This window comes from Geobacter sulfurreducens PCA (genome assembly GCF_000007985.2).
Lineage (GTDB): Bacteria > Desulfobacterota > Desulfuromonadia > Geobacterales > Geobacteraceae > Geobacter > Geobacter sulfurreducens.
In genome coordinates this window covers 2,324,540-2,439,040 of the sequence record NC_002939.5, presented here as the reverse complement: position 1 = coordinate 2,439,040, position 114,501 = coordinate 2,324,540, and the positions used below count along the sequence as shown (strand labels likewise).

Here is a 114,501-nt window from a genome sequence, read left to right as displayed (position 1 = left end):
GGAGCGCAAGCTTCTCGAAAGTGTCCAGGGGGGAACGTGAAGAGGATTCTGATTGCCGAAGACTCTGCCACCATGCGATCGATGCTGGTGGCCACCATCCAGTCGCTGGATGGGTTCGAGGTCGTCGAGGCCTCCAGCGGATTCGAGGCGTTGCGCCTGCTTCCCCGCGAGCGGCTCGACCTGATCATCACCGATATCAACATGCCCGACATCAACGGGCTTGAGCTGGTGAGCTTTGTCCGCACCAGCGACAATTACAGGCACATCCCGCTCTTTATCATTTCAACCGAAGGGAGTGAGCGGGACCGGGAAAAGGGGCTGTCGCTCGGGGCGAACGAATATCTCGTCAAGCCGTTCGACCCGGCCCGTCTCCAGGATCTGATCGTCAAGTACACCTCCTGAGTAGAGGTGGAGGGTTCCATGACCAACACGCACGACGCATCAGGCAGGGCCGTTGATGATTTTCTGGCCGAGGCCGAAGAGATTGTCGAGAAGCTCAATACCGACCTGGTCACTCTCAGCGACTGTGCCGACAGCGGTGAATGCGACCCTGATCTCCTGAACGCCATTTTCCGTGGCTCCCACTCTCTCAAGGGACTGGCTGGGATGTTCGGCTTTACGGAGATCCAGTCCCTGTCCCACAACCTGGAGAACCTGCTCGACTCCCTGCGGCTCGGCAAAATCCCCCTCACCCCCGAAACCATGAACGTGCTGTTCGATTCCATGGAGCTGCTGAGCGGGATTATCCGCAGCATCGGCAGCGGCGAGGATCACAGCGCAGCAATCGAGGATGCCGTATCACGACTCAATGCCTGCGCCTCGGCCCGGGAAGCCCAGGAAGTTTCACCCCTCAGGGAACTGGGCATGCCCGAGAAGGTCCTCAGCTCCCTGACGGAGTACGAAGAACACCGCCTGTTGGAAAATGTGAAAAAGCGTCGGAACATCTTTTCCATCCATGCATCGTTCAGTCTCATGTCTTTTGACCAGGACCTGGGAGAAATCTCCGACACGCTCAAAAAAGAGGGTGAGGTCGTCAGTACCCTGCCGAGCGCCAGCACTTCCCCCGAATCCTTCATAGATTTCGACATCCTCTTCGGCACCGACTTGGACGAAGAAGGTCTGACCGCACTGCTCGACCGGGACGGGCTCACCATCATCCACTACGGCTCTGCCGCCCAGCCGGAAGAGCGCTCTGCCCTGCCCGTCGCAGCCCCGGCTTCCCCGCCGCCGTCCTCCCCGTTGCCGTCCGTTCCGGTGCTGGCAACGCCTGCCACAATGCCGGCCGGTATTGATGATCAACTGACTGCCAAGAGCATGAGCCGCACGGTCCGGGTCGACATCGGGAAGCTTGACGAACTCATGAACATCGTGGGGGAACTGGTCCTTTCCCACTCCACCATTGCAGATATTACCACCCGCATGAGGCTGGCGGGGTTCTCATCTCTCGCCATCGAGCTGGGCAAGGCCGCAAAGGGGCTTGACCGCAAGCTGACCGAGCTCCAGAAGGGGGTCATGGAAATCCGGATGATCCCGGTGGGACAGCTGTTCGAAAAAATGTCCCGCATTGTTCGGAAGGTGTCCCGGGAGCAGGGTAAAAAGGTCGATCTCAAGCTGTTCGGCGCAGACACCGAGCTGGACAAGCTGATCATTGAGGATATTTCGGACCCGATGGTCCACATCATCCGCAATGCCATCGATCACGGGCTGGAAACTCCCGAGGAACGGATTGCCGCCGGCAAGCCCGAGCGGGGAACGATCAGGCTTTCTTCCTACCAGAAAGGCAACCACGTCGTCATCGAGGTGGCCGACGACGGCCGGGGCTTCAACATCGAGAAAGTCAAGCAGAAGGCCCTGGAGAAGGGGCTCATCAAGACCCTGGAGGGGGTGAGCGACCGGGACGCCCTCGACTTCATCTTCCTCCCCGGCTTTTCCACGGCGGACAAGGTGAGTGAACTCTCGGGCCGGGGCGTCGGCATGGACGTGGTGAAGAGCAACATCGCCGCCGTGTCGGGCATGGTCGACATCGAAAGCGAATTCGGCAAGGGGAGCCGGATCATCATAACTCTGCCGATCACCCTCGCCATCATCAAGGCACTGTTGGTCCTCACTGCGGACCGGACCTACGCGATTCCGATCACGTCGGTGCTGGAAACGATCATTGTGGAGGAGCGGGAAATCCTTACCGTGGAACGGAAAGAGGTGTACCAGCTTCGGGAGACCACTCTGCCGCTGGTGCGGCTGGAGCGTTTTTTCAAGGTCAAGCGCGAGACTCCACCGCCCGGCAGCTTCTATGTGGTAGTGGTCGGCGTGGCCGAAAAACGGCTGGGCATCATCGTGGACGATCTGGTGGGGCAGCAGGACATCGTCATCAAGTCACTGGGCGACATGTTCAAGGGGTACAAGGGGATATCGGGCGCCGCCGACCTGGGCGACCAGAGGACGATCCTCGTCATGGATGTGGGGGGGATCATCGGCGAAGCCCTGCGGAGCGGGGGGTAAATGTACCGGGAATTCTATGGATTGCGGGAAAAGCCGTTTTCCAAGACCCCCGATCCGCGCTACCTCTTCCTGTCGCGGGGGCACCGGGAGGCCCTTGCGCGGCTTCAGTACGCCGTGGAGGAGCGGGAGCTGGCCCTGTTGACCGGCGATATCGGCTGCGGCAAGACCACCATTTCCCGGGCGCTCATGGATGCCATGGGCGAGGCGTGCCGCTTCTGCTTCATCTTCAACCCCCGCCTCTCGCCGCTGGAGTTTCTGCGGGTCATCGCCCGGAGCCTTGGGATCGACAATCCTGCGGGGGCCAAGGACGAACTGTTGAAACAACTCACGGAAACGCTCTACCTGATGCATGCCGAGGGGCGCTGTCCGGTGATCGTGGTGGACGAGGCCCAGCTCATCCCGGACCGTGACGTGTTCGATGAGATCAGGCTTCTCACCAACTACCAGCTGGACGACCAGAACCTCATGAGCGTCGTCCTCATGGGACAGCCCGAGCTGCGTCAGATCCTGGCCGACCCGGTCCATGAGCCCCTGCGGCAGCGGATTGCACTCCATTACCACCTTCAGCCCCTCAGCCTCGACGAGACTCTGGAGTATATTGATTTCAGGCTCGAAGTGGCCGGGGGGACGCCGGGGCTTTTTTCCCCGGACGCGGTGCAGCGGATTCATGAACTTTCGGGCGGCGTGCCGCGCAAGATCAATATCCTGGCAACCAATGCCTTGCTGGTCGGCTACGGCAGGGATGCGGCGTGGATCGACGCCTCTCTGGTGGAGGAGTTGCGGGATGAGGCGAACCTGTACTGACAGCTCACAGCTTCCGTGGGGAGCCGTCGTAACTTGCATGGCGAGGGAAAACGGATATGATGGATATCGCCGAGATACGTAGAAAGGCCCAGCGTGACCGCCAGCAGGGGGGAGCCGCGTCGACGGGCGACGTGCGGCGGGAGCCCCGACCGGAACCGTCCCGGCCCGCTGCCGACGCACCTTCAGCGCCGGTGGTCCCGGAGTTCCAGGAGCTTTCCGACGATGTATTCGCTCCCGATGATGCTGCCCTTCCGGTACCGGCTTCCGTGCCGGCGGCCGCTCCGCCCGTTCTCGACCCTCTGGCGCTTATCCTCCAGGGGCGCCGGGCGGCCCTGGTGGAAGACCTTGTCTCCGATACAGAGGCAGAACCCGCCAGGGAAACGGAAACCTATCTGGAAGTCCTGTGCTTCCGGGTGGCCGACGAGACCTATGGCATCGATATCATGGAGTTGAAGGAGATCATCAAACCCCGGGAGACCACCGAGGTGCCCCATTCACCGCCGTTTGTCGCCGGGGTTCTGTCGTTGCGCGGCATCATCATTCCCGTGTTCATCCTGCGTGAGCGTCTCGGCCTGGCCGATGCCGTGGCCCGCGGGAAGGAGCGGATTGTCGTCGTCAAGCACGGAGAGGGATTGTGCGGTCTTCTGGTGGACGAGGTTACCCAGGTAGTCAAGATACCGGTTGCAACCATCGAGCATCCGCCTGCCGTACTCGATGGCATGGATCGTGAATTTGTCAACGGCATAGGCCGCCATGACGGCGGAATAATCATACTGCTTCAGCTGGAAAAGGTGCTCGATTCAGCATTGATGTAATACCCAGGAGGGTATGCCGATGGAAAAGAAAAGGATTCTGATCGTCGAAGATGAAGAGAGTCTGCTCAAACTTGAAAGCATTCTGCTGTCTTCCCGCGGTTACGCCGTGGCAGGGGTTACCGACGGCAAGTCCGCCCTTGACTATATTGCAGCCACACCTCCCGACCTGATCATTCTCGATATCATGTTGCCGGGAATGGATGGCTTCGAGGTCTGCCAGATGATCAAGGCCGACCCGTCAACCCGCCACATCCCGGTGGTTATGCTCACTGCCAAGAAAAGCACCCAGGACCGTGACAAGGGGCTGGAGGCCGGTGCTTCCGCTTACGTGACCAAGCCGTTCAAGTCGGCCCGGATCATCGAGATCATTCAGGGACTTCTGGCTGCCTGACGCTGCCGGCCGCCCTTCGCATACGTATCAGACCCACGCTCCCGAAGGATACGCATGGAAACCGACATCCAGGAAATACAGCTCGCCTGCTTCCGCCTCGGCGACGCCACCTTTGCCGCCGATATCATGCGGATCAAGGAGATCATCCGCCCCCAGAAGCTGACGAAGCTCCCCAAGGCGCCGGCCTTTGTGGAAGGAGTCATCAATCTCAGGGGCATGGTGATTCCGGTCATCGATCTGCGCAAGCGGTTCGAATTGCCCGAGCGGGTGGCGCTTGAGGAGGCCCGCCTTCTCGTGGTTGGGGTGAGCCGGCAGTTGGTGGGGCTCGTGGTTGATGACGTGACCGAGGTGGTCACGGTGCAGGTGGGTGACATCAAGCCACCCCCCCATTCCATCGACGGGGTCAGTGCCGAGTACCTGATCGGTGTCTGCCTGGTGCGGGATACCCTGGTCATGCTCGTCAATCTCGATCGCATCCTGACGAGCCGCGAAGCGTCGGCCATTGCCGGCCTTGCCGGGACGGGGCGTTGATGGCGGATGTGATCATCGCAGGGTGTCCTGTCTGCCAGGCGCGGTACCGGCTTGACGGAGCTCGGATCCCGGACGGGGGAGTAACATTGCGGTGCAGTTCGTGCCGCACCGTCTTCAAGGTGCGGGGAAAAGCCTCCCCGCGCATCCCGCACCAGCCGTCCACCACGGAGACCGTGACGCGGGTTCTCGTGGCCCATGAAAATTCGGTTTTCCGCAATACTGTCCGACAGGCTCTGGCCGGTGAACCGTTCGAGGTTCTTGAGGCGGCCGACGGTGCCGGCGCTTATGCGATAATCCTTGAGCGGCATCCCCGGGTGGCTATTCTCGATGCGGCGCTCCCCGGGATGTTCGCCTTCGAGATATGTGAAGCGGTAAAGGGTTCGCCAGCCACGGCGGACATCAAGATCATTCTCGTCGCCTCCATTTATGACAAGGCGAAGTACAAGCGTGCTCCCGAGTCGCTCCACGGAGCGGACGACTATCTGGAGAAGCACCATATTCCGGACGAATTGCCCGCCCGCGTCCGCCGGCTCCTGGCGGGCACGACGCCTGAAACGTCGCCGCTCCGCGGGGGAGCTCCTCCCCGGGAAGATGGCCCGACAATGGTTCCCGGAGAACAAGCGCCTCCCGGCGGGGACTCAGGGGCGCAACACTGCGGAGACGCCCGCAACGACGAATATGGCGGGGACGAACCGACACTCGCCGATGAGCATCATAAGGCCCGCCGGCTTGCCCGGCTCATTGTTTCGGATATCGCACTTTATAATCGCGACCTCGTGCGGGAAGGAGTCCGCAACGGCACCTTCTTCGAGCTGCTTGCCGAGGACGTGGCCGAAGGGCGCTCCCTCTACGAGAACAGAGTGCCCGGCGATGTCCGTGCCGGAACGTCATACCTGGATGATGCGTTCGCCGAGTTCATCGGCACGATCAGGAGAGAACTCGGCCTGTAACTGATAATCAACGCAAGGAGCACGTGCGTGGCTGTTCTGGAAACCGTAAATGCCGACCTCCAATCGACCGACGAAGAGACAAGGCGTCGGGCCGTGCTCGACCTGGCGGCCGTTCCTCTTGCCAATGCCCGCGAACCGCTCTTCGTCGCCATGGGTGACGTCAGCTGGCGGGTGCGCAAAGAGGCAGTGTCTCTCCTGCTCGGCATGTGCCCGGATGAGGGAACCATCGAGGGGATCATCGGGCTGCTCTCGTCGGTGGACAATGCCGGTCTGCGCAATTCGGCCGTCGAGGTGCTCGAAGGGCTGGAGTCGAGGGCCGTGCCTGCGCTGCTCACTCACCTCAAGGATGACGACCGCGACGTCCGCAAGTTTGTGGTCGACATCCTTGGCACCATCGGCGACCGGTCAAGTATCCCCGCCCTGATCGACGCCCTTGACGACCCGGACCCCAACGTTTCGGCCGCTGCCGCGGAAAACCTCGGCAAGATCGGCGATCTGCGTGCTGTTGCGCCGCTGCTGGCCGCCCTCGGCAAGAACGATGTCTGGTTCAGCTACTCAATCCTCGGCGCCCTGACCCGCATCGGCGAACCGGTGCCGGTGAACATCCTTACCCCCCACGCGTCGGACGGTATTCTGAAGCGGCCGGTGATCGAGTGTCTCGGTGCCGTGGGCGATGCCGAAGCGGTACCGCTCCTGGTGGAAGGGCTCGGCGACCGTGTCCGTGCCGTGCGGGAGGCGGCTGCCTGCGCCATTATCCGTCTGCGGGGCCGTCTCGCCGGCGCCGCGGCGGCCAGGTGCGTTGATGATGCCTTGGCGCGGCTCACGGGCTCTGCCGTGGTCGATGGACTGCTCGGCTCACTGGATACCACGGATCAGGGGGTACGTGACGCGCTGATCCGGGTTCTCGGTTACATCGGCGATGCCCGCGCCGCCTTGCCCCTTCTGCAGGGATGTCGGGACGAACGGCTCAGAAGGCTCTGTCTCCAGGGATTGCGCACCATGGGCGAGCGGGGGATGGAGGCCCTGGCGGCCGCCTATCCTGCGGCGGACGACGAGGAAAAGTCGATCATCATCCAGGTTTGGGGTGAGCTCGGCTTCACCGGGTGTGCCGATCTCCTCGGTGCGGCCATGGAGAGCACCCGGCCCATGATGCGCAAGGCTGCTGCCGTGGCGGCGGGGAAGATCGGTATCTTGTCCCTGATGGGGTCCATCGCGGCCCTGCTTGATGACCGGGAGCACGATGTGCGCGAAGGGGCCATTAATGGCCTCATCCGCCTTGCCCCGGCCGAGCCGGCCGGAGTGAGGGCCATAGCCCGTAAACTCGCCGATTCGCCAGCCACCGGTTCGCGGCACGACGCGGTTCGGCTTTACGCTTCCCTGGGCGATGCGGACCGTCTGGCGCTCCTGATGAAGGATGAAGACCCCCTGGTGCGGCGCAGCGCCGTGTCGGCCCTGGCGGATCAGCATCTCCCAGAAAGCGTGTCCAATCTGGTGATGGCACTGGTGGACGAAGACCCGGACGTGAGGATCGCGGCAGCCTCGGGCCTCGGCGAGATCGGCGGGGGTGAGGCGGTGGAACCCCTGATCCTGTCCCTGGATGATGAGGATCCGTGGGTCCGGTGCGCCTCCCTGAGGAGCCTTGGCCGGATCGGCGGGGAGCGGTCACTTGACGCTATCGAGCGGCTGATCGATTCCGCCGATGGGGTGGTGATGATCACGGCCCTGGAGACGCTCTCCGAGATCGAGGGCGATCGGGCGGTGCGTCTGGTGAAGCGTGGGCTTGATAGCAGCGACGAAGAGGTGGTCAAGGTGGCGATCGATCTGCTGGCGAACGACGGCAGCGATTGGGTGAATGCCTATCGGGATCGCCTCCTGAGCCATTCCCACTGGGATGTCCGGATCAGTTTCGCCAGGGCCATGACCCGTCTTCTGGGCCGCGAGGCGATGCCGCACCTCACTGTCGCCCTCCAGCGAGAGCAGGATGAACTGGTGCGCGACGAACTCCAAACTCTGCTCGGCGGTCTGCGCTAATGTTTACCTTCGAGCCCGAAATACCCATGTCAGATGAGGAGTTCCGCCTCATCCGGGACCTCATTTACAGCCACTGCGGTCTCTTCTTCGACAGCGACTCGGCCTATCTTCTGGAAAAGCGCCTGGCCAAGAGGGTGCAACTGCACCAGCTGTCGGGGTTCCGGGACTACTACCATTTCCTCCGCTACAACCGGAAGAAGGACCAGGAACTCTCGGACATCATGGATGTCCTCACCACCAACGAGACCTATTTCTTCCGCGAGGCGTTCCAGCTCAAAGCCTTCACCCAGGAGATAATCCCTGAAATCCGCGACGCCAAGGCCAAGGCCGGCGACCGGACGCTCCGGATCTGGAGCGCCGGCTGCTCCAGTGGCGAGGAGCCATACACCATTGCCATGCTTCTGCTGGAAATGGGTGGCTTTGCCGGCTGGCACGTGGAAATCATCGGAACCGACATCAGCCAGCGGGTGATTCAGCAGGCCCGCAAGGGGGTCTACGGCAAGTCATCGTTCCGGGTCACCGACGAGGGATATGTCCGCCGCTACTTCACCGAACAGGACGGCATGTTCCGGGTCAACGACAGGGTCCGCGAACTGGTCACCATCAGCCACCTCAACCTTCTCGATACCAACCGCATCGCGCTTCTGGGCCGCATGGACGTTATCTTCTGCCGCAACGTCATCATCTACTTCGACCAGGCCGCCCGCAAGACGGTGATTGATTCCTTCCACCGCGTCCTGCGGGACGGAGGCTACCTGTTGCTCGGCCATTCCGAATCGCTGATGAACATATCCACGGCGTTTGCCCTCAAGCACCTGAAGAACGACATGGTCTACCAGAAACCTCTCCCTCCGGGAGGCCGGCCATGAGAAAGATCAGGGTCGTGGTCATCGACGATTCGGCCTACAGCCGCCGCGCCATCACCAAGATGCTCGAAAGCATGCCCGAGGTGGAGGTGATCGGGTATGCCACCGACGGCGAGGAGGGTATCCGCAAAATTATCGACTTGAAACCGGACCTGGTGACCCTCGATCTTGAGATGCCCAGGATGGACGGGTTCACCCTCCTGCGGATCGTGATGGAATACTCTCCCACCGCCGTCATCGTCATCAGTTCCAGGAGCGAGGACGAGAAGGTGTTCCGGGCGTTGGAACTGGGTGCAGTTGACTTTGTGGCAAAACCCACGAAGGGGGTGTCCGAGGAGATTCTCACCATCCGCGAGGACCTTCATCGCAAGGTGCGCGGCGTCATCCACCTGAACCTGGCGGGCATCGTTCGTCGCGAGCGGGAACAGGAGCGAGCTTCTGTCGCGGCCGGCCGCAGGACCTCCGGCTCCGCGCCGTATGCAAAAGCAGCCGTGCGAACCGAGAGTACCGCTCCCCGCCCCGCCGGGCGCCTGGAGGTGGTGGCCATCGGTGCTTCCACGGGAGGGCCGCCGGCACTTCAGCGGATACTCTGTGCTCTGCCGGGGGCGTTTCCCCAGGCGGTCGTGGTCTCTCAACACATGCCGGCGGGATTCACGCGGACATTTGCGGAGCGTCTGAACCGGCTGTCACCCCTTGAGATATGCGAGGCAGCGGACGGTGACGAGGTGCGGGCCGGGCGGGTGCTCATCGCCCCCGGCGGGCACAATATGGTCTTCGAGCGTCAGGGGAGCGAGGTGCGTGCCCGGATCGTGAAGCCGGGCACGGATGACCGCTACGTGCCGTCCGTGGATGCCATGCTCCTTTCCTGCGCCGAGGTCTTTGGTCCGCGTACGCTGGGCGTGGTGCTCACCGGTATGGGGAATGACGGCAGCAAAGGGGTCGCGGCCATCAATCGGGCAGGGGGGCAGACCTTGGCCGAAGCTGAAGAGACGGCGGTGGTCTTCGGTATGCCCAAGGAGGCCATTGCCACCGGGGTGGTTGACAAGATAGTGTCATTGGACCGCATGTCCCGCGAGATTATACAGCGGTGCGGTCTTCTCAGCGACGTCGATTGACCGATCCCTCTTAGCCTGAGTGCTGAAGGGGCATAGGAGCGAGACATGTCAGTGGAAGAGGAAAAGGGGCTGCTGGCGCGGGCCGATGAGTTTCTTCAGGCATTCAAGAAGGGGGCGGAGTTCACCCAGGAGCTGCTCCGGGAAAATGAGCGTCTCCGGTTCCGGACCCTCCAACTGGAGGCCGACCAGAAGGGCGAGGGGGTAGCGGCGGCCTTGGCCGTCGAGAACCGCAAACTTGCCGCCCGGGTAGAGGAGCTTGAGCGGGAAATAGCGGAAATCATCGGCCAGATCCGGCAGATCGAGGCGGAGAATAACGATTTCGCCGCCCGCTACGTGGAGATCGAGGAGGAGAACAACAATCTGGCCAATCTCTATATTGCCAGCTACCAGCTCCACTCGACCCTCGATTTTAGCGAAGTGCTCCAGATAATCACCGAGATCATCATCAACCTGATTGGTGCCGAGGAGTTCGCCGTGATGCTCGTCGATGAGAAGACCGGCAGCCTGGACGCCGTCGCCGCCGAAGGGATCTCGCTGGAGGAACTTCCCCGGGTGCGCCTGGGCGAGGGCGTCATCGGTATCGCTGCCGGCACCGGCGAGAACTACTTCGCCGAGGGGCCGGAGACCTACGAGCGGGACCTGCTGCGGCCGATGGTCTGCATTCCGCTGAAGATCAAGGAGCACGTCATCGGCGTCATCGCCATCTACAAGCTTCTGATCCAGAAAAAGAGCTTCGCCAGCGTCGACTACGAGTTGTTCACGCTCCTGGCGGGGCACGCGGCCACGGCTATTTTCAGCTCCCGCATCTATTCGGACTCCGAGCGCAAGCTCTCCACCATGCAGGGCTTCATCAATCTGCTGACCACGTAGCAGTTGTGTTCTGAGGAGACGTTCATCATGGCGGAAAAAACCGTACTGATCGTGGAAGATTCACCGACCATGCGACAACTGATCGCCTTTGCCCTGAAGCGGATTCCGGGGATTTCCATCGTGGAGGCGTCCGATGGGGTGGATGGTCTCAAGAAGCTCTCCGCCCATGCCATCGATCTCATCCTCACCGATATCAATATGCCGGTCATGGACGGTCTCAAGCTGGTGAGCCTCGTCCGGAGCGATCCCTCCCATCGTCACCTGCCCATTGCCATCATCACCACCGAGGGGGCCGCCGAGGACCGGGAGCGGGCACTTGCCCTGGGCGCAAACGCCTACATTACCAAGCCGATCCAGGCAGGCAGGGTCCTGTCGGTGGCAAGAGAATTGCTCGGGATATCCCCGAATCCATGACCCACTGGAATCCGCGCGCCGCATGCCGGGAAAAAAACGATGAGTCGCCGCCGGATTGCCGGCGCGTCTACTCCTCACTCATCCGGGAGTTCCCGTGAAACGCCTACGCCTTCTTGTCCCTGCCATCGTGCTTTTGTTTCTTCCCGTCATTCTCTTTGCCCGTGACTACAAGATCGTCACGTTCGCCACTGAGACCGCGGGCACGGTTGCCTTCAGCCACCCCGTTCACCTCAAGTCCCTGGGCAACAACTGCACCCTTTGCCACAACACGCTCTTCAAGATTGGCGATAAGGCTGCGCCGGTCACCATGAAGGCCATGGAGCAGGGTGCTTCGTGCGGCGCCTGCCACAACGGCAAGCGCGCCTTCGGCCTGCCGGCGTGCACCCGCTGTCATGTGACCAAAGAAGTCCCCATCGACATCCCCAACTTCGGCGCAGTGGTCTTCAGCCACGCCTTCCATCTGGGCCTCGGGGCCTACGGATGTGCCGATTGCCACAATGCCGTCTTCAGGGCGGCAACCAACAACCCCAATGTATCCATGAAGGCCATGGAGCAGGGGAAATCGTGCGGCGCCTGCCATGACGGCAGCACTGCCTTTTCGGTCAAGGGGGACTGCACCAGGTGCCATGTGGTCCGTGACATCACCTTTGCGGCATCAGCTACGTTCAGTCACACGCTCCATCTGGCAGCCGGCTACGGCTGTGGCGAGTGCCACGGGAGGCTTTTCACGGCCGGCCCTGACAGCCGGCGCTATACCATGCAGGAGATGGAGACTCAAAAATCATGCGGGGGGTGCCACAACGGCAATACCGCCTTCTCGGTCAAGGGGGATTGCGACCGGTGTCACGCCAATGTGAGGGAGGTGTCCTTCGCCGCCCACGACGCCATGTTCAGCCACAAGCTCCACACACAGCTCCTCAACTGCGACAGCTGCCACAGCGGCATCTTTATCGGCGGGGCCGCCAGCAGGCGTTACACCATGAAGGATATGGAACAGGGGCGTTCCTGTGGCGTCTGCCACGAGGATAAGACCGTTTTCGGTGTGACCGGCAACTGTGACCGCTGTCACCCGAAGACCCGTGATGTCAGCTTCAGGACGGCCGTGGCGGGGAATGTGGTCTTCAGTCACGACGCGCACCGGCAGATGTATGGCTGCGGCGACTGCCACAACGGCATTTTCACCACCGGTGCGGCCCGTGTGGGCGCCACCATGGCCGACATGGGCAAGGGCTTGTCGTGCGGCGCCTGTCACGACGGTAAAAGCGCCTTCCCGGCAACGGCCGCGGACAGCTGCAGCAGATGCCACCCCCTGCGCGACGTGAACATGGCGGCCAATTCGTATTTTCCCCATGTGAAACATCTGGAGGCCAACACCTGCGGCGACTGTCACAACGATCTGTTCAAGGCCGGCCCCGGCAACCGCCGGTGGACCATGCCCCAGATGGAACAGGGGAATTCCTGCGGCGCCTGCCATGACGGCACATCCGCCTTCTCGGTCCGCGGGAAGTGCGGCGCGTGCCACCGGGAGACCGTAGAGGTGGCCATCCCCGTAAAACAGACCGGCATAACCCGATTCAGCCACAGCTCCCATACGGCCCTCTATTCCTGCGTGGACTGTCACAATGCCGTCGTCGGCGCCGGAGTCACGGCCCGGCGTGTCACTATGGCCGCCATGGAGAAGGGCGAGTCCTGCGGCGCCTGCCACGACGGCAAGGTCGCCTTCACCGTCAGGGAGAACTGCACCAGATGCCACCCGGTGAAAGACATCCCCTTTACGCCGTCCGGCGCCCGCTTCAGCCATGACGTCCATCTCAAGGTACATGGCTGCGGTGACTGTCACGATGCCCTCTACCGGCCCGGTCCCGACAACCGGCGCGTTACCATGGCGGAGATGGAGAGGGGCACCTCCTGCGGCGCCTGTCACGACGGATCGGCTGCGTTTCCCGTCACCGCCGGCTGCGACAGGTGCCATCCCGCCACCAAGGGGATCAAGTACGATCTCCCCGCCGACGTGGGGAGCGTTCTGTTCAGCCACCGCAACCACACCGCCAAGGGATACGCCTGCAGCGACTGCCACGGCACGATCGTCACCGCCGGGGCCGGCCGGAAATCCTCCACCATGAAGGAGATGGAGCAGGGCAAATCCTGCGGTGCCTGCCACGGCTTCAGCATGGCCTTCACCGTTAGCGATCCGGTCAACTGCGTCAGGTGCCACCAGCGGCTCTACTGAGCCGCAGCCCGCAACTGCCGATCAGACCCGCGCCGGCCGGCAAACCTCTCTGTTTGCATGGCCGGCTTTTTTGTGCTAATAACAAACCTTTCGAACTATCGTCAGAATCAGGTGGAGGTGCCGGCGTGCAAGAGCGTTACATCCCCAAAAACGTTGAGGGGAAGTGGCAGGAAATCTGGGAAGAGAACAAAACCTTCACGGTCACCGAAGATCCGTCGAAGCCGAAATATTACCTGCTCGAGATGTTTCCCTATCCCTCGGGCCGCATTCACATGGGGCATGTGCGCAACTACTCCATCGGCGACGTGGTGGGCCGGTTCAAGAGGATGCGCGGCTTCAACGTCCTGCACCCCATGGGATGGGATGCCTTCGGCATGCCGGCCGAAAACGCCGCCATCAAGCATGGCAGCCATCCGGCCAAGTGGACCTACGAGAACATCGACTACATGCGGAGCCAGCTCAAGAAGATGGGCCTTTCCTATGACTGGGGCCGCGAACTTGCCACCTGCGATGTCGACTACTACAAGTGGGAACAGAAAATGTTCCTGGAAATGTATGAGAAGGGGCTCGTCTACAAGAAGAGTTCCTTTGTGAACTGGTGCCCCGCCTGCGAGACGGTGCTCGCCAACGAGCAGGTGGAGGACGGCTGCTGCTGGCGTTGCGACAGCGATGTGACCCAGAAAGAGCTCGACCAGTGGTTCTTCCGAATCACCCGCTACGCCGAGGAACTGCTTGAGGATACCTGGAACCTTCCCGGCTGGCCCGAGCGGGTTCTGGTGATGCAGCGGAACTGGATCGGCAAGAGCTTCGGCTGCGAGATCGATTTCCCGGTCGAGGGGAAAGTCGAGAAGGTCAAGGTGTTCACCACCCGTCAGGACACCCTCTACGGCGCCACGTTCATGTCCCTGGCGCCCGAGCACCCGCAGGCCCTGGAGCTGACCACGCCGGAGCGCCGCGCCGAGGTGGAGGCGTTCATCGACAAGGTCAAGAAGACCGACAAGATCAAGCGGACCGCCGAGGATTTTGAGAAGGAAGGGGTCTTCACCGGCGCCTATTGCATCAATCCGGTAACCAATCTGCGGATGCCGGTCTATCTCGCCAACTTCGTCCTGCTCGACTACGGCACCGGCGCGGTCATGGCGGTGCCCACCCATGACCAGCGCGATTTCGAGTTCGCCCGCACGTACGACCTGCCGCTCCAGGTGGTGATCCAGCCCGAGGGCGAAACCCTCGACCCTGCCGCCATGACCGCCGCCTATACCGAGGTGGGGACCATGGTCAACTCCGGCCCCTTCAACGGAATGAAGAGTGATGAGGCCAAGGAGAAGATTGCCGATTACCTGGAGCAGGAAGGGGTCGGCACCAAGACCGTCAACTACCGGCTGCGCGATTGGGGTATCTCCCGCCAGCGCTACTGGGGGAACCCGATTCCCGTCATCAACTGCGATATCTGCGGCGTGGTGCCGGTGCCGGACAAGGATCTGCCGGTGGTTCTCCCCATGGACGCCGAGTTCACGGGCGAGGGGGGCAATCCCCTTGCCAGGGTCGAATCGTTCGTCAACGTCACCTGTCCCCAGTGCGGTGCCGAGGCTCGGCGCGAAACCGACACCATGGACACCTTTGTCCAGTCCTCCTGGTATTTTCTCCGCTACTGCTGCCCCGATTTCGCCTGCGGCCCCATCGACCGGGCCCGGGCCGGGTACTGGATGCCCGTTGACCAGTACATCGGCGGCATCGAGCACGCCGTTCTTCACCTCCTCTACTCGCGCTTTTTCACCAAGGCCCTGCGCGACCTGGGGTACGTGACCGTGGCCGAACCGTTCAAGAACCTCCTCACCCAGGGGATGGTCATCAAGGACGGGGCCAAGATGAGCAAGTCCAAGGGGAACGTGGTAGACCCCGACGCCCTGATCGAGCGCTACGGCGCCGACACGGCCCGGCTGTTCACCCTGTTCGCCGCGCCTCCCGAGAAGGATCTTGACTGGAGCGACCAGGGAGTCGAGGGAAGCTTCCGATTCCTCAATCGCGTCTGGCGCCTGGTCTTCGAGGTTCTGCCCTTCATCGGCTCCGCGGGCAAGCCCGACCCGGCCGCCCTGGGCGATGGAGCGCGCGACCTGCGCCGGACCGTGCACAAGACCATCCGTAAGGTGACCGATGACCTGGACGAGCGGTTCCACTTCAATACGGCCATCTCGGCGGTCATGGAATTGGTGAACGCCATCCAGTCCTTCGAGCCGAAGAACGCTCCTGAAAACGCCCCGGTTCTCCGGGAGGCGGTGGAAAGCGTCGTGCAACTGCTCGCACCCTTTGTTCCTCATGTGGCCGAGGAGCTTTGGGAGTCCCTGGGACACCAGGGAGGCGTGGAGGCGTCCGGCTGGCCTTCCTACGATCCCGAGGCGACTGTTGAGGAGGAACTCCTCATTGTGGTGCAGGTGAACGGCAAACTGCGCGGCAAGGTTACGGTTGCCGTGGATGCCGGCGAGGAGCAGGTAAAGGCCGCGGCCTTTGCCGACGACAAGGTAAAGCCGTGGCTTGACGGGAAGCAGATCCGTAAGGCCATCTATGTCCCCGGCAAGCTTCTCAATATCGTGGTGGGGTGACCGGTGACCCGTTCCCTGATGACACGATTCCTGATCGCAGGGCTCGCGGCCCTTGTGCTAGCCGCAGGGGGCGGGTGCGGCTACCGCGCGGCCAGGATCGGGGGGGAAGGGTCGGCGTTGGCGGACAAGACCGTCCACGTTGACATCTTTACCAACAAGAGCTACCGGCCCAACGTGGAGGCGGTGCTGACGAACTCCCTCATCGACGAGTTCGTGCGCCGCGAGGGGAGCCGCGCCGTGGAGGACAGCGGTGAGTTGACCCTGTCCGGTGCCGTTGTCTCCTACGGTACTGCCGCGGTCTCGTACACCGCCACCGACACGGTGAAGGAGTACCGGGCCACGGTCACGGTGGAAGCTACGCTCCGGCGCACCGACTCGGGGCAGGTTCTCTGGAAGGGGAGCCTTTCCGCTTACCAGGACTTCCCAGCCAATGACGACCTGGTACTTCAGCAGAACAGTGAAGAGCAGGCCATAGCCGTCATCTGCCGCCGCCTGGCGCGCGAACTGACCCTCAGGATGTCCGAGAACTTTTGAACCATGAAATCCGACGAACTGGATAACGCCATTGAAAGGGGGGAGATTGCCCCCCTTTACTATTTTTACGGAGACGAGCCCTATCTGATGGAGCGGGCCGTCAAGCGTCTCACGGAACGGGTCGTGTCGGCGGATTTCCGCGATTTCAACCTGGACGTATTCTACGGCAACGAGAGCAAGGGGGATGATATCGCCACTGCCGCCCAGACCCTGCCCATGTTCGCCGACCGCCGCATGGTGCTCGTCAAGCGGGCCGGCGATCTGTCGGCCGCTGCTCTCGAAACCCTTGCCGCCTGCGTTGCCGATCCCGCTCCCCAGACCTGTCTCCTCTTTGTGGGCGACAAGATCGACAAGCGGAAGAAGTTTTTCCTGGATCTGGCAAAAAAGGGAGAACTGGTCGAGTTCAAGCGTCCCTACGAGAACCAGCTCGGCGTATTCATCCGTGACGAGGCCCGGAGTCTCGGCAAGCGGATCGACGGCGCTGCCGTTGAAATGCTCGTCTATCTCGTGGGGAACAATCTGGGGGAACTGGCGACCCAGCTGGAAAAGGTGGCCACCTTTGTGGGTACGAGGGAGACGCTCACGGTAGAGGATGTGCGGGAAGTGGTATCCGATACCAAGGTGGAAAGCGTTTTCGACCTGGCCAACGCTCTGGGAGAGCGTGATCTGGGCAAGTCTCTGCGGAGCCTGGCCACTATTTTGCGGGACGGCGAGGCCCCACTCATGCTTCTGGCCATGATAGCGCGGCATTTCCGCCAGCTCTGGCGGGTGCGCGAGCTCATGGCCGCCAAGGTCCAGCAACAGGAGGTCGCCCGCAGAACCGGCATCAATCCCTACTTCCTCAAGGGGGTCATGGATCAGGCCCGCAACTTCACCGTGGCAGACCTGCGCCGGGTCTTCGAGGGGCTCTATGCAGCCGATCTCGCCCTCAAGGGAGTCGGTGGCGGCGGAAAACCTTCGCTGGTCATGGAACGGCTGGTGATGGACGTGTGCGGGATGGGACGGCGGAAGAGGTAACGCAACGCTTTACAGCAATAAAAAGGGGGCTCCCGACGGAGCCCCCTTTTTGTGTAACTGTTCTGTAGCGGTACGTCTAGCCGAGGGTGTTGACGAGCTTTGTCAGGCGGGAGACGTTCCGGGAAGCATTGGAGGCATGAATGACCCCTTTGGAGGCCGCCTTGTCGATGACCGGGATGGCGGCCAGCAGGGCTTGCCGGGCCTGGTCCGCATTCTTGGCCTCAACAGCCTCGCGCACGCGCTTTATGAAGGTCCGCAGGGTAGAGCGGATGTGCTTGTTCCTCAGGTACTTCTTCTTGTTCTGCTTGATTCTCTTCAGGGCCGATTTGTGGTGAGCCAAACTGCACCTCCATGTAATTCTATTGAGTATCGTTCGAGGAGTGATTTCTTCGTTTTCGAAAGGTATTTAAATAGCACCGAGCAGACGATACTGTCAAGCCCAAAATACCTTTTCGCCAGTGTCTCGCTCTTCGGCGACGGACAAAAAAGGGCGGACCGTTCGGTCCGCCCGATGACATTCCAGGAAGGAGGCCCCTGAAGGGCACGCCGATCTAGAACTTATAACCGATTCCGACCGACCCGGTGTAGGTGATGCCGTCCTGGTCACCGTAGACATAGGGGGCATCGTCCATGAACTGCTGGAATCCGGCCTGGGCGGTCATGAAAAGATTGGGGGTGAATTGGTACGTTCCCCCGGCGCTCAGGTCGATCTGCCGGTAGCGGAGGTCGGAATACTCCTGGATGCGCGGCAGGTTTTGCAGACCGTAGAAGGCGGAGGTGAGGACCGGGTCCGTGTAGCCGAGTTCCGCGAACGAGGGGAAATAGAGGCCGTTCATGCGGGCTTCGGCGTCGTTGTACATGGCATTGGCGAAGAGCTTGAGCTTCTCGGTTGCGTCATAGTTTGTGGTGAGCGATACCGTGTGGACGTCGGTGTCGTACTGGTATTCGTCACAAGTCGAGCCAAACTGGCCCGATACGATGATGCCCGCTCAGCCGTCGTAAAGCCCCTGGCACATTGAATTCTCGGTCGTCTGCTTGAGATAGGTGTATGCCAGGGTCATGCTCACCTTGTCCGAGGGGGCGTACCAGAGCGATACGCCCGGCACGTAAGTCTCCTGTTTCCAGGTGGTTTTATTCAGGTCGTTGCTTTCATTCTTCACCCGCACGAAGGCCGTGGCGGAGAAGCGCGGCGAGGGGGACCAGGTGGTGGAAAGGCTCCCCTCGTGGACCGTGTCGGGGCGGTTGGTCAGGTCGGCAGTCCTGCGGTCGTAAAACTCAACGCCATAGGTGGGGCCGTTGCCCACCAGGTAGCCGTAGCCGCTGGCCGACTGGGTGAAGGGGACCAGCCCGGCGGTTGGGTTCTGGAAAGGGTTTTCGATGGCCTTGAAGGTGTAGCTTGCCCGGGCCGAAAGGGTATTGGTGGGCCTGGCGTTGAGGGCGGCCTTGACGGTGTGCGTCTTGGTTGTGCCGAAGAAGGAGTCGTCGCGATCCTCGTTTTTGAACTCGTAGGAGAGGCGGAGGGTGGTTCGCTTCGCCAGGCGGTAGACCGAGTCGAGCCCCAGGGTCGCCACGTCGCGCGATGCGCTGGAGTGGCGGTTGATGGTTTGCAGCATCAGGATGTCCGAAGCCGTGGCGCCGGGGAAGCCGAAGATGTCATTGGCGGCATTGCCGTCGTTGTAGGCGATGGGCGTGTAGGTGATGGCCACGTCGTCATCCTGGAGTTTTTCCAGCTTGCCCCGAAGAGTGAGAGTCAGTCGTTTCCAGAGAGTGGTGCTGACCTTGCCGCTCCAGGCGTCATACTCGGATTCGAGGGTCTTCTTGTCCAGGGTGAAGTAGCCGGGATCGTCCGATTTGTCGCTATCCACCGTTGCTTTCACGTAGCTGGCAAAGACCGTGGTGTCCCGGGGAAGATCAACCTTGGCTTTGACAACGTGGCTGTCCTTGTTGGAGTCTGGGGTCACGTCGTAAGGCAGGTAGCCGTCCCGGTAATCGTAGAGCATCCGGTTGTCGAAGGTGGGGGGGGAGTTTGCCCCGGTATAGTAGTTTGCAGGCAGCGCTGCCCCTGGCGAGAGGGCCGGGTCGTAGCGGCGGACCGGATCGGCGCCGTTCTCACGGAACTGGCGGTTCAGATAGGTGTAGTTCATGGTCAGGAGACCGAATTTGCCGGTCACTCCCGCGGTCAGGTCGCGGGTGCTTTCGCTGATCTGCTTGCTTTGGCCGGTAATGTGGCACGAGGTGCACTTGCTCATGCCGATGGATTGCTCCCACCCTTCACGGGTCTCCTCCCGGAAACCGAAGTGAAAGGTGAGATTGGGCAGTTGGGGGATGGTGAAGTCGGAATTGCTCTTCCACTCCCGCCGCACGATGGAAAAGTCCTGGTTCGGAACCATATCCTCGCCGTACAGTGATGCCCGGCCGAGTTGCTGAACGGCATAGGTTGCCGTGTCGGACGGCGCCACGTTGGTTACGAAGCGAGCCCCGTCGGATCTGCGCGTAACGAGGAAGTTGGGCGCGAAGTTCGGTCCGATCGGGTTGGCGGTGTACGCGTAAAGATTTGTGGTGCCGGTAGCGGTGGGCACGCCGAGGATGGCTCCGGTGGTATCGAACGCGCCCGCCACCGGTGCAGCCGGGATCGAGGCATCCAGATACTGGAGTTTGTCATGGTCGAGCCAGTGCTGGAAGGCATCGTAGCTGAAACTGCTCTTGAAGAACCGCTTCACGTCGATCCGCGCACCGTGGGTCTGGTCGCGGGAATCCAGGTAGCGGCTGTTGAGGTCCAGTTCGACTCCTCCCTTGTCGATTTGGATGTCGACCTTGCCGTACGGGTTGATGCCGGGCTCGGTTCTGACGGAGGAATATTCGTTCACCCGGCTGATGTCGTCGGAGACCGCAAGCCCCGCTCCACCCGTTTCCATGGTGGCCGAGAAGGGCTTGTGACCTTCCTCGGCAAGGAGAGCAAGCGGGGCGCAGAGGATCAGTACGGGCAACGGCATGAGCCATTTACCGATATGTCGCATAGAAGCTCCTTTCTCTAGAAGTTGTTAGCGGGTCAATCCCTTGCCGCCGGACGGCCATCCCCTGGTGCCGGTGCTGTTGACCGTGGGTGCGGTCTGGGAGGGAAGGTCGCTGCCGTGCACCTGGGTGTGGCATACGCTGCACTTGGTGCCGAAGGCCATCCGCCATCCTTCAGCGCCGAGATTGTTCGGCATGGTTACGCTGTTGGATGAGCTGATCGTCTGGCCGGCAGGGTAGGTGGTGCCCCCGTCCTTGTTGGCGTCAAGGGCGACATTGCCCGCCGGGATCGTGGCTCCCTCGCGGGTGATGTGGAAGTGGCTCTCGTGGCACTGGAGGCAGAGGAAGGGCTCGCTCTGGCGAAGCAGGTTGTTGGCTACGGTGCCGTGTGCGTCATGACAGATGGTGCAGTCTTCCTGGACCGGCGCATGCTCGAAGACGAAGGGCCCCTGGTAGCGGCTGTGGCAGTTAAGGCAGAGGTCGTTCACCCGCTCCTCGGTCTTCAGGTTCTTCTGGCCGGAACCGTGGGCTTCGTGGCAGCTCGTGCAGGTCATTTTCCCCTCTCGGATGGGATGGTGGGAAGGGAAGTTGGCCTTTGCGCGATACTCCTGATGGCAGGAGTAGCAGAGCTCGGGCTGTGCCATTTTCAGGCTGTGCGGGGCAACGGTCTTGTCCTGGTGGATTTTATGACAGTCGGTGCAGGCCACATCGTTGAGGGCATGTTCGTTGCCTGCCCACTCCATGTGGGTGCCGGCCGAGTGGCATTTGAGGCAGACGGCAGATGCCTGGTCCGACGACAGGCTTGCGAACGAAAGAATCTTGGCGGAATCTCCTTCCGTGGTGTGAAGGCTGGCGGCACCGTGGCATGACTCGCATCCCCTGGTTCCCCCCATCACTTCGAAGTCGGCGATCCGGCCGTGAATACTCCGGACGAAGGGTGCCGCGATCTTGTCATGGCACTGGGCACAGTCTGTGTCGCCGACGTACGAAGCGCCTTCGATGGTCGGCAATGTCAGGACCCGTTCCCTGATCTTCCCGGTGGCGCAGGCACCGACAAGCAGCGAAATCGCGACCATTCCGGCCATTTTTAGCGCTTTCACGCCATACAGCTTGTTTCGCATGGTTGCTCCTTTCGTTGGTGTGTTGTTCTTGGAATTTCTAACTATTCAGAATATCGAATGATAATCGGGTATCTATTTCCTCCTTCCATGGGTTAGTGGTCGTGGCAAGGTTATTGCGTCTTCACGAATGCAAATAGTACTTCTGAAAGCACACATTAGAAACCGCATTTTATTTGTGTTTGTATAAGCAAAACTTATAGGTATGAAAAAACACGCAGTTCTAATGCGGCTTCAGCGGCGGCATCGATAATTTTATTTATGATGGGTCGTTATCTAGAGGATGGTTGGGGAAGTTTCTTTCGGGAAGGTTTGGTATGGAGACGCTGTATCTCAAAACGCTCATCGTGACGGCTGAGAAAGGAAGTTTTTCCAAGGCCGCTGCAGAGCTGTGCATCACCCAATCTGCGGTGTCGCAACGGGTCAAGTTCCTCGAGGAGCGTTACGGCTGCGAGTTGCTGGATCGCTCGGGTCCTGTCATGATGCTCACCGCTGCAGGTGAGGCCGTGGTACGGAAGGCCCAGGCCATCCTCGACATCGAGAAGACACTGCAGGACGAACTCAAGAAATTTACCGGAAGGCAGCGCCTTTCCATCTGCTGTACGCCATCGTTCGGCATCGCCCACATGCCCAAGGTTCTCAACCGGTTCATGCTGCGCAACGCCGATATCGTCGATCTCAAGTTCATGTTCTACAGCCCGGAGCAGGCGGTAAAGGGGCTGGCCGAACGGGAGTTCGATATCGGTATCATAGAGCACTGCGAAGACTTGGACCTGGCCGATTTCCATACTGCGACCCTGCCGCGGGACGAACTGGTCTTCGTGAGCGCGCCGTCTCTCGGCATCCCCACTCCGCTCGTGACGATCGAGCGGCTCTTCGAGGAACGCCTCATCACGCGCAAGGACGGCTGCAGTTCCAAGAAACTGCTCAGGCTCAATCTTGCCTCCATCGGCAAGGACCTGGAGGGGTTCCGGAGCACCGTGGTCTATGACGATCTGCATCTCACGGTCGATACGGTCCTTGACGGGGGAGGGGTGGCGTTCGTTTCCTCCTGTCTGGTGAATAAATATCTGGAAAACGGCCAGCTGAAGCAGCACAGAGTCGAGGGATTCTGCCACAGCCGCCAGCGGACGGTCGCCCTGAGCAGGAGCAAGGTGCAGGATCGGCTGGTCAGCGACTTCCTGGCGTGCCTGGACACGGTGTTTACCGACCAGTGTCACCGAAGTTCCTGCCCCACCTGAAAGAAGTGTGCGTGCATGACGGACCGGAGCCCGTTGCCCCTGCGGCAGCGGGCTTTTTTGTACCCTGACGGCGGGCACAAAAAAAGGAGGTGGACTGGGTCCACCTCCCATTGTATCGGGAACGTTGAAGATTACGTCGCGATTACCACTCTTCCCGCATCTTCTCTGCGATTTTCTCAAAGTAGAGTTCGGGGCTCGTGAGCTTTTTGACCTCGTCGGACGAATAGCCGAGCTCGCGGAAGTTCAGAATGCCGTTGGGAGCATGGCAGTTATAGCAGGTAAGAGCCTTCTCCTTGGGAGCCACCTGGTGGTTGCTGCCGAAGTAGATGGTCTGCCAGCCGGGGACCGGTTCGTAATCCTTGATCCCAAGGATTTTGGCAGCTGATGCCACGCCGGCGAGGGTGTCACCCGTTGCCATGGGCGGAGCGAAGTCCATGGACAGGAGCTGGCCGTCCTTCTTGTTAAAGTACGCCTTGCCCTGGAAGATCTTGAAAGGGTAGATCTTGCTCTTGCCGTCCTTGCGGTCACCCTTGGGCCCGATGAAGTCAGGGCGGTTGGCCACGGTCAGGTTGTACCATGCGTAGACGGGAGCCGTTTCATTTGCTTCTTTTTTGAGCGTGGTCGGCTCGTAGAACTTGTTGGAGAGCTGTTCCCACTTCGTGAAATCCTTGGCAAAGGCGCCGCCGGTCCGGGGGATGTGGCAGGTCTGACAGGCGATGCGCGCCGTATGGCGGTTGTAGTCCTCGTCCTTGTGGGGCTTTGCCGTGTGGCAGTCGGTGCAGGAGAGACGTACGCCGTCATGGGCCCAGTTGTTCGGATCGTAGCCCGTGGGGATCTTGTGGTTCTTCGTCTTGTGGCAGTCGACGCAGACCATCCCCTTGGCCGCATGGACATCGTGCTCCTTGTTGAAGGCGAACCCGCGCTTCACCAGCACGCCGCCCCCTGCAGCCTCGTGGCAGGTCATACAGTTCTTGACCGTCGGGGTGGCAATGGAAAGGGCCGCATCGGTGCTGCGATCCTGGCCGAGCACCACGTTCCCCTTCTCGTCTTTGAAGGGCTTGCGCTTGCTGTGATCATAGGTGGAGGAGTGGCAGACAAGGCAGTCCACTGCGGCTTCCGCTTCGGGCCCGGTGCTCCCCACGTCCTGGATGTGATTCCCGGGATGGCAGGAGTTGCAGCCCGAGTACTTGGTCTTGCCCGTCTCGGGGCTGGGCGGAATCTCCTTCAGATTGTTGACGATGTCGTTCCCGTTGCACATGGTGTAGATACGGTTTTTCATGCCGTATTCCTGCTTCGGGTCAATGTTCTCAACGTTGTCGACCTTCGAGGCGTGCTTCCAGTGCACGGAGTTCAGGAACTCCTTTGCCGCGCCGGGATGGCAGACCTCGCAGGTTGCCGGCCCCTGGTAGCCGTTTTTCTGGATATATTCCTTGCCCGGATGATCCTTGGCCTGTACCAGGGCCGCCACTGCCACGCTCGCCATGAGGGTGGCGATGAACGTCGTATTCTTCATTGGGTACCTCGTGCGTAAGTTGTTCGTTTTATTTGGCTATACATATAGATGATATATCTAAATAAAACGATTAATTAACGGAAGAAAATTGCAGCCGAGGCGCCCGGGCTGCAACGGTTCCGCAGAGGGCTCCAGCGCCCCCGGAGCATCAGCAGCCGGCGGTCTTTCTGAAGAGCTTGGACTCACCCGTTGCATCGTCATACTTCAGGCGAATTTCGTCGCCCTCAACGATCCGCTTGTCCTTGAACTTGTCGAGAGTAAGCTCGTCCTTGACCGTAACGGTTACGGTCTTGTCGCTCTTGGTGTCCTTCAGGGTAACCGTTGCCGCGCTGCCCTTCATCTCAATCTTTTTGATGGTGGCGATCATCTTCACTTCGGCGGCGCTGGCCGTGCCGCTAAAGGTAACGAGGCTCATGGTGAGGAGTGCGAGTGCCATAACGATCGATACTGCTTTTTTCATTGTTCCGTCTCCTTTGTACTGTTGTTGGCGGAGCAGGCCGCCTGTGGCATGGTGCCCCGTAGGGCTGGGGGAGGGGGGCTGGCGCCCTCCCTCCCGGTGTTCATCTGCTGTGGCCTAGAAGTGTACCTCGAAGGTTGCATAGATGTCTTGTGCGTATTTAACTGGAGCCATCAGTTGGAGATCGGAAGCTTTAATGTCTGCAATTTTTTGGGGTGCTCCGACCCAATTGTTACTGCCAGTGTACTCAAAATCATAATACTGATAGCCGAGCTTGAAAAATACTTTGCTCAGATATGAAGAGATGGGCTGCAGCTTCAGTTCTTGAATTATGTAACCCTCGTAGGCGTTGCCTCGGGTTCCCACCTTTGATGTCCACATATCATCGGCAGACGGAGCAAAGGTGATCCAGTTTTTGGAACCATGGTTGTATTCGAAGCCGAGTTTGGTGCCGGTTGACTCGATGTCGTACCTTCCGCCAGCGTATACGGCCCAACCGGTTCGATCCTTGAAGCTGCTTGCATCCTGTTGGCCAAGGAAAGTGCCGTTCATAAGACCGAGATTGCCTGCGGCGACAGATACATTTTTGTTCGGTTGAGCGTCACTTATGGCACCACTTACAAACCAATTGAAATTACCAATGCCGATGTTCTTTACTTTGCCTAGGAAGTTTAGCCCATACCAGTCGATGGCACCTAGGTCAGTACTTGGAGCCGTGTCGCCGAATGCTGAGCTAGTCATCTTCGGAAAGTCGAAAATGTTGAAGCCTCTGTTGTACTGGAAAAATATACTGAGTGCATCTGTGTCATAAGGTATAATCTGCACGCCGAGCATGTCGGTGTCATGGAGACTATTGTTGACGTTTTTCCCAGTGAATCCGTTTTCGAAACCTCTACCATAGCAGATCTTAGCATATGCTCCTGGTAGCGCCTCAAGGTCAGGCGCCCATCCTACAGTCATGCCGTCAAAGGCATAATCAACTAGAAGCGCAGGAGTTCCACTGCTGTCAGGTTTTTCCCTGTTCTCCTTAAGGTGAGTTGGTACTCCGCCAGTTGAGGGCCTACGACCAACTGAGAACCAAATTGGCTCGTCACCGATGTTGCTCCATGTCGCGTAGGCGCGGTCAACGGCGAGTCGACCGTCAGAAGGTATGTGGCCAAGTGTTCCATCGAATACGCCGGTTCGATCTGCAAAGTAACCCGGGGTTACGGCATCATCATCTTGAGCGCCTGCGGTTTTGTACATGAGAAGGCGTGCAGTGACAGAAACATCTTTGGTGGCTTTGGCTTTAAGATTAAGCCCGAAGCGGTGGGTCATAAGAGAGTCGTTTTTGGGTTTGTATCCTTGACCAGCCTGCTGTGATGCGGCAAAAGCTGTCGCCTGTGCGACGTTGGGGGTATCTCCTGCCAGTAGCCTTGCCATGTATGTTTGTCCGAACACAGGACCGCTGGCGTGATCTACAATTTTGCCCTTGAGAGAGTCGACCCTGAACCGGTAATCCCCGCTGATGGTCAGCCAGCGACCCAGGGACTTCTGCTCAACCTTATCGACCTTCTTGTCGGTGTCCTGCATCTGCTGCTTCAGGGCCTCAAGTTCTTTCTCGAGGCTTTCCATCTTCTTCTGCAGGTCGGTATCGGCCGCCATAACCGAGAACGGTTGGCTGAGACCGAGCAGAAGGGCAGCTGCCAGAACCTTTTTGGACATACGCTTCATGTGCTCTCCTTTCCCATAAAACAATAAAAGTGAACTACCGTGCCGCGAACCGCTTTGATACTTCGGCGGGGGGATGCGTTTGAGTCCGCCGTATTGATGCTGTGTCTTCACCTCCTTCGTGTCGGGAGCGGTGGCCTGACATAAAATTTTGTTAATTTTAAAGCGACCCCCGTGTTTTGCCAATCGCATTCACATAATCGTGATACTTAAACATTCCAGCTATGCAATATAAAGACCAATTAAGATATAAAATGCAAATATCTGTATTTCTGTATGTTGGTTGCAAAACCTGTGTTTCGGTTCCGTCACATGGCGAAATCGCCTCGGTCAATTGGCAGAATCACGTAACGCGGCCATGACGGATGCCCGGTGGCGATAGCGGTTGACGTCCGAGCCCCCGATTGCTTACTATAGGCGGGAGTTACCTGGAAAGAGGCACTACGTGACGGAAAACAAGTATCTGTATGTAGAAACATTCGGATGTCAGATGAATGTCAACGACTCCGAAAAGATCGCGACGCTCCTGAAAGATGAGGGGTATCTCCCCACCGACGATCCGGAACGGGCCGACTTGGTCATTCTCAACACGTGCAGCGTGAGGGCCAAGGCCGAGCAGAAAGTATACGGGCACCTTGGCCGGTTCAAGGGCGTCCGGAGCAGGAAGAAGGGATTCCTGCTCGGCGTGGGGGGGTGTGTGGCACAGCAGGAGGGAGAGCGCCTGCTGCAGAAGGTTCCCTGGCTCGATCTGGTCTTCGGCACCCACAATCTCCACCTGCTGCCGGAGATTGTGCGGGCGGCCGAGCGGGGCGAGCGCCGGGCCGAGGTGGGGTTCATCGACAACGAAACCCGGCTCGACCTGTTCCCCGAGACAGGTGGAGAGGGTGGTGTCACCCGCTTTGTGACGGTGATGCAGGGTTGTGACAATTTTTGTTCCTACTGCATTGTCCCCTATGTGAGGGGGCGCGAGATAAGTCGCCGTTCATCCGACATAATTGACGAGGTGCGAAAGTCCGTTGCGGAGGGTGTCAAGGAAGTGACTCTTCTGGGGCAGAATGTCAACTCTTATGGTCTCAAGACCGAGGGAGAGTTGTCGTTCGCCGGACTCATCCGTCGCATTGCCGAGGTGGAGGGGCTTGAACGGATACGTTTCACCACGTCACACCCGAAGGATATCTCGCCCGAGCTCATCGCCTGCTTCGCCGAGGTACCCAAGCTGTGCGGCCACATTCATCTGCCGGCCCAGTCGGGGAGCGATGCGGTCCTTGCGCGCATGAACCGGGGATACACCCGGGCCGGGTACCTCGAAAAGGTGGAGGCCCTCAGGGCAGCCCGGCCGGGTATCCAGTTCACGGGAGACATGATCGTGGGCTTCCCGGGTGAGACGGAAGAGGACTTCCAGGCAACCATCTCGCTCATGGAGGAAGTGCGCTACGCCGATCTCTTTTCCTTCATCTACTCGCCGCGCCCTGAAACGGCCGCGGCCGGTATCCGGGATACGGTGAGCCGGAAGGAGAAGCAGTCGCGCCTCGACCGGCTCCAGACACTCCAGCAGCAGATGAAGCGCGAGCGCAACATCAGCTTTGTCGGCACCCGCCAGCTTGTCCTGGTGGAGGGGGTGAGCAAGCGAGGCGATCAGCTCTACGGTCGCATCGACGGCAACCGGATCGTCAACTTCGCGGCCGACCAGTCGCTCATCGGAACCATGGCAGAGGTAACCATCACCCAGGACTATCAGAATTCGCTGCTGGGCGAAATCGTCACCGATAAAGGGGACGCACGGTAATGCACATCGTTATGACCATCCACGGCTTTGCCCTTGACTCCATCGCCCAGATGCCGGTGGTGCTCCTGAAGGATGAACGCGGCGAAGTAACGCTGCCCATCTGGATCAACGGCACCGACACCCTCTATATCGTGGCGGAGCTGATCAGGCGGGACGCCTCTTCCTCGGGGGAGCGCAAGGACCTGCTCACGGCATTGCTCGGCCATCTGGGGGCCGAGGTGCTCGATATTTCCATTGACGGCGGCAAGGACGGCAAGTTCATCTGCTCCGTCCGGCTCATGGTGGGGGAAGAGGAGTTGCGCCTGCCGGTCCGCATTTCGGAAGCCATCGTCCTCGCCCTCAAAAATGCCCTGCCGGTCATGGTTCCCCGCCATCTGGTGGAGGAGGCGACCGCCCCGGCCGGCACCATGGGCGACCACTTCACGGAGGCCGACGAGCGTCGTTTCGTCGATTTTCTCGAAGGCCTCGATCCCGCCGATCTCGGCAAGTATCCCATGTGACATCAGGGCAGCGGCCGGCAGGCCGTGGCCCGTGCCCCTGACCCGCTATCGTGGAGGATTCTTTCATGCGTCCGGAATCTCTGGAATTTTTCAAAAAACTTGTGGAGGCCCCCAGCCCTTCCGGCTACGAGCAGCCGGCCCAACGGGTGTTTCGCGACTACATAGCCCCCTTCGCGGAGGTGAAGACCGATGTCATGGGCAACGTGATCGGTCTCATTCGCGGCGGGGGGGAGAACCTGCCGCGGGTGATGGTGGTCGGCCACTCGGATGAGATAGGCTTTCAGGTCAAGTACATCGACGACAACGGCTTCATCTATTTTGCGCCGATCGGCGGGGTGGACGCCCACCTGACGCCGGGGAAGCGGGTTCGCATCCACACGGCCAAGGGCGAGGTGGCAGGCGTCATCGGCAAGAAGCCGATCCATTTGATGGACGAGGAAGACCGGCGGAAGGTGGTTCGCCTCGACGCCCAGTACATCGACATAGGCGCTACCGACAAGAAGGAGGCCCTGGAGTACGTGCGTGTGGGTGACCCGGTCACCTTTGCCGCCGGCTTCGAACGCCTGCTGGGCGATCGGGTTGCCTGCCGGGCGTTCGACGACAAGGCCGGCAGCTTCGTGGTGGCCGAGGTGCTCCGGGCCGTGGCCGAATCGGGGGTGAAACTGCCGGTTGATCTGTACGGCGTCTCCTCGGTACAGGAAGAGATCGGGCTGCGCGGCGGCGCAACCAGCGCCTACAGCGTCAATCCCCACGTGGGTATCTGCGTCGAGGTGGACTTCGCCACTGATCAGCCCGACGTGGAGAAGAAGCACAACGGCGAGGTCAAGCTCGGCAAGGGGCCGATCCTGCCCCGTGGGGCCAATATCAATCCGCCTCTCTTTGATCTGCTTTCCTCAACGGCGGAGCGTGAGGAGATCGCTGTCCAGTATACGGGTATCCCCCGGGCTTCCGGTACCGATGCCAACGTCATGCAGATCTCCCGCGGCGGCGTCGCCACCGCCCTGGTCAAGCTGCCGCTCCGCTACATGCATACGCCGGTGGAGGTGATTTCCCTCTCCGATCTTGATCAGGCGGTCAGGCTGATCGTGGCGGCCTTGCCGGGGATGGCGGGCGACTTCACTCCCCGCTGACCGCGCACCATAGACCGGGGCCGGGGAACGTATACTCTCCGGCCCCGGTTTTTCCCCTTGACTCATCCTTGTCCCTCCACTATTCTTTTCGGTTAATACTTTGAGACCCACCACTAAAAGGAGTCCGCGATGTTAGATGAATTGATTCCGGAAGGTCTGACTTTCGACGACGTTCTGCTCGTTCCCGCCCACTCTCAGGTCCTTCCCCGCGATGTCTCCCTCAACACCCGTCTGACCAGGAACATTACCCTCAACATTCCCCTCGTCTCGGCAGCCATGGACACGGTCACCGAGGCACGGACCGCCATCTGCATGGCTCGCGAGGGGGGACTCGGCATTATTCACAAGAACCTCACCATCGAAGAGCAGGCCATGGAGGTGGACAAGGTCAAAAAGAGCGAGTCCGGCATGATCGTGGACCCCATCACTATGCGGCCCAACCAGAAAATCCACGAGGCCCTGGCCATCATGGAGAAATACCGGATTTCCGGCGTACCCGTCACCAACTCCAAGGGGAAACTGGTCGGCATCCTCACCAACCGCGACCTCCGTTTCGAAACCAACCTGGACCTTCCCATTTCCGCCCGCATGACCAAGCGCCGGCTCGTGACCGTAGCGGTCGGCACTACCCTTGAAGAAGCCAAGGAACACCTCAAGCATACCCGGGTCGAGAAACTGCTGGTGGTGGATGAGGAGAAGAACCTGAAGGGGCTCATCACCATCAAGGATATCGAGAAGGTCAGAAAATACCCCAATGCCTGCAAGGATGCCCTGGGTCGCCTGCGGGTCGGCGCCGCCGTCGGCCCCTCCGGCGACATGGAGGCCCGGGTGGACGCCCTGGTCAAGGCCGGGGTCGACGTTATCGTGGTGGACACGGCCCATGGTCACTCCCAGGGGGTCCTCGATGCCATCCGGACCGTCAAGGCGAACTTTCCCGGGGTCGAGCTCATCGCCGGCAACATTGCCACTGCCGAGGCCGCCGAGGCACTCATCAAGGCCGGTGTCGACGCCATCAAGGTGGGCATCGGACCGGGTTCCATCTGCACCACCCGCGTGGTTGCCGGCGTCGGCGTGCCCCAGATAAGCGCCATCGCCCAGTGCGCCAAGGTTGCCCGCAAGTATGACGTCCCCCTCATCGCGGATGGCGGCGTCAAGTACTCCGGTGACGTGACCAAGGCAGTGGCCGCCGGTGCCGATGTCATCATGATCGGCTCTCTCTTTGCCGGCACCGAGGAGTCGCCCGGCGACACCATCCTCTATCAGGGCCGGGCCTACAAGAGCTACCGCGGCATGGGCTCCATCGGCGCCATGAAGCAGGGGAGCAAGGACCGCTACTTCCAGAGCGATGTGGAAAGCGAAGTGAAGCTCGTTCCCGAGGGGATCGAGGGGATGGTGCCGCTGCGTGGACCGCTCTCCGCCAACGTCCATCAGCTCATGGGCGGACTGCGGGCCGGCATGGGCTACACCGGCTGCCGCACCGTGCGGGAGCTCCAGGAAAAGGGGCACTTCGTCCGGATCACCGGCGCGGGCCTCAAGGAATCCCACGTCCATGACGTCATGATCACCAAGGAAGCCCCGAACTACCGGGTCGAGAACGTTCGATGAGCACCGACATCCATACTGAAAAAATCCTGATCCTGGACTTCGGCTCCCAGTACACCCAGCTTATTGCCCGGCGGGTGCGCGAGGCTCACGTCTACTGCGAGCTTCACCCCTTTGACATGGGGCTGGAAGCCATCCGCGCCTTCGCTCCCAAGGGAATCATCCTCTCGGGGGGGCCCAAGTCGGTCTACGAAGAAGGGGCGCCGGCTGTGGAAGAGGCGTTGTTTGATCTGGGGGTGCCGGTGCTCGGCATCTGCTACGGCATGCAGCTCATGAGCCGCCACTTCGGCGGCGAGGTAGTACCCGCGGGCAAGCGCGAGTTCGGCCACGCCGACCTCTTGGCCGCGGGAACTCCCGGTCCTCTCTTCGAAGGGTTCTTCGTGGAAGGGAAAAGCCCGGTCTGGATGAGCCACGGCGACCATGTCTCCCGGATGCCCCAAGGGTTCCAGGTGGTGGCGGAGACGGCCAACGCGCCGGTCTGCGCCATCCAGGACACGGCGCGCAACCTTTACGGCGTCCAGTTCCACCCGGAGGTAAATCACACGCCCCGGGGCGAGATCCTCATCGATACCTTTGTCCGCAAGATCTGCGGCTGCACCGGCCAGTGGACCCCCGGACACATCATCGAGGACGCCGTGAACCGTATCCGGGCCCAGGTGGGCCGGGAGCGGGTCATCCTCGGGCTTTCGGGCGGCGTCGATTCGTCGGTGGCGGCGGCCCTTATCCATCGGGCCATCGGCGACCAGCTCACCTGCGTCTTCGTGGACAACGGCCTGCTGCGCCTCGCCGAGGGTGACCAGGTGATGGCCACCTTTGCCGAGAACCTGGGCGTCAAGGTGATCCGGGTCGATGCCGAGCAGCGGTTCCTGACCGCCCTGGCCGATGAGGCAGACCCGGAGAAAAAGCGCAAGATCATCGGCAATCTCTTCGTGGAGATCTTCGAAGAGGAGTCGAGCCGCATCGAGGGTGCCACCTGGCTGGCCCAGGGGACCATCTATCCGGATGTCATCGAGAGCGCCGGGGCCAAAACCGGCAAGGCCCACAACATCAAGAGCCATCACAACGTGGGCGGGCTTCCCGAGTACATGAAGCTCAAGCTCCTCGAACCCCTGCGGGAGCTGTTCAAGGACGAGGTGCGGGCCATCGGTGAGGAACTTGGACTGCCCCGCCAGATGGTCTGGCGCCATCCCTTCCCGGGGCCGGGGCTGGGGGTCAGGATTCTGGGCGAGGTGAAGAAAGAGTACGCCGATATCCTGCGCCGGGCCGACGCCATCTATATCGAGGAGCTCTACGCCGCCGGCCACTATGACAAGATCAGTCAGGCCTTTGCCGTCTTCCTCCCCGTCAAGAGCGTGGGGGTCATGGGGGATGGCCGGACCTACGAGTACGTGATCGCTCTGCGGGCCGTGGAGACCAAGGACTTCATGACCGCGGGCTGGTATCCTTTGCCCTACGAGGACATGGCCCGCATCTCGGGCCGGATCATCAACGAGGTCAAGGGGGTCAATCGGGTCGTGTACGACATCTCCAGCAAGCCTCCCGCCACCATCGAGTGGGAATAGACACACCGCAAAGGGCGCCGGCAACGGCGCCCTTTTCATATGCAACCCCTTCTTTCCCGCTCGGCCCCCGTGAAAAAAACGGAGTAATCTGGTATCCTTTCAGTAGGAGTACCAATAGTCACTCCAAGGAAAGGGGGCTTGAATATGAATCTCATCGACTGCGCTCTCAGGATGGAAGAAGAGGCAGCCGCCCATTACAGCCAACTGGCGGCTGCTGCGCCGGTGGAAGAGTTGAGGAGTATCTTCGGGCTGCTGGCCGCGGCTGAAAAGGAGCACCACGACAAACTCGTCGCCATGCTTGGCGATGCCGATGCCGCCGCGACCGCATTCACTGCTCTGGATGATGCCTCGTGCGTGTTCAAGCCGCTGCTCGGCAAACGTGATCTGGTGGCGGAACTGCGGCGCGACCCGGACGGTTACCGGCATGTGGTGAAAGAGGAAGAAGAAAGCATCAAGTTTTACGAGGATCTGGCTGCCAAGGCGGAGCGGGAGGACACGCGCGCCATTCTGCTCAAGCTCGCCGATGAGGAGCGGAGGCACCTGAGCATTGTTGAAAATATCTACTCGTTCATTGAGGAGCCCAAGACCTATCTGGCCTGGGGCGAATTCAGCAACCTCAAGGAGTACTGACGGAGAGTGCGCGTGGCGTTACAAAGCCCGTCCGGCTGCGGACGGGCTTTTCTGTTGCGGTGGGGCACGGAAACCAATTATAGTCAGATGTTGAGCTGATATCACATGACGGAGCCCGGCCGTGCCCCCTTCAATTGATCTTATCATCTTCGACCTTGATGGAACCCTTATCGATTCTCTCGACGATCTCACCGATGCCGTGAACCATATGCTCTCCGCGCTGGGGCGGGAGCGTCTCACCCGCGATGCCGTTCGCACCATGGTGGGGCAGGGGGCGCGGCGGCTGGTGGAGCGCGCCATGCCCGGCGGCGCCGCGGCAGAGATCGAGCGCGGGCTGGAGCTGTTTCTCGACTACAACCGGGAACACATCGCGGTGCGTACGGCCTTCTACCCGGGTGCTCTGGAGGCGCTGGCCCGGTTTCGCGGACAGGGAAAGCGGATGGCGGTCATCTCCAACAAGAACGTCGATCTCTGTCGCAGCGTGCTCGTTGCCCTGGGGGCCGAGCAGTGGTTCGAGGAGATCATGGGGGCGGACTCGCTTCCCGCGCGCAAGCCGTCACCGGAGCCTGTACTGAAGCTGTTGGCGGACTTTGGCGTGCCGCGGGAACGGGCCGTCATCATCGGCGACAGTATCAATGACGTGGCCGCCGGCAAAGGGGCGGGCGTTACCACCGTGGGGTGTACCTGGGGATATGGTGAACGGAGCGAAATTGCCGACGCCGACTATCTGGTCGACACCTATGGTGCCCTGGTGACTCTGCCGCTCTTTGTCTGAGCGTAGGAGTCGGATGATGCATCTGGCTAAGATTATTTTATTTTTGACGCCGCAATAAGTGGGTAAGTATATGTTTGGTTGGACCGGTACGATTCTGAATATTGATCTGTCGTCCCGCGCAGCATGGCGCGAGGATCTGTCGGTTGAACTCTTGCACGCCTACCTGGGGGGGAGAGGGCTCGGGGTCCGTCTCATGCGCGGTTTCCATGCCCTTGACCCCTTTGACCCTGTCATGCCCCTCATCTTCGCCGTGGGGCCCCTGTGCGGTACTTCTGCGCCCACGGCGGCCCGGCTTACGGTAGTGTCCCGCTCGCCCCTGACCGGCACCATTTACGATTGTTCTGCCGGCGGGCGGTTCGCTTGGCGCCTCAAGGGTCTCGGTGTGGATGCGCTGCGCCTGTCCGGCCGGAGCGAGACGCCGGTGACCCTGGTCGTGACGGCGGGCGGGGTCGAGTTTGTGGATGTGCCCGAGCTTTGGGGTCAGACGGTGCCTGAAACCGTTGCGGCCCTGTCAGGGCGGGGTAGCGTGGCCGCTATCGGACCTGCCGGCGAGAACGGGGTTCTCTTTGCCAATATCATGATGGGCGAAGGGAATTCGGTAGGGCGGGGAGGGCTTGGTGCGGTCATGGGGGCCAAGGGGCTCAAGGCGGTCGTGGTGAACGGCGATATTCCCGTGGCGGTTGCGGATCGGGAGCGGTTCGACCGGGCGCGGCAGGACGTCATGCGCCTGTTCCGGGCCTCGCCCGTCATCTTCGGTGAGCTGGGCATTGCGGAATATGGCACCCCCGCCCTGGTGGACCTCATGCGCCAGCGGCGCATGGCCCCTACGGAAAACTTCCGCCATACGGTCTTCGAGGGATCGGCAAACTACTCGGGGCCGGCCATCCGGAGCGCCTATCAGGCGAAAAAGGACGGCTGCTACGGCTGTCCCATCCAGTGCAAAAAAAGCACGCCCCGGGGTGAGCATCTCCCCGAGTACGAGACTGTTTCCCACTTCGGCGCCCTGAACGGTATCGCGAGCCTTGATGTCATCGTCAAGTCCAACACCCTGTGCAATGAGCTGGGCATGGACACCATTTCCGCAGCCGCAACGCTCTCGGCCTGGGGCGAGGTCCGAGGCCGCTTCCCTGGCGGGGAGGAGGTGCAGCGGCTGCTGGTCGATACGGCATTACGCCGGGGTGACGGGGAGCTGCTTTCCTTGGGATCGCGGCGCGCAGCCCGAGCGTTGGGCCGCCCTGAGCTGTCCATGGAGGTAAAGGGACTGGAGTTGCCGGCATATGATCCCCGCGGCGCCTACGGCATGGCCCTCGCCTACTGTACGAGCAATCGCGGGGGGTGCCATCTGAGGGCCTATCCCATCTCCCACGAGATTCTGCGCAAGCCCGTGGCCACCGACCGTTTCTCGTTTTCGGGCAAGGCGCGGATCATTGCCATTGCCGAAGACACCAATGCCGCCATCGACTCCCTGGTCGCCTGTAAGTTCTCCTTTTTCGGTGCAACGCTGGAAGAGTATGCCGAACTGCTCTCCGCCGCAACCGGCACCGAGTACACGCCCCAGTCCCTCAAGGAGATCGGGCGGCGGATCTGTCTCACCGAACGGTTCTACAACTGTGCGAACGGATTTGATGTGAAGGATGATTGTCTGCCCGCGAGGTTTTTTGCGGAACCCGGCTCCAGCGGCGAAGGGGTCGACATTCCCCCCATCGACCGTGGCCGGTTCGACGAGGAGCTTCAGAAGTACTACCGGATTCGGGGGCTCACGCCGGCAGGGACCTTTGCGGATCCGGACTTTCTGCTCACGCAACCCTGATTGCCTTCGTGGCCGGAACCGATACGTGAGCAATGCTTATCTATCTGGTTGTTGAATAACAATTTTTGCTGGCCGGCATTGATTGTCGGTAGCAACGAAATAAACGGGTAAGTATATGCGCGACCAGGTGTCTGTCTACACGAACAAACTCATTGCCGACCGCTCGGCACATGCCCAAGGCATAGCCATAGCAGCCCAGGACGACGTCCTCATTGCCGGGGGTGCCCCTGACCTGGCCCGGCTTGCTGGAGACGTTCTGTCCCGGCTCACCTGCCTCGGCATGGTGGTGGCCTGCCCATCGCTCCCCTTTGCCGATTTCCTGGTGGCCCGCGCCCCGGCCGGGGAGTCGTGCATCGTGCCCCGTGACACGGAAACCCGGACCTTTCTGCACGATATCCCCTTTCTGCGCCGCAGCGACCTTGGCGCCGATCCCGCTCCCGTTATCGCCCGCCTCCTTGGCAGCCGCAAGGGAGTGGTCGTGGAAGGGGTAGGGATCGTGGCCAGCGGAGCCCTTACCGTAGAACAGGCCTATATCAACTACTCCTCGGTATTTCATTCGACCTTCGTGAAGTATCTCCAGGATGTGCTTCACCACGGCTTCATCCTGCCGGGGGAGGCGGAGGCATTTGCCGCGTTCCGCAGCCAGTGGCTCCGGCCGCTTACGGATGAAGGGCTCGCCTTCCGGTCCGGCCCCTTGGCGGAACGGGACGAGATCCTCGACGAAATCGCCACGGTGGGGCGCTACACGGTTGAACGGGGGCTGGTGGATTCCTTCTTCGGCAACATTTCATGCCGTGCCGGCGAGGTGATCTACATCTCCCAGACCGCGGCGAGCCTGGATTCCCTGGCCGGCTGCATCGACCCGGTCCCCACGGACAATTCATCCACCTTCGGCATTACCGCCTCCAGCGAACTCCTGGCCCACCGGCGGATTTACGAGGCTACCGGCGCTGCGACCATTCTTCACGGTCACCCCAAGTTCGCGGTGATCATGAGCATGGAGTGCGCGGAAGAAGGGTGCGCCATTACCGACTGCTGGAAGGAGTGCGACCGGGTGCGGTTTCTCGGCGATACGCCGGTGGTGGCGGGCGAGATCGGCGCCGGCGGGCTTGCCAGGAGGGTGCCGCCGGCGATCGCGGGCCCGCGCAAGGCGGTGGTCTATGGCCACGGGGTCTTTACGGTGGGAGAGACGGACTTTGCCGACGCGTTCCGGGCCCTGGTGTCCGTGGAGAACTGGTGCCGCGGGGAATATTTTCGCCGGCTGGAAGAGCGGCTCGGGTGAGCGGGCTCAGGATATCTGTCTGGGGAAGCTGGCGGTAAAGGTGGTGCCTTCGCGCTCGGTGCTCGTAAAGGTGATGGTACCCTTCAGGTAGCGTTCGCCGAAGAGGCGGACGCTGTAAGTGCCGATACCGCGGCCGGTGCCCTCCTTGGTGCTGAAAGAGCGCTGGAAGATCTGCAACTGGACCTCTGGCGGAATCAGGCCCGGATTGTGAACGGTGAAGCTGACCCCGTCCCCTTCCTGGCGCGCGGCAATGGTGACGGTTCCTCCCTCGGGTGTCGCTTCAAGGGCGTTTTTGACCAGATTGCCGAGAATGCGCCGCAGGATCTGGAGATCGCTCACGATGGTCAGTTCCGCTAGGGGACCGAGCACAAGTCTGCGTCCCTGAGCAATGTCGTGGTTCACGTACAAGGCCTGAACCTCGCGCGCCAGTTGCTGCACGTCCACCATGCCCAGGTCGGGCCGGAATTCTCCCTTCTCGGCGGCAAGCAGCTTGCGGTGGTGGTTGATTTCGTCGATGAGACGGTTCGACAGGTGCACCATCCATTCTTTGTACTCGGCTTCCTTCTCCGGCGAGATCCCTTTCCCTTCGGCCAGCAGCGCGGCGATGCCGTGCAGGCCTCCCACCGTATTGATGACATCGTGGAAAAACACCCGTTCCAGGATGGTGCGCCGCTTGCGGTCGCTGATGTCGCGGATGATGCAGACCGTGACGGGGATGCCGTCCACCTGGGCCGGATTGGAGAGCACTTCCAGGTCAAGGGAAAGCCCACCCGAGCGATTGAGGGTAATGCGGCACTCATGCCTGCTGGGGGCATTGTTCTCCTGGCATTCCAGGATCGACCGGACCGCTCCGCAGACCGAGCAGTGGTGATCGGTGCCACACCCGCCGGGGCCGTCCGAGGCGAACGTACAGCCGAAGGCTTCGCCGGGGCGTTTGCCCATAATTGCACCCATGTCCGTGAGGCCAAAGGCCTCGAGGAGTCGCTGGTTGGCCGCCACGACCTGACGTTCCCGGTTCAGGACGAGGATGTAGTCGGGCAATGCCTCGATCAGTGCACCGAGTACGCGGTCCACGAGAACCCGTCCGCCCATCTCCGCCACTTGGCGGTCAGAGGCACGTTCGGCCGGCGCGAAATGGCTGGTTGGAGTAGTCTCGGTCTGAGAGTGTTTCATGTCGTCGGCCACCGGTAGCATCGCTCCACTCTAGCGGTTCTGCATGATTGCGTCAACGGGTGAGTTGATATTGATATACAATAATTGAGCCGTTTACACCCTGTGCTATTATCTTCAAAACTACCTGCCCCGGAGCGTTTTTCATGGGCCATCTTGTTCTGCTTGACCACATTCACAAGGGCTATCGGGAGGGCGACCGGGAGCGGATTGTCTTGCGCGGAGCCGATCTCGGGATTGCGCGCGGGGAGTGGCTGGCGCTCCTGGGGCGCAGCGGCTCGGGCAAGTCCACGCTCCTGAACCTCATGGCCGGCATCGACCTGCCCGACCGGGGCGAGGTAAGGGTGGACGGCCTTCCCATCAACCGGATGACCGAGCGGGAGCGGACTCTGTTCCGCCGGAACCGGATCGGCTTTGTATTCCAGTTTTACAACCTGATTCCCACCCTGACGGTGCTGGAGAACCTGCTGCTCCCCCTGGAACTGGCAGGCGCTGACGACCGGGCGGGACGGGCACGGGCGGCGGAACTGCTGGATGCCGTGGGGCTCGGCGACCGGGCCGCAGGCTATCCGGACCGGTTGTCCGGTGGCGAACAGCAGCGGGTGGCCGTGGCCAGGGCGCTCGTCCATCAGCCGTCACTGGTGCTGGCCGATGAGCCGACCGGCAACCTGGATGCCGAGAGCGGGGCGCAGGTTCTGGCGCTCTTCCAGGAACTGGTCCGGCGCGGCGGTACAACGCTCGTGATGGTGACCCACAGCGACGAGGTGGCGCGCCTCGCCGACCGGGTGGTCTGTATCCGCGACGGCCTGCTGGAGGAGAGGATGGCCGGGGGGGCGCCGCCATGATTCTGTGGCGCGCCGGCGCACGACACCTGCTGCGACATCCACTGCTCGCCTTCCTGTCGGTCATCGGCGTGGCCCTGGGGGTGGCGGTGGTCACTGCCGTGGACGTGGCCAACGAGAGTGCGCACCGGGCCTTTCAGCTGGCTGCCGAGGCCGCGGCGGGGAAAGCCAGCCACCAGATCGTGGGCGGGCCCCGGGGGCTCGACGAGGATCTTTACCGCATTATCCGAGTCGAGCGCGGGGTCCGGCCGGCAGCTCCCGTGGTGGAAGGAGTGGTCTCGGTCACGGGCCGTCCCGGCACCACTCTTCACCTGATCGGCATCGATCCCCTGGTTGAGGCCCCCTTTCGCTCCCATACCGCCCCGGTCGGGGGCCGCGTCGATCTGGCGGCCCTCATGGGAACGCCGGCAACGGGCCTGCTCCTGCGGGAGACGGCGGAACGTGTCGGCGCGGCAGTGGGCAAGCCTCTCCGGCTCGACGTGGGTGGCGTTTCCCGTTCCGTGGTGCTGGTCGGCTATCTGGAGGCCGGCGATGAACTGGCCCGCCAGGGGCTGGCATCGGTGCTGGTGACCGACATTGCCACGGCCCAGGAACTTCTGGGCATGACGGGGCGGCTCTCCCGCATCGACCTGATCCTGGCCGACGGGAAAGGGGTGGGCGCCTTGCCTCCGGGGGCCACGCTCATCCCGGCCGGTGCCCGGGCCGGAGCAATGGACCGGATGACCCGGGCGTTCCGCCTCAACCTCACCGCCCTCAGTTTCCTGGCCCTGCTGGTGGGGATGTTCCTCATCTACAACGCCACCACCTTTGCCGTGGTCCGCCGGCGGCGCCTGATTGGGCTCATGCGGGCCATGGGGGTCACCCGCAGGGAAATCTTCGGCCAGGTCTGCGTCGAAGCCCTGCTGACCGGCCTCATCGGCACCGCCGCGGGGATCGCTCTCGGCCTCGCCCTGGGGGAAGTGCTCACCCGTCTCGTAACCCGCACCATCAATGATCTCTACTTCGTACTGGAGGTGCAGCAGGTTGCGCTTTCGGCGACAACCCTGGCCAAGGGGTGTCTTCTGGGCATCGCGGCCACTGTGGCGGCAGCGGTTCCGCCCGCCCTGGAGGCGACTGCTGCGCCGCCGCGCGCCGTCCTGTCCCGCTCATTCATCGAGGCCCGTACCCGTCGGCACGTACCCCGTGCGGCCCTTGCCGGGCTGGCGGCCATGCTCGGGGGCGCACTGCTCCTGGCAACGGGATTCGGCGGGCTCGCGGCGGGGTTCACGGGGCTTTTCGCGCTCATCCTCGGCTATGCCCTGACGGTTCCTTTCGGCACGGTCCTGGTGGCCCGCGCCATGAAACCGCCCATGGGGCTGCTCTTCGGCAACCTGGGCCGCATGGCCGCCCGGGGCGTCGTTGTTTCACTCTCCCGCACCGGCGTGGCCACGGCTGCCCTGGTGGTGGCGGTGTCGGCCACCATTGGCGTGGGGATCATGGTGGACAGCTTCCGCCACACCGTGCAGCAATGGCTGGCCGGGCGGCTGAAGGCCGATATCTACGTGACCACCGCCGGCACCGGCACGGGGCGCGACAAACCGCCGCTGGACCCGGCCCTGGTGGAGCGGCTCCGTTTGGTTCCTGGCGCAGCCGCGGTCAGTACCACCCGGAGGATCACCATCCAGTCGGCCGGAGGGGAGACCGATCTGCTGGTGCTCGGCATCCCCCGGCGTACCTTTGACGGTTTTCGCCTTAAGGAGGGAACGCCGGACCGGGCCTGGCAGTCCTTCAGCAGCGGCGAAGGGATCATCGTGTCCGAGCCCTTCGCTTTCCGTCACCGTCTCGGACTCGGCGATGCCGTGCGGCTGCGGACCGACCGGGGCGAACGGGACTTCACCGTGGCCGGCGTGTTCTACGATTACGGCTCGGACAGCGGTTTCGTGGCCATGGACCGGGGCGCCTTCAACCGCTACTGGGACGACCGGAGCGTGGACGGCATGGGGCTGTACGCGGCGCCGGGCATCTCCTCAGCGCAACTGGCCGAGGCGGTCCGCGCCCGCAGCGGCAGCGCCCGGGTCAGCATTATTTCCAGCCGAGAACTGTATGAGGCATCCGTGGCAGTGTTCGACCGGACCTTCGTCATCACCGGCGTGCTGCGCCTGCTGACCGTGGTGGTGGCCGTGGTCGGCATCCTTTCGGCCCTCATGGCCATGCAGGTGGAGCGGGCGCGTGAGCTGGCCGTGCTGCGGGCCATGGGACTCACTCCGGCCGAACTCTGGGGGGTGGTCTGCGGGGAAACCGGGCTCGTGGGGCTCGCGGCGGGGCTTCTGTCGCTGCCGCTCGGCATCCTTCAGGCCGCTGTCCTCATCTATGCCATTAACCGCCGGTCCTTCGGCTGGACAATGGAATTCTCCCTGTCCCCGTCGATCTTCTGGCAGGCCATCGTGCTGGCGGTCGGCGCCGCGATCGTGGCGGGGATCGTGCCCGCCCTGGCTACCGCTCGCGTCCCCCCGGCCCTTGCCTTCAAGGAGAATGAGTAGCATGGGCGCTCCCGCCAGGTTTCTGGTTGCAGGTATCGTCCTGATCGCCTTGGCGGTCGGGCTGGCACTGGTTCTCCGGCAGCAGCGGCCCGAACCGGCGCCGGCCCGGCTCTCCGTGGCGCGGGCACTGGGCGGCGCTTCTCCCGATGGCTTTCTCCGGGCACTGGAGCCACGTCGCTTCAGCTTTCCCGACGATCACGGCCCCCATGACGGCTTTCGCAACGAGTGGTGGTACTTCACCGGCAATCTGGCCGATGCCGAGGGCCGATCGTTCGGGTACCAGCTCACCTTTTTCCGGGTGGCGCTCCGGCCCCGGCCCGTGGCGCGGGACTCGCGCTGGGGTGCCGGAGAGGTCTGGATGGCCCACCTCGCCCTCACCGACGTGGCGGGCAGGCGTTTCCGGCATGCCGAGCGCCTGAGCCGTGAAGCACTGGGGCTCGCCGGTGCCGGCGGCCGCCCCCTGCGCGTATGGCTCGAAGACTGGCAGGCCGTGGAAGTGGCGGCCCGCCCCTGGGCCGTGCGGCTCACGGGCAACGGGGGAGACTGGGGGATCGACCTGACCCTGCGGGCCGTGAAGCCAGAGGTCCTCAACGGGGCAGGGGGGCTCAGCCGGAAGGGGGGGGAGCCGGGCAACGCCTCCTATTACTATTCGCTGCCCCGCATGGAGACATCCGGCACCGTTCGTGCCGGCGGCACGACTTTCACCGTCTCGGGTCTTTCCTGGCTCGACCGGGAGTGGAGTACCAGTGCCCTCGCCCCGGACCAGGCCGGCTGGGACTGGTTAGCCCTCCACCTGAACGACGGCCGCGATCTCATGTACTATCGACTCCGGCGTCGGGACGGGACCACCGACCCGGCCAGCGCCGGCACCATTGTGGCCGCCGACGGCTCCTACCGGCACCTGGCGGCCGCTGCCGCAACACTCGAAACCCTGTCCTGGTGGGCCAGCCCTGCGGGTGGAGCCCGCTACCCCTCGCGCTGGCGCCTGCGCATCCCTGCCGAGGGGATTGATCTGGACATTGTGCCGCGCCTGCCGGATCAGGAACTGTTCACCACCGTCCGCTACTGGGAAGGTGCCGTGGAGGTGCGAAGCAACACCGGTAAAGGGATTGCCGGGTCAGGTTATGTTGAGCTCACCGGCTACGGGGATCAAGATGTGTCGGCGAATTGACGCAAAAATGGCATTTTCGGGAAAAAAATTTTTGGGCCGTGTCATTTTTTTCTAAAGATTTTTTGGAGGCATGCCGATATAGTAATCAAAAGCATGAATGGAGGCGAGGGAGGCATGTGCGCCATGAAAATTGATACCAATCCCCCTGTAACGACCGTTAACCAAGTCAAGGGCGAGACGTCCCAGGCAGCTTCGGGTGCCGATGCGCGCAAAACGGGCGCCGCCGGCGGTCAGGCGACCGATACGGTCGACCTTTCCCGTAATGCGGAACGGCTCGTCAAGGCCAATGCTACCCTGCGTACCATGCCCGACGTCAGGGTCGAAAAGGTGGAAGAACTTAAAAAGCAGATCGCAGCGGGCGAGTACAATGTCAGCGCCCGGGATGTGGCGGAAAAGATGCTCATCAGCATGCGCAACGGGGTCACCGCCTGACGGACTCCGCACATTCGCTACGTGAAAGCCCGCCTTGCGCGGGCTTTTTTGTTGCCTCCGCCCCGGTCGGGCGGTAAGCTCGAATCATGGACCACCGCCTCCTTTCGTTCATTTCCGCGCCATTGCCCTCCCTTATTGCATCCCTTGCCCGTCACGGAGGCTTCGGTGCGTGGTTTGTGGGTGGGTGCGTCCGCGATGCCCTGCTGGCGAGGCCATCCAATGACATCGACATCGTGGTCGGCCCCGGCGGGGAAGACCTGCCCCGGGCCGTTGCCGCCCGGATCGGCGGCAGCTTCTTCCCGCTCGACGAAGAGCGGGGCCATGCCCGCGTTGTACTGAAAGGGGAGGGCGCCAGCTGCGACTTCGCTCCCCTCCAGGGCGGAACCATCGCTGCCGACCTCGCCCTGCGGGACTTCACCATCAACGCCCTTGCCGTGTCCTGTGGTTCGGACGACCTGCTGGACCCGCTGGGCGGAGCCGCCGACTTGGCGCAGCGCGTCATCCGTGCCTGCTCTGCCGGGGCCTTTGCCGCCGATCCGCTCAGGATCGTGCGTGCCTACCGTTTTGCCGCCCATCTCGACTTCGAGATCCACGCCGCAACCCTGGCGCTTATCCCCGATCATGCACCGCTCCTGGCCACCGTGGCCGGAGAGCGGATTAGGGACGAACTCTTCCGGATGCTCGATCTGCCGCACGCAGTTCCCTATGTCCTTAAGATGTCCTGTGCCGGCGTGACGGGCGCCATCTTCGGGGCCGACGACCTTCCCGCCGATACCGCCGCCGGCGCCCTTGACCGGGTCGAGTCCCTCTGCCGCGATCTCTCGGCCTTCGGCACCGAGGCGGAGCCGGTTCGGGCACGGCTACGGCAGGAGGTCCAGCCCGGCATCACCATCCGCGCCCTGGCGAAACTCGCCGCATTCCTGAACGGCGCGGGCATACCTGCAGGCATCGCATCGCAACGGCTCATGCTCGGCAAGGCCGCCACCCGGCTTCTGGAACTCCTCTGCTCCTCGGCCCGCCTTACCTGGCCTGCCCCTGCCGCCGCGCCGGACCCGCACGCCCTCTTTACTCTCTTCTGCCACCGCGAACCGGCCGGTTGCGAACAGCTCATCCTTCCCTTGGCGGAAGGCATTCTGCCTGAGGACAGATGCCGCCACCTTGCCGCCTACCTGACACGCCAGCACATCCCCCGCGGCGGACGGCTCCTCCTCACCGGCGACGACATCATGATCCTTCTCGGCTTGCCTCCGGGCAGACAGGTGGGGGAAGCCATTGAACTGCTCCGCGCAGCCCAGAGCACCGGCGAAGTACGCACCCGCGCCGAGGCACAGCGCTATCTGGCCAAAAAACAGTTGACAACTCCCGAGCCCCTGCGCTAAATACATACCTCTCTATCGAGCGGGAATAACTCAGTGGTAGAGTGTCAGCTTCCCAAGCTGAAGGTCGCGGGTTCGAATCCCGTTTCCCGCTCCAATAAAAACAAGGGGTTAGACAGTGTGTCTAGCCCCTTCTTTTTTGTCAATGACCGCTTTGCATCTGTTTTTGCATCCGTTTGTAATTGAACGAACGTGAATCACCATATAACCCAGTGAAACAAGGTGCAACATTTACGTAAAATTGTATTGAATTCACAGGCCAAGCAACTGCGTAATACTCAAAATATAGTCTGTCATCCCTGCAGGAAGTTCATAGCATCCGTTTTTGCATCCGTAATCTGCGTAACATATTGCTAATAAACATAAATTTCTATGTCACGGTTATCTAAGAAATATTCTTGTCTGTTTCTTTGGATTCAGGAAATGCTCGGTTGAAGCAATCTCTTGTCATCTGCCGGATCATCGAAGGCATTGCACCCTTCCATTTGTACCCGTGCTGAGGCATAACTGTCGAATGAAATCCTGGATACAAACTCCTGAGCAAACGACATCACGCTGATGAATGACTCAGGTTGCAAGTGATTGGTCATCCTCTTGAGCGAAGCCACATACTCATTCCTGAAAACCGAGGGAATGATGATGCGTGTTTCTTCTGCGGTAATCAACTCGGAATTCATCATTGCCCGCGCTGCCCTGCCATTGCCATCGTCAAACGGGTGTACTTCAGCAACGAGAAACATAATCAACAGTGCCCTAGCGAAAGGGTGTTCAAGTGACTTATACAAGCTGAAACCTTGAGACAAAGTTCCTCTTACCAGATCCGGGTCAACAAAACGCGTGGCGCCAGCATAATTCACTTCTTCCTTGAATTCACCCGGTCGCTTGTCCGGTCTCCCCACCATGATGTCAGCATGTCTTGATTGCAGCAGCTCGATAAACTCATCAGGATTCTTGGGCGTTCTCCTCATATTCTCCAAGCTGCTGACGACTCGATAGGTTCCAAGAATGTCATGGCCATCTGCCGGACGTATTGCAGGGATCACTCCCGAGTCGACAATTTCCTTTGCCTCATCGACCTTGAACCGAGTACCCTCAATATAATTTGAAAAGTACGCATCAAAGAAGGAAACGGTATAAAATGGGGTTCCGGTTCCGGCGTTTGTAGGCCGATAGTTATGTGGCATCGACGCAAGGACTGACCAGAGCGTTTCAACCCTCTCCAACGCATGGGGATCATACGGTGTACCCAACTGATGCGCCTTGGCTACCGGATCAGCAAGAGTTGCCTTGCGGGTTCTCAATAACGTCCCGATAAGGTCGTCCAGTTCGTCGAACTCCTTCTCCAGCCCCAACAGCGGAGCAATCTGGCGGGCCTGGTCTCGCAGTCGGTTGACAGAGTCCTCCTTCTCGACGTTCAACAATTCGGCAAGCCGACGTTCGATCATTTCCCTGGGGAGGTTCTTCAGTTCACCGCCGCTTCGCTCCCTGGAGGGCGTCAGGTTTTCCAGCAAGGCGCGTGCACGCGATGCCATGAAAATGCCTAACAATGGGGTATCACCTTCTACCGGTGGAGACCCTTTAACCTGAACGAATTTTGTCCCATGCAATTCGAGAGTTCGAGCATAGTCACCGGTTACATACACGCGGCCAGCAGGGGAAACCCGGCTTTCGAGTGCTGTCCGGTTGCTGACGACACAGCCCGGAAATAGTAATGTCAACGCCTGCAGCCAGTTTTGCCGAATGATATATGCCGGATCGTCACTGGTGTTGGACGTATAGAGACGTGGTCCGATCTTCCTGATGCGCCCGGCCTTCGCTTCACGGCTGATCGCAACTGATGTTGTCGAATCTGAGAGGAACAGGATCGGTAATTTTTTCAAGTTAAGCGCCATCGGTATCCCCATGAATTGTCAGTTTCTTGAAAATACATACCACGTAATGCAATATTTATAAAGTTAAAGTTGTTTTTGTGGAGTTATCGCTTGGAGTGAAGCGCGAACAAGGACATAGTCTTACTCAAGGATACTGTTCAAAACATCGGCGTAATCGACGTCCTGAACAAATCCGGAAGCACCTTCCCCAGACATCGTCTCATTCGGCGGCTTATCGGCAGGTTTATTTACCGCCATGGAAGTAAGAGCCGGCAATTGCTGATCTGATGTGCCCCCATCCATGTTGGCCAGCACCTGCTTTCCCCGTTCCGTCGCGAGGAATTGCTTGATCGCTTCGTGGGTGAACGTCGCCTGCTTTCTGCTTTTGCGCAGCCGTTCAAAGGCTGCGATGATTTCCGGGTCATAGATGGAAAGCTTGAGCGAGTACAGGGGCACATCACACCCCCTTGGCAAAGGCGAGTGTCTGGAATCCCCTGGCATTGGCAAATTCCGGTTCCGGTAGGACAATAACCTCGATGTTTCTGGCAGGCAGGCCGTTCTTCAGGAAGGCGGCACCACCGCCGAACAGCAGTACACGATCAAAATCGGCATGCATGCCGACATGGGCCTGCAACTCACCCTGAATGTCACGGATGATGTGCTCGATATACGCAACGCCGGCTTCCTGGATTTCACGGGTGACATCGTGCCGCTCGAAGCCGTACTGCAAATAGCCCTTCTCGATCAGGAAGGCAATCTCCACGGGAGTGAAGGTGCCTGATGGGGCGAGGTTCTTGATTCGTGGCAGCAGAAAGCTGGTTGCCATCTGGTGAACGCCCCGTTTGTTGAGGGTCTTGCCATGGATGATCTGCTTTTTCTGTGGTGAGAACAGGGTGAAGATCACTGCTGTCCCATAGTTTAACTGAATAAAGAGAGGCCCTGAGAGCTACTTGTGATATATTGAGTTCGCCAAAACACCAATATTAACAAGGAGATCAGAGCCGTGGCACATTGTAACACAGTCCTTAACCAAGTTGTCGGTTTTTTCAAGAGACATGAATTTGAATCCCTTGCCCGCAAGCATCACATCGGGCAGAAGTTTCGTTCTTTTAACCGTTGGTCGCAGTTCATGGCGATGATGGTTTGTCAACTTTCCGGCAGAAAAAGTCTGCGGGATATCGTGGAAAACCTCAAGGCCCAAGGCCACAAGCTCTATCATCTGGGCATGAAGACGGTTTCCCGTACCACCTTGGCCAGAGTGAACGATGAACAGCCGCATGAGTTGTACAAAGAGCTCTTTTACAAAATGCTGCATCGATGCAAGGCAGTTGCACCCAGTCATCGCTTCAAGATCGATGAAAAAGTCTATCTGCTGGATGCCACCACCATCAATCTCTGTCTGGAGGCGTTCCCTTGGGCCACCTACCGGCAGAAGAAGGGTGCCATAAAGATGCATGTCGGTCTTGATGCTGACGGCTATCTGCCTGAGTTCATCGATGTGACCGAAGGCAAGAAGCACGAGATGTCCTGGGCCAGGATGCTACAACTGCCTGCCGGTTCACTGGCCGTCTTTGACCGGGGCTTCACCGATTACGACTGGTGGCAGCAACTAACGACCAACGGCATCTTCTTCGTAACCCGGCTGAAAGAGAACGCCTTGGTGGAATACTTCAAGAAGCGTCCCGGCAGGAAAGCAACGGGCGTCATTCTTGACCAGGAGATTCGGCTCAAAGGGATGAAGGACAAACTGCGGCTTGTCCAGTTCATCGCCGATGACGGCAACGATTACCGCTTCGTGACCAATGCGCATCACCTGAAAGCAGCAATCGTGGCGGATCTCTACAAAGAGCGCTGGAAGATCGAACTGTTCTTCAAGTGGATCAAACAGAACCTGAAGATCAAGACCTTCCTCGGCACCTCGGAGAATGCCGTACTCACACAGATCTGGATTGCCCTGTGCGTGTATCTGGTACTGGCATACTTGACGTTTCTGTCAAAGATCGGATCGTCGATGCAGCAGATATTACGGTTATTACAGCTGAATTTGTTCGAGCGGCGAGACCTTGAAAGCCTATTCAAACCACCGAAAGTAGAGGCTTCGCCACAACTGGTGCTGCTTTAGAAACTATGGGACAGCAGTGGGTGAAGATGATGGTGTTGAAGCCGATATCGATACCGAGAACATTGCCGGTCGGGCGCTCCGGAAGTCCATCGAGATAATCCCTCAAACCTCCCAGTCCCTGCGGGAACACAGCCACATCCTTGATTGCTCCGTCGGTCAGTGACTTGGCCAATGCCGGCACGGCGCCGCCCGGCTTGTGTTGTTCCTGCCAATAGGAGTATGGCAGCCCGACGGCAAGAAGAATGTCCCCCTCACAGCCAGCCTGCTTCAGGCACTGTTCCACAAATACCGGATAGTAGCGCACAAGCTCTTCCATCGTTTTCAGATAGGAAGAACCCGACGCCATCAGGGAATCTTCTCCGATGAGCAGATTATCGCCGTTGTAGCTGAACGCAGAAATGATCCTTCCCTTGCGCTCCCCGTAAATCCACTTGGCCGAAGAAAATCCGAGATCACACACCAGCACATTCATATCAACCCCCAGAAATTTTGTAAGGCGGGTACGCCTCCATACAAAATATCTATAGGGGGGGCAGGTACCGGTGGCAAATATGGGGATATATTTGGTGACAAATTTGCCACCTCCGGAACTTGGCGCATATTTGGTAACAAACTTGGTACCAAATTTGGCGCAAATACGGAGATGTGACTATTCGGCTCCACTGGCCGGACAAAACTCATCGGCAGATCTGCTGAGAAGCCAGTCAATCCGTTTCACATGTTCGTGCATCAGATGCACCGACTTTATGGCGGAGAAAACATCATCCCAGTTCTTGCCACTGGCCTCGATGCCTGGACATTCCGGGACAGTCGCTAAAAACGCTTTCCGCTCCGAACTCCATTCGATCATTAGAGAAGCAGGCTTGGACCGGTATTTACCCTTTTTCTCCGATTTGATCTTTGCCCCATTGTACAGCCTGAGATAGATATCCGGGAAATCTCTCTTCAGCGCCACATGAGCAGCACTCTCTTCCTCAGTGTCAGGGGCAGATTTCAGCTCAGCTACGGCCATATGCGGATCAAGCCGCCAACTGAGACACCATCGTCCAAAGGAGAATCCCTTTTGCCGGCATGCGGTCGCCAACCTCGGGTCGATATCGTACTGGCGGCGGTACTCGCTTCTAGCCATAGATTTGATACGGCCAGTATCGCGCAGCAGATTATAGACCGAAGTTGCGGTAGTTTTCCTCAGCGCCCTGGTGATCTCAACGACACTGAATCCTCTCAAAAACGCTTCGATGATCCGGGTGTTGAGCAGTTCTTCGATATCTTCAACTTTCATTGCTGGCTCCTTGTCGTAATACAAACTTTTCTATTAAGACTTTTCCTTAGAAAAGTTTGTTAGTTGGAATATTTGACAGATTTCCTGCGCTGATTTTCCATCGACTGATGTTCCAAAGCCGTCAAGGAAAGGTACAGTCTCCGACTCTCTCCCCTGCAGCTGCGCAACATGTTGTAGGCAATCTGACGGATACGTTTGATCTTGAACTCCGGGTACTCGATGTGGAAAAAGGCGCGGAGGTTATTGGCAACATCGCGCACCGATACCCTGTACCTGGGTCCGTGCTCTTTCGGGAGGTATGAACACAGAATATAGCGCTCTATCTTGCCGAAGTTCGGGAATGCGAGCATCAGCGCTCTCTTGTCTGATTTGAAAGACATGTTCATTCGGGCGACATACCATTCATCCGACCAAATGCGGGAAAGCAGTTGCAGCGCATGTTGATCTTTCTCATCCAAAAGCTCAGTCAACAGCCCCTCGCTAACCATTCGTTTAAGGGCTTTCAGTGGTACTGGTTTATACTGCTGTGCTGCCTGTTCCAGGTTCATGGTGCATCTCCTTTCGTGATGAAGCATATGCTGCAACATCAGACCAAATTCTTGGGATCGATGCTGCCTTTCTCGACAAGGGATTTGATCCGGTCGAGTGCTCTGCTGAGGATATCTCTGACGTTCGAAACAACGCATCCAAGCCGATCAGCAATCTCGTAATTCGACATCTGTCCTTCCATACCGATTCCGAGAGCCCAATAAAGGACCTGTTGCTCCTTTTCCGTGAGGTGATGGCGCACCGACTGGAATATCGCCTCGATGTCGGGCTCTTTCTGTCTTTCTTGTGAGCGTTTTTCAGCAACAGCCGAAAGGTCGTCAGAACAGAAATGTGAGGGAATCGAATTCGATCCATGGGTCAGAATATCCGGCGCTGGCGTTATGACACTGATCTGATTCCGAAATACTTTCCAGAAGGCAGCCTCGAATTTGATCTTCTTCTCACCGCAGCGACATGCGGCTACGAAAGCAGATTCGTAGGCTTCCTGCATGTAATCACGTTCTTCATACGGTGAAAAATTCCGGTACTTGGCGATATATCCCTTGATCATCGCCTTATTTTCTTCGACCCACGCAACTGCCTTGTCAAAATCCATGGTCTCGCTCCGAATAAAAAAAAGCCGGCCTCGAAGTCGTGCTCCGATGACCGGCTTTGCCTGTGCTCATCTGTGTGAGCCAGGCCGTGCCAGAATGAATATTCGATTCAGCGGCTGAAACGGCTTCAGGCCGAAAACAGACGCGATACTGCCCTAGGGGAAAACTTATTCAGGGGAAACGGGGATCAGCAGTTACTTCAGCCTGATCCCCAAACATGCTGCAATGCGGATGATGTCCTGCTTGGTAGCCGATTTTCGTAAGTGGTCTTCAACTCTTCTGCGGAGTTTAACTGTGTCCAACTCGGCCATTATCCTAGTTCCGCACACCTGAATCGACCCGTCCTCGGTAAGGGATACCGCTCCGTCCGCACATGCCTGTTCGATGACGGAGATATTCGGATTCCCCTTCGCAAGGACAAATGAACTTTCCGAAAAGACAACGGTCTGGCCTGAACGGCGCAAATACGAAACCACTGTTTTCATTGCTTCATCCGGGAATGGGCAGTTCATCGTATTCCTTCCTGTCAATCCGACGCCTCTTATGGTTAAAAATGGTTAGAAGAAGGTTAGCGGGGTGTTGATAACCTTCTAACCAATCAATTGTTCATTGAAATCAGGACAGTGGCGGTCGGCCAAAAGTCATGGGTTCGGTCGGTCAATAGTCAATAGTTCGGTCGGCCAAAAGTCAGTACCGGTCGGCCATAGGTCAATAGTCAGTCGGTCAAAAGTCAATGTCAGGTCGGTCATAGGTCAATGTCTCCGAACAACCACAACAAGTTCATCCTTAAGCTCCCATGCTTCCAGAAATCCTGATTGCTTGAGAAGATCGAGAGCCCTTTTCAGCTCAATCTTGAAGTGTTTTGTCTGCATGCCGGAACCGCACAGCTTCAGCAGGGTCTCGACTTTAACCGGGTACGGTTTCCGATGACTGGCCCAGTAGCCGAACAGTTTTGAAGCAATGCCGTCTGGTAACGACCGCCTGGTCTCCCACATCACCCTGGTCAGAAACTCCTCGTCGAACAGCAACTGCATCTCCTTCCCGACCCATACCTGCCATCGGGTCAGGCTCTCGTTCCGCTCGTTTCTGGAAAGGAATTTCTGGATCAATGAAATGCTGACGAAGCTATGCAGGCGCTTGGACTGTATGCGCAGCGCCGTAGCCTGCATGCGACTCAGACAATTCCGGAGCCGATCATAGTTTTGGCCCTTGATGGGCCATCCGAGCGCCTTGATGAACGAATAAGGGGTAAACTCAACGCACTCTCCCAGCGGGCTCTTCTTGATCAAATGCATCAGGTGCATCCAGACCAGCTCGTCATCCTGCCGAAGCTCTTCCCCTCGATAAATAACCTGACCATCTCCAATCACTGCGATCTCAACCTCCTTCAGGAACATGCGAGGCAGGTTCCTATTACGGCAATTGAATAACGCCGACCGCAGAATCTCATTGGGCAAAGCCCGGTGACTCTCCGGCCAGTCTGGCAGGTATTTGGGTCTGGCAGCGATACTTGCCAGCAGTTCCTGAAACGTGTCGGACGCTTGTGTTTTTCCGGCGTCCTGGAACAGCGTCGGTTGAAGGTGGTCAGGCAACCGGAACCTCCCGATTCATCCTCATTGATACTATGGTGTTGCCCTCAGACACTTTTTCGCGCCTCGATCCACACAGCGACATCTTCGGACCTCCAACGCTTGCATCCCATCAGGATGACCGGCTTGGGAAAATCCTGGTATCTCAGCATCCTCCAGAGTGTTGCACGCGATACGTTCATGATTTCCATCAGGTCACGCTGCCTCAAAAGTGCTTCCATTGCCTTTCCTCCGTTCTTGGTGTTTCTCCCTGTCTCTAATATCTATAAGGGGGGCAGGTGCAATTCGTGATCTGCCCTGATAAAACCGTATAACTTACTAATAATTCGGCTGAAAAAAATTATGTACTGGAAAGGTCAGGACACATTGAGGGTGTCCACACCGGGGGGACCGGCAGGCCGGTACTGATCATTTCCGCCAGATTGACTACCTTGCCGCCCAGCAGTTTTTCATCTCAGCCAACCCTTCAACCTGACCATCACCGAAGATGTAGATGTTCATTCCGCACCCTGTTGCTCCGGTTGTTCCGCCACATACCCCACCAACAGTCCTCATCAGAGTCGTAATTGAGCAGATGAACCAGATATGGCGCTGCTCGGATCAGTGACGACGCCTGAACCTGCCCCCCCTATAGATTATGTGAATGAAGCACACTCCTTCAGGAGGCCTGTTCCCCTTGATGAAATCGCTCAGCATCACCGTACTGGCGTTGATTCTTCCGCTAACAGCCCATGCCGCAGAGATTCGCCAGCGGCCATTCAGTTATTCGCTCGATGCAGTTGCGGCTAAACAGGATGACCAGTTCGTCGTCTGTTCCGACTGCCCAGATCACAGGCTTTCCCTCCTGCCGGTGAAACCCATGCTTGCCATGCGACTCTCCGACCCGGTCAAGCCGGAGCCGCAACTTGCCCTTGAGACAAAGCCTGTCCAGTCATCCACCCACGGCGCCATCGAGACAGAAATACAGCTCACAAGCGTGCAGTTCGACTTCGACAGCGAACAGCTGTCACGTCACGAGCGATTGAGATTCGATGGGCTGTTGGCGGGATTGACGAAGCAGGGCATGTTCGGGCTGAAGGGCTACACCTGCACGATTGGGACGGATGACTACAACGAGAGGTTGTCGATCAGGAGAGCGAATCATGTAGCAGGGATAATGAAATCTAATGGTTTTAATGTGGTGACTGTGGAGGGAAAAGGCAAGTGCTGCCCTGTTTCGACCGACAAACGCCTGAACCGGCGTGTGGAAATCGTAGAACATCGAAAGGAGGAGAAGTGAAGATCATTAACGGTAGGACCATGATGGTTGGCGGATTGATGCTGCTTCTTGTCGCGGTCGCAGGGTTCTCCATGGCGAACGACGACGTGAAGACGGAGAAAGAGATGTAGCGCGCCCGGTACCCTGGACACAAGATAAGAGTCACGCAGCCTTCTTGAGTTGATACTCCTCGAAAGCCTGTCGTGGGCTTCTGAACCCGAGCTTTTCAACCAGCCACAGCCGGTTGTAACGATCCATGAAGTCAGCTACTGCCATCCTTACTTCTTCGATTGTGCGGTAATGGCGGCCATAGATGACCTGCTCTTTGATAGTCCGATTAAACCGTTCCGTCACCCCGTTGGTCTGCGGTTCGGCAACAAATGAGAAACTTGGGGCAATTCCCCAGAACTTGATCTGATTCTGGAAATGCTCTGAGAGGTATTGGCTGCCGTGATCCATCCTCAGTGCCAACCCTCGAGCAGCAGCGGCACCGACCGAGCCGAAACGGGCCTTGATTCCCATGGCGAGCGGCTGCAATGCGGCAAACCGGTCGCCATTCTTGGTCACATGCCAACCGACGCACTCGGCATTCCAATGCTCGACGGCGGTAAACAACCAGCACCACCCTTCTTCCAGGGTGAAGATCTTGGTGCCATCGGTACCCCACATGACGTTGGGGGCCGCCGTGATGATCTTGCCGGCGTGGTCCTTGGGCTGTCCCTGAACAACCCGGTGAGGGGAGAGCAGATTGTTCTCCCGCATGAGACGCAACACTCGTTTGCGGCCGACTTTTATCCCTTTGACGAAGCGTAGTCGTCCCCAGACCTTACGGTGCCCTTCGCCGACAAAGGGGGATGTCTCCAGGTCGGTCCGGATGAGAGAAAGTACCTCGTCGTCAGAGAGCGGTGTTTTTGGACCACGCTTGAGCAGTACAGCAGGCAATGTTTTTCTGCCTGCACGGCTATAGAACGACGAGCGGGGCACTCCCCAGGCAAGGCAGACGCGCTGAACGCCATAGGCTTTACCGGTGGCAGGGGAGATCGTAGCACTCATTTCTTCGATCTCCTCTGGGCCAAAGGGTGGGCACGCCTCGCTTTCTCCCGCAGTAGCTCGTTTTCCATGGTGATCTCACCGATGCGCTTGAAGGCTGCATCGAGTTCCGCTGCCAACGGATCACCTTCACGAGCCTTGAGAGCAGATTCTATCCCCTGGAGTGCTTTCTGATGCCACTCTTCCAGGCGATAGATTTCGATGCCCAACTCACGGGACAAGGCATCGATTGGTTCACCGCGCATCAACCGCAGGACAACCTCCTTTTTGCGGTTGGCGCTCCAACGTTTGACTTCCGGTGCTGCTCCAGTCGAGCTACGCTCTCCTTCCGCCGCACCGGAGACACTGACATCCTTTTCCATTGACGACCTCCTTGAACACCTAGATTTACCTCATTTTCGTGTCCAAGAAAACCGGGGCCGCCATAGGGAATGGTGCTTTCTATAGGTATAAAAATAAAAAGGCGACCACATGGGCCGCCTCTATCCAGACCGGACGGGTATCCGGTCTGAAGATGCTAGCAGGGTCTCCCGCCGGCATATATGGCAAGAACCTCGAATTCGCCACCGACAATGTTGTTCCGGTGCAGCGCCTTCTCAAATTCCTCCCAGCTCAGCGTGAATTCCCTACCGTTGATACGTGCTCTGACTGACATGACTCTATCCCCCTTGATGTAGTGTTGGTGGCCCAAAAGGGCTCCCTACAACCACCGCCGGGACGGTGGCTCTAGGGAACCCTCTTGAGCAGGGGGGAAGAGTCGAGGGAGGGCGCTTGAAGCGCCGCTCCCCCGTTATTTACAAGAGTCCCTGTTCGACAAAACTCAGGAACTCGTCATCACCGACGATGATGTGATCCAGTACCCGGATGCCGAGAATGTCGCCGCTCTCCTTGAGACGCTTGGTGATGGCGATATCTTCGCTGCTGGGGTTCGGATCACCGGTCGGATGGTTGTGCACAAGCAGAATGGCCGCCGCATTGGACAGGCATGCCGTCTTGAACACCTCCCGAGGATGAACAATGGCCTGGTTGAGCGAACCGATGGAGACCCGGTCGAAACAGACGATCCGGTTCTTGCCGTCGAGATGCAACACCACAAAATGCTCCTTCGTCTCACGTCGGAGATCCCGGAACATCTCATAGACCTGCTCGGGTTTCGTGAAGCGCATCGACACCCATTCCGGGGCATCGTCACGCACGACTTCGTTTCTGTAGCGGGCCTCGATTGAGCGCACCATGATTCGTTTGGTGACCGGCGGTACCGGTTCACCGAAGAGATTAAGATTCATATCCTCCTCCGATAGCGGGGGCGGACCTCCCCTTGGGGGGGCAGTCATCGCCCCCATAGGGTTTGAGATAGATTTTGTTCAGCTCTGGAGAGCCAGTACGGCTTCCCGGAAAGTCACGCCATCCAGCGCCATCGTGGCACTGATCGAATCCCAGGTCCGGTTACAGACGAAACAGTGGACGTGGTTTTCGTACAAGGCCATGGACGGATTGCGGTCCTCGTGAAACGGACAGCAGCGGTACCGCCCCTTGGAGAATTCGATGATGCTGGTGATGGGATACTGCCGGGCCTGGTCGATCATCTCCTGGGTGATTCCGCCGGGCGCCTGCACAGTCTCCTTGCCGTTGACATGGTTCAGGAGCGCCGTCGCCTCACGTTTCATGGGGCGAAGCTCCTTTTCCTGGTCTCTGATGAGGGATTCGGACAGGGCCTTGATCAGCAGGTCGCGACTGCGATCCGTCCGCCGTCGCGCTCCCCAGATTTCCCGCTCCAGATGCTTGATCTGCGGCTGCAGGAAGGCCAGCCGGCGCATTACCGCGTAACGCTCCGGCACGCCCATATCTCGTGCCGCCTGCAACGTCGTGTTCAGGGTCATGGCAAGCCTCCTTTCACTCACGCAGCCGTTCGTCCCAGCAGCACTCGCCGATAAAGTGGGCGTAGTCGTCCCGCTGGTACAGGATGCGCGCCGAGGCCTGCGGAATCATGTTGCCGCAGCCGACACATTTGACTGCTCGCTGGAGTGGACTGTCCGGGGCATTCAGCTCCCGGATGAAGATCTCGTCGCATTCCTGGCAGTCGTACAACTCCCGGTCGATCCCCAACAGGGTATCGGTCCGGGTAACCTCCAGAAAGCAGCCGCACACCGGGCAGCCAAGCTGGCCGGTATCGCCTTGTTCCGCGAGCCGTTCATGCTTGTAGTTGTTGCGGGCGACGCGGAGATTCTCTTCGAAATCGATCTCCATCCGCTCACAGAAGTGCATTAGGTCGGTGAGCATGTCCTTCACGTCGTCTTCGTCGCCGTCGAAATCCCGGTTTTCGAGGGTCAGGCAGTAGGCCTGCATGACAGTGTCAATCCTGCCGGCACGTTCCTCGTTGGTCGGTTCGTCAGTCTGTCGGTCGAGAGGGCTCATGCTGCGTCCTCCTCTTCTCCGCACGCTTACCGCTCATCCAGGATGTCCGGTTCGTCGAGCGACTTGATCAGCACCGTGTCGGTTTCCCACCGGACATCGGTGTGCTTGTAGTAGCCCGACCAGAAGAAATCGCTGTCGGTGACGTTCAGAGTGGAACACTCCATCCGTCCCTCGAACTCCTTCATGGCTACCTTGCCGTTGTCCGGCTCGGCATCCCAATCGACAGTCCTGAAGTCGCAGGTATGGTTGAATTCGCTGATCTTGTTGGCCTTCATCTGTCTCACGACCACCGCCAGCTTCTTGATCCGCTCGATGAGGGCGGCGTCAAGATCGATGATGGCGTAGTCAGCATTGTCGGAAAAGAACTCGCTGTTGTCGTGCATGGGGATGATGAGGCGCTTTACGGTGTTTGTCTCGGTCATTGCCGGTCTCCTTGTTGGTTGCGGAGACCGATCACCCCTGCGGGGAGTCGGTCCCCGCGAGGGTTGTGGGTGATGGTCAGGCCCGCTTCCGCATGGGAGCGGGTTGGCGCAGATAGACGCCGAACAGGGTGAATTCCAGCGCTCCTGTATCCAGTAAGGTCTGGTAGGTGCCGAACGGCAGTTCCCGGGTGATTTCCTTGCCCCCTTCACAGTGGATGACGGCAATGGATGATGGAACGGGAACGGGTTCCGGTCTGGTGACCGGCAGCTGGATGACGTTGTTTCTGACCGGCGATGCGGCCTTGTTGTCCCCCCTGACGCGGGCGTTCTCGTGCTGGGTCATCTTCTTCAACAGTGCCGACGGGTCGGAGTAGTTGAAGTTCCCCTCCTTGAGCGCCTTGGTCATCAGGGATGAAAACGACTGGCTGCTGCTGCATTCCGCCGGGTCGATGTCTGGTGTTTCCCCCTCCGCCAGCTTGGCGACCATCCTCTTCTCCAGGGTGTAGGCAAGCTGCAACGCCTGGACTTCTGAAGAGGTGAGATACCAATAACGGACGGGACGAACTTCCCCGAACTGAGCCCGGTGGATGTCAGCAGTGTTGACGCGACGGATTCTCCCGTCCCCCTGTTCGGCCAGTCTGGTATTGGACGTGTAGTCGTACCAGACAAGGTTATTGAACTGGGACAAGTTGAGACCCGTGGCGACGCGATGGAACGAGACGACAACGACTTGAGCCGTTACCTGCTCGAACCATCCAACCAGCTTTTCAGGTGCAACCGAGTCGGGCAGGATCTCGATGCTGGCGCCCTGGACGTTATCCCGAAGGATGCGTTTCAGGACGGGGCGCATGTCGATCTTCTGCGTGTTCCCGGTATAGACCAGTAGACGCTCTCCCCGGTCAATCACCCCTTGGGCGATAGCGATGAGTTTTTCTTCCTTTTCCAGCAGCAGCTCCCCGTCGGGAAGCGACAGCCGGTGCAGCGTGCCGAGCGGAACATCCCGCAGCTTCAGTTCGTCGTTGTAATGCCGGAACGTGTCGCTGACACGCAGAAAAGCGGCATTGCGGACGGCTGCGGCGGCAAGAAGGTCTTCCGGTGGCAGGTCTGCCTTTTCGATGATGTTTTCGATGCTCCGGTGACAGGTTTCCACCAGAGCGTGTGACGGACACTTGATGACCTCCCGTTCCACTGGTGGCAGGTCATCGAAGTCGTCACTGTCCACATTGACGAAGTTGGGGAGCGTATAGATCAGGGCTGCCGGCGAGATTCCGGCGGTATCGTAGGTGGTGACACGTTCCGATTCCCGGTGACGGTTCTTTTCATCGGTTTTCCTGACCTCTTTGAATGCTCCGTACTTTGTCTGGAAATCTGTGGCTGACTTCATCTCCCAGCCGGAGTCGCGCATCTGCTTCGGATTCAGCCCCCACAGGATGTTGTAGACTGATTTCGCCATACCGTTGGTCACGGTGGCGGTGAGGGCGAGAACTTTGGCAGCAGTTGCGGCAAGCCGGATGAACGCGGTCCCCTGATTGCTCATCAGGTTGGCCGCGTTATGAACTTCGTCGAAGATGGCGAGGTCGAATGGAATCCGCTTGAGGAATCGGATGTACGGCAACTGTTTGTTGTGCGTCCGTGCTTCCGTGGCGGTGCCGTTGTTCTCGATCTCGCTGATCCAGCGGCGATAGGTCATGGCTGTGCGGTCATTTTCAGGAATATAGGTAAAGAGCGGTTCGCCACAATATGAGCACTTGGGTTTGTCACCCTTGCGGATCTTCTCGGTCAGAGGCGAACGGCAGGACGGACATACCTCCGTGAATTCCACGGAGCTATTGCCATCCTTCTTGACGATGGTTTTACGACTCCTGATGCATAGCCGGTATTTCGGGTGCATCCTGAGCCGTGTGTAAGCGATCAGGTAGAGACCGTGCGGCCTGGTTGCGGCAAGTTCCTTCAAGACTTCCCAGGAGTCGATGACATGCACATTGAACCCCTCGTTGGCGTATTCCCGTGCCAACTGGGGGATAAGCTGCGGTTCCGATACCATCACCGTGCGTTTCGCATTGGTCAGGTACTTCACCGCTTTCGCCATCCATGTTTTCCCGGTGCCGGTATTGGCACGAATGCCGATACCCCGGCGTCCTGAGCGGTAGGCTTTGATGACGGCCTTGACCGCTTCCCGTTGCGGGGGGAGCAGACCGATCCCCTGCAGTTCATCAACCAGGTATGCTTCGTCCTGGCCGATTTCGTGAAGGGGCTGGTAGAGCCGTGAGAGTTTCTGCAGAAGCACCGATGAGAGCCGGCTGTTGAGTTCGTAATAATCGAACCCGTGTTCCCGGGCCGGTTTCACGTACCCGTGGCGGTCCATCAGAAATGCTTCGACGGTGGGCTTGCAGACCATCGTCTCGCAGTTGTTCTCCGGATCTTTGAAGGTCTCGTTTTTGGTGATGACCATGAATTTAGCCAGGAAGAAGTCGCAGTTGATGGTGATAGATTCGATCTGGCTGTTCATGGCTGCCAGTTGGACGGCGTGCGCAGTTCGCAGGGTTGAGATGGGCTGGATGCTGGTGTCATAAGACGACGGATACTGCCTGTCCAGTACCATGCCCGCCGCCTTGTCGAGCCGGTCCTCGCACTCCCGGTAAAACTCCGTGAGGTCGCGGGCCGTCATGAGCGGGCGGTTGCTGCCATTGCTGCCGCCAAGGGAAAGAGTCTGGCGTTTGCCCGGCACGGTGTACTTCCCCCGTACCGCTCCATCCCCCAGGTTGGCAGCGGGCCAACTCTGATAACGGACATACTGATGATAGATTTCGCTGCTGTTGTCCTGATTCTTTGCCAGAAATACGACAACCTGCTTGAAGCGGGCGTATTCCTCGCTTTGGAAGGCGTAGGCAAAGGTAAACGTACCCTGGATGATGTCCAGCAGCCTCCCTTTCAGTTCATACTCGGGAATGATGAGAACCATCACTCCTTCGTAGGCCAGCAGGGGCGCTGTCTTTTCCATCCAGGTGACCAGTTCGTTGCCGGCGGCCTTGTTGTAAGGCGGATTCAGCAAGATCAGATTGAACTTGCCGGAAAGCTCCACGTCGAAGAACGACGAGTTGAGTTTCTGGGTTGTCCCGTGAATCCTGGCGAACCTGCCGGCATCCAGTTCAACGGCATAGGAGAGGATTTCGTGAGGTGAACCGTTGGAGGCGGCAAAGCGCCTTTTGAGCCAGCGAGTCACTGTGGTCAGGAATTCGCCTTCACCCGCGCAGGGGTCAAGGACTGATATGGTTTTCAGGGCATTGTAGCGCCGGCTTTTCCAACCGAATGACGGCTCCAGGATACGAAGTACCGTCTGAACGTCAGATGGAAAGGTCGGGTAGTACCCCTTGTTCAGTTCATTCCCCCGGGTGCGGGAAAACGAGCTGTTGATGGTAGTGGTAAGTTCCATGCCTGTCTCCTTGGTAACAGGGGGCAGGCGGAGATAACACCCTCTCCGTTCGGGGAGGAGGTTAAAACCGCCTACCCGCAGAGGGATAGTAATTAATTACTTCTTCGTCTCAGTGATCCCAATAGCGCCGGTCATACCAGCGGCCATTGATCTTGATCCGGTTGTTGGCATCGATGGGGACGAAATGATCATAGCTGCCGCCTTCCTTAAGGACGGTACAGCGTCCCGTTCCTCCTTCCACCGTGGGTCCGAAGCCGGATATGTAAAACTGCCACTCTCCGCGAGAACCGTTACGGTAGACTTCACGGTGCTGAACGTAGCCGTTATTGATGATCCGGCGTTCCCAGTTGTCCGATACCTGTTCAATTGGATAACGCATGGCGTTCCTCCTTTTCGATGGTGAAGTGCGCTGTTGCTGGAGGCATCTTGAGCCCGCCGTATTTGAGCCGGTTGACTATCTCCGACTTGAGTTCGTGGCCCCGAAATTTCCAGCACCGCTTGTTTCCAACAAAGGGCTCGATTTCCGTGGATACCTCGTTGAACAGCACTTCGTACCAATCGCGATGGACAAACTCCCGCTGATCGAGAATCCTGGTAAAGACCTGGTAACAATCCGCCTTCGAGCTGCCGATCAGAAACGACGAGTCGGACGACGGTGTGATGTACACCCCCGAATACCCTTCGCCCATCTTCGGTATGACCCGCAGGTGATGGTTGCTCCAGATGTTGATTGATCGGTCTTCTTTTCCGTGGCATTCAAGTGACCCCTTCATGGCAAGAATCTGGGCGAATGCCCGGATCTCCTGAGTGGGGCCGTAGGCGGTGAGGTAGAAGAGATTGCGGGCTCCGGCAACGGAATCATCCAGGATCAGATCCCGGCAGATGACCGTTGCTGAAGCCTTGTCGTTTGAAATGGTAATTTTCATGGGTTCTCCTCGTGTAGTACCGACGGAGAACGCACATATCCCCGAGGGGAATGGCATTCCCCGTCGGGATGTGGGTTGTGATTAGGCAACCAGTTTTTCCCGCAGCAGTTCCAGCAGCGCCGGGGTGAACTGGTCAAGGTTCTTGATGATCCGATGGTTGTCAGGCAGATACTGCTTGATGCTGTTGTCCTGAATACCTATCCCGATCACCTCGATTCCCTCTTCCCTCATCCGCTTGATAGCGGCTTGAGTGACAGGGCCATCGCCGGTGTCGCCATCGGAGAAGGCGATACAGATCTTGCGTGTTTCCCGGCGCAGGCTGAGTTCGCCCCATGCCCACCAAAGTGCATGGCCGAGTCTGGTGCCACCGGAACCGGTAATGTTGAATCTGCTGTGATCAGGCTTTTCCCCGAAGTTGACCATGGGGAAGACGTGATTGTCGTGCCCCTTGAAGGTGGCAATCGCCGTGCGGACACCGGGAATGGAGAAGAGCGCCTCTGCCGCCACGAAGCAGGCGCGGGAGGCGATGCCCATCTTGTTGAGGATGGTGGTGTTGCCCATGCTTCCGGAACTGTCCAGAAGCATACAGACAGCCGTATTGACCGCCCGTTTTTCCTCTTTCCTGGTAAAAACCCGAGTGTCGCAGATACGAAGACGGGTCAGTACACGTGAATCCAGTCGGTGCCCGACGCTAACCGGGGTGGATCGTTTCTGTTTCGATGCCTGGACAAGCCCCTGAAGCCGGGCTCGCAAGGCTGCCGTGTGGACACGAAGCGCGGAAAGATCATCGTATCCGCCGTTTTGGTTCAGTAGTTGGGCAGTTGGCAGCCGTGGTGCTGCTGCGGCTGTCCCGTTGAATGAACTTTCGGTAGCGTTCTGGCAGAGCAGTTCGGCCAGTTTTTCTCCCACGTTCCCGAAGGAGCCGACACTCTTGCCCGACAAAGCTTCCGCTAATGCCTGGCGGACAGATTCCTGGGATGGTGAATCAGACGCCCCGGATTGTCCCTGAGAAGAGTGTCCGGATGATTTATCCTGTCCGGAGCCGGCAGGCTGTGAGGAGATTTGCTGCTTATCCCCGTTCTGTGCCTGTCGACTACCGTTACTGCCGGTTCCATTCTGTTGCCGGGAGTTATCGCTGCCTGTCCCGTCGTTTTGATCTCCGTGACTGCCGGGTTGACTTTGGGAAGGCCGGGATTGCCCGTTTTTCGGTTGTTGGTGTGCGGAGTCACGGATGAGCTTCATCAGTTCATCCCGGAGTGCCGCTGCTTCACGGGTCGATGTAAGTGCCCCGGCACGATCCAGCAGCAACAAAGCCTGGTTGAAGTTTCTCCCCAGAGCCTGCCGGACCAAAGGTTCGGCGCTGTCCCTGGTTTGCCGCAACGAGTCATGACCAAGTACTGCCATGTAGATCACGGCCATGATCCAGGCGAGGATGCTTTGGGATGGATGGGACGGGTCTGGTCTGAATACGCCTTCCTGTTCGACCAGAAGACGGGTCAGCTCGCGGAGGTTGGCGATACAGCCGGGATACTCCTGGCCGATTGCCTGTTCGATTCTCACATCTTCAAGGATGTTGAGCAGATCCCCCGCGAAATCGTCCGTGAGACGTACGGAAAAATCGGTGTACCGGACATGCGCCGCTTCATGATCGATATAACCATGGGCAAGCGCTTCGGCATGGGGGCCTGACACGACCGGGATAGTGATTTCCTTCCCGCTGGTGCAGGCAACCTGTCCGGCAATGGTTATGGTGACATCGTATTTCCGGCCAAGTACTTTGGCGATCAGGGCAAGAGGTCGTGTTTTCATGGCGACTCCTTACCAGAACCAGACAGCCGGCGCTTCAATCTGCTGTACCGGCTGCGGCATGATCGTTACGGTCTTTGGTGGAAGAGGTGCAGATAGTTCCGGTTCGACTTCTGGTTCGGGGAGCGGTTGCAGCATTTCTTCCCGTTCCTCGGTCGTGATGAAACCGGCAATGTCTGACAGCTCGCACAATACTCCGACCAGGCCCATCAGGGTTGCCCCGGTGACCGGTCCGGATCTGGGTACGGTGGCGAGTGCCGCATGTACGTTGGCAACGAGGCCGCTGATCTTGTCAGGGCCAACGAAGGTCAGGCTTGATAGTTTGTCGAGGATTGCCTTCAGTGGGCGAAGAGCCTTCCGGGTAACGGAAGTGCGACCCCGGTACGATTCCTCCCAGGTTGATTTTGCCAGGGCGCCGATTTCATGGATCAGTTGATCCGCGAGACCGCCAACCTGTCGTTCCAGAGGTTGTACCGCTGAAACAGTTTCTCCGGGTGCTTCCACCTTAAAGGCAGTGAAACCGCAGGAGAGCCGTTCGGCGACACGGTTAGCCGGTTCAACGGCACGAGCGACGATCTCAGACCATTCACCGGCTTCGGCGAGCCAGTCCTTGAGATTGTCGTCGTATGCCGACAGGAAATTCGTCTTTGCCGTGGCAAAGCTCTGTTCGACCTGTTCCATCTTCTCCATAAGGGGAGCCAGCTTTTCCTCGGGAATGGCATAGCCACCAAGGAATCTGACTCCTACCTCTTCGCAGGCGCGTTCAGCCTGGCGCTTCAGGGTGGCGAACACCTTGAGGGCATCAGGATCAAAAATGCGCTTTGACCCGAGAGAGGCGAGCTTGTCGGGTGGCAGATTCGCACCCTTCAAATCTTCCGGCCGGAGTTTCTTCTTGCCGGACCAGACGGAGAAGCTGAGATGAACCAGGACCAGACCCTGGAGTACTTTGCTAATGGTAGTGTTATTCATGATGTCTCCTTTCGTGGGACTGTAGTTAGTTACCAGAACCATGACTTCGGTCCGTTACCGCCTATGTGCGGTTCGGTTGCCTCCGGTCCCGGCTCTTTTGGTTGTGGGGTAGCAGGTGCGGTTGGCGCCGCAGAAGGTTTCGGCATCAGGTTGTTCCAGACGCCGGGAGTGATGCCGTCGGCGTACTGATACCCGTCGCCCTGAACCTGTTCCGTTTCTTTCTTGTGCATGAGGCGGATGGCTGTCTGATAATCACGGAGGTTCTCACCACCCTTCAGAATGCCGAGGCGCATGGATGCGCCACGACGCCCGTATCCGTACAGGACGTCATAGCCGCCGTCGTTACGTTCGAATACCGCCAGGTGATAGACCTTGTCGTGATTCCTGATCAGATCCTGCAGGTGCAGATCCACGGATGATTTGAGTGCCCGGTATCTGCTCATGGCGACCTCCTGTCCCCGAAGTGACGCTGCAATACAGCGTGCAGGGCGGTTCGGGTATCGGGTTCAGCCCGGAAGCCGAGAGCCCGGTCGAAGGCCTTGGTAAGTGTTTCGCCGTTGGACATTCCCTGGCTGGCCGCGGCCCGTCCCTGGAAGGCGGTGATGCGTGCCCACCGGGTCAGGGTGCGGGTCGAGAGGGTGACTTCCGTCTCCCCTTTGACAAACAGGGCTCTGATCTCGTTAGCGATTGCCACCATGCGGTCTCTGATGTCGCTGCCGACGGATGGCGCCACTTCGGTCAGGATTTTCTTTTCAATGTCCTGGTCGGGATAACCGACCTCGATCATGTAGAAGCGGTCGAGGAAAGCCAGGTTCTGCCGCAGTATCCCCTGGTAGAGGCCTGTAGCGTCACCGGCTCCATTTGAGTTGGCGGTGGCGATGAAACGGAAGTCCGGATGAGCCGTTACCACTTCTCCCGTTTCCGGAATAGTGATGGGGCGGCCTTCGGCAATACCGTTCAGTCCCGCAGCAGTGGAAGGATCGAGCAGATCGATTTCATCGATCAGAAACCAGCCACCTTCCTTCATGGCAATGATGAGCGGCCCATGCACAAAATCCATTCCTCCGCCGGCATTGAGCCGATAGCCGCCGATCAGTTCCGGAGTTTCCAGCCGGGAGTGGGCGACGACATTCCAGAGGGGGATGTTGAGCCGTGCGGCAACCTCAATGATGACAGAGGATTTCCCGCAGCCGGTCGGGCCGGTGAGATAGAGTGAGCGTTCACCGAGGAGATACCAGGTGAACAGGTCGGACAGGGTTGACTGCCGGAAAATGTACTGGAGATCCTGTTGGGGAACCGCCGGATGTCCCGGTGTTCTTCCCTTGATGGTGACGGATTTGGGCGCGTCGATATTGAACGTGCTTCTGATTTCGTAGTTCATGTCTGCCTCCTGTGCAGTGTGTGGTAACCGGACAGGGAGACAGACTCCCCTGCAGGGATGTCGTGCTCTCCCTGCCAGGTGTCGATGGGTAGTGTGTGTCAGTTGAATTCGTGGGCGCTTACGGCGTTTGCCTCTGCAAGAGCCGCTTCCTCAATCAAGTCGTTCAGATCCCGTCCGGTATCAAGATGTACAAGTACCAGGCGGATTGATTCGGCAACGCAGTTGAGACAGGTATTGCTCCCCAGATGACAGCCGATACCGCTCAATGCTTTGACAGCATCGGTTGCTTCAAGTCCCGAACGGAGACCGTACGAGACCAGCCGGGCAATGCCGTCGGCCATGGCGGAACCGCACCCTCCGGCTTTGCCAAAGCGCACGAATATTTCCATGGGAACAGCGGTGCCCGGAGAGAGTGTTACCGTAGTGTAGATTTTGCCGCATGACGACCGGCGTTCGATGGTGAAACCGGTAACAGCCTTTGGCCGTGGAATCTTTGGGCTCATAATGGCCTCCTTGTTCCGGCAGTGTGCTGCCGTGTGATTGCTATGCTGAGGGAGGGACTTTCCAGGCAGTGATGATCCTGGGTGAACCGTTGACCAGTCGGGCAACGACAAGTACCCCTTTGTACCTGAATCTGAGCGGCTTCTCGTTGAGGAGCGGCAGAAGGTGACGGACACCTTCGACGGCCTCAAGCGGAATGTCGCGCTCCAGGAAGCGGTTTGCCCCATGCAGTGACAGGTTGACCTCTTCCATGGCGACAGCAGGAAGATGTATTTCATCTCCTGAGCAGATAATGTTGCCCGGTCCATTCATCCTCGTACCTCCTCCCAGCCCTTTGGATAAACCTGGGGTTCCGGTGGAGTTGCAGCGGCAAACATGAACACGAAGAGCATTACAGCTATGAGGATCAGCGACGCTATGGTCTGAAGAGCCTCCTTCAGATCTTCGAATCTGTTCTCGCGGGTGAAGGACTTGAGGTCAGGCGGTAACGTGCCGGTACGATAGATTTTCATCGATAATCTCCTTTCAATGGGGGCGCACGCCTCCATGAATGGAGAGTTCCCATGGGGAGCGTGATGCCCCCTGGTGGGGTTGGTTCAAGCCGCTTGAGCTGCGAGCGGCGTGAATGGCTTGATTTCAAGTTTGACGTAACCTGACTTCGGTTTCGTTACCTGATCGTATATATCTGGATAGTTTCTCTTGAGCTTGTAGCTGTCGATGGTTGTCGAATCAGCCACTGAGGTGACATTGATCAGTATTCCGTCCGAAGCCCCTTTGAACGTGCCATCCGCAAAGGTGAGAATGTCGTTCTTCAGGACGTCCAGTCGGTTTTCGAGAGCCTTCTTTTGTTCATTCAGCTCCAGATACTTCCTGCCGGTATCAAGTATCTCCCGGGGGAGATCCAGGGCGACGGCATGGGAAGGACAGCCGGTGCGAAACGGACAGTAACCGCAGAGAATACCTGGTTCGGTTCGGGGAGCGCACTCGCCTCGCGCTGCTGCAAGGATATGCTTTCCCTTTTCCACAAGCTGGTCGAATACCAGTCTGTTGGGTGTATAGCTGTTGAACTCATGGTACGATCCCGCATTGAGGTCCACCACCAGGATCGAACCACCGATTTCCACTGCCGGATCAAGGGTGAGTTGCAGCAGGCCCATCTGGACATGCAGTTGATCCACCCATGATGCGTAGGGTTCGTCGGGGATGCCGTCGGTCGACTTCATCTCCACGATGTGCAGCCGTTTGGTCTGCCGGTTTGCATAGAACAGGAAGTCGATGTGACACCTGATCTCAGGTATAGCCGGATGCCGCACTTCGACTTCTTCTTCGAAGAGAGCGCCACCGGTCCTGAAGAAATCGGCATACATGGCTTGCGCGGCGTGGCCACGGGAAAAACGAAGGAGTGTTTTGATGTCGTGACCGGTCGGGTTTTGTTTGCCGAGTGCCGCTTTGCGTGGACAGCCGGCAATATCGGATGCTCCGACGTACAAGGTTCGGTCACCGAGGTGTGAGGATTGTTTCTGCTGATGGGTCGGAATAGCCCGTCCCAGAAATGCAGCGAGTTTGCTCATGGCTGTCTCCTTTTCAGATCAGAAACGGTAAGGTTCCAACTGCGGTGAGCAGGGAACCGAAAATAACGCCGGCAATGATCCTGGTGACATCGATGCTGATTTGTCGCTCCTTGACGGGCGCATAGACCGGCACCTGGCAGCCTTTGATTGTTACGTGCTTGATGATGTGGGTAGTCATGATCTTGTCTCCTTGTCTGTGGGTTGTACCCGGCAGAAGAGACAAGACACCCCCGGTAGGGAGAAAGTCGTTGTCTCCCTGCTGAGGTAGGTTGTGAGTGGAGTTCAGTCTGGAACGTCAGGCACTACCGGTACTGCCAGCATTTGCCTTTGCCGTCCCATTTGAATCCGTGGTCTTTCAGCCATTGGCGGGCTGAGGTGTCGTTGAAGTCCGGGAAGGCGGAGATCTCCGATTCGTCTGCGGAGAGTTCCATCCTGATCCCTTTGGCGGTCAGATACCCGATGATCTCGGAAGTCGAAACAGGTTCGGCTTCGTTGGATGATGGGGCACTGTCCGGTTTGGCAGTTTGTGAAGTCCCGGAGGTAGTGCTGGTGTTGCCGGCACTGTTTCCTCCGTTGTGTTCCGTCTGTCCGTAAAGGTCAGGATCTTCCTCAATGTCCTGGGTGAATATGTCCGAAGCAGCGGTTGAGGTAAGTACTGCATCCACCAAGCCCCGCTTCTTGGCCATTTTCAGGCAGGTGTTGTAGAAATCGGCAGGATTGTCGTGTTCGACTTTTTCTCCCTGCCTGGCAATTTTCCAGTTGCCGCTGTCATCCTTTTTTGCGCTGAAGCCGCGTCCACCAATGATCTCTTGCGCCTTTGCCGGGTTCTCCTTGCGAATATCCCAGTATTCCTTCGGTACCGGTTTATTCGTCAGTTCAACTGGCCCGACACGGAAACGATACTTGCTTTCCATGGTCGAGCATGAACCGACACCGGTACCAAGACGCTGGCCTGCAGGTGAGTAGAGCGTCACCTTGATGCGATACTCACGATGGCCGAGATGCATATCGATGGTTTCCACCTCCACGTCGTTCGCCAGTCTGAAGGTAAGCATGAGCTTTTCGGCGCCCGGTTTGAGAAGAACTGCTTTGTCTCCGCAGCCGGGAATGGTGCCGTAGTGCTCGCCTGATTTCATGACGTCACGCATGACGTACTGGATCAGGTTTACCTGGGCCTTCAGTTCACTGATGTTGACGGCGTGGTGAGTTAGGGATGATGCGGTGGGACTGATGGGAATGATTTGAGCTGGTGCGTTCATCTGTCTGTCTCCTTTTCTGTGGGTTGTGTCCGACAGAGAAGACAGACCAATCCCTTTGGGGATTTGGTAATGTCTCCCCGTGGGACTGTTGGTTGTGGTTGCTTGTTACCTAGAACGGATCGGTGTCATCGTGCGGAATGTCCTCATGTGCCTGGCTGTTTGATGGCTGGTCGTCACTCCCGTCAGGAATGCTGCCATTTTTACTACCAAGCATAAGAAGCTTGTCGCCGATGATCTCGGTTGTGTAGCGATCTTTACCGTCCCGATCTTGCCATTTGCGGGTCTTGAGTTTACCGTCGAGGTAGACACTTTTCCCTTTCGACAAATACTCGCCAGCTACTTCTGCGAGACGTGCGTAGAGGACGATGTTGTGCCACTCGGTGCGGGTTTCCCATTCGCCGCTCTTGTTCTTGACCTTCTCACTGGTCGCGAGTGAAAAACTTGCGACAGCGGTGCCTCCTGGTGTGTACCTGATTTCAGGGTCACGTCCCAGGTTGCCGATGAGTTCCACGCGATTCAGACTTGCCATACTGCCTCCTTGTTGGTTTTCCCGAAGCAAGGAGACTTTTGTCCGTCCCGGTGGGGAGAGAACAGATCGTCTCCCGGTCGGGATGTGGTGAAAGTACCCGCCGCTTACAAGGCTTGTCGCGGATGTCGAGCAACAAAAAACCCACTCCAGCTAAGCCGGAACGGGTCATTATTTTGCGGGAATTGTGTGTGCTCCGGAAATTGGACGCACTGCTGCTTGGATTTACGTCGCTTTACCCAAACGACTGCTCGGTTGGCAAACATGCCTCCGAATCTCATCCGGACAGGGGCAACAGCAGCCTGATCTATCCGGGAATTTCATCCCTGCCGGGGCGATTCTTCCTCGGGCTTTCCGAAGAAGTTTGTCCGGAAGCGCTATGGCTTGCGGAGTCTCTTTCTCTGAAAGAGTCTAAAATATACGAGTTTCATAGCAGACCATAACTTCATGTGTCAATGTCAAAATGTATTGCTAATATGCCGGAATAGCGCTGAAATACTTTGAAACAAATTTGGCGATAAAGTGATTTTCGAGATTCTGGTCATTTGCTATCGATATGCTAAAGATAAGGGGATTGCATCCGAAAAGTAATTGCTGTACGGGTGAACTTATTTTGGCTGGAGGCCGCATGAGGTTTTGGCTGATAATATTCTTGCTGACGGTTCCGGCAGTTTGTTCCCTGGCGTCTACCGGCAGCTTGGAACGTCATCAGGTCAGCCCGCAGGATCTGCACCAAGAAGCTTTTGAGCCACTCCCCGGGTTCAATGCCGCCTTGATTGTCACTCCTGGTGATGAGTTTGATAAGATATTGAACATGCCACCGGATAACAGAACTGACTTTACCAGAGTTGACACCCTAAGGATCGGCGAACAGGCTGAACTCCATGTCATATTTACAAATCCACTTATAGATGAGAATAATTTTGCTGATGTGACCTTCGATGTACAAATCATCAAACCCGGAAATATAATAAAGAAATATTCCAGACTGGAAGGAATTACGGGTAAACTTCAGAGATCAAACAGCAACGCTTATTTGGCAAAAGCCTTCATGCGTCTTAAAGCCGACAATTCAGACCCAGTAGGCGAATGGAACATTCTCGTGACCATTCATGACAATAAGCGCAGCACTTCGATTTCTGATTCGGTAATGATCACTTTGGTGAGGTAAGGGACAATTGAGTCCTGTTGGCCCCCTCTATAGTTATGACGGTTTGACGGATATATCTTATTGCGCTTAGAATGTTTATGGTAAACCGTCGATAGTAGCTATTCCAGATATACTCTTTTCGTCCTCAGCTAACATCACCATTTTCGCACGCCGGTTGTTGAACCCTCGTGGCGGCATGTAATCCCGCATCGTTAACGCAATTTACGAACAATCCTCATTGACACGTTGGACAAAAGACAATATCTTTATTGTTGAAAGGTTGCTCAACTATTGAGGTGATACCATGTCCGAATTTGCAACATGCCGAATCAACTTGATCAACGAAGCTAAGGTCATGAGCGCCAAAAAAGCCATGCCTTCAGATGACATTACGAACCGCCTGGCAGAAACATTCAAAGTTTTGGGCGATCCCACCCGACTCAAAATTCTTCTCGCCGTTTCATTGGATGAGCTTTGCGTGTGCGACATCGCCAGTCTTCTCGGGACGACCAAATCCGCAGTCTCCCATCAATTGCGCCTGCTTCGTTCACTGAGAGTGGTCAAATACCGTAAGGATGGCAGAATCGTCTACTATTCGCTTGACGACAGTCATGTGGGGAATCTGCTCAGTGAAGGTCTTGACCACATCACCGCCCAAGGGGGGCACCATGATTCGTAGGATCAGCGCTGCGTTTGCAGGAGGTGCCCTGGGCGCCTTCATCGATAGCTTCAATATCTGGTTTATGGGCAAGGCCGGCATCAGTGATCTGATCGGATTAAGCATGAAACCTGAATTCACGGCACCATGGTTGTATCAACGCATGGTCTGGGGAGGCATCTGGATGTTGCTGCTTATTCTGCCGGTTCTTAACCAGAGGGCTATTCTGCGTGGTTGCCTATTCAGCCTCCTGCCTTCTGCAATGATGCTCTTCCTGGTATTGCCCGGAATGGGCAAAGGGACGTTCGGTTTTGGCTTCGGTACGATTACGCCTGCCGTGGTGATCGGTCTGAACTGTATTTACGGTCTGGTGGCGTCGCTTTGGTATGAACGGGCAATTAGAAACTCAGATGGGATGAAAAATGGATAACAGAAAAGGTGATTCAGAAAATAACCAATCTGGTTGCGGCTGCTCATCTGCTGCCTGCTCATTGACGCCAACCGCTGAAAACAACTGTAGTGGTGAATCCGGGGGGTTAGGAGGGCCTTTGGCTACAGATACCCCTACCTCGATAAGTGGTCAGGGAAAGGCATATTTCCACGTCAAGGGCATCACCTGCCTGGATTGTGCCCAGAAATTCGAAAAGGCAGTCAACGCATTGCCCCGTGTCGTATCGGCGACTCTCAATACAATGTCCGGCAGATTGACGGTTGAAGGGAGTGTTGATCTGGAAGAGATCAGACGCCTGGGGGAGGAAGAAAACTACGTCATCAGCCCGGAATCCAGACAGGATGTCTCAGCGGATGAGCATATCGGAAAACCGGACTGGGAAATGCGGCGAGCGCTCATTTCGGGGATTGCCTTGGCAATTGCCTATGGACTGGAGAGGTTCGGTGGTCCGGCCATTGTTTTCATACCGGTTTATCTGACGGCAATGGTCCTCGGCGGATGGGGGAACTTCCGCAAGGCCGCCCGCTCTCTACCTCGCGGAAATTTCAACATGAGTGTCATGATGAGCGGTGCAATCATCGGCGCCATTGCAATCGGCAAGTATGAAGAAGGCGCATCAGTGGCCTTTCTGTATGCCATATCGGAGATGCTGGAAGCATGGACCATGGACAGGGCACGACGCTCCATCCGTCAACTCATGGATATAGCCCCGAAAGTGGCGTTGGTAAGGCGTGATTCCCGCGAGACGGTGATCCCGGTCGAGGAAATTGTCATTGGCGACGTGATGATAATCCGGCCGGCCGAGAGAATCGCCATGGATGGCATCATTGTCAGAGGTGAGTCGGCAATCAACCAGGCTGCCATTACCGGTGAATCAATGCCTGTGGAAAAGGGCGTTGGAGCAGAGGTCTTTGCCGGAACGCTGAATACCCACGGCTCTCTTGAAGTCAAGGTTACCAAGTTGGTGCAGGATACCACTATCGCCAGGATCATTCATATGGTGGAAGAGGCGCAGACGAGGAGAGCCCCGTCCCAGGCGTTTGTCGATAGATTTGCCGCCATATACACCCCGGTGGTATTGGCACTGGCTGTCGGCATCGTTATCGTTCCGCCGCTCTTTCTCGGGCATGCATGGGTACCGTGGATTTATCGCGGCCTTGCCCTGTTAGTTGTCGCCTGCCCCTGTGCCCTGGTCGTCTCCACGCCGGTTGCCATTGTCAGCGCAATCAGTAACGCTGCCAGACATGGTGTATTGATCAAAGGGGGAATCTATCTGGAAGAGGCTGGTACATTGAGTGCCATTGCCTTCGACAAGACCGGTACGCTCACCAAAGGAAAACCGGTTGTCACCGACATCGTACCCCTCGGAGAAACGGCGGAAGGCGAACTTTTGCAGATGGCGGCCAACCTGGAGGCCCGTTCGGAACACCCGCTTGCAGCTTCTATTGTCAAAGCGGCGAAAGACCGGGGATGCACCATTACCCCGGTGGTTGATTTTACCGCCGTAGCCGGCCAGGGCGCTCAAGGCACGATCAGCGGCAAGATGGTCTATATCGGTAGCCCCAGGCTGTTTTCCGAAAAGAATATTTCCATCGACGAGATCGTCCCGCAGGCTGAACGACTGGAATCAGAAGGTAAAACGGTAATGATCCTCGGCAGTGCGGAGAGGATTGTCGGGATCATCGCCGTTGCCGACGAAGTGAGGAGCGCCAGTGCAGGTGCTATATCCTCCCTGAAGCGTGCCGGCATTCGGCATGCTGTCATGCTGACCGGAGACAATACCGCAACTGCAAAAAATATTGCCGCACAAGTAGGCGTTGATGAATTCCGTGCTGAACTGCTGCCTCAGGACAAACTCACGGCAATCGACGGACTTTTGAAAGAGTACGGCAAGGTGGCCATGGTCGGCGACGGCATTAACGATGCGCCTGCCCTGGCCCTCTCGACAGTCGGCATCGCCATGGGGAGTGCCGGGACCGACACGGCGCTGGAAACTGCGGATATAGCCCTGATGTCGGACGATCTTGCCAAGCTGCCGTTTACCATTCTGCTAAGCCGAAAGGCTCTCGCCATAATCCGGCAAAATATTACCTTTTCGCTTTGCATCAAGGCGGTTGCCATCCTGGCGGTGTTTCCGGGTTGGCTTACCCTGTGGCTGGCAATCCTTGCCGATATGGGGGCGTCGTTACTGGTAACGCTCAACAGCTTGCGACTGTTGCGAGTCAATGACATACACTGAGGATCAACCCAACTAAGCTTGCTTACAAAGGGAGGTCAACATGAAACGTTTTGAAATCACCGTGAAGTCAGAAAAGTCATTTGATCAGGCCGTATCCGCAATTGAAGAGAAAGCGGCAGAAAAAGGGTTTCGTGTTTTGCATACGCACGACGTTGCCAAGACGCTGACGGAAAAAGGGTTCGCCCGTGAGCCGTTGAAGATTGTCGAAATCTGCAATGCCAAGTACGCCAGTCAGGTTCTTGAGAAGGATGTCAGAATCGCCTTGATGCTTCCTTGCCCGATCAGCATTTACGAGCAAAAGGGAGAGACGTTCATCAGCACCATGCTGCCGACGGCCATCGTGGATTTTTTCCCTGAAGCCGGCATAGAGACCCTGGCGTCGGATGTTGAGCGGATTGTGCTTGATATCATCAATCTCGCGAAGTGAGAAGAAAGCTGTCATTGGCAAGGCCCGATTCCCCTCTGTCGGAGCTCATGCACAAGGGATGATCGACATGAATAATTACATTCTCCTTGTGGAGGACGATGCCGGAATTGCAGAAGTTGCTCTGGCCTATCTTGAGAACGCCGGGCTCAAGGTCGTGCACGTGACAACAGGCAGGGATGCGCTGGATAACTCCAGAGCGGAATCTCCACTTTTGGTCGTTCTCGATCTCATGCTCCCGGACCTCAGTGGCGAAGCAGTGTGCCGCGAACTGAAGGAGACTGCCGATATTCCGGTGGTCATCATCACCGCCAAGGCTTCAGAGGAGGAACGTCTGGCCGGGTTCGCCCTGGGAGCCGATGACTATGTCGTCAAGCCGTTTAGTCCACGTGAACTTGTGGCACGCGTACAGGCGGTGCTGAAGCGGGCGGGAAAGAATGCGGATGGAGGAAAGCGGCTCAGTTTCAACAGGGGAGAATTGGTTGTCGATGACCGCAACTATACCGTGACCTGCCGGGGGACTTCCGTAAAATTGACGGCAGTGGAATTCAAGGTGCTCCACACCCTCGCGGCCAGACCGCAGAAAACCTTTACCCGTGAGGAACTGGTAGACAGGGCGATGGGGTATCAGTTCGAAGGCTATGAACGGAATATCGATTCCCACATCAAGAACATCCGGCATAAGCTGAGTGACAGCCCGAAGGCGCCGACATATGTCATAACGGTGTACGGCCTGGGCTACCGCTTCGGTGGCGTACCGGATGTTTAAGAAATTCCTGATCATACTGCTGTTCATGGCCGGCCTGGGGGTGACTTCGGCGGTTCTGCTCCGGGAATTGGTCGTGCGCGATTTCACTCTTCTTGCCGAAGCAGAGCAGGAGGACCGCGTCTCATGGGTCGTCACCGACCTGGAATCCGCCTTTGCCAACCAGAAAGGGTGGGACAAGGCGATGGCGGCGGAAGACTCCATCTGGGCGCTTCAACTCGGCCTGGAAACCCGTCTGGTGGACCTGGACGGCAAAACCGTCATGGAAACTGCCGTAGCGCTGAACTCTTTGCAGCCGGAACAGCGGGCACGTTTCAAACATGGAACTCGCACCGACTCCGCGCCCGGCAAGGGTGACTACCACGCCTATCCTCTGTTTCACCACGGCGAGGAAGTCGGACAACTGGAAGTCAGGTTTCTTCCAGATGAGCGCAACCGTGTCTTCATTGCGCGAACCAACCGGCTCCTCACCTATTCGGCCATCATTCTCGGTATTGCGGCCTGCATCCTGAGCGTCATCTTTGCCCGCCGGTTGAGCCGTCCGATCATCAGGATATCGCAGGCAGCGCACGACATCAGCCAGGGTAATCTGACCGAACGCGTCGCTATATCCGGCAACGATGAGCTGGCTGCCCTTGGCCAGTCGTTCAACCAGATGGCGCACACTCTCCAGGTACAGAACAAACTGCGCAAGCAGATCTGCGCCAACCTTGCCCATGAATTGCGTACCCCGCTGACCGTCATGCGAGGGCAGCTTGAAGGTATTCTGGACGGTGTATTGCCGAATGACACGTCACGCATGAGCCTGCTCCTTGAAGAGAACCAGCGGCTCACTAAGATTGTGGCTTCGATGGAGGAGTTTTTTCAGGCCCAGGCCAGCGCCCTCAGTCTTGCCCCCGTCAATCTGAACGTCAGGCAGATATTCGATAATCTGGCAACATACTTCGAGGCTGCCGCCCGTAACCTTGAGATAGAGTTCAGGGTAGAGACTGACGATGGTGCCACGGTCTATGCCGACCCCGAACGGCTCTCGCAGATTCTCATCAATCTGATCAGTAATAGTCTCAAGGCAACGGCTCCGGGAGGCGCCATAACGCTTGGTGCCAGGAGGACCCCGGATGGTTGCTCCCTCACAGTAGCCGACACCGGTTGCGGCATCGCCGCAGAAGAACTCCCCCTGATATTCGAGCGGTTCTACCGGGGTAAAGACGGCGGGCTCGGGCTCGGACTCGCCATCGTCAGGGAACTGGCAGATGCGCACGGCGCATCCATCAGCGTCACCAGTAACCAGGCGGTAGGAACAACAATTTCACTGGCGTTTCCCGACAAGGCGGAATCTCCACAATTCTCCACAACCGCTTCATAATTGTCCCACACTCCTTTGTTACGATGAAACCATCGATAGCAATACTTCATCACAAAGGAGAATTATCATGAACAAGGGGATTATTGCAGTAGTAGCAGTTGTCGGGGCGTTAATGGCAAGTTCGGCTGTCTATGCCGGCTGGGGTTGGGGGAATGGCGGTTGGTGTATGACCGGAAACAGCCAGAATGTCAGCACTCAGAAGATGCGCAGTTTCCAGAAGGAATCGTTCAAGGCAAGGGAAAGCCTCATGGACAAGCAACTGGAACTACAGGACGAGTACAGTAAAGATGTCCCGGACGGCAGGAAAATAGCGGCCCTCCGCAAAGAAATCGCCAGCCTCCAGGATCAATTGCAGGCAACGGGCGATAAATACGGCGTTGGCAACTGGGGGACGGGTGGCGGCATGAACTACCGGCAGAGCTCTGGCTACGGTTGCGGCTGCGGCTATTGTAATTGGTAGTAACAGAGATAGCGGGCAGGGTTCAAATCTATCCGTAACTGGTAATTACTTATGATGAGAGGCAAACTATTATTGATGGTCAGCCTGATACTGCTCGCGGGCGCTCTTCTGCACTCGGAAGCTTCAGCGTGCGAACAGTGCGGTTGCAACACGACCTACAACGGCTATTGCAGCAATCAGCGATGGGGGTGGTACGGGGCTCGCAAAAGCGTCTCCTCCCTTGAGGAAGCACGACGCGACCTCACGGAATACTACGCCGACAGAGACGTGCAGGTTGGTAAAATCGTCGAGAAGACAAGCTATTACGAAGCAGTGATTCTAGACCGGAACAAGAAGCCGGTAGACAGGGTAATTATTCATAAGAGAAGCGGACGTATCCGTTCAGTACAATAGCAGTACAATAAGGAGTGACGAGATGAACAAAGTTATGAGTTTAGGTTTTGCTTCAGTGGTGTTGATGGGTGTCTTGGCAGGTTGTGGTGGCGGTGGTGGTGGCGGAAATGGCGTGAGCACCGTCAGCGGTGTCGTAGCAGACGGTTATCTGCGTGGAGCAGAAGTATTCATGGATATGAATGGCAATTATCAGTGGGAGCCAGGTGAACCGAAAGCCATTTCCGGACAGGGTGGCACATACACTCTTGATATTGCTCCGAATCTTGTCGGAAGATACCCTATTATAGTCAGAGCCATCGCTGGCCAGACAGTTGATGAAGATCATCCTTCATCTCCGCTTGCCAATGGTTACGTCCTGACAGCACCTGCCGGATATACCGACTTCATTAGCCCCATGTCAACGCTGATTCAACAGAAACTAGCGGGCAATCCAGGCATGACGATGACTGATGCGATGACCCAACTGCGTAATCAACTCAATTTGCCTGCCGGTGTGAACATGCTTGGCAATTATATCAACGGAGCGCAGGGTGGCCAAGGCAGCGCCAATTATCAGACCATGTACCAGGTGGCGACGCAAATGGCAGCAATAATGGCTCAACAGGCCCCGCTTGTCATAACCGGTACCGGTGTTAACCAGAGTCGCTTTCAAAACATGATGGGGCAGATGAACCTCTATATGCCACAAATAGTCCAGAACGCCACGAGCGGACTTCCTATCACCAGCCCTACCATGACTACTTTCTGTAATCAGATGACTACCTTGCTACAAAATACGGGTACAGGAACCGGATTTGGCAACTACTCGTCAATGTTCAGGAACTACACAAGTCATTCATCATTCTGGACCAACAACGCTGGCACATGGCGGCCTGGCGGCATGATGGGAGGAAACTGGGGGATGATGTAGCGCCAAAAGTCGTCGGAAGCGCAGCGGTCCATCCCTGCTGAGACGGACTGCCTGTCAGTAAGGCACTGAGATCCGGCGTGTCGACAATCTCAGTGCCTTTCCGTTTGCTTGCCAGCAAATAGTGTGGACACCCGGCAGAGACCAGCAGATTGTTCTGAAAAACTCCATGTGTAAGAAATGACCCCGGGATAAACTATCTCAAGGTGGTGACAGACTTCTCCGCTCAGGACCTCGGCCAGTTTAAAACGAGAGTTGGCGCTGCCCTGGAGATGAATTAACATTTTTGGGCCCCCCGGTTTTGCCGGGGGACTCACAATGTCTGACAGGAAGGAACAGGTACCACCACTGCTGTCCCATAGTTTAACTGAATAAAGAGAGGCCCTGAGAGCTACTTGTGATATATTGAGTTCGCCAAAACACCAATATTAACAAGGAGATCAGAGCCGTGGCACATTGTAACACAGTCCTTAACCAAGTTGTCGGTTTTTTCAAGAGACATGAATTTGAATCCCTTGCCCGCAAGCATCACATCGGGCAGAAGTTTCGTTCTTTTAACCGTTGGTCGCAGTTCATGGCGATGATGGTTTGTCAACTTTCCGGCAGAAAAAGTCTGCGGGATATCGTGGAAAACCTCAAGGCCCAAGGCCACAAGCTCTATCATCTGGGCATGAAGACGGTTTCCCGTACCACCTTGGCCAGAGTGAACGATGAACAGCCGCATGAGTTGTACAAAGAGCTCTTTTACAAAATGCTGCATCGATGCAAGGCAGTTGCACCCAGTCATCGCTTCAAGATCGATGAAAAAGTCTATCTGCTGGATGCCACCACCATCAATCTCTGTCTGGAGGCGTTCCCTTGGGCCACCTACCGGCAGAAGAAGGGTGCCATAAAGATGCATGTCGGTCTTGATGCTGACGGCTATCTGCCTGAGTTCATCGATGTGACCGAAGGCAAGAAGCACGAGATGTCCTGGGCCAGGATGCTACAACTGCCTGCCGGTTCACTGGCCGTCTTTGACCGGGGCTTCACCGATTACGACTGGTGGCAGCAACTAACGACCAACGGCATCTTCTTCGTAACCCGGCTGAAAGAGAACGCCTTGGTGGAATACTTCAAGAAGCGTCCCGGCAGGAAAGCAACGGGCGTCATTCTTGACCAGGAGATTCGGCTCAAAGGGATGAAGGACAAACTGCGGCTTGTCCAGTTCATCGCCGATGACGGCAACGATTACCGCTTCGTGACCAATGCGCATCACCTGAAAGCAGCAATCGTGGCGGATCTCTACAAAGAGCGCTGGAAGATCGAACTGTTCTTCAAGTGGATCAAACAGAACCTGAAGATCAAGACCTTCCTCGGCACCTCGGAGAATGCCGTACTCACACAGATCTGGATTGCCCTGTGCGTGTATCTGGTACTGGCATACTTGACGTTTCTGTCAAAGATCGGATCGTCGATGCAGCAGATATTACGGTTATTTGTAGCGCGCCCGGTACCCTGGACACAAGATAAGAGTCACGCAGCCTTCTTGAGTTGATACTCCTCGAAAGCCTGTCGTGGGCTTCTGAACCCGAGCTTTTCAACCAGCCACAGCCGGTTGTAACGATCCATGAAGTCAGCTACTGCCATCCTTACTTCTTCGATTGTGCGGTAATGGCGGCCATAGATGACCTGCTCTTTGATAGTCCGATTAAACCGTTCCGTCACCCCGTTGGTCTGCGGTTCGGCAACAAATGAGAAACTTGGGGCAATTCCCCAGAACTTGATCTGATTCTGGAAATGCTCTGAGAGGTATTGGCTGCCGTGATCCATCCTCAGTGCCAACCCTCGAGCAGCAGCGGCACCGACCGAGCCGAAACGGGCCTTGATTCCCATGGCGAGCGGCTGCAATGCGGCAAACCGGTCGCCATTCTTGGTCACATGCCAACCGACGCACTCGGCATTCCAATGCTCGACGGCGGTAAACAACCAGCACCACCCTTCTTCCAGGGTGAAGATCTTGGTGCCATCGGTACCCCACATGACGTTGGGGGCCGCCGTGATGATCTTGCCGGCGTGGTCCTTGGGCTGTCCCTGAACAACCCGGTGAGGGGAGAGCAGATTGTTCTCCCGCATGAGACGCAACACTCGTTTGCGGCCGACTTTTATCCCTTTGACGAAGCGTAGTCGTCCCCAGACCTTACGGTGCCCTTCGCCGACAAAGGGGGATGTCTCCAGGTCGGTCCGGATGAGAGAAAGTACCTCGTCGTCAGAGAGCGGTGTTTTTGGACCACGCTTGAGCAGTACAGCAGGCAATGTTTTTCTGCCTGCACGGCTATAGAACGACGAGCGGGGCACTCCCCAGGCAAGGCAGACGCGCTGAACGCCATAGGCTTTACCGGTGGCAGGGGAGATCGTAGCACTCATTTCTTCGATCTCCTCTGGGCCAAAGGGTGGGCACGCCTCGCTTTCTCCCGCAGTAGCTCGTTTTCCATGGTGATCTCACCGATGCGCTTGAAGGCTGCATCGAGTTCCGCTGCCAACGGATCACCTTCACGAGCCTTGAGAGCAGATTCTATCCCCTGGAGTGCTTTCTGATGCCACTCTTCCAGGCGATAGATTTCGATGCCCAACTCACGGGACAAGGCATCGATTGGTTCACCGCGCATCAACCGCAGGACAACCTCCTTTTTGCGGTTGGCGCTCCAACGTTTGACTTCCGGTGCTGCTCCAGTCGAGCTACGCTCTCCTTCCGCCGCACCGGAGACACTGACATCCTTTTCCATTGACGACCTCCTTGAACACCTAGATTTACCTCATTTTCGTGTCCAAGAAAACCGGGGCCGCCATAATATTACGGTTATTACAGCTGAATTTGTTCGAGCGGCGAGACCTTGAAAGCCTATTCAAACCACCGAAAGTAGAGGCTTCGCCACAACTGGTGCTGCTTTAGAAACTATGGGACAGCAGTGAGGTACCACACAAACTAATCGACAAAATCCTGTCAGATGATGATTCTTGACATTTGTCCTAGTGTTTGATTAAAGTGACAAGAAACCTATGCAGAAACTAATCCCCCTAAAATTCGTAGCCAAATTGCTACTCATCGTAATGGTGATCATGACGGTTCATGGTGTGCATGAAAGCGCACACGCCATGCAGGATCATGTCAAGGCATCGAGCGATCAAGCATCGCTCTCGCAGATTTCCGTACCGCACCAGTGCCCCTGCACTCCGCCTGCTGAGCATAAGGACTACGATGGCTGCGACACCTGCATCAACTGCGCATGCCATGCTCCTCTGGCTGTTCAGCAACTAGTGGTGCACTACAATCCAATCATTTTGAGTTTAGGTTTTTCCGATCCGTACCAATATCTACCCGAAGTCTATCTTTCCAAGTTTATCCCCCCTCAAATCCACGCTTAACCCCCTGTGTCGGGAGTAGTTTGTCCTGATTCCAAGGGACAACTGCATCCGCGTTGTCCGTCGTGGTACGTCCGCACCTATTATTAATCGTTGTAACAAAACTGAATATGGAGGTTATTTCATTGGGAACAACAGTATTCGCACGGGGAGCCTTGCTCCTAGTGCCAGGAATTGCCGTTTTATTGTCGTCCACCCTGGTTCGGGCTGACGAGCCGTCCCTGTCATTGCCCAAGGTTATCGAGTACTCGCTGCAAAATAATGGCGAACTCAAAGCACTGCGGGAGGAAAAAGGTGTCCGCGATGCCAGCAAGTTCAGGGCCGGTCTCCTGCCCAACCCGACTCTCGATCTGGAAGCCGGCACCGGTGCCCTGACCGGCAGCAGCGACGAAAACAACCTGACGATTGGGGTCTCCCAGGAATTTCTGCTGGCGGGCAAGCGTGACAAGCGCCTGACCGTTGCTGAACGCGAACTGGAAGCCTATCGCTGGCAGTTGGCTGATCGCGAACGAACATTACGGGAAGAAGTAAAGGCCGTATTCTATGACGTCATGCTTGCCGAACAGCGGCTCAAGCTGACGGACCGCTCCATTGATCTTAACCGGCAACTTCTTGAGGTCACCAAGGATCGTCTGGCCGCCGGTGACATTCCCGAACTGGAGATGAATCTGGCCAAGGTTGAGTTGACCCGTAGCGAAGGTGCCCGGATCGAGGTCGAGCGGGCGCTTCTGCAAACAAGATCCAGACTCTTTGCCTTCATGGGGCTGCCTGCCGGTGAAGCACCGGCGATTGCCGGGACCCTGGATAACGGCTTTTCCCTCAACAAGAATCTGGCTGACCTGAAGCAGCTGGCGCTTGGCCTACGCCCCGATCTGAAGGCGCTGGAGGCCGAAAAAGGGCGGGGTGACGCGGACATCACCCTTGCCGAGGCTGAGAAAGTTCCCAACCTCACGGCAGGCCTTTTCTATACCCATGACCGCAGAACAGACGCAACCGGCACAGGGGAAGAAAAAGTCCGCGACAACCTGCTTGGCATCCGGCTTTCAATGCCGATCCCAGTGTTCGACAAGAATCAGGCCGGCCTTCAGGAAGCCCGGGCCAAACGGAGCAGCAGTGAAAGCCGTTTGACTGCTGCTACCAGGATCGTGGAGCGGGACGTAGAGACCGCCTATATCAGCGCTCTGAATGCCGAGAAGGTGCTGTCGCTCTATAAGTCAAACATCATTCCCCAACTTGAGGAAAACCTGAAACTGACCCAGGAGGCGTACCGGCTGGGTGAGGTCGGGATTCTCTCAGTCATCCAGGAACAGAAGAAATTCTTCGAGGTCAGCGACGGCTATCTGACGGCGCTCCATGACCGGCAGCTGGCACTCGTAAAACTCGAATCAGCAGTGGCGACAGACATCAACGGAGGTGTGCAGTGAACAAGAAAGCAATCATCATCGGACTTATCCTGGCCCTGGCCCTGGGGGGCGGCGTCGCTTACCGGCTGACCCATTCCACCACCGGGGGCGGAGAAAAAGCCGAACAAAAAGAGGCCGGCCATAAGGACGAAAAAGGCGGTCACGACGAAGGGAAGGAAGAGAAGGAAAAGAAGGAAGAGCATGACGAGCACGGCGAGGAAAAACTCGTCAAGATGTCCGCCGAGGTACAGAAACAGAGCGGCGTGGTCGTGGCGCCGGCAAAAAAGCAGCGCCTGGCTGGCGTCATCAGCGCCACCGGCAAGGTGGAGGCCAATGCCGACCGGATCGCCCATGTCTCCCCGCGCATCCCCGGCAAGATAGTGGCGGTCAGGTCTTCCCTGGGTGACAGCGTTGCTGCCGGACAGGTGCTCGTCACGCTGGACAGCGTCGAGCTGGGTGAAGCGCTCAATCGCTACCACCAGTCACGGACCAAGCTGGCCCTGGCCCAATCCAACATGGATCGGATCAAGGTGTTGGTAGACAAGAAGATTGCGGCCCGCAAGGAGATCCTCCAGGCTGAGACCGATTACAAGACCGCCCAGACCGAGCTGCATACCGACGAAGAGCGTCTCTCTCTGTACGGTATCAACCTCTCCGATCTCAAGTCAGATAACCACAAGAAGCCGCTCCTGCCGGTGCGGTCGCCGATCGGCGGGGTCATCACCGAGAAACACGCCATTGTCGGCGAGCTGTCCGACCCCTCCAAGAGCCTTTACACCGTGGCCGACCTGTCGTCGGTCTGGGTGCTGGTGGATATTCACGAAAAGGACCTGGCCAAGGTCCGCCGGGGACAGGCGGCAACCGTCATCGTCGGCGCCTTTCCCGACAAGAAGTTCCGCGGTCGGATAACCTATCTTGCCGACCTGGTTGACGAGGCTACCCGCACGGTCAAGGCACGGGTCGAAGTACCCAATCCGGGCCGCAAGCTGAAACCGGAGATGTTCGCCACCGTCGAACTGGCGATTGCCGCAGACGCGCCGCCGGTGCTGGCGGTGCCTGAAGAGGCCGTACTGGAACTGGACGGCAAGAAGGTGATCTTTGTCGCTGAAAAGGAGACCGAGTTCGAACCGAGGGTCGTAGAGCTGGGAAGGACTGTGGGCGGCATGGTGGAAGTGGTTTCCGGCCTCAAGGAAGGTGAACGCTATGCCACCAAGGGCGCTTTCACCCTGAAGTCGGAACTGAAGAAGGAAGAACTAGAGGACGACGAACACTGAGGAGATAACCACCCATGCTAGAAAAACTCATCGCATATACCTTGAAGCAGAAAGGGATGGTCATCTTCGCTGCGCTGGTGATCGTTGTTTTCGGCTTCTACTCGTACACCAAATTGCCGATTGACGCCTTCCCGGATGTAACCAACATCCAGGTGGAAGTGGTCAGCCACGCCGATGGCCTGTCGGCGGTCGAAATCGAACGGAATGTCACCTACCCGATAGAAATGTCCATGCGCGGCCTGCCGGACATCGAGCAGCTCCGCTCCGTGACCAAGTTCGGCCTCTCCATTGTCACCATCGTCTTCAAGGACAATGTGGATATCTACTTCGCCCGGCAGCTGGTTTTCGAACGGCTGGCCGAGGCGCGGGAGAAGGTGCCGAAGGGTGTTCAGGTCGCCATGGGGCCCATCGGCACCGCCATGGGGGAGATCTACCAGTACACCCTGGAAGGGAAGGTGCCCCAGGACCCGGAACAGAAACGGGCCTATCTGACCAACCTGCGCACCATGCAGGAATGGGTCATCACTCCCCAGTTGAAGAGCGTCGCCGGGGTGAACGAGATCAACTCCTTCGGCGGCTATTTCAAGCAGTACCAGGTGCTCGTCTCGCCGGAGAAGCTGGTCAAATACGGGGTCACCGTGGACGATGTGTATAACGCCATCGGCAGCAACAACAGCAACGTCGGCGGCAATATCCTGGAACGGGGCACGGACCAGTACATCGTGCGCGGCGTCGGCCTGATACAGAGCATCAGTGATATCGAGAATATCGTCCTGAAATCCACCGGAGGCACACCCACGTATCTGCGTGACGTGGCGCAAGTCAAAGTAGGCGAGGCGGTTCGCATGGGGGCCGCCATCAAAAACGGTGCCGACGAGGCGGTTGGCGGCATTGTCATGATGCTGCGGGGCGAGAACAGCCGCGACGTAGTGCGCCGGGTGGCGGCCAAGGTCAAGGAGATCAACGAAAGCAACATGCTGCCGGATGGGGTCAAGATGGTTCCCTATTACGACCGGAGCGATATCGTCAAGGCCAGTGTCGGAACGGTCAACAAGGCGCTGATCGAAGGCTCCATCCTGGTGCTGATCGTGCTCTACCTGCTGTTGAACAGCATTCGCGGCAGTATCGTCGTGCTGCTCGCGCTGCCGCTGTCGCTCCTGGCGACCTTCATCGTCATGAAACTGACTGGGATTACCGCCAACCTCATGTCCCTTGGCGGCCTGGCCATCTCCATCGGCATGATCATCGACACCACCATCATACAGGTGGAGAACGTCCAGCGGCATCTGAGCGAGGAGGGGCATCTGCACCCCAAGCTCGCTACGGTGCTCAAGGCGGTCATGGAGGTGCGCAAGCCGAGCATCTTCGGTGAACTGATAATCGCCCTCACCTTCATCCCGATCCTGACCCTGGAAGGGATCGAAGGGAAGATGTTCGGCCCGCTAGCCATCACCGTAGCCATCGCCTTGCTTTCCTCTCTGCTCCTTTCCATCTTTATCATCCCAGTGCTCTGCAGCCTGTTTCTCAAACCGGAGGAGGAAAAAGACAGCAGGATCATGGCCTATGCCAAGAGCCAGTATCTGCCGATGCTGGAGTATGCGCTGAACAAGAAAAAGGTCGTCCTCGGCATTGCTGGCGGGTTGCTGGTGGTCTCATTGTTCCTGGTGACCAGGCTGGGATCGGAGTTTATCCCGATTATGGATGAAGGCTCCTTTGACATGGATATCTCCATGCTTCCCGGTGTTTCCCTGGCCAAATCGCAGGAGGTGAACCAGCAGGCTGCCGCCAAATTGAAGACGTTCGACGAACTGGATGTGGTTATCGGTCGCATCGGCCAGACCGGCGTCGCCCTCGACACCCGTGGCGTGGACAAAACCGGCTACGTGGGCGTGTTCAAGCCGAAGAGCGAATGGAAGCGGGATATCTCCAAGGAAGAGTTGACCAACGAGATGCGTGAGGCGCTGGAGACCATCCCGGGGATCAGCTTCGGCTTCAGCCAGCCGATCCAGTGCCGCATCGACGAACTGGTGGCCGGCACACGAGCCCAATTGATCGTCAAGCTGTTCGGCGAAGACCTTGACGTACTGCGGGACAAGTCGGCGGAAATAGCCAAGGTGCTTTCCACTGTCAGGGGTGGGACCGATCTGAACACGGAAAAGGTCTCGGGCCAGCCCTACCTGACCGTCACCATCGACCGGGCCAAAATTGCCCGCTACGGCCTCAATATCAGCGACGTGCAGAATGTCATCGAGATAGCGGTGGCAGGCAAGGCGGCTTCCACTTTCTATGAGGTAAACCGGGGCTTCGACATCACGGTCCGGCTGCCAGAGGAGAAGCGGAACTCCATTGAGACCATCAAGAACCTGCTAATCACCACCAAAACAGGGATGAACATTCCGCTGGAACAGCTGGCCGAAGTGAAGATGGTAGAGGGACCGGTGCAGATCAGCCGTCAGGACGGCGTGCGGAGGATCGGCATCGAGATGAACGTCACCGGCCGGGATATGGGGAGTTTTGTGGCCGAGGCGAAAGCAAAGATCAAGGATCAGGTCAAACTTCCCCCCGGGTATTATCTCACATGGGGCGGCCAGTTCGAAAACCAGCAACGGGCCATGAACAAGCTGATGATCATCGGCCCGGTAGCCATCGGTCTGATCCTCTTGCTGCTCTACGTCACCTTCCGCTCCATTCGCCTGGCGCTGCTGGTGATTTCCAACCTGCCATTCGCGCTCATCGGCGGCATCTTTTCGCTCTTCCTCTCCGGTCAGTATCTTTCGGTCCCGGCGTCGGTCGGATTTATCGTCCTCTTTGGGGTGGCGGTGCTGAACGGACTGGTACTGGTGTCCCGCATCGCGCAGCTCAGGGATGAAGGGATGGAACTCGGTGAGGCGATCCGCAAAGGGGCCGTTGACCGGTTGCGACCGGTGCTGATGACAGCATCCATCGCCATCTTCAGCCTGATGCCGATGCTGCTGGCACAGGGCACCGGGTCGGAGATCCAGAAGCCGCTGGCAACGGTCGTTGTGGGTGGCTTGATTACCTCGACCCTGCTGACTCTGTTGATCATCCCGGCGGTGTACGGCTGGTTTGAGAATCGGAAAATTGAAGAAGAGATGTAGGTTTTGAATAAACTTCGAAAGGAGAATGCGATGAAAGAGATAAAAGCAATCATTCGGCCAGGGAAATTACGGGATGTCGCCGAGGAACTTCACGCCATTGATGGCATGCCCGGCGTGACGGTTTCGGAAATCAAGGGATTCGGCAAAGGTAAAGCAAGGAACGCCACGGACAAGATTCTCTATGAAATGGTGGAGTTCATCCCTCGTGTCAAGCTGGAGGTCGTTGTGGCTGATGACATGGTTGATGATGTTGTCAACGTGATTCAAAAGTATGCCCATACCGGCAACACGGGTGACGGGAAGATATTCATATCCACAATCGACGACGTAGTGAAGATCAGAACAAATGAACGGGGAAGCTCAGCAATTTAACTACGTACAATCCCGAGTGAATAGACATGAGTCGACAGCCAAACATGAAAGGAGCTGAATCATGAAAAGGTTATGCCTATTGGTAATGGCGATTTCGTTGTTAAGCGGTTGTGCGGAAAGCTCGGCGTTGATTAAGGCAAACAGCGTTAGCTTACGTACCGATGTATTTGAGGAGCTGACGAACGGTGTGACTGCGCCGCAAGGGGATGTTGATGTGCGCCTAACAGCCACTTTCAAGACACACAAACCTGGCATTTATTCCGCAAAGGATATTCATGGAACGCCAGATTATAAGCTGCTGTTGAATATCGACGGTCAAGCCGTGCTGCTACAAGGAAGTTTGCAGAAGGAAAACAACGAGCCGATGAAACTGGTGGACCCGGAAGCTGGCGACGGTATCAGGTACCGCTTCAGCAAGAATCTCCGTCTGAAGGCCGGTATCCACAAGATAGTCGTTGCGCTTCCCGACGACGAAGTTGCCATTGCGAGGGAAATTACCCTCAATGAGGGAGATCGCAACAGCCTGGTGGTAGAGCCAATATACAGTACGAAGCCGGGGAAGCGGCGTCCGGGAATGTATAGCACTACCAGTTTTACCGAAGGTATCAGATCGCTGAGAGTAATGTTGAATGGCAAGGAAGTTTAGACCACTTGGAGGGGCCGAATGGATGCTACTACGGGGTCAGGAAACGTTGGAAAGCGTAGGCGGCTCACCATGGCAGAGTTGGCAGAGATCCTTGACGATGTCGCTGAGAGGTTGAAAAGCAAAACCGTATGCTCTCTTGCTCCACTCGCTGAAGAGAGGGCAGCAGAAAAGATTCACCAGGCAAAGGCCAAGAAATACTTCTCGAAAGCAGCCGCACTTGGAGCGCCGGAAAAAATACTTGCGCTGGTGGCTTTAAATCCCGAACGGGGGACACAACGGCTGAAAAAATCACTTGCAGATCAAGGAATATCTTTGAGCCGTCAGTCTATTCACAAGATTCTGCTTAAATACAACCTCAACCGTCCTGCCATGCGGAAAGCGTGGCAGGCTACACAAAAGGAGACTAACCCATGAAGAAAATCATCGTGTCTGTTTGTGCTGCCGCTCTCGCATTGGCTGCTATTCCGGCATTTGCTTCTGTGCCACCAGAGGGGAAAGACGACTGCCTCCTGTATGGCAAGAACTGCCCGAACGTGCTTGATAGCTTGCCGGAACGGATAGCAAAATTGAATAAGGAAATTGCAAAAGGTGAAAAGGTCTACACGTCTGAAGAGTTGAACCTGCTTGAGCGCAAATTGAAAGAAGACAACAGGACAATGAGAGTTTTGAACAAGCCTGGGAAATAAGGACTGACAACTGACGAGCTGTACTGAACAAGTCACTTACTGTAAGAGATTGTTCAGTTGATGTCAAAGACCTTTCGGGTATTAAATGCGGACTCTTCTACTTCTGACAATCTATGTACTGCTTCTATCGTTTGTGACGATGTTTTCAGGTGTTACTCTCATGGCAACCGCCGAGTCTCCGCCAGCGATTGGAGTGGTCAGCAATAATCATTGCATCCCAGACAGGGCGCAGAGCTGTCCGCTCCCTTGCACCACACCTGTCTGCCATTTTTGTGTGTGCGCTGTTGCCGACACTGTTCAACCGGTTGAAATACAGACCACCTTCCAAATAGTTGAATTTGAATTCCCGGATTTTGCGCAGTCGATTCCAGACCCGTATGTGAACGAGATTTTTCATCCTCCGAGACTAAAAAGTGGGTTTCTACATTCTTGAAATCGTTTAGTTCAATGAAATCCAAATTATCACTACTTTCAAGGAGAATACGATGAAGAATAAAATTATGGCATTACTGCTAGTTGCAGCAATTTTGGCTTTTGGTGGTGTTGCATTTGCCGAAACCGGCCAGGTAGGCGTGAAGGCTATCAGTGCTGATACGTTGAATAAATTCAGGCAACATACAGTTGATTTAAGGGAACAGCTTAAAGCTAAAGATCTGGAATTACGTGGGCTCTATGCCCATGACGGTATTGATATGAGGCGAGTCGATGAACTGGAAGGGGATATAAAGGAAATAAAAGCGAAGATAAGTTCAGTTGCTGCGAGCATGAATCTTGAACCATGTAACTGTCTGTAGTTAAGAGTAAAGACGTGAGAGGGGACCCCGTGTTCCCTCTCACGCAGTCTCTGCTGACATTGAAAATTACGAGTGAGCTGCAGCTGTTGACATCGCCTTCTTCCCCCCCCGTTTTTCCTCTTCTGCGCCATTTTTCGCAAGTGGGTTGGTAAAGCCCCGTGGCGGTGTGTAATCCCACTCCATCAGCTCGCACATCTCGGCATTCAGCAGGTTGATTTCTTCACGAATCTGTAGCGCGCCCGGTACCCTGGACACAAGATAAGAGTCACGCAGCCTTCTTGAGTTGATACTCCTCGAAAGCCTGTCGTGGGCTTCTGAACCCGAGCTTTTCAACCAGCCACAGCCGGTTGTAACGATCCATGAAGTCAGCTACTGCCATCCTTACTTCTTCGATTGTGCGGTAATGGCGGCCATAGATGACCTGCTCTTTGATAGTCCGATTAAACCGTTCCGTCACCCCGTTGGTCTGCGGTTCGGCAACAAATGAGAAACTTGGGGCAATTCCCCAGAACTTGATCTGATTCTGGAAATGCTCTGAGAGGTATTGGCTGCCGTGATCCATCCTCAGTGCCAACCCTCGAGCAGCAGCGGCACCGACCGAGCCGAAACGGGCCTTGATTCCCATGGCGAGCGGCTGCAATGCGGCAAACCGGTCGCCATTCTTGGTCACATGCCAACCGACGCACTCGGCATTCCAATGCTCGACGGCGGTAAACAACCAGCACCACCCTTCTTCCAGGGTGAAGATCTTGGTGCCATCGGTACCCCACATGACGTTGGGGGCCGCCGTGATGATCTTGCCGGCGTGGTCCTTGGGCTGTCCCTGAACAACCCGGTGAGGGGAGAGCAGATTGTTCTCCCGCATGAGACGCAACACTCGTTTGCGGCCGACTTTTATCCCTTTGACGAAGCGTAGTCGTCCCCAGACCTTACGGTGCCCTTCGCCGACAAAGGGGGATGTCTCCAGGTCGGTCCGGATGAGAGAAAGTACCTCGTCGTCAGAGAGCGGTGTTTTTGGACCACGCTTGAGCAGTACAGCAGGCAATGTTTTTCTGCCTGCACGGCTATAGAACGACGAGCGGGGCACTCCCCAGGCAAGGCAGACGCGCTGAACGCCATAGGCTTTACCGGTGGCAGGGGAGATCGTAGCACTCATTTCTTCGATCTCCTCTGGGCCAAAGGGTGGGCACGCCTCGCTTTCTCCCGCAGTAGCTCGTTTTCCATGGTGATCTCACCGATGCGCTTGAAGGCTGCATCGAGTTCCGCTGCCAACGGATCACCTTCACGAGCCTTGAGAGCAGATTCTATCCCCTGGAGTGCTTTCTGATGCCACTCTTCCAGGCGATAGATTTCGATGCCCAACTCACGGGACAAGGCATCGATTGGTTCACCGCGCATCAACCGCAGGACAACCTCCTTTTTGCGGTTGGCGCTCCAACGTTTGACTTCCGGTGCTGCTCCAGTCGAGCTACGCTCTCCTTCCGCCGCACCGGAGACACTGACATCCTTTTCCATTGACGACCTCCTTGAACACCTAGATTTACCTCATTTTCGTGTCCAAGAAAACCGGGGCCGCCATATTTCTTCACGAATCTTCTGGCTCCTCTCTATAAACTCCTGCGCCTTTTCAAACGTGATGTTCTTGTTGCGGCCCATGGTCATGCGTAATCGGTGAAGTACGTTGTCGTGGGTGTTGAGCATGGTGATGAAGTCGCTTTGATCCAAGGTCTTCCGGGAGATGACATCGATGTCATCCCGGACTACCTTTTTCAGCTTACGATCCTGCCAGGACTGCTTTCCCGATGGTTTTTTGCCGCTTGATTCCTGTTTGTTGTCTGCCATGATTCCTCCCCTGTGTTCTGACGTTAGATTCTGCCGGTTGCCCGCAGGGCAATCCCTTTGCCGAAGCGATCCGATAATTCCGAAAATACCGTATCGTCGAACTTCTTCATGTTCTGGACGATCATCTCCACCGCATTGATTTCCGATGCCGCATTTGCGTAACTCTGCTGGGCCACAGTGAGTAGTTGCAGCGTCTTTTCCTCCAGAGTCTGAATGTGCTGCATCCCTTCACCAAGGAGCGCCAGTTGGCAGGTCTCCGGAGAGGCGCCGGACTTGTTCCCCTTCTGGGTGGACATGATGTTCCGGGCCATCTCTTGCAACTGCACCGCCCGCCCGAACAGGTCGAGCAGCATGTAATAGCCGTAGGCCCGAGCAGTCAGTTCAGCAAGCTTGCCGATGACTTCGCTTTCAGTATTGGTGGCCGTGGCGTTCTTGAGGATCAGCCCGACCGACAGCGGCGTGCTCTTGAGGAACGCTTCCTCATCGGCGGTGAGAGCAGTCTTTGATTTGATCTTTCCGGCGATGGACTGCATCTTGCCGGCCACATAGACCATCAGGTTCTTGTTGGCGTCGGTGATGTCGGCACAGGCCCCGGCGGTATCACGCCCCTGAGCGGAGCCGCTGATGAAGGAATCGAAGCTGTTGTTCTTGTCGCACGGGGGAACGTACTGGGCCTGGTAGGTGGTGCCGGTCGTCGCAGGGCTCTGGATCACTACATCGCCGATGAAGCCGCGCACCAGTTTGACGTAATCACTATTCATCCCTTTCTTGCTGGCCAGGTTTTCCAGAACCGAACCGTCTCCGAATATCTGCAGGACTTCGGCCGGGCAACCGGCGGTGGCACTGGTGGCCGAGGTCTGGGTAGTGCCGGGAACTCCAGGTTTGTTGCCGGCGTTGGCCTTCTGCTCGCTCTCGAACAGCTTGCTGACATCCTGGTAGAGATCCTTGGCGCCGCTTGATACCATGAAGTCGGTCTGGGCTGTCTTCATCTCCGCCTTCAGGCTGTCCGACATGACCGACGAAAACGGACTGGCAGAGGTCGCCACCAGCGCCTTGGCCGCCTTGCAGTCGTTCAGCTGCAGCGAATTAAGCCGGTCGGTGATGGCTTCGAGGGTTTTGATGGTGTCGGCCACCTGGGGCGCCAGGGTCTTAAGGGCGATGTCAAAGGCCGCTGCCGGTGCTGCCGACAGAATGTTCTGGAGCTTCTGCACCAGGTAGTCCACGTTCAAGAACGAGAAACCGCCGAGGAACATGTCAATGCCGCCGCAGCCGGATTTCAGCTTCGGGAGCGAGGCAGTGAACAGGTGGTCGTCGGTGTTCGCCCACCTGGCCGAAAAGCTCCCCCCGGTATAGTAGCCACGCTTTGACCCTTCGTAATAACTGGGCGAGGTGGAGCTTTTCTGCTGCACCCAGTCATCGACCCAGCCGGACCAGGACAGGACCGGGTTCAATGCTATCGCTGCCGCCAGGCAGGCGGCGGTAGTTCTGGTACATACGGTTCGTTTCACACGGGCACCTCTTCTCTGTAGCTGTTGGACCGGGACCTCACGGCTGATTCTTGTCTTGGAGGCGGCGCTTCTTCACATCGAAGCCGCCTCCCTTCTGGAATTCATAGAGCGAATACTCCTCCGGGGAGATGTCCCCCCTCAGCAGACGCACTGCCCGGTACGCCTTGTCCTCGATTTCGTCGGCCGAGATGACCCCGGCTGAAACCGGCAGGTAATCCTGATTCCCTTTCTGGATCAGGATCAGGGTCGGGGTGATCTCCACGCTGAATTTGGCGGCAAGTCCCGTGTTCTCACTGATGTTGACCTTCTTCACGGTCCAGCCCGTTTCGTTGGTGAACCAGTCGAGAATGCGGGATTGCTCATCACAGTAGCTGCAGTCGGGCCGCTGGAAGTAGACCAGAGCGAAGTCGTCCCGGTTGTCCCGCAACACGCGCTGCCGTTCCTCGTTGATCTGTGAGATCCGGGCCAGGTTGCCGGGGGTGGTGATTGGGTAGTCCTTTTTCGTGGTCAGCTCCGGGTATTTCTGCCAGACAAACTGGGCCACGTTGGAAAAGGCGAGCGCCTTCTTGCGGGCTATCTCCTGTACCTCGAAATACTCCTTCACATTCTCTTCGCTCGGCTTCTGGACCGCCTTCTTCTTCAACGCCTCGGCGAATTCCTGAAACTGGTCGGGATGCATCTCCCAGATCTGCTCATAGGTGTAGTCCTTGAGGGACGGGACGGGCTTTGCCGGCTTCTTCTTTCTGGCGGGCTTCTCGGCCTGCTTCTCCGGTTCCTTCTGGTACCACCACCATCCAGTGGCAGAATCGGTGTAGTAGCTTGCAGAGGCGGATACTGACAGCGAGAGCATTGCCGCAGCCATCAACGGCCAACGCATTGTTCCACCTCCTTGTTCTTATGCTTGATATCTTTAACCATTCTCTTCAGTTGCGCTGATTTCTGTTCTTCCAGTTCAGACGCTGTTACGCCGAACGACTGAGCAGTGAGGGGAATCAGTAGATGGGATAGTCGTTTGCCTCCTCCGGTAATGATGGAAACCTTCGATGTGTAGTACCCGTCCGCCACGTATTCGGTTGCCAGGGCCTGCTTGGTTCTGGCCAACTCCGTGATAACGGAGTGCATCAGATTCCGTTTCTCCGCCTCGAAGCCTTCCGAGGCATAAACCAAGGGATCATAATTGCTGACTTCCTTGATGGTTTCCCAGAGTGCATCGGGGTTGACATAGATCACTCCGTTGGGCATGGAAACCACAGACCACTGATCACCTTTTGGGGTGGACTCAACCACATTTATCCTGTTTTTCAGCGACTCGATTACTGCATCGGGATCAATGCATTCCGGGATATTTATCAGCTGTGGTGTGTACTTCTCCTTGGCGAGAGCAAATCCGAGCGGGTCTGCCCGTTCTGCCGATGGAAGTTCTGTTGTTGCTGGTCTGGCGAACGTGGGTTCCATTTCTTCCGCGGCGAACTGCGTGTCAACGCCGTTTTCAGTGCGTCTGTTCTTTTGCTCCCGCATCTTCAAATAAAGTGCTGACAGTTCGGACTGGCGTGCCTCATGATCGCTCTGTTTGAGACCATCCGTCAGGATGTTGTCGCTCTTCATCAGATGGTGACCGGTCACGGCACGAAGAATATCCTCCTTATTCGGGAGGGAAACGAATTCCGGTATTCCATTCAGGATGAGCCCGGCAATGATCGGATGGTCGCCGCTGCTGTACATGCCGTCGTGATACGAGGGGATCTTGCCGATGTCATGGGCCAGGGCAATGAGGATAATATCCGCCAGCAAAGCCTCCTGGTCAGCCTTGGCAATGAAGTTGCGGGCCACTGTCAGTGTATGGCGGTAGAGCGGAACTGCCTCAAGCATGGCATACGAATCCTCCGAATAGATCCGTTCAGCCTCGTCTTTGTGTTTCCTGACAACGGATGGGCAGTCACCCTCCTTGTCGAGCAGATTGAGCAGCCAGATTATCAGGTCTCTGCGGATTCCATTGATTGATGAGCGGTGTTCGATCATTTCGCTGAAAAACCGCTCGATTTCTGTATGGGTAAATGATGGGCGAGGCGTAGCAGAGTTGTTCTCCTGGGACTGTTCCCTCCAGAGATTTGCTGCGTCTTTTATTTGTACCTCACGGTCTTTCCAGAGGTGGCTCAACTCGGCCAGCTTGGCCACCTCAAACTGTTTCTCCTCTTGTGGTTCAGGAGTTTCCTTTGGCAGCCATTTCCTTGTCCCATAAATAGCAAAGCCGATTCCGACAGTTGCTGATATTCCTAACAGCGTCGCATTCATGGCGAGGGCGGCGTTGCAGGCTTAGATTGAGACAGCTTTGAGGTGATAACCGCCGGCGCTTCCGGAAAGATGATCTTCATCTTGGGTTCATGGGCGTCATTAGTGGTCCCCTTGAAGCGTCCCGAGTAGGTCATCATGTAAAATTCCCGCGGCTTCAGGCTCAAGACATCCTGAACCCGCAGAATGTCCTGTTCGACCTCACGGGTCGTAACCTGATTCGAGCCGAATATCCCGGTCAGCACATTCTGTACGCCGAAATGCTTGACCACGTAATCGCTTGTCTCAGCATCGGAGCAGCGCATGAAAATTTTGGTGTTGGTGTTGTCGAGGATACTCTTGCCGAACTCTTCACCGATGACGGCATAGACCTGGTTCACCGATTGAGCGAAAGCGGTTACCATGACATCGGCTGATCCAGCTTTGGCGAACAGCTCCTCCACGCCTTGGTAAAGCAGGCTCTGCGCCTCATCGATGAAGATGGAGAGCGGAGGATTGACCTTCTGGCGGTTGGAGAGGTACACCCGTCCCACAAAGGATTGAATCATGGAGAGAAGGACTTTGCCGAGGGTAGCAGAGGCCTCGCGGGTGATCATGGCGCCGGTATGGACTACCAGGATGACCGGTTTGCCGGACTCAAGATTCTTTATGAAACGGTTGGAGTCGGCCTGACCGATGATCTTGCCAATATTGCCCGACGAGAGTTCCATCAGGGCGGTGCGTAGCGTTGACGAGACCTTGGCATAATATTCCATAGGGGATTTCAGGATGTCCTCGATCATGCCAGCTGTCAGGTCAGCTTCAGCATTACCGATGCTACGGAGAGATTTCATGGTTGAGTCGAGTGACTCCCGGCGTATGCGCTTCCGTATTTCATCAATATTCAGGATGGGCAGGTTGCCGTGTCGTTTCGACTGAATAATGTAGGCGGAGATTACGGCAGTGGTGATCTCCTTGGCGATGTTCCGGTAAAACGGCTCGCGTCCGCCCATGATGCCCGAAACAATATGTCCAACCAGTTCATCCGGCATGAAATAGAAGGCCATGGGATCAACCACAGCTGAGTATTCCGGGAAAATGGGAGTGACGAGCATCAATTCTTCAAGGCGATCACTATCTCTGGCCACTTCGTAAATCTTGGTGAAGATCTGCTGGTCACCCTTGGGATCAAAATAGACCACCGAATACCCCTTGCGGATGTCCTGTTCGATCAGATTTTCACACAGACGGGTTTTGCCGACCCCTGTGGTTCCGAAGACAAAAGTGTGCCGTTTCCTGTCTGCATCGGGGATGGCAATAGGAACGATCTTTGTACGGCGGTCCAGATTCACACCGTTGCCGATGTCTGTCATGCCACCGGCCGGATTAATGATGCGCTTCTTGAACAGAGACATATAGGTGCTCTTGCAGTTCCTTCCCTACTGAGTTGATGATGTCCTTTGGTATTCTTGTAGGTGTCACGATTGAACTGAAGGCCCCGGGGATACGTTTCAGGCATACAATCCCGTAAATGCGGCTGCGCTCCATCAGGAGCAATTGCGGCAATTGCTTCGAGCTGCGGCTTAGCTGCACCCGTACCCTGGACGACCTATGGTCAATCATTACCGGAACAACGCTGGTTACATGAAACTCCTTTACGGTTCCTAAGAGATAGCTGCTGCGCTCGTGTATGGGCTGAAAACGTAACGGGCAAATTCCGGAAAGAATCAGCCGCCGATAGTGGTCTGCAATTTCCAGGGTAACGATCAGTGAGCCATTGCCGGAAATGCGTGTAATCTCGCCCGGAGCCGTATAGCCTCTCAGCTCCTTCAACTTTCCTGCTTCATTCAAGGTTTTCCTCATTTGCAGTTCCAGTTCGACCTGATGTTGCACATGCCGTCTCAATTTTCTATCTATGTCGGTGAAAGAAAGTGCTGTCGGCGCACCGCTAGGCGCATAAACGAGAATTTGCATTTGATCCTTGATCCTGACAGTGACATTTATCTTGAGTGCATGAGTCAGTGTTCTGGCAATGGCTACCTCAATCGCATCCAACGCGTCAGCTTCGGTCAAACCACTTTCAGAGATAATCTCAGCGGTGTTCACGGCCAAAAGCTTCTTCCCAAGGAGTGGCAAAGTTGATTGCTGAAGCCACCTGAACAGGTTGCGGACGGTATAGTTCGTGTTTGATGATGCGAGCTACTCTGGCGGCGTACCGATTACGTTTTGATGGTGTGCGGGAGTTGTAGCAGCCGACAGCCTGCCAGGTGTATCCGTAGTCCTGAATGCATTGGGAAAGAACCCAGGCGCCAACCATGACATTGGTGCATGGGTCAGCAAGGTTGTTCCACGAGATGCCGAGTTTGCGTAGAGCCGGTTCCCATGAGGAATTGATCTGCATGAGGCCGTAATCGTACGTGCCGTTTGAGTTGTAATTGATTGCCAGGGGATTGAAGCTGCTTTCCCCCTTGGAGATTGCATAGAGGAGTTGAGGCGAGATTCCGTACCTGTTACCGGCTTCTTCAAAACAGAAGGCGGATGCCGGATTTGATGAACCGACAGATATGCAAAGTAGGAAAACTAGAGTGGCGAAGCGCATGATTCCCCCTACGACTATAATCTATAGGGGGGGCAGGTGTGAGCGGGGCAGTTGTAAGTTTTGGACGACTTGGGGCGTGATGGTGCTATTAAGAGTTTATGTTGTTTTTCAGAATGGTGCTCGGTTTGAACGTTAGAATTCTTCTGGCCTCAATGGTAATGGCATCACCTGTTTGAGGGTTCCTGCCTTTGCGGGCGTGCTTGTTTTTAATTTCAAATTTCCCGAAGCCGGATATCTTTATATCCTCTCCAATCTCAAGGGTGTTCTTCAGAATGCTGAAAACCAACTCGACCATTTCAATGGAATCTTTCTTCGAAATTCCACACCGGTCGGAAACTCTTTCAACAATATCTGCCTTAGTCATTATTGCTCCGTTTACCAGAAGATGATTGAAACCCCTCCCCCGGTTCGGGGGAGGGGAGAGGGGACAAAGTTACTCTATGTTGATAGAGATTCTCAAGGTGAAATATTCAGATCTGCTTCGAATGATCAAGCAAATGCACGATGGAACTATTCTCCATCTGCATTACTATCCTGCGGTTTGGGTGACAGAATGTTCAGTAACAAGGCTTCCCACTTCAAAAGGGCGTCCTTTTTCTCATTGTCATAACGATATTTATTGTAAACGCCGACTATGCCTGGCTTGATGTGATTTATGACTTCTTCGCCAACTTCGTCTGTAATGCCAACTCGTGCCATATTTGTGCGTGCGGTTCGGCGAAGATCATGCGGCGACCATGGCTTCATCCCGAAGTAAGGTTCTTTGCGCGCTTTGATTTTTCTGTTCCCAACAACTTTCACAACATCTTCGTCCAAATAACCTCGATTTATGGCTTGTGAAAGAGTGTTCTCGGAAATATGGCCTCTTTTCCCTCGGCCAGATGAGAAGATGTACCCTTTACCTTGTCCGATCAGCTCCAGAGCAGTGTCAGTCAAGTAGACTCTGTGCTCACGTTCATTTTTGCCAGCAACCTCTGCAGGGATAGTCCACCATCTGTCCTTGATCTGATCACGGTGAATTTGTGCAACTTCTCCGGGGCGCTGAGCGGTTACCAGAATCAATTTAAGCGCACGCTTGACCTCGGTAGAGCTTGGTCCCTTGCTGATTTCTTTCCACGCCTTCACGATTTCGTCGTCATCAAGATGCCGGTCGTCAGTTTTGGGGGCAATCTTGGGGACAGATGCTGTGATCTCCTGGAACGGCTGAATCTCCGCCCACTCTTGCCGACAGGCATATTTGAACATTTGTCTGCCAAATTTCATCACGTTACGAGCCGATCCCGGGACCTTGGATGCAATTTGCTCGATGAGAGAAACAGCATGCTTGTGTCTGACAGAGGAAATTTCCATTTTGCCGATACCGGGAATGATGTGGGTCTTGATAGCGCTAAGGATAGTTTCTCGCCATCGAACTGAATGATTCTCCTTAGAGTATTTGACGTACCATATCGCAGCGAGCTGTTCTACGGTTATCGGGGTGTATCCTTCGGGGAGTTCATCCTCTATCAGGGAATCAAAGGAATCTTTTTCCAATTTCTCAGCAGCAAGGGCTGCAGCTTCAGCTTGAAGTCTAGCCTCATTTGCCAATCGAGATTGTTCCTCGATAGCTGTTCTTTTTTCCTCGCGTGGATCGATGCCGTTCTTGACGAGTTTATATGCGTCGTTGTAAGCTATCCGGGCATCACCCAAGGACATGGCGGGATAATTGCCGAGCAGTAGGTACCCCTTCTGCTTGTTCAGTTCAAAGATATACATAAATGTCTTTGTTCCTGAAGGCAGCACCTGGATCGCGAATCCTCGGCCCTCTCTTACGACATATTTTTTATCTTGAGGTTTGAGAGAGGTGAGGTAACGGTCGGTAAATTGTTTCATCGTTCTCCCCATTTTCTTTGCATCCGTTTTGCATCCGTTTTGAGTGTCGCTTGACCCCTTTGCATCCGTTTTGCATCCGTTTTATGGTTGGCAAGCGGGGAGGCAGACTGAAACATCTGGATACAGAAAATAAGGTAAAACATGAAATATGTCAATGGTATAGAGTTGGGTGATGATAAAGGCAGGAACTTTTTGAAAGACGCTGAAACATCAAATTGTCAGCTTCCCAAGCTGAAGGTCGCGGGTTCGAATCCCGTTTCCCGCTCCAGTCTTTCCCCCGTGTTTACGGGTAGTTATCCGGATAGAGCCCCTGGCTTTGACCAAAACTTTGACCAAAAGTGGCGGGAAGGCCCGGGGCTTTCGCCGTTTCATGGGCCGGCTCCGTCGTTGCCATCCGCCGCCGGTAGCGCTCGGGGAACGCAAGCTTCATCTCTTCCAGGGCGAGGAAGTCTTCCCCCAGGTAATCCAGAATCCGCTCCCTCTCCTCCACCAGTCCCTGCCGATAGCTCCCGTACACCTCGTCGATCATCTTCTTGGTCGAATGACCCATCAGGTCCACGAGCCGGGTCTTGGTCATTCCGATCAGAAGCGACCACTGCACCAGAGTGTGCCGGGCCGCATAAGGAACCCGAGGCTCCATGCCTGCCGCCTTCAAGGCCTTGTTCCACACCGTCTTGCGGAATGAGTTGTAGTTGAAGGGGCTGCCGTCCTTCATGGTGAGGACGAACTGGTTGGCCGGGATGGCGATGTCGTTGGCGAAGGTAACAACCCCGTCCCTCGTCGCCGTAGCCATCGCCTGTTCCAGAAGGCTTTGTACTCTGCCGGTCAGGGGGACGTCCCGCTTGCGATACCAGTTCTTCGGCTTGAACTTCAGGTGCCGCATCCCCTTCCGGTCCCTCGCTACCGCACAGCGGACTGTCAGCACGCCACCCTTTATGTGCCGCTTTTGCAGTGCCTCCAACTCCGAGCCGATCATCCCCAGCATCAGCAGTTCCAGCACGGGGTAATAGTGGGGATCGATGTAGGAACAGAGTATCTGCCACTCTTCAAGCAGGAAGATCTCCCTCGTCGAGACATCTTCCTCCTCATCACTCCTCAGAGCGGCCTGCCGCTCTTTTTCCTGAAGCGCCCTGTCAGTCAACTCCGTGTACTTCTGGGTTACTGCGGAAAACGGATCGCGGAGATTCCAGTTGTAGTCGTTGCAGGACGATTCCCAGACCTTTGACATTGGACCGATGATGTTTTTGACCCGTTTCACCGACAGGGGCTTTGCCCCCTTGGTCTTCTTGGGATTTTTGGCACGGTTTACTCTCTTTAGATTGTCAATGAACGTCTCTACCGCCGTGGCGGTAACCTGGGAGAAGGTCATCTCCCCGAAGTAGGGCAGGATGCGGGAGGTGAGCGCTTCCCGGTAATCCCTTTGCTTCGTCACCGACGAAAAGGTCGGAATCTTCCGCTCCATCCACTGTTCGCAATACTCACCGAAGTAGACGTGCTCCGGTTCCGGCTTGTAGTCGCTTCCCTCCAGCGCCGTGAAGTGGGCCTTCGTCTTCTCGTCCAGCCAGTAGAAGGTCTTGGCGAAGCAGAACGTCCGACGCTTGATCTTTTCACCCACTTTTTCCATGAACTCCCGCAGCTCCTCCCAGTTCTCCGGGGTATCCACCCGGTCTGTGGGAAAGCGCAGCCGCTGCTTGTAGTAGTTCATGGAGATGTAGATGTACTTCGAGCCCTTCATGGTGTAGAGGCTTCCGAACGAGGGCTTCACGTGCCACGGCTTTTCCGGGGTCTCGCCCGAGTCTTTCTTCTTCATGTCATGATCCTTTCATCGCGCTACCTCCTTTCGGCTGATTTTCGTTTGCCAGAAAAGGGTAGCGCACATCACAATTGATATCAACAGCGCAGTTTGAGCGGCTGCCGGTTTGGCCGGCGGCTGTCGAGCAACGGCCGTTTTGGGGGCACCACTGGCCTCCAGTCGTCAAAAATCAGTGCAAGTAGTTGGGGGGACCAAGGAAACAGGTACTTCCGCCCCTGTCGGATGAAGTGCCGACCCTCCACGAGCTTGCCGGTCCTGATCCAGTATCTGACCGTGTTCGCGCAGGCGTTCATACGCCTTGCGAACTCGTCGAGTCCGATCATCTGCTCGGCATCAAAATAGAGTGGCCCCAACTCGCTCATACAAAAATACTTACCCGCTTACCTGTGTCACTTGCCCCGAAGGTAGTGCATCGTGATGTCAGCCCGTTCGTGCCCCATTTCCCTTGAGACCTCGCACATGGCCTGGAGCTCGTTCTGCCCATGATTCTGGAGAGTTGCATAGCGCTCCTGTGCCCAATTCCAGCGCAGGCCATGGCTCCCCTCGTATCGTTGCCCCGAGATCTCAGCCGCTCTGCGCAGGCTCTCCCGATAGCTGCCCTCATTGATCGTGAACACGCCGTGCACTGCGATGTGCTGCTCCAGACGCTGGTAGGTCTCGACTGAGACAGCTTTGAGCCCTTCCTTTCCACCTTTCCCTTCCATTGCGAAATATCCCCGCTCTTCGCCCGTGAAACGGTCGACGCGAGTGCCCCGCAGGGCCTCTGCCTTGATCTGCGAGTGTTCGTGAACCCGCGTCCCTGACTCGTGCTGGATGCACGCAGCTAAGTTGTGACTTTCCTTACCCACTGCCGCCACGAGGTCCGTCGGCCGGTCATAGGCACGAGAACCATCGAAACGGACGAGCAGCTCCCTGGCGGTCTCGCGCACATCTTTCAACGCGCCATGAAAATCATAGTGCTGTCCGGTTCCGTGGCGCTCCGCGTACCCATTGAGCGCTACGGCGAGCTTCTCTGTTGCCGCCGCATACTGCTGAAATGTGGCGTAGGCCAAGGATTCGGAGACCTTCTGTTCAAGAAAGCCGGATACGTGTTGGTCGGTAAGTTTTTCGACGTCCCGGACGCCGTACTCTGCGCGTGCATACTCCAGAATCTGTCGCCAGACGTCCCGGTAGGCGTCGGCGGTGGCATAGGAATGGATGCCCATGTTTTGCCCGAGTTCGTGGCAACCGCAGGGTTTACCCTGCTCGTTGAGCTCTGCTCTTATGGATTGCTTCGCGTCGTGTTTTGACTGACCGATCTGGTTGATGCCTGATCTGTCAAAGATTTGCTGTACCTGATAGGTAGGTGAACCTCTCATGACTGCCCCTTCCTTGATCGATGCCGGCATTTGTCTACCCCCCGGCAGGGACGAACCTTGGTTGAACTCCACGCTTTTTAGGGAAGCGGTAACCCATGAGCCTGCTTGTCTCGTCGTCTCAGTCGCGGTCGGTATCCGAAGGAACCGAGGCTGCTGACCTCACACAAAAGGGCAGAAAGACGATTGGACCGGAATGGGAATGGCTGCTCGTGCCATCTGAGCCGCGTCGCGACCGCCGCCTGCGGCGGTCGCGAAAAAACATCGGCTCAATCCTGCTGTCTGTCGGTCCGACACCCATAAGGGCCGGAAACTGACGATACCAGCAGGGTCCCGTTTCGTTCTGAAGCGTGCCCCCTTTCGTGGCCCGAGGAACGATATCTCGGTTACCACTCACGTTTGGTTCGCCGGCGGGGGTAATGACCCGGCTACCTTGTCCACCAACCGTAGTTGGCGGAATCCCTGAACGGGTTAGATGTCTAGTAATGTGCGATTGCGAAACAACTGGAGGGGGGAATTGGGGGTAAAAGAGGGGCTTTTGGGGGTGGTTTGGGTCATTTTTTACGGTTTTCCTGGCGGAAAACCGCGACAGCCCTGTCGGCCTGTCGGTTTAGTGTGGCCGAAATCGCCCCACTAAACCGACAGGCGAAAGGCAACAAGCCCAGGAAAATCCTGGGCTTGGGCGGACTGCGTCCGCCAGAGGCTGTTAACTGAGTTAACAGCCTCAATTAACAGCTCAGTTTACATGCAAAATGGACAGGGAGAACCGAGAGGGGAGGGGGGGGTGCATGCCTGCACAGTAGTGGTAAACACCACTACTTTAGGGAGGGATATCAGATGACAATCGACTACGACCCAAGGAACATCGAAAACATTCTCGGCCTCACGGCAAAGCGGAGAAAGAAACTTATCCGCTACTACTCCAGCCTCGCGGAGCCGGTACGCATTGAGGCGCATCGGCTGCAAAGAGATTGCATGCGGCAGTACCGTGAAGCGTACCGGGGCACCGTGACACAGGAAGAATTCTCGTACGCGATGCTGCTGCTTGCGCTCGATAAAATGCTGTCCATCGAAGAGTTCGAGCGGCAGCGGAACGTCACATCGGAGCATGCCGACAAGGCGGCAAAACTCCGGGCTGCGCGGATCAAGGCAAGCAGACGTGTGCAGAAGCCGAGTCCCACAAAGGAGCGGATTCTGCTGCGGTACTTCAAGCTTATCTGTCGTCTGCGTGAGGAAGAGAAGATGAGCTGGCGGGAAATCGCGCGGTACATCAAGAAGCACCACCACGAGGAGATCAGCCACGTCTACCTGAAGAAGGTCTGCGAGGAGAAGAAGCGCTCGCTCTCGGGAGCGGGGTAACGGCTAAAGCGGTGGGCATTGCGGATGAGCCTGGATGGGCGCTCCTTTCAGCTTCTTCCCGGGGGCAGAGAGTACGGAATGGAGCTAGGGGATAAGATTGGATGCTTAGGACATCATGTATGGGATCTGCGTTGCTGGCAGGAATAGCATAGATGTAGATCATTGCAGACGCACTGGAGGAGGCTCCGGTGGCAGGAACACGAAAGGAGAAGGCGATGAAAAAAGAAGTGATCAAGGCATTACAGTTGTTGGAAAAAGTGGCGATGGAGGTTGGGGACGGGAGTATCGAGAGGTACTTCAATGGCTTCAAGAACGGGTCGGGAACCCTCTATGAGTATGTCCTGGATATCTTGGAGGATCAGGATAACGTCAGTGAACGCGAGGCACTGATGGCTCTTTTCGGAGTGCACTCGGCGATCAACCATGATCCGCAAGCCATGGCATTTTTCGACAGGGTTCAGTGCGACTGCTGCACCAAAGGAATGGGGTACCCCAAGTACCTCCAGCACCTTCTGGAGAAAGGAGGCGTTGTTAGTACACGGGTATTGTCGGGCAACCAGATGAAACACTTCCAGGGTATTGAAACGAGGGAGCGGTAGGCAAGCGCAGCAGAAGCGCTCGCCGAGTAACGGTTCCTGACAGGTCTACTCTTGAGATGCCCCGGCGGTTCCCTTCATCAGGCGGATCATCTCGAGAACGCGCTCCTGGTCGGCTACTGAAAGCTCGCTGAAGAGGCTTATAAGCTCCATGATCTTGTCGTTTTGGAGGAGAGCCGCGACATCAGTGCTGTCTCGACGACCCAAGAGATAGTCGGTCGAAGAGTCCAAGACGTTCGCCAACTTTACGAGGGCGTCGGCACTCGGCTTTCGCTCACCTCCGAAAAACTGAGTTAGGGCCGACCTGGCTAGATCGGCGCGGTCGGCGAGTTCTGCCGACGAGAGTCCTTTGTCAGCCATCAAGCTCTTGAGCCTTTCGACAAAGACGGCAGCGTCGACGACTTCTCCCCGTTTGCGTTTTTCCGGCTGTGCTGTTTCGTTCATGCCCTGTTGTATAGCAAGAACCACGCTGAGGTTCAAGTTTTAATTCATAACTGTGAATTTTGTTGTTTACTTTTATAAAAGTGAATGGTATAATTCACTTAAATGAATCAGGCTGAGGCCTCAAGAAAGGCCTGGGGAGGTTATGTATGGCAATCAGCAGGAACAGGGAATTGGGAATGACGGCGTGGATCGAAGGGCACCTGGATGTAACCACTGCAACAATGCCGAAAATGGTGGCTCGGCAGTGGCAACGGCTGTTGATGGATGATGAGTTTTCATTCCACCGTCTGGCGCTATTCGGATTTGTCAGTCGTCGTCAACGGGATACGGGTGACAGTGGGGCGTTTCCCGACGCGGAGTTTGCGCATTTTCTCGGCGAGTTCCGGGTCAAGATTCAGCAAATTCTAAATGGTAGGGGGGCAGTGGTAGTGTTGCCTATGTTCAAGCGTGTCGGATTGCAGTCAATCAAACGTGCTCAGGTTGCAGCGGGGATTACGGGAGGTGTCAAATGAATGAAGCAGCTAAAGGCGGGAAACAGGAGATTGATAAGGCAATGGACAAGATCAGGAATGAGCTTGGCTGGGTACGGGAGCAGCTCAGAGATCCGAGGATGGGACAACAGGTTGACATCGTGCGGCTGGTTCTGCCGGTACTAGCGAAGCATGGTGTTGGAATCAGTACGTGTTTGGGTTCAAGGGAGCACCTTCACATTAAGGGCCCGGATGAATCCCATTCGATGATGGTAGTCGCGGCAGCAGTAACGTTTACCCATGTGGCAAGTGGAGAAGAGACTGGCAATATCTACAATGGAAGCGTCCTTGACGGTGGCAGGAACGCCACTAATGATGCATTTTTCGCCGCCATCGAGAATGCATTCCGTGAGCAGTTCCTTCAATGACCCCACATGCGGTTTAAAAATTACCTGATTAGCACTAAGCTTCAGCCACCAGGAATCTCCCCCTCCCTTGACGGGAGGGGGCAGGGGGTGGGTGAAGTTGCAACTGGCTGTGATCGTGGCACTGTCACCCCCACCCTAACCCGTCAAGGGGGAGGGAATGTTTGTGGAGGCTTGCGGAAGATTGGTGCTAATCAGGAAAATTTATGGCCTGGTAAAAGTATTCATGGTAAAAAAAACGATTCGGTATATGAGGATAAGTTTGATGCTGACCAATGATGCAATATTTACAACTCGCCTCCAAAAAGGAGGAGCATTGCTGGACGACATGCGGCAGTTGGTTTGTCAGTGGACAGAGGCTGTTGCTAAACCGGAAAGTCAGGCTGGCGAGATTTTGCACAAGGCCACTCGTTCGCGAGTCGCAGACACCTATAGACGTGCATTCTTACCGAGATTCCTGAAAGGTTCGCCGCAGGATGCGTGGAAACTCGCCAGAGCACTTGAGGAAGCACACCCAAGCATCGAGATAATTCGACCATTCTATTACTGGATAACCGCGCGGGCAGAACCTATCCTCTATGCATATGTGACGGAAGAGCTTGTAGAAAAGGCGAAAACTTCCGACCGGGCAGTACGAACGGAAGAAACAGCATCCTGGATCAATAACACGCTCCGTTCATGCGGTAGAGTCTGGTCTCCCACGGTGCAACTAAAAGTAGCAAGGGGAATCCTGGCCGCACTCCGCGACTTTGCGATTCTCGAAGGTGCCGTGAACAAGAGGCTTGTGCACGGCCATCTGCCAATCGAGACCTTCTGTTTGATTGCCTTTCTCCTTAACCTGATGGGGATCGGGGCGCGCGAGCTGGTGGAACATTCGGACTGGAAATTGTTCTTGTTGGCTGGCCCGGAAGTGGAGCGGCTTTTTTTCGAGGCACACCAGCATGGCTGGTTGCACTATCAGGCGGCTGGTCGTGTCCACCGGATAGAGTTTCCGACAAACGACTTCAAGGACTACATACGTGTCATCTTTGGAACAGAATCTTGATCTATTACGCCAGGATCTGGTCGCTGAGCCAATGCGGATTGCGGCCCACAGCGATATGCCCTTCGCGATTTTCCGCTACTCTCCGGAAGAAGAGTTCCAGCTGCGCAAGCGTCTCCGTTTGCTGGCCTATTCCCTTTCTGAGAATCATGGCCGCAAAGTAGCGTTCCTCTCAATCTCACGACTTGTGTGGGGTATCGTGCGCCGGTTCGAGGGTACGGACTATCTCTTCAAAACTGAGTCCATCAGGGGATTCCAAGCTGCTGAGGAACATATAAATCGTCTTCTCAGTTCCGAAGACTACCGTCCTATAGCCGATGAAGTACTGGAACGTATCAAAGGGTTCGATCACGACCGTGATATCGTTTTCCTGGTCCGTGCCGGCGGCTTCGCTCCATTTATCTATCGCTGCTCTAGTCTTCTCGATGGGCTGCATCGCAGGACAAAAGTGCCGGTCATTCTTTTTTATCCGGGGAGCGCTGAGGCTGGGACGGATCTGAAATTTTTTGACCTCCCTTCGGAGGCTAATCTCGGCGTGTACAACTATCGGGTCAAAATATACGGAGTGGATAAATGAACAGGATTGCTGATGTCTTTGAAAGACCCATCGATCGTACCATCGAAGAGGTCATCAAAGTTGACCAGGCGAACGAGGCTACTGTCCAAAATGAGCTCGAAGAGTATATCGCGACGGATTCAATTAAGGACCAATTTGCCGAGGTTTACCGCGAGATAGCTGCCGGTCCGTCTACACCTCGAGAGGGGATTGGCGTATGGGTTTCAGGTTTCTTCGGTTCAGGTAAATCATCTTTCGCCAAGATCCTTGGCTACACTGTCGCCCAGCAGAAGGTAGGCGCAACAACTGCTACCGAGCTCTTCAAGAAAAGGCTGCGAGATGCCCGCGTCGTAGACCTGCTCGATCTCGTTACCATGCGAATCCCTTTCCATGCGGTCATTTTTGACGTTTCCATGGATCGCGGTGTGCGCGCCACCAATGACCGTCTCACAGAAATCATGTATCGCGCGCTGCTCCGGGAGTTGGGTTATGCGGAAGACTTCGATCTGGCCGAACTGGAGATAACTTTGGAGGGAGACGGTCGTCTCGAAGCTTTCGAACGGAAGTTCTTGGAATTGCACGGATCGGAGTGGAAGAAACGCCGCCAGCTGGGGCTGGCAATCAATGAGGCCGGTGCCGCGCTACACGATCTCGACCCGAGAACCTACCCTACTGCCGACTCGTATGCCCAGGGAATCGGAGCCGGCCGGGCCGATGTCGACCCGAACAAGCTGGCCCGTCGAGCCTTTGAATTGTGTGCGCGCCGCCATCCTGGCAAGGCCCTTATCTTCATAATCGACGAGGTGGGACAGTATGTTTCTCGCAGTGTGGACAAGATGCTCGATCTTCAGGCAATTATCCAGGCATTTGGCGTCGAAGGGAAAAACCGGACCGAACGCCAGGAGGCTGTTTCGCCATTCTGGATCGTCGTCACTTCGCAGGAAAAGCTGAACGAAGTGGTCACGGCCCTCGACTCCAAAAAAATCGAGTTGGCGCGTCTCCAGGACCGTTTCCGTATCACGGTGGATCTCAAGCAATCCGACATAACCGAAGTCACCAGCGAACGTGTCTTGAAGAAAAAGGCCGGAGCGGTGGACCTCATCGGTAAACGTTTCGATGCCGATGAACCCAGAATCAAGCAGTGCTGCACTCTGGAACGCACCCATCGGAACCTGGAAATCAATCGATCATCCTTTGTCAGGCTCTATCCTTATCTGCCCTACCAGATCGATCTATGTATCGACATCGTTGCCGGGTTGCGCCTCAAGCGGGGCGCCCATCGGCACGTCGGCGGCAGCAACCGGACGATCATCAAGCAGGCCCAGCAGATGATGATCAATGACCGCACGCGCCTGGCCGAGCAGCCCATCGGTACGCTCGTCACGCTGGACAAGGTCTATGAACTGCTGGAGGTCGGCAATCTGCTCCCCACCGAGGTCTCCCGCGAGGTGGCCAACGTTGCCCAGCGATTGCCGGGTAACCCGCTTGCCCATAAGGTCGTGAAGGCGATCGCACTCCTTGAGTCCGTCAAGGACCTGCCAAGGACTCCCCATAACATCGCGGTTGTGCTCCATCCGTCCATAGAAGCAAACCCACTGACCAAAGACGTGGTGGCTGCCCTCAAGGAGCTTGAAGAAGCGCAGTTTATCCGCCAATCCGAGGAAGGGTACAAACTTCTCACCGTTCAGGAGAAGAACTGGGAAACGCAACGCAACGGGCGCGACCCTCGTGAGGCCGATCGCAACCGAATTCATCGAGAGTTGATTCGCGAGATTTTTTCTGAGCCGAAACTGCGTACCTACCGCTACAAGGACCTCCGTGGCTTCCGCACCAGCTTACTTGTCAATGGCGAGTGGGTGGAGTCAGAGGGGGAAATTCCGCTCAACATCCTCCTTACGGCCAGGGAGGAGCATCAGGATACCCTGGTCGACGCCCGCGAGGCGAGCGTCTCCAAAACAACTGAGCTGTTCTGGGTGGCAACGCTCACCGACGAAATCAACTCCCTCGTAACTGAGCTCTTCCGTTCGCGAGAGATGATCGGGGAATATGACCGGCTCGCAGCACAGCAGCGTCTGACGGTTGAGGAGACCGGCTGTCTCGCTGATGAAAAAAGCCGGCGCGATCGTACCCAAAGAAATCTTCGCTCCAAGCTTCTCGCCTGCATCGAGGGGGGGAACGCCTTCTTCAGCGGAGTCAGCTACGACGCCCCGGTACTCGGTTCGTCCCTTTCCGAGTCCCTTGGTACGCTGCTTGAGAGGGCGGTACCGGTCCTCTACCCGAAACTGGAGGTCGGGGTGCTCAGGCTCAACGGCGATGAGCCGGTGAAGTTTCTCACTTCAGCTAACCTCAACGGCCTTCCTCAGATCTTCTACCACGACAAGGCCGAGCGGAGCCTCGTCATAAAGCAGGCCGACCGCTTTGTGCCTAACCTTGGCTGCGAGCTCTGTCGGGAACTTCTCGACTACCTGAAGCGTGAACATGCATACGGCAACCGGATAACCGGAAAAATGCTGGAGTCCCACTTCAGCGGCCTCGGCTACGCCTGGGAGCGGGAGTCCATCCGCCTGGGACTTGCCATCCTTTTCCGCGGCGGCGCCATAGAGGTTACCCATCAGGGACGCAAATACCGTAACTATACCGAGCCGACCTCGCGAGTCCCGTTCGTGAACAATCCTGCGTTTCGGTCTGCTTCTTTTTCACCGCGTGAGGCGCTCGATCTCAAAGTCCTAGCCAATGCAGCGCGGATGTATGAAGAAATCTCCGGTAGGGATGTGGATATCGAGGAGGGGGCGATTGCCCAGGCATTCAAGCAGATTGTAGTTTCCGACCGCGAAAAGCTCCTCCCTCTGGCCGCCCGCCTGGGCGCTCTCAGTTTGCCCGGTGCCAAGATTGTGCAGGAACAGCTTAATTGGGTCGAGGGTATTCTGGAGATGCCCGCCGATGACTGCGTGAAAACCCTGGCAGGCGATGGCAAGGCTTATCTTGAGGGGCGTCGGCAGTCTTTTGCATTGGATAAAGCGGCCACCGATGAAAATATCCAGGCCATAGCACGAGCCCGACGGGTTTTGATGGAACAATGGCCTGTTCTCGTCCTGAATAATGACGATCCAGAGCTGAAGGATGCGGCCGAAAAACTGGGTGAGACGTTACAGTCGGAAGATGCCCTTGCCCGGATCGATAACCTCCGCTTTTACAGTGAATCTCTCAGCAATGCCTACCGAACGTTGTACGAGAACCTGTTTGAAAAGCGCAAAGCTGCCTACACAGCAGCTCTTGACCAGATCAAGGGGCGTCCCGAATGGCTCGCCGTTGCCGAAGACCCCGATATCGCACAGGAACAGCTGGACCTTATTCTCCAGCCGCTGACCCTGAAGGCTGAGGCTGTTCTCGACCTTCCCCATGGGGCTACGGTATGTCAACGGACCGGCGCCACCCTGGCCCAGCTGGAGAGCGACCTGGCTGCGGTGGAGGCAGTCGGCAGAGACGTGCTTCGTCGCATCCTGGAACTGGCTGCTCCGGAAGAAAAGATTGAGCGGGTCGCGGTGGCCAGGCTTTATCCCGGTCGCATCACCAGCAAGGATGAGTTGGAGGATTTCATCACTAACCTGCGGGAGCGCCTTTCCAAAGTCCTCGCCCAGGGCGGAACCATAATCCTGGAGTGAGGACGGTATGCGCGCCTATGATCTGGCTATTCAGAATTTTGCGATAGCAGAACATCTACTCCAACTCTACCAGCTTTTCAGGGACCTTCGTCCATATGATCCTGGTAAGCCTTTTGAGTTGGCAGTTTGTGAGCGTTTGGAGCTGGCATCAGGTTCAGCCTTGCACCATGCGAAAAATGACAATTTACTTTGCAGTGTAAAGGCAACTGTACCTCTACCATCATGCCTTACCGCCAATGAAGGGCTGAATTTTCTTCTTCGTCAGGCTGTTCTCGTCGCAAGTGCTGCTCTGGAATCCTTCTTTTGGGATGTCTTGCGGGAAAACGTATTGACCATTATTCGTGCAAAGGGTCGCAAAGCAGATGAATCACTTCGAAATATTACCCTGACTCTGGATGATTATTTGTCTTTAGAAGGATATGGAGATCCAGATGTTAGGTTGCAGCAGATAATCCTGAACCGCTTTGAAAGAGGAACGTTGTATGACACTAGCAAGATAGATGAGATTGCCAAAATTTTTGTTGTTCGCGATTTCTGGGGTGAAATTACTAAGCTGACTGGCGTCCAAGCCACTGAGCTTAGGGGTAGACTCAATGGTCTCGTTCTACGTCGCAATCTGATTGTCCATCGTGCTGACCGTCCTGATGATTCAACTCCTCCAGAGGATATTGATGCTCACGGGCTTAGAATAATGTCCTACGCGTGGGCGAATACCCATGTAACTACTGCTCAATCTTTTGTTTCAGCCAGTTCAGATGTCTTCAAAAAGGCCATCGAACAGCTGGAACTGATAATTTCACAACGTGAAGAACAAAAGCTTGCACAGGCAACGCTATCATCAACCTGAATGGGACCGCCATGAACGATACTTTCGTTGCCGACATACAGAAATTCACCCTTGCAAATCGTGCTCTTCTTGAGCGGGAGACCGATGAGCAACTTCAAGGTATCTACGGCTGGTTGCCCGACGGTTCCTTTGCCGATGCATCCCGTTATCCGGCTATTCATCAGCTTGACGAGGCCCGAGAAACGCGCCTCCAACTGGAACACTATGCAGAGGAAGAAAAAGCTGCCGGTTTTTCTTCTGTTGATTCCCGTCGCAAGATCGTCCGCGAGACTGCCTTCACCTGGCTAAACCGCCTCGTTGCCTTCCGCCTCCTTGAAGAGCGCAAGCTCTTGAAGCAAATTGTTGCCAAAATAGACAAGTCCAATGGATTCATCTTCTGGCTCACTGCTGAAGGAAATGAAGAGGTTTACAAGCTGCATCAGCAAGGCGACCTGCCGCTTAACCCAATGGGTGAAGGCCCCAGCAACGTGGCGTATCGCCGATTCATCCTCTGGCAGTGCGGCGA

The 114,501-nt window shown here is 57.0% G+C and carries 117 protein-coding genes, 1 tRNA gene and 2 pseudogenes (2 of these 120 only partly in view); 66 read left to right on the top strand and 54 right to left on the bottom strand.

Annotated features, from left to right (window positions below):
* From GS_RS11165 to holA, 17 genes are all read left to right on the top strand, one after another.
* Positions 1-40 carry the 3' portion of a response regulator gene (locus tag GS_RS11165; protein WP_010942864.1) on the top strand. It extends 1,646 nt beyond the left edge of the window, so the window shows 40 of its 1,686 coding nt (coding positions 1,647-1,686); its start codon lies beyond the left edge, outside the window; the stop codon is at positions 38-40.
* Positions 37-402, top strand: a complete 366-nt coding sequence (locus GS_RS11160; RefSeq protein WP_010942863.1) for a response regulator — start codon at positions 37-39, stop codon at positions 400-402. The genes GS_RS11165 and GS_RS11160 overlap by 4 nt, the downstream gene beginning before the upstream one ends.
* An 18-nt stretch (positions 403-420) precedes the next feature.
* Complete coding sequence (locus GS_RS11155; RefSeq protein ID WP_010942862.1) at positions 421-2,499, top strand: chemotaxis protein CheA; 2,079 nt, start codon at positions 421-423, stop codon at positions 2,497-2,499.
* The gene (locus tag GS_RS11150; protein ID WP_010942861.1) at positions 2,500-3,303 is read left to right on the top strand and encodes an ExeA family protein; all 804 of its coding nucleotides are present in this window, start codon (positions 2,500-2,502) and stop codon (positions 3,301-3,303) included.
* A gap of 56 nt (positions 3,304-3,359) precedes the next feature.
* Positions 3,360-4,118, top strand: coding sequence for a chemotaxis protein CheW (locus tag GS_RS11145; protein ID WP_010942860.1), 759 nt, complete (start codon positions 3,360-3,362; stop codon positions 4,116-4,118).
* A 19-nt stretch (positions 4,119-4,137) separates the two neighbouring features.
* Positions 4,138-4,509 carry a response regulator gene (locus GS_RS11140; protein ID WP_010942859.1) on the top strand — a complete coding sequence of 124 codons (372 nt, stop codon included), beginning with the start codon at positions 4,138-4,140 and terminating at the stop codon, positions 4,507-4,509.
* Positions 4,510-4,563: 54 nt separating this feature from the next.
* Positions 4,564-5,040, top strand: coding sequence for a chemotaxis protein CheW (locus GS_RS11135; RefSeq protein ID WP_010942858.1), 477 nt, complete (start codon positions 4,564-4,566; stop codon positions 5,038-5,040).
* Positions 5,040-5,990: a response regulator gene (locus tag GS_RS11130; protein WP_010942857.1), complete on the top strand. Its 951-nt coding sequence runs from the start codon at positions 5,040-5,042 to the stop codon at positions 5,988-5,990. Before GS_RS11135 ends, GS_RS11130 begins: the two co-directional genes overlap by 1 nt.
* Positions 5,991-6,017: 27 nt before the next feature.
* A complete protein-coding gene (locus GS_RS11125; protein WP_010942856.1) occupies positions 6,018-8,021 on the top strand; it encodes a HEAT repeat domain-containing protein in 2,004 nt (667 codons plus the stop codon).
* Positions 8,021-8,890 carry a CheR family methyltransferase gene (locus tag GS_RS11120; RefSeq protein WP_010942855.1) on the top strand — a complete coding sequence of 290 codons (870 nt, stop codon included), beginning with the start codon at positions 8,021-8,023 and terminating at the stop codon, positions 8,888-8,890. Before GS_RS11125 ends, GS_RS11120 begins: the two co-directional genes overlap by 1 nt.
* Positions 8,887-10,002, top strand: a complete 1,116-nt coding sequence (locus GS_RS11115; protein ID WP_010942854.1) for a protein-glutamate methylesterase/protein-glutamine glutaminase — start codon at positions 8,887-8,889, stop codon at positions 10,000-10,002. Before GS_RS11120 ends, GS_RS11115 begins: the two co-directional genes overlap by 4 nt.
* A 45-nt stretch (positions 10,003-10,047) precedes the next feature.
* Entirely contained in the window at positions 10,048-10,872 is an 825-nt protein-coding gene (locus GS_RS11110) for a GAF domain-containing protein (protein WP_010942853.1), read from the top strand.
* A 27-nt stretch (positions 10,873-10,899) separates the two neighbouring features.
* The gene (locus GS_RS11105; protein ID WP_010942852.1) at positions 10,900-11,286 is read left to right on the top strand and encodes a response regulator; all 387 of its coding nucleotides are present in this window, start codon (positions 10,900-10,902) and stop codon (positions 11,284-11,286) included.
* 94 nt (positions 11,287-11,380) lie between these two features.
* A complete protein-coding gene (locus GS_RS11100) occupies positions 11,381-13,516 on the top strand; it encodes a cytochrome c3 family protein (RefSeq protein WP_010942850.1) in 2,136 nt (711 codons plus the stop codon).
* A 125-nt stretch (positions 13,517-13,641) separates the two neighbouring features.
* The gene (leuS, locus tag GS_RS11095) at positions 13,642-16,116 is read left to right on the top strand and encodes a leucine--tRNA ligase (RefSeq protein WP_010942849.1); all 2,475 of its coding nucleotides are present in this window, start codon (positions 13,642-13,644) and stop codon (positions 16,114-16,116) included.
* Positions 16,117-16,134: 18 nt separating this feature from the next.
* Positions 16,135-16,650, top strand: coding sequence for an LptE family protein (locus tag GS_RS11090; RefSeq protein ID WP_235044878.1), 516 nt, complete (start codon positions 16,135-16,137; stop codon positions 16,648-16,650).
* A 3-nt stretch (positions 16,651-16,653) separates the two neighbouring features.
* Positions 16,654-17,667, top strand: coding sequence for a DNA polymerase III subunit delta (gene holA / locus GS_RS11085; protein ID WP_010942847.1), 1,014 nt, complete (start codon positions 16,654-16,656; stop codon positions 17,665-17,667).
* 76 nt (positions 17,668-17,743) lie between these two features.
* On the opposite strand, the gene rpsT is transcribed toward holA, so the two are convergent.
* The 3 genes from rpsT to GS_RS11065 all read right to left on the bottom strand — a co-directional run bounded on the left by rpsT (position 17,744) and on the right by GS_RS11065 (position 21,800).
* Positions 17,744-18,007 carry a 30S ribosomal protein S20 gene (gene rpsT / locus GS_RS11080; RefSeq protein WP_010942846.1) on the bottom strand — a complete coding sequence of 88 codons (264 nt, stop codon included), beginning with the start codon at positions 18,005-18,007 and terminating at the stop codon, positions 17,744-17,746.
* A 211-nt stretch (positions 18,008-18,218) separates the two neighbouring features.
* The gene (locus tag GS_RS11070; protein ID WP_254884769.1) at positions 18,219-20,684 is read right to left on the bottom strand and encodes a GSU2204 family CXXCH-containing (seleno)protein; all 2,466 of its coding nucleotides are present in this window, start codon (positions 20,682-20,684) and stop codon (positions 18,219-18,221) included.
* Between the two features lie 24 nt (positions 20,685-20,708).
* Positions 20,709-21,800 carry a GSU2203 family decaheme c-type cytochrome gene (locus tag GS_RS11065; protein ID WP_010942843.1) on the bottom strand — a complete coding sequence of 364 codons (1,092 nt, stop codon included), beginning with the start codon at positions 21,798-21,800 and terminating at the stop codon, positions 20,709-20,711.
* A 314-nt stretch (positions 21,801-22,114) separates the two neighbouring features.
* On the opposite strand from GS_RS11065, the gene GS_RS11060 reads away from it, so the two are divergent.
* Positions 22,115-23,038 carry a LysR family transcriptional regulator gene (locus tag GS_RS11060; protein WP_010942842.1) on the top strand — a complete coding sequence of 308 codons (924 nt, stop codon included), beginning with the start codon at positions 22,115-22,117 and terminating at the stop codon, positions 23,036-23,038.
* 142 nt (positions 23,039-23,180) lie between these two features.
* Here the strand turns inward: GS_RS11060 and GS_RS11055 are convergent, their stop codons facing one another.
* The 3 genes from GS_RS11055 to GS_RS11045 form a co-directional block, all read right to left on the bottom strand.
* Positions 23,181-24,551 carry a cytochrome c gene (locus GS_RS11055; protein WP_010942841.1) on the bottom strand — a complete coding sequence of 457 codons (1,371 nt, stop codon included), beginning with the start codon at positions 24,549-24,551 and terminating at the stop codon, positions 23,181-23,183.
* A gap of 148 nt (positions 24,552-24,699) precedes the next feature.
* On the bottom strand, positions 24,700-25,011 hold the full coding sequence (locus GS_RS11050) for a hypothetical protein (RefSeq protein ID WP_010942840.1): 312 nt from the start codon (positions 25,009-25,011) through the stop codon (positions 24,700-24,702).
* Positions 25,012-25,125: 114 nt separating this feature from the next.
* Positions 25,126-26,721 carry a DUF3373 domain-containing protein gene (locus tag GS_RS11045; protein WP_010942839.1) on the bottom strand — a complete coding sequence of 532 codons (1,596 nt, stop codon included), beginning with the start codon at positions 26,719-26,721 and terminating at the stop codon, positions 25,126-25,128.
* Positions 26,722-27,163: 442 nt separating this feature from the next.
* Between GS_RS11045 and miaB the strand changes: the two genes are divergently transcribed.
* From miaB to GS_RS11000, 9 genes are all read left to right on the top strand, one after another.
* Positions 27,164-28,504, top strand: a complete 1,341-nt coding sequence (miaB, locus tag GS_RS11040) for a tRNA (N6-isopentenyl adenosine(37)-C2)-methylthiotransferase MiaB (protein ID WP_010942838.1) — start codon at positions 27,164-27,166, stop codon at positions 28,502-28,504.
* A complete protein-coding gene (locus tag GS_RS11035) occupies positions 28,504-29,004 on the top strand; it encodes a bifunctional nuclease family protein (RefSeq protein WP_010942837.1) in 501 nt (166 codons plus the stop codon). Before miaB ends, GS_RS11035 begins: the two co-directional genes overlap by 1 nt.
* A gap of 65 nt (positions 29,005-29,069) precedes the next feature.
* Positions 29,070-30,134 (top strand): M42 family metallopeptidase, encoded by a 1,065-nt coding sequence (locus GS_RS11030; RefSeq protein WP_010942836.1) that lies wholly within the window; start codon positions 29,070-29,072, stop codon positions 30,132-30,134.
* Between the two features lie 129 nt (positions 30,135-30,263).
* Positions 30,264-31,739, top strand: coding sequence for an IMP dehydrogenase (guaB, locus tag GS_RS11025; protein WP_010942835.1), 1,476 nt, complete (start codon positions 30,264-30,266; stop codon positions 31,737-31,739).
* Positions 31,736-33,298, top strand: coding sequence for a glutamine-hydrolyzing GMP synthase (gene guaA, locus GS_RS11020; protein WP_010942834.1), 1,563 nt, complete (start codon positions 31,736-31,738; stop codon positions 33,296-33,298). The genes guaB and guaA overlap by 4 nt, the downstream gene beginning before the upstream one ends.
* 144 nt (positions 33,299-33,442) lie before the next feature.
* Complete coding sequence (locus GS_RS11015; protein WP_010942833.1) at positions 33,443-33,928, top strand: ferritin-like domain-containing protein; 486 nt, start codon at positions 33,443-33,445, stop codon at positions 33,926-33,928.
* Positions 33,929-34,049: 121 nt separating this feature from the next.
* Positions 34,050-34,703, top strand: a complete 654-nt coding sequence (locus tag GS_RS11010; protein WP_010942832.1) for an HAD family hydrolase — start codon at positions 34,050-34,052, stop codon at positions 34,701-34,703.
* Between the two features lie 70 nt (positions 34,704-34,773).
* Positions 34,774-36,513, top strand: coding sequence for an aldehyde ferredoxin oxidoreductase family protein (locus GS_RS11005; RefSeq protein WP_010942831.1), 1,740 nt, complete (start codon positions 34,774-34,776; stop codon positions 36,511-36,513).
* A gap of 115 nt (positions 36,514-36,628) precedes the next feature.
* Complete coding sequence (locus GS_RS11000; RefSeq protein WP_010942830.1) at positions 36,629-37,795, top strand: class II aldolase/adducin family protein; 1,167 nt, start codon at positions 36,629-36,631, stop codon at positions 37,793-37,795.
* Between the two features lie 6 nt (positions 37,796-37,801).
* Here the strand turns inward: GS_RS11000 and GS_RS10995 are convergent, their stop codons facing one another.
* Complete coding sequence (locus tag GS_RS10995; RefSeq protein ID WP_010942829.1) at positions 37,802-38,968, bottom strand: PAS domain-containing sensor histidine kinase; 1,167 nt, start codon at positions 38,966-38,968, stop codon at positions 37,802-37,804.
* 143 nt (positions 38,969-39,111) lie between these two features.
* On the opposite strand from GS_RS10995, the gene GS_RS10990 reads away from it, so the two are divergent.
* The 6 genes from GS_RS10990 to GS_RS10965 all read left to right on the top strand — a co-directional run bounded on the left by GS_RS10990 (position 39,112) and on the right by GS_RS10965 (position 45,402).
* A complete protein-coding gene (locus tag GS_RS10990) occupies positions 39,112-39,810 on the top strand; it encodes an ABC transporter ATP-binding protein (RefSeq protein ID WP_010942828.1) in 699 nt (232 codons plus the stop codon).
* Positions 39,807-42,326 carry an ABC transporter permease gene (locus GS_RS10985; protein WP_010942827.1) on the top strand — a complete coding sequence of 840 codons (2,520 nt, stop codon included), beginning with the start codon at positions 39,807-39,809 and terminating at the stop codon, positions 42,324-42,326. Before GS_RS10990 ends, GS_RS10985 begins: the two co-directional genes overlap by 4 nt.
* A 1-nt stretch (position 42,327) precedes the next feature.
* The gene (locus GS_RS10980) at positions 42,328-43,497 is read left to right on the top strand and encodes a lipocalin-like domain-containing protein (RefSeq protein ID WP_010942826.1); all 1,170 of its coding nucleotides are present in this window, start codon (positions 42,328-42,330) and stop codon (positions 43,495-43,497) included.
* A gap of 123 nt (positions 43,498-43,620) precedes the next feature.
* On the top strand, positions 43,621-43,929 hold the full coding sequence (gene flgM / locus GS_RS10975) for a flagellar biosynthesis anti-sigma factor FlgM (RefSeq protein ID WP_010942825.1): 309 nt from the start codon (positions 43,621-43,623) through the stop codon (positions 43,927-43,929).
* Between the two features lie 86 nt (positions 43,930-44,015).
* Complete coding sequence (locus tag GS_RS10970; RefSeq protein WP_010942824.1) at positions 44,016-45,308, top strand: CCA tRNA nucleotidyltransferase; 1,293 nt, start codon at positions 44,016-44,018, stop codon at positions 45,306-45,308.
* A 19-nt stretch (positions 45,309-45,327) separates the two neighbouring features.
* Positions 45,328-45,402 (top strand) — tRNA-Gly (locus GS_RS10965).
* Positions 45,403-45,721: 319 nt separating this feature from the next.
* Here GS_RS10965 and GS_RS10960 read toward each other — a convergent pair.
* The 3 genes from GS_RS10960 to GS_RS10950 form a co-directional block, all read right to left on the bottom strand.
* Complete coding sequence (locus tag GS_RS10960; RefSeq protein ID WP_164930448.1) at positions 45,722-47,209, bottom strand: Fic family protein; 1,488 nt, start codon at positions 47,207-47,209, stop codon at positions 45,722-45,724.
* 108 nt (positions 47,210-47,317) lie between these two features.
* Positions 47,318-47,632 (bottom strand): hypothetical protein, encoded by a 315-nt coding sequence (locus GS_RS10955; protein ID WP_010942822.1) that lies wholly within the window; start codon positions 47,630-47,632, stop codon positions 47,318-47,320.
* Between the two features lies 1 nt (position 47,633).
* Positions 47,634-48,080 (bottom strand): hypothetical protein, encoded by a 447-nt coding sequence (locus tag GS_RS10950; RefSeq protein WP_235044877.1) that lies wholly within the window; start codon positions 48,078-48,080, stop codon positions 47,634-47,636.
* Between the two features lie 99 nt (positions 48,081-48,179).
* On the opposite strand from GS_RS10950, the gene GS_RS10945 reads away from it, so the two are divergent.
* Positions 48,180-49,298 carry an IS4-like element ISGsu1 family transposase gene (locus GS_RS10945; RefSeq protein WP_010940926.1) on the top strand — a complete coding sequence of 373 codons (1,119 nt, stop codon included), beginning with the start codon at positions 48,180-48,182 and terminating at the stop codon, positions 49,296-49,298.
* Here the strand turns inward: GS_RS10945 and GS_RS10940 are convergent.
* The 7 genes from GS_RS10940 to GS_RS10910 all read right to left on the bottom strand — a co-directional run bounded on the left by GS_RS10940 (position 49,252) and on the right by GS_RS10910 (position 53,532).
* Positions 49,252-49,770, bottom strand: coding sequence for a ParM/StbA family protein (locus tag GS_RS10940; protein WP_235044876.1), 519 nt, complete (start codon positions 49,768-49,770; stop codon positions 49,252-49,254). The genes GS_RS10945 and GS_RS10940 overlap by 47 nt on opposite strands.
* Positions 49,771-49,947: 177 nt before the next feature.
* The gene (locus GS_RS10935; protein ID WP_010942821.1) at positions 49,948-50,580 is read right to left on the bottom strand and encodes a hypothetical protein; all 633 of its coding nucleotides are present in this window, start codon (positions 50,578-50,580) and stop codon (positions 49,948-49,950) included.
* Positions 50,581-50,639: 59 nt separating this feature from the next.
* On the bottom strand, positions 50,640-51,128 hold the full coding sequence (locus GS_RS10930; RefSeq protein ID WP_010942820.1) for a hypothetical protein: 489 nt from the start codon (positions 51,126-51,128) through the stop codon (positions 50,640-50,642).
* Between the two features lie 38 nt (positions 51,129-51,166).
* On the bottom strand, positions 51,167-51,724 hold the full coding sequence (locus GS_RS10925) for a sigma-70 family RNA polymerase sigma factor (RefSeq protein ID WP_010942819.1): 558 nt from the start codon (positions 51,722-51,724) through the stop codon (positions 51,167-51,169).
* Positions 51,725-51,916: 192 nt separating this feature from the next.
* Positions 51,917-52,234, bottom strand: coding sequence for a hypothetical protein (locus GS_RS10920; protein ID WP_164930447.1), 318 nt, complete (start codon positions 52,232-52,234; stop codon positions 51,917-51,919).
* Between the two features lie 240 nt (positions 52,235-52,474).
* Entirely contained in the window at positions 52,475-53,314 is an 840-nt protein-coding gene (gene trfA, locus GS_RS10915; RefSeq protein WP_010942817.1) for a plasmid replication initiator TrfA, read from the bottom strand.
* Positions 53,315-53,358: 44 nt separating this feature from the next.
* Positions 53,359-53,532 carry a helix-turn-helix transcriptional regulator gene (locus tag GS_RS10910; RefSeq protein ID WP_010942816.1) on the bottom strand — a complete coding sequence of 58 codons (174 nt, stop codon included), beginning with the start codon at positions 53,530-53,532 and terminating at the stop codon, positions 53,359-53,361.
* Between the two features lie 458 nt (positions 53,533-53,990).
* Here GS_RS10910 and GS_RS10905 point away from each other — a divergent pair, with 458 nt between their 5' ends.
* On the top strand, positions 53,991-54,590 hold the full coding sequence (locus GS_RS10905; protein ID WP_010942814.1) for an OmpA family protein: 600 nt from the start codon (positions 53,991-53,993) through the stop codon (positions 54,588-54,590).
* A 141-nt stretch (positions 54,591-54,731) separates the two neighbouring features.
* Here GS_RS10905 and GS_RS10900 read toward each other — a convergent pair whose 3' ends face one another.
* On the bottom strand, positions 54,732-55,622 hold the full coding sequence (locus GS_RS10900; protein ID WP_010941223.1) for an IS3 family transposase: 891 nt from the start codon (positions 55,620-55,622) through the stop codon (positions 54,732-54,734).
* Entirely contained in the window at positions 55,619-55,981 is a 363-nt protein-coding gene (locus GS_RS10895) for an IS3 family transposase ISGsu7 (protein WP_010941222.1), read from the bottom strand. Before GS_RS10895 ends, GS_RS10900 begins: the two co-directional genes overlap by 4 nt.
* Before the next feature lie 38 nt (positions 55,982-56,019).
* On the opposite strand from GS_RS10895, the gene GS_RS17590 reads away from it, so the two are divergent.
* On the top strand, positions 56,020-56,271 hold the full coding sequence (locus GS_RS17590; RefSeq protein ID WP_235044875.1) for a hypothetical protein: 252 nt from the start codon (positions 56,020-56,022) through the stop codon (positions 56,269-56,271).
* Between the two features lie 142 nt (positions 56,272-56,413).
* Here the strand turns inward: GS_RS17590 and radC are convergent, their stop codons facing one another.
* The 18 genes from radC to GS_RS10810 form a co-directional block, all read right to left on the bottom strand.
* Positions 56,414-56,905, bottom strand: coding sequence for a RadC family protein (gene radC / locus GS_RS10890; protein WP_010942813.1), 492 nt, complete (start codon positions 56,903-56,905; stop codon positions 56,414-56,416).
* 78 nt (positions 56,906-56,983) lie between these two features.
* A complete protein-coding gene (locus tag GS_RS10885) occupies positions 56,984-57,499 on the bottom strand; it encodes a CHC2 zinc finger domain-containing protein (protein WP_010942812.1) in 516 nt (171 codons plus the stop codon).
* Between the two features lie 13 nt (positions 57,500-57,512).
* A complete protein-coding gene (locus GS_RS10880; RefSeq protein WP_010942811.1) occupies positions 57,513-58,034 on the bottom strand; it encodes a hypothetical protein in 522 nt (173 codons plus the stop codon).
* A gap of 26 nt (positions 58,035-58,060) precedes the next feature.
* The gene (locus tag GS_RS10875; protein WP_010942810.1) at positions 58,061-58,456 is read right to left on the bottom strand and encodes a hypothetical protein; all 396 of its coding nucleotides are present in this window, start codon (positions 58,454-58,456) and stop codon (positions 58,061-58,063) included.
* Between the two features lie 76 nt (positions 58,457-58,532).
* Positions 58,533-61,889, bottom strand: coding sequence for a DUF6094 domain-containing protein (locus GS_RS10870; RefSeq protein WP_010942809.1), 3,357 nt, complete (start codon positions 61,887-61,889; stop codon positions 58,533-58,535).
* A gap of 109 nt (positions 61,890-61,998) precedes the next feature.
* On the bottom strand, positions 61,999-62,268 hold the full coding sequence (locus GS_RS10865) for a hypothetical protein (protein WP_010942808.1): 270 nt from the start codon (positions 62,266-62,268) through the stop codon (positions 61,999-62,001).
* The gene (locus GS_RS10860) at positions 62,252-62,815 is read right to left on the bottom strand and encodes a hypothetical protein (RefSeq protein ID WP_010942807.1); all 564 of its coding nucleotides are present in this window, start codon (positions 62,813-62,815) and stop codon (positions 62,252-62,254) included. The genes GS_RS10865 and GS_RS10860 overlap by 17 nt, the downstream gene beginning before the upstream one ends.
* Before the next feature lie 81 nt (positions 62,816-62,896).
* Positions 62,897-64,624: a VWA domain-containing protein gene (locus tag GS_RS10855; protein WP_010942806.1), complete on the bottom strand. Its 1,728-nt coding sequence runs from the start codon at positions 64,622-64,624 to the stop codon at positions 62,897-62,899.
* A 9-nt stretch (positions 64,625-64,633) separates the two neighbouring features.
* Entirely contained in the window at positions 64,634-65,590 is a 957-nt protein-coding gene (locus GS_RS10850; RefSeq protein WP_010942805.1) for a DUF3150 domain-containing protein, read from the bottom strand.
* 29 nt (positions 65,591-65,619) lie between these two features.
* Positions 65,620-66,033, bottom strand: coding sequence for a hypothetical protein (locus GS_RS10845; protein WP_010942804.1), 414 nt, complete (start codon positions 66,031-66,033; stop codon positions 65,620-65,622).
* Complete coding sequence (locus GS_RS10840) at positions 66,030-66,971, bottom strand: AAA family ATPase (RefSeq protein ID WP_010942803.1); 942 nt, start codon at positions 66,969-66,971, stop codon at positions 66,030-66,032. Before GS_RS10840 ends, GS_RS10845 begins: the two co-directional genes overlap by 4 nt.
* Positions 66,972-67,069: 98 nt before the next feature.
* Entirely contained in the window at positions 67,070-67,474 is a 405-nt protein-coding gene (locus tag GS_RS10835) for a TSCPD domain-containing protein (protein WP_010942802.1), read from the bottom strand.
* A gap of 40 nt (positions 67,475-67,514) precedes the next feature.
* Entirely contained in the window at positions 67,515-67,784 is a 270-nt protein-coding gene (locus GS_RS10830; protein ID WP_010942801.1) for a hypothetical protein, read from the bottom strand.
* Positions 67,781-67,984 (bottom strand): hypothetical protein, encoded by a 204-nt coding sequence (locus GS_RS10825; RefSeq protein ID WP_010942800.1) that lies wholly within the window; start codon positions 67,982-67,984, stop codon positions 67,781-67,783. Before GS_RS10825 ends, GS_RS10830 begins: the two co-directional genes overlap by 4 nt.
* A gap of 84 nt (positions 67,985-68,068) precedes the next feature.
* On the bottom strand, positions 68,069-69,043 hold the full coding sequence (locus GS_RS10820; RefSeq protein WP_010942799.1) for a PD-(D/E)XK nuclease family protein: 975 nt from the start codon (positions 69,041-69,043) through the stop codon (positions 68,069-68,071).
* A gap of 13 nt (positions 69,044-69,056) precedes the next feature.
* Positions 69,057-69,221 (bottom strand): hypothetical protein, encoded by a 165-nt coding sequence (locus GS_RS17435; protein ID WP_010942798.1) that lies wholly within the window; start codon positions 69,219-69,221, stop codon positions 69,057-69,059.
* A 124-nt stretch (positions 69,222-69,345) separates the two neighbouring features.
* On the bottom strand, positions 69,346-70,302 hold the full coding sequence (locus GS_RS10815) for a hypothetical protein (RefSeq protein WP_010942797.1): 957 nt from the start codon (positions 70,300-70,302) through the stop codon (positions 69,346-69,348).
* 109 nt (positions 70,303-70,411) lie between these two features.
* Positions 70,412-70,831 carry a single-stranded DNA-binding protein gene (locus tag GS_RS10810; RefSeq protein WP_010942796.1) on the bottom strand — a complete coding sequence of 140 codons (420 nt, stop codon included), beginning with the start codon at positions 70,829-70,831 and terminating at the stop codon, positions 70,412-70,414.
* A 122-nt stretch (positions 70,832-70,953) separates the two neighbouring features.
* Between GS_RS10810 and GS_RS10805 the strand changes: the two genes are divergently transcribed.
* The 11 genes and pseudogenes from GS_RS10805 to GS_RS10755 form a co-directional block, all read left to right on the top strand.
* Complete coding sequence (locus GS_RS10805) at positions 70,954-71,271, top strand: hypothetical protein (RefSeq protein ID WP_010942795.1); 318 nt, start codon at positions 70,954-70,956, stop codon at positions 71,269-71,271.
* A gap of 185 nt (positions 71,272-71,456) precedes the next feature.
* Entirely contained in the window at positions 71,457-71,999 is a 543-nt protein-coding gene (locus GS_RS10800; RefSeq protein WP_164930446.1) for a hypothetical protein, read from the top strand.
* A 283-nt stretch (positions 72,000-72,282) separates the two neighbouring features.
* Positions 72,283-72,657 carry an ArsR/SmtB family transcription factor gene (locus GS_RS10795; protein ID WP_010942793.1) on the top strand — a complete coding sequence of 125 codons (375 nt, stop codon included), beginning with the start codon at positions 72,283-72,285 and terminating at the stop codon, positions 72,655-72,657.
* Positions 72,647-73,066, top strand: coding sequence for a hypothetical protein (locus GS_RS10790; protein WP_010942792.1), 420 nt, complete (start codon positions 72,647-72,649; stop codon positions 73,064-73,066). Before GS_RS10795 ends, GS_RS10790 begins: the two co-directional genes overlap by 11 nt.
* A gap of 118 nt (positions 73,067-73,184) precedes the next feature.
* Positions 73,185-75,326 carry a heavy metal translocating P-type ATPase gene (locus tag GS_RS10785; RefSeq protein WP_010942791.1) on the top strand — a complete coding sequence of 714 codons (2,142 nt, stop codon included), beginning with the start codon at positions 73,185-73,187 and terminating at the stop codon, positions 75,324-75,326.
* A 40-nt stretch (positions 75,327-75,366) separates the two neighbouring features.
* Positions 75,367-75,753: a DUF302 domain-containing protein gene (locus GS_RS10780; protein WP_010942790.1), complete on the top strand. Its 387-nt coding sequence runs from the start codon at positions 75,367-75,369 to the stop codon at positions 75,751-75,753.
* Between the two features lie 58 nt (positions 75,754-75,811).
* Entirely contained in the window at positions 75,812-76,519 is a 708-nt protein-coding gene (locus GS_RS10775) for a response regulator transcription factor (protein WP_235044874.1), read from the top strand.
* Positions 76,512-77,882 carry a sensor histidine kinase gene (locus GS_RS10770; protein WP_010942788.1) on the top strand — a complete coding sequence of 457 codons (1,371 nt, stop codon included), beginning with the start codon at positions 76,512-76,514 and terminating at the stop codon, positions 77,880-77,882. The genes GS_RS10775 and GS_RS10770 overlap by 8 nt, the downstream gene beginning before the upstream one ends.
* Positions 77,883-77,949: 67 nt before the next feature.
* A complete protein-coding gene (locus GS_RS10765) occupies positions 77,950-78,342 on the top strand; it encodes a hypothetical protein (RefSeq protein WP_010942787.1) in 393 nt (130 codons plus the stop codon).
* Positions 78,343-78,757: 415 nt separating this feature from the next.
* A complete protein-coding gene (locus GS_RS10760) occupies positions 78,758-79,645 on the top strand; it encodes a lipoprotein (RefSeq protein ID WP_010942785.1) in 888 nt (295 codons plus the stop codon).
* Between the two features lie 445 nt (positions 79,646-80,090).
* Positions 80,091-81,119: pseudogene (locus tag GS_RS10755) on the top strand (IS4-like element ISGsu1 family transposase); the annotation flags it as partial.
* Positions 81,120-81,157: 38 nt separating this feature from the next.
* On the opposite strand, the gene GS_RS10750 reads toward GS_RS10755, so the two are convergent.
* Both GS_RS10750 and GS_RS10745 read right to left on the bottom strand, forming a co-directional pair.
* The gene (locus GS_RS10750; protein WP_010941223.1) at positions 81,158-82,048 is read right to left on the bottom strand and encodes an IS3 family transposase; all 891 of its coding nucleotides are present in this window, start codon (positions 82,046-82,048) and stop codon (positions 81,158-81,160) included.
* Positions 82,045-82,407 carry an IS3 family transposase ISGsu7 gene (locus tag GS_RS10745; protein ID WP_010941222.1) on the bottom strand — a complete coding sequence of 121 codons (363 nt, stop codon included), beginning with the start codon at positions 82,405-82,407 and terminating at the stop codon, positions 82,045-82,047. Before GS_RS10745 ends, GS_RS10750 begins: the two co-directional genes overlap by 4 nt.
* Before the next feature lie 26 nt (positions 82,408-82,433).
* Between GS_RS10745 and GS_RS10740 the strand changes: the two are divergent.
* The 9 genes and pseudogenes from GS_RS10740 to GS_RS10700 all read left to right on the top strand — a co-directional run.
* Positions 82,434-82,574 (top strand): annotated as a pseudogene (locus GS_RS10740) (IS4 family transposase); the annotation flags it as partial.
* 158 nt (positions 82,575-82,732) lie between these two features.
* Positions 82,733-83,047 (top strand): hypothetical protein, encoded by a 315-nt coding sequence (locus tag GS_RS10735; protein WP_235044873.1) that lies wholly within the window; start codon positions 82,733-82,735, stop codon positions 83,045-83,047.
* Between the two features lie 161 nt (positions 83,048-83,208).
* Complete coding sequence (locus GS_RS10730; RefSeq protein ID WP_316445021.1) at positions 83,209-84,468, top strand: TolC family protein; 1,260 nt, start codon at positions 83,209-83,211, stop codon at positions 84,466-84,468.
* Positions 84,465-85,721, top strand: coding sequence for an efflux RND transporter periplasmic adaptor subunit (locus tag GS_RS10725; protein WP_010942781.1), 1,257 nt, complete (start codon positions 84,465-84,467; stop codon positions 85,719-85,721). Before GS_RS10730 ends, GS_RS10725 begins: the two co-directional genes overlap by 4 nt.
* A 14-nt stretch (positions 85,722-85,735) precedes the next feature.
* Entirely contained in the window at positions 85,736-88,840 is a 3,105-nt protein-coding gene (locus GS_RS10720) for an efflux RND transporter permease subunit (RefSeq protein WP_010942780.1), read from the top strand.
* A 30-nt stretch (positions 88,841-88,870) separates the two neighbouring features.
* Positions 88,871-89,212 (top strand): P-II family nitrogen regulator, encoded by a 342-nt coding sequence (locus GS_RS10715; protein WP_010942779.1) that lies wholly within the window; start codon positions 88,871-88,873, stop codon positions 89,210-89,212.
* An 85-nt stretch (positions 89,213-89,297) separates the two neighbouring features.
* Positions 89,298-89,858 carry a hypothetical protein gene (locus tag GS_RS10710; protein ID WP_235044872.1) on the top strand — a complete coding sequence of 187 codons (561 nt, stop codon included), beginning with the start codon at positions 89,298-89,300 and terminating at the stop codon, positions 89,856-89,858.
* Positions 89,859-89,927: 69 nt separating this feature from the next.
* Entirely contained in the window at positions 89,928-90,272 is a 345-nt protein-coding gene (locus GS_RS10705; protein WP_164930442.1) for a hypothetical protein, read from the top strand.
* On the top strand, positions 90,269-90,544 hold the full coding sequence (locus GS_RS10700) for a hypothetical protein (RefSeq protein WP_010942776.1): 276 nt from the start codon (positions 90,269-90,271) through the stop codon (positions 90,542-90,544). Before GS_RS10705 ends, GS_RS10700 begins: the two co-directional genes overlap by 4 nt.
* 145 nt (positions 90,545-90,689) lie before the next feature.
* On the opposite strand, the gene GS_RS10695 is transcribed toward GS_RS10700, so the two are convergent.
* Positions 90,690-90,941 (bottom strand): hypothetical protein, encoded by a 252-nt coding sequence (locus GS_RS10695; protein WP_164930441.1) that lies wholly within the window; start codon positions 90,939-90,941, stop codon positions 90,690-90,692.
* Positions 90,942-91,029: 88 nt separating this feature from the next.
* On the opposite strand from GS_RS10695, the gene GS_RS10690 reads away from it, so the two are divergent.
* Positions 91,030-91,338, top strand: a complete 309-nt coding sequence (locus tag GS_RS10690) for a hypothetical protein (protein WP_010942774.1) — start codon at positions 91,030-91,032, stop codon at positions 91,336-91,338.
* Between the two features lie 265 nt (positions 91,339-91,603).
* On the opposite strand, the gene GS_RS10685 is transcribed toward GS_RS10690, so the two are convergent.
* From GS_RS10685 to GS_RS10625, 13 genes are all read right to left on the bottom strand, one after another.
* Positions 91,604-92,494 carry an IS3 family transposase gene (locus GS_RS10685; protein WP_010941223.1) on the bottom strand — a complete coding sequence of 297 codons (891 nt, stop codon included), beginning with the start codon at positions 92,492-92,494 and terminating at the stop codon, positions 91,604-91,606.
* Positions 92,491-92,853 carry an IS3 family transposase ISGsu7 gene (locus GS_RS10680; protein ID WP_010941222.1) on the bottom strand — a complete coding sequence of 121 codons (363 nt, stop codon included), beginning with the start codon at positions 92,851-92,853 and terminating at the stop codon, positions 92,491-92,493. The genes GS_RS10685 and GS_RS10680 overlap by 4 nt, the downstream gene beginning before the upstream one ends.
* Positions 92,854-92,883: 30 nt before the next feature.
* Complete coding sequence (locus tag GS_RS10675; RefSeq protein ID WP_164930440.1) at positions 92,884-93,180, bottom strand: hypothetical protein; 297 nt, start codon at positions 93,178-93,180, stop codon at positions 92,884-92,886.
* A 23-nt stretch (positions 93,181-93,203) separates the two neighbouring features.
* Positions 93,204-94,688, bottom strand: coding sequence for a conjugal transfer protein TraH (locus tag GS_RS10670; RefSeq protein WP_010942773.1), 1,485 nt, complete (start codon positions 94,686-94,688; stop codon positions 93,204-93,206).
* 37 nt (positions 94,689-94,725) lie between these two features.
* Complete coding sequence (locus tag GS_RS10665; RefSeq protein ID WP_010942772.1) at positions 94,726-95,565, bottom strand: conjugal transfer protein TraF; 840 nt, start codon at positions 95,563-95,565, stop codon at positions 94,726-94,728.
* Positions 95,550-96,980 carry an HD domain-containing protein gene (locus GS_RS10660; RefSeq protein ID WP_164930439.1) on the bottom strand — a complete coding sequence of 477 codons (1,431 nt, stop codon included), beginning with the start codon at positions 96,978-96,980 and terminating at the stop codon, positions 95,550-95,552. The genes GS_RS10665 and GS_RS10660 overlap by 16 nt, the downstream gene beginning before the upstream one ends.
* Positions 96,977-98,371 (bottom strand): type IV secretory system conjugative DNA transfer family protein, encoded by a 1,395-nt coding sequence (locus GS_RS10655; protein WP_010942770.1) that lies wholly within the window; start codon positions 98,369-98,371, stop codon positions 96,977-96,979. Before GS_RS10655 ends, GS_RS10660 begins: the two co-directional genes overlap by 4 nt.
* Positions 98,343-99,062, bottom strand: coding sequence for a hypothetical protein (locus tag GS_RS10650; RefSeq protein WP_010942769.1), 720 nt, complete (start codon positions 99,060-99,062; stop codon positions 98,343-98,345). Before GS_RS10650 ends, GS_RS10655 begins: the two co-directional genes overlap by 29 nt.
* Entirely contained in the window at positions 99,049-99,555 is a 507-nt protein-coding gene (locus GS_RS10645) for a lytic transglycosylase domain-containing protein (protein WP_010942768.1), read from the bottom strand. The genes GS_RS10650 and GS_RS10645 overlap by 14 nt, the downstream gene beginning before the upstream one ends.
* Before the next feature lie 88 nt (positions 99,556-99,643).
* Complete coding sequence (locus GS_RS10640; RefSeq protein ID WP_010942767.1) at positions 99,644-99,919, bottom strand: integration host factor subunit alpha; 276 nt, start codon at positions 99,917-99,919, stop codon at positions 99,644-99,646.
* 146 nt (positions 99,920-100,065) lie between these two features.
* A complete protein-coding gene (locus GS_RS10635) occupies positions 100,066-101,427 on the bottom strand; it encodes a tyrosine-type recombinase/integrase (protein ID WP_010942766.1) in 1,362 nt (453 codons plus the stop codon).
* A 283-nt stretch (positions 101,428-101,710) separates the two neighbouring features.
* Positions 101,711-103,237 (bottom strand): Arm DNA-binding domain-containing protein, encoded by a 1,527-nt coding sequence (locus GS_RS10630; protein ID WP_010942765.1) that lies wholly within the window; start codon positions 103,235-103,237, stop codon positions 101,711-101,713.
* Positions 103,238-103,629: 392 nt separating this feature from the next.
* Positions 103,630-104,598 (bottom strand): hypothetical protein, encoded by a 969-nt coding sequence (locus GS_RS10625; protein WP_010942763.1) that lies wholly within the window; start codon positions 104,596-104,598, stop codon positions 103,630-103,632.
* Positions 104,599-105,432: 834 nt separating this feature from the next.
* Here GS_RS10625 and GS_RS10620 point away from each other — a divergent pair.
* A complete protein-coding gene (locus GS_RS10620; protein WP_010942760.1) occupies positions 105,433-105,954 on the top strand; it encodes a hypothetical protein in 522 nt (173 codons plus the stop codon).
* 188 nt (positions 105,955-106,142) lie between these two features.
* Complete coding sequence (locus GS_RS10615; protein WP_164930438.1) at positions 106,143-106,553, top strand: hypothetical protein; 411 nt, start codon at positions 106,143-106,145, stop codon at positions 106,551-106,553.
* A gap of 45 nt (positions 106,554-106,598) precedes the next feature.
* Here the strand turns inward: GS_RS10615 and GS_RS10610 are convergent, their stop codons facing one another.
* Positions 106,599-106,994, bottom strand: coding sequence for a helix-turn-helix domain-containing protein (locus tag GS_RS10610; RefSeq protein WP_223106384.1), 396 nt, complete (start codon positions 106,992-106,994; stop codon positions 106,599-106,601).
* A gap of 146 nt (positions 106,995-107,140) precedes the next feature.
* Between GS_RS10610 and GS_RS10605 the strand changes: the two genes are divergently transcribed.
* The 7 genes from GS_RS10605 to pglX all read left to right on the top strand — a co-directional run.
* The gene (locus GS_RS10605) at positions 107,141-107,506 is read left to right on the top strand and encodes a hypothetical protein (protein ID WP_010942757.1); all 366 of its coding nucleotides are present in this window, start codon (positions 107,141-107,143) and stop codon (positions 107,504-107,506) included.
* Positions 107,503-107,892 (top strand): hypothetical protein, encoded by a 390-nt coding sequence (locus GS_RS10600; RefSeq protein WP_010942756.1) that lies wholly within the window; start codon positions 107,503-107,505, stop codon positions 107,890-107,892. Before GS_RS10605 ends, GS_RS10600 begins: the two co-directional genes overlap by 4 nt.
* Positions 107,893-108,049: 157 nt before the next feature.
* A complete protein-coding gene (locus GS_RS10595; protein WP_200858941.1) occupies positions 108,050-108,934 on the top strand; it encodes a DUF1819 family protein in 885 nt (294 codons plus the stop codon).
* On the top strand, positions 108,918-109,508 hold the full coding sequence (locus tag GS_RS10590) for a DUF1788 domain-containing protein (protein WP_164930436.1): 591 nt from the start codon (positions 108,918-108,920) through the stop codon (positions 109,506-109,508). The genes GS_RS10595 and GS_RS10590 overlap by 17 nt, the downstream gene beginning before the upstream one ends.
* Positions 109,505-113,149, top strand: coding sequence for a BREX system P-loop protein BrxC (gene brxC, locus GS_RS10585; RefSeq protein ID WP_010942753.1), 3,645 nt, complete (start codon positions 109,505-109,507; stop codon positions 113,147-113,149). Before GS_RS10590 ends, brxC begins: the two co-directional genes overlap by 4 nt.
* 7 nt (positions 113,150-113,156) lie before the next feature.
* Positions 113,157-113,996, top strand: coding sequence for a HEPN domain-containing protein (locus GS_RS10580; protein WP_010942752.1), 840 nt, complete (start codon positions 113,157-113,159; stop codon positions 113,994-113,996).
* Between the two features lie 11 nt (positions 113,997-114,007).
* Positions 114,008-114,501: the beginning of a BREX-1 system adenine-specific DNA-methyltransferase PglX gene (pglX, locus tag GS_RS10575; protein ID WP_010942751.1), read on the top strand. Its footprint extends 3,319 nt past the window's final position; only the first 494 of its 3,813 coding nucleotides appear in the window; it begins with the start codon at positions 114,008-114,010; the stop codon falls past the right edge of the window.

Coding starts and splice junctions, on each gene's coding strand:
- GS_RS10630 (WP_010942765.1), bottom strand. CDS start 103,237: ATGAAGAAGAAAGACTCGGGCGAGACCCCGGAAAAGCCGTGGCACGTG.
- GS_RS10625 (WP_010942763.1), bottom strand. CDS start 104,598: ATGAGAGGTTCACCTACCTATCAGGTACAGCAAATCTTTGACAGATCA.
- GS_RS11135 (WP_010942858.1), top strand. CDS start 4,564: ATGGAAACCGACATCCAGGAAATACAGCTCGCCTGCTTCCGCCTCGGC.
- GS_RS10870 (WP_010942809.1), bottom strand. CDS start 61,889: ATGGAACTTACCACTACCATCAACAGCTCGTTTTCCCGCACCCGGGGG.
- GS_RS10640 (WP_010942767.1), bottom strand. CDS start 99,919: ATGACTAAGGCAGATATTGTTGAAAGAGTTTCCGACCGGTGTGGAATT.
- GS_RS10980 (WP_010942826.1), top strand. CDS start 42,328: ATGGGCGCTCCCGCCAGGTTTCTGGTTGCAGGTATCGTCCTGATCGCC.
- GS_RS10745 (WP_010941222.1), bottom strand. CDS start 82,407: ATGGAAAAGGATGTCAGTGTCTCCGGTGCGGCGGAAGGAGAGCGTAGC.
- GS_RS11110 (WP_010942853.1), top strand. CDS start 10,048: ATGTCAGTGGAAGAGGAAAAGGGGCTGCTGGCGCGGGCCGATGAGTTT.
- GS_RS10970 (WP_010942824.1), top strand. CDS start 44,016: ATGGACCACCGCCTCCTTTCGTTCATTTCCGCGCCATTGCCCTCCCTT.
- GS_RS10850 (WP_010942805.1), bottom strand. CDS start 65,590: ATGAATAACACTACCATTAGCAAAGTACTCCAGGGTCTGGTCCTGGTT.
- GS_RS10845 (WP_010942804.1), bottom strand. CDS start 66,033: ATGAGCAGATACCGGGCACTCAAATCATCCGTGGATCTGCACCTGCAG.
- GS_RS10620 (WP_010942760.1), top strand. CDS start 105,433: ATGACAATCGACTACGACCCAAGGAACATCGAAAACATTCTCGGCCTC.
- holA (WP_010942847.1), top strand. CDS start 16,654: ATGAAATCCGACGAACTGGATAACGCCATTGAAAGGGGGGAGATTGCC.
- GS_RS10580 (WP_010942752.1), top strand. CDS start 113,157: ATGCGCGCCTATGATCTGGCTATTCAGAATTTTGCGATAGCAGAACAT.
- GS_RS11035 (WP_010942837.1), top strand. CDS start 28,504: ATGCACATCGTTATGACCATCCACGGCTTTGCCCTTGACTCCATCGCC.
- guaB (WP_010942835.1), top strand. CDS start 30,264: ATGTTAGATGAATTGATTCCGGAAGGTCTGACTTTCGACGACGTTCTG.
- GS_RS11140 (WP_010942859.1), top strand. CDS start 4,138: ATGGAAAAGAAAAGGATTCTGATCGTCGAAGATGAAGAGAGTCTGCTC.
- GS_RS10815 (WP_010942797.1), bottom strand. CDS start 70,302: ATGAACGCACCAGCTCAAATCATTCCCATCAGTCCCACCGCATCATCC.
- GS_RS10675 (WP_164930440.1), bottom strand. CDS start 93,180: ATGGCAGACAACAAACAGGAATCAAGCGGCAAAAAACCATCGGGAAAG.
- GS_RS11045 (WP_010942839.1), bottom strand. CDS start 26,721: ATGAAGCGTATGTCCAAAAAGGTTCTGGCAGCTGCCCTTCTGCTCGGT.
- GS_RS10720 (WP_010942780.1), top strand. CDS start 85,736: ATGCTAGAAAAACTCATCGCATATACCTTGAAGCAGAAAGGGATGGTC.
- GS_RS10665 (WP_010942772.1), bottom strand. CDS start 95,565: ATGCGTTGGCCGTTGATGGCTGCGGCAATGCTCTCGCTGTCAGTATCC.
- GS_RS10900 (WP_010941223.1), bottom strand. CDS start 55,622: ATGAGTGCTACGATCTCCCCTGCCACCGGTAAAGCCTATGGCGTTCAG.
- GS_RS11155 (WP_010942862.1), top strand. CDS start 421: ATGACCAACACGCACGACGCATCAGGCAGGGCCGTTGATGATTTTCTG.
- GS_RS10855 (WP_010942806.1), bottom strand. CDS start 64,624: ATGAAAACACGACCTCTTGCCCTGATCGCCAAAGTACTTGGCCGGAAA.
- GS_RS10885 (WP_010942812.1), bottom strand. CDS start 57,499: ATGACCCTGAACACGACGTTGCAGGCGGCACGAGATATGGGCGTGCCG.
- GS_RS11145 (WP_010942860.1), top strand. CDS start 3,360: ATGATGGATATCGCCGAGATACGTAGAAAGGCCCAGCGTGACCGCCAG.
- flgM (WP_010942825.1), top strand. CDS start 43,621: ATGAAAATTGATACCAATCCCCCTGTAACGACCGTTAACCAAGTCAAG.
- GS_RS10600 (WP_010942756.1), top strand. CDS start 107,503: ATGAATGAAGCAGCTAAAGGCGGGAAACAGGAGATTGATAAGGCAATG.
- GS_RS10700 (WP_010942776.1), top strand. CDS start 90,269: ATGAAGAAAATCATCGTGTCTGTTTGTGCTGCCGCTCTCGCATTGGCT.
- GS_RS10645 (WP_010942768.1), bottom strand. CDS start 99,555: ATGCGCTTCGCCACTCTAGTTTTCCTACTTTGCATATCTGTCGGTTCA.
- GS_RS11030 (WP_010942836.1), top strand. CDS start 29,070: ATGCGTCCGGAATCTCTGGAATTTTTCAAAAAACTTGTGGAGGCCCCC.
- GS_RS10735 (WP_235044873.1), top strand. CDS start 82,733: ATGGTGATCATGACGGTTCATGGTGTGCATGAAAGCGCACACGCCATG.
- GS_RS10775 (WP_235044874.1), top strand. CDS start 75,812: ATGATCGACATGAATAATTACATTCTCCTTGTGGAGGACGATGCCGGA.
- GS_RS10750 (WP_010941223.1), bottom strand. CDS start 82,048: ATGAGTGCTACGATCTCCCCTGCCACCGGTAAAGCCTATGGCGTTCAG.
- GS_RS10905 (WP_010942814.1), top strand. CDS start 53,991: ATGAAATCGCTCAGCATCACCGTACTGGCGTTGATTCTTCCGCTAACA.
- GS_RS10780 (WP_010942790.1), top strand. CDS start 75,367: ATGAAACGTTTTGAAATCACCGTGAAGTCAGAAAAGTCATTTGATCAG.
- GS_RS10865 (WP_010942808.1), bottom strand. CDS start 62,268: ATGCGTTATCCAATTGAACAGGTATCGGACAACTGGGAACGCCGGATC.
- GS_RS10830 (WP_010942801.1), bottom strand. CDS start 67,784: ATGAATGGACCGGGCAACATTATCTGCTCAGGAGATGAAATACATCTT.
- GS_RS10960 (WP_164930448.1), bottom strand. CDS start 47,209: ATGGGGATACCGATGGCGCTTAACTTGAAAAAATTACCGATCCTGTTC.
- GS_RS10595 (WP_200858941.1), top strand. CDS start 108,050: ATGTTTGTGGAGGCTTGCGGAAGATTGGTGCTAATCAGGAAAATTTAT.
- GS_RS10875 (WP_010942810.1), bottom strand. CDS start 58,456: ATGACCGAGACAAACACCGTAAAGCGCCTCATCATCCCCATGCACGAC.
- GS_RS10705 (WP_164930442.1), top strand. CDS start 89,928: ATGGCAGAGTTGGCAGAGATCCTTGACGATGTCGCTGAGAGGTTGAAA.
- GS_RS10995 (WP_010942829.1), bottom strand. CDS start 38,968: ATGAAACACTCTCAGACCGAGACTACTCCAACCAGCCATTTCGCGCCG.
- GS_RS11105 (WP_010942852.1), top strand. CDS start 10,900: ATGGCGGAAAAAACCGTACTGATCGTGGAAGATTCACCGACCATGCGA.
- GS_RS10825 (WP_010942800.1), bottom strand. CDS start 67,984: ATGAAAATCTATCGTACCGGCACGTTACCGCCTGACCTCAAGTCCTTC.
- brxC (WP_010942753.1), top strand. CDS start 109,505: ATGAACAGGATTGCTGATGTCTTTGAAAGACCCATCGATCGTACCATC.
- GS_RS10935 (WP_010942821.1), bottom strand. CDS start 50,580: ATGAAAGTTGAAGATATCGAAGAACTGCTCAACACCCGGATCATCGAA.
- radC (WP_010942813.1), bottom strand. CDS start 56,905: ATGAATCTTAATCTCTTCGGTGAACCGGTACCGCCGGTCACCAAACGA.
- GS_RS11130 (WP_010942857.1), top strand. CDS start 5,040: ATGGCGGATGTGATCATCGCAGGGTGTCCTGTCTGCCAGGCGCGGTAC.
- GS_RS10660 (WP_164930439.1), bottom strand. CDS start 96,980: ATGAATGCGACGCTGTTAGGAATATCAGCAACTGTCGGAATCGGCTTT.
- GS_RS11120 (WP_010942855.1), top strand. CDS start 8,021: ATGTTTACCTTCGAGCCCGAAATACCCATGTCAGATGAGGAGTTCCGC.
- GS_RS10610 (WP_223106384.1), bottom strand. CDS start 106,994: ATGAACGAAACAGCACAGCCGGAAAAACGCAAACGGGGAGAAGTCGTC.
- GS_RS17435 (WP_010942798.1), bottom strand. CDS start 69,221: ATGACTACCCACATCATCAAGCACGTAACAATCAAAGGCTGCCAGGTG.
- GS_RS10760 (WP_010942785.1), top strand. CDS start 78,758: ATGAACAAAGTTATGAGTTTAGGTTTTGCTTCAGTGGTGTTGATGGGT.
- GS_RS10635 (WP_010942766.1), bottom strand. CDS start 101,427: ATGAAACAATTTACCGACCGTTACCTCACCTCTCTCAAACCTCAAGAT.
- GS_RS10860 (WP_010942807.1), bottom strand. CDS start 62,815: ATGAAAATTACCATTTCAAACGACAAGGCTTCAGCAACGGTCATCTGC.
- GS_RS11005 (WP_010942831.1), top strand. CDS start 34,774: ATGTTTGGTTGGACCGGTACGATTCTGAATATTGATCTGTCGTCCCGC.
- GS_RS10835 (WP_010942802.1), bottom strand. CDS start 67,474: ATGAGCCCAAAGATTCCACGGCCAAAGGCTGTTACCGGTTTCACCATC.
- GS_RS10695 (WP_164930441.1), bottom strand. CDS start 90,941: ATGAAAAATCTCGTTCACATACGGGTCTGGAATCGACTGCGCAAAATC.
- GS_RS10940 (WP_235044876.1), bottom strand. CDS start 49,770: ATGAATGTGCTGGTGTGTGATCTCGGATTTTCTTCGGCCAAGTGGATT.
- GS_RS10840 (WP_010942803.1), bottom strand. CDS start 66,971: ATGAACTACGAAATCAGAAGCACGTTCAATATCGACGCGCCCAAATCC.
- GS_RS11015 (WP_010942833.1), top strand. CDS start 33,443: ATGAATCTCATCGACTGCGCTCTCAGGATGGAAGAAGAGGCAGCCGCC.
- GS_RS10715 (WP_010942779.1), top strand. CDS start 88,871: ATGAAAGAGATAAAAGCAATCATTCGGCCAGGGAAATTACGGGATGTC.
- GS_RS11060 (WP_010942842.1), top strand. CDS start 22,115: ATGGAGACGCTGTATCTCAAAACGCTCATCGTGACGGCTGAGAAAGGA.
- GS_RS10985 (WP_010942827.1), top strand. CDS start 39,807: ATGATTCTGTGGCGCGCCGGCGCACGACACCTGCTGCGACATCCACTG.
- GS_RS10680 (WP_010941222.1), bottom strand. CDS start 92,853: ATGGAAAAGGATGTCAGTGTCTCCGGTGCGGCGGAAGGAGAGCGTAGC.
- GS_RS10880 (WP_010942811.1), bottom strand. CDS start 58,034: ATGAGCCCTCTCGACCGACAGACTGACGAACCGACCAACGAGGAACGT.
- GS_RS10765 (WP_010942787.1), top strand. CDS start 77,950: ATGAACAAGGGGATTATTGCAGTAGTAGCAGTTGTCGGGGCGTTAATG.
- GS_RS11090 (WP_235044878.1), top strand. CDS start 16,135: ATGACACGATTCCTGATCGCAGGGCTCGCGGCCCTTGTGCTAGCCGCA.
- GS_RS10690 (WP_010942774.1), top strand. CDS start 91,030: ATGAAGAATAAAATTATGGCATTACTGCTAGTTGCAGCAATTTTGGCT.
- GS_RS10605 (WP_010942757.1), top strand. CDS start 107,141: ATGGCAATCAGCAGGAACAGGGAATTGGGAATGACGGCGTGGATCGAA.
- GS_RS11050 (WP_010942840.1), bottom strand. CDS start 25,011: ATGAAAAAAGCAGTATCGATCGTTATGGCACTCGCACTCCTCACCATG.
- GS_RS10800 (WP_164930446.1), top strand. CDS start 71,457: ATGAGGTTTTGGCTGATAATATTCTTGCTGACGGTTCCGGCAGTTTGT.
- GS_RS10920 (WP_164930447.1), bottom strand. CDS start 52,234: ATGAACTGCCCATTCCCGGATGAAGCAATGAAAACAGTGGTTTCGTAT.
- GS_RS10770 (WP_010942788.1), top strand. CDS start 76,512: ATGTTTAAGAAATTCCTGATCATACTGCTGTTCATGGCCGGCCTGGGG.
- GS_RS10910 (WP_010942816.1), bottom strand. CDS start 53,532: ATGGAAGCACTTTTGAGGCAGCGTGACCTGATGGAAATCATGAACGTA.
- GS_RS10925 (WP_010942819.1), bottom strand. CDS start 51,724: ATGGATTTTGACAAGGCAGTTGCGTGGGTCGAAGAAAATAAGGCGATG.
- GS_RS11000 (WP_010942830.1), top strand. CDS start 36,629: ATGCGCGACCAGGTGTCTGTCTACACGAACAAACTCATTGCCGACCGC.
- guaA (WP_010942834.1), top strand. CDS start 31,736: ATGAGCACCGACATCCATACTGAAAAAATCCTGATCCTGGACTTCGGC.
- GS_RS10685 (WP_010941223.1), bottom strand. CDS start 92,494: ATGAGTGCTACGATCTCCCCTGCCACCGGTAAAGCCTATGGCGTTCAG.
- GS_RS11055 (WP_010942841.1), bottom strand. CDS start 24,551: ATGAAGAATACGACGTTCATCGCCACCCTCATGGCGAGCGTGGCAGTG.
- GS_RS10795 (WP_010942793.1), top strand. CDS start 72,283: ATGTCCGAATTTGCAACATGCCGAATCAACTTGATCAACGAAGCTAAG.
- GS_RS10805 (WP_010942795.1), top strand. CDS start 70,954: ATGTCGAGCAACAAAAAACCCACTCCAGCTAAGCCGGAACGGGTCATT.
- GS_RS11115 (WP_010942854.1), top strand. CDS start 8,887: ATGAGAAAGATCAGGGTCGTGGTCATCGACGATTCGGCCTACAGCCGC.
- GS_RS10655 (WP_010942770.1), bottom strand. CDS start 98,371: ATGTCTCTGTTCAAGAAGCGCATCATTAATCCGGCCGGTGGCATGACA.
- GS_RS11150 (WP_010942861.1), top strand. CDS start 2,500: ATGTACCGGGAATTCTATGGATTGCGGGAAAAGCCGTTTTCCAAGACC.
- GS_RS10820 (WP_010942799.1), bottom strand. CDS start 69,043: ATGAGCAAACTCGCTGCATTTCTGGGACGGGCTATTCCGACCCATCAG.
- GS_RS10930 (WP_010942820.1), bottom strand. CDS start 51,128: ATGAACCTGGAACAGGCAGCACAGCAGTATAAACCAGTACCACTGAAA.
- GS_RS11065 (WP_010942843.1), bottom strand. CDS start 21,800: ATGCGAAACAAGCTGTATGGCGTGAAAGCGCTAAAAATGGCCGGAATG.
- GS_RS10895 (WP_010941222.1), bottom strand. CDS start 55,981: ATGGAAAAGGATGTCAGTGTCTCCGGTGCGGCGGAAGGAGAGCGTAGC.
- GS_RS10710 (WP_235044872.1), top strand. CDS start 89,298: ATGGCGATTTCGTTGTTAAGCGGTTGTGCGGAAAGCTCGGCGTTGATT.
- GS_RS10990 (WP_010942828.1), top strand. CDS start 39,112: ATGGGCCATCTTGTTCTGCTTGACCACATTCACAAGGGCTATCGGGAG.
- GS_RS10810 (WP_010942796.1), bottom strand. CDS start 70,831: ATGGCAAGTCTGAATCGCGTGGAACTCATCGGCAACCTGGGACGTGAC.
- GS_RS10790 (WP_010942792.1), top strand. CDS start 72,647: ATGATTCGTAGGATCAGCGCTGCGTTTGCAGGAGGTGCCCTGGGCGCC.